Annotated in this window: 102 protein-coding genes and 7 pseudogenes (1 of these 109 running past the window's edge); 58 read left to right on the forward strand and 51 right to left on the reverse strand. The window is 72.8% G+C overall.

Going from position 1 to position 106,151, the window contains the following annotated elements; all coding sequences use genetic code 11:
• Together ACFXAE_RS09915 and ACFXAE_RS09920 are read right to left on the reverse strand one after the other, a co-directional pair.
• Positions 1 to 1,212 carry the 5' portion of an ROK family protein gene (locus ACFXAE_RS09915; protein WP_384710779.1) on the reverse strand. It extends 27 nt beyond the left edge of the window, so 1,212 of the gene's 1,239 nt are visible here — the first part of the coding sequence; it begins with the start codon at positions 1,210 to 1,212; its stop codon lies beyond the left edge, outside the window.
• A gap of 37 nt (positions 1,213 to 1,249) precedes the next feature.
• Positions 1,250 to 1,900 (reverse strand): alpha-ketoglutarate-dependent dioxygenase AlkB family protein, encoded by a 651-nt coding sequence (locus ACFXAE_RS09920; RefSeq protein ID WP_384710782.1) that lies wholly within the window; start codon positions 1,898 to 1,900, stop codon positions 1,250 to 1,252.
• A 67-nt stretch (positions 1,901 to 1,967) separates the two neighbouring features.
• Between ACFXAE_RS09920 and ACFXAE_RS09925 the strand changes: the two genes are divergently transcribed.
• The gene (locus ACFXAE_RS09925; RefSeq protein WP_384711064.1) at positions 1,968 to 3,101 is read left to right on the forward strand and encodes a methyltransferase; all 1,134 of its coding nucleotides are present in this window, start codon (positions 1,968 to 1,970) and stop codon (positions 3,099 to 3,101) included.
• Between the two features lies 1 nt (position 3,102).
• Here the strand turns inward: ACFXAE_RS09925 and ACFXAE_RS09930 are convergent, their stop codons facing one another.
• Positions 3,103 to 3,969: a ketose-bisphosphate aldolase gene (locus tag ACFXAE_RS09930; protein WP_384710784.1), complete on the reverse strand. Its 867-nt coding sequence runs from the start codon at positions 3,967 to 3,969 to the stop codon at positions 3,103 to 3,105.
• A gap of 20 nt (positions 3,970 to 3,989) precedes the next feature.
• Positions 3,990 to 4,871 (reverse strand): SIS domain-containing protein, encoded by an 882-nt coding sequence (locus ACFXAE_RS09935; protein ID WP_384710787.1) that lies wholly within the window; start codon positions 4,869 to 4,871, stop codon positions 3,990 to 3,992.
• Positions 4,872 to 4,999: 128 nt separating this feature from the next.
• Between ACFXAE_RS09935 and ACFXAE_RS09940 the strand changes: the two genes are divergently transcribed.
• Positions 5,000 to 5,779 (forward strand): DeoR/GlpR family DNA-binding transcription regulator, encoded by a 780-nt coding sequence (locus ACFXAE_RS09940; protein WP_384710790.1) that lies wholly within the window; start codon positions 5,000 to 5,002, stop codon positions 5,777 to 5,779.
• Positions 5,780 to 5,844: 65 nt separating this feature from the next.
• A complete protein-coding gene (locus ACFXAE_RS09945) occupies positions 5,845 to 7,680 on the forward strand; it encodes a glycoside hydrolase family 15 protein (RefSeq protein ID WP_384710792.1) in 1,836 nt (611 codons plus the stop codon).
• Positions 7,681 to 7,683: 3 nt separating this feature from the next.
• Here the strand turns inward: ACFXAE_RS09945 and ACFXAE_RS09950 are convergent, their stop codons facing one another.
• The gene (locus tag ACFXAE_RS09950) at positions 7,684 to 8,637 is read right to left on the reverse strand and encodes a hypothetical protein (RefSeq protein WP_384710795.1); all 954 of its coding nucleotides are present in this window, start codon (positions 8,635 to 8,637) and stop codon (positions 7,684 to 7,686) included.
• A 180-nt stretch (positions 8,638 to 8,817) separates the two neighbouring features.
• Between ACFXAE_RS09950 and ACFXAE_RS09955 the strand changes: the two genes are divergently transcribed.
• The 3 genes from ACFXAE_RS09955 to ACFXAE_RS09965 all read left to right on the forward strand — a co-directional run bounded on the left by ACFXAE_RS09955 (position 8,818) and on the right by ACFXAE_RS09965 (position 12,227).
• Positions 8,818 to 11,061, forward strand: a complete 2,244-nt coding sequence (locus ACFXAE_RS09955) for a heavy metal translocating P-type ATPase (protein ID WP_384710799.1) — start codon at positions 8,818 to 8,820, stop codon at positions 11,059 to 11,061.
• 85 nt (positions 11,062 to 11,146) lie between these two features.
• Positions 11,147 to 11,821 (forward strand): phosphatase PAP2 family protein, encoded by a 675-nt coding sequence (locus ACFXAE_RS09960; RefSeq protein WP_384710802.1) that lies wholly within the window; start codon positions 11,147 to 11,149, stop codon positions 11,819 to 11,821.
• Between the two features lie 178 nt (positions 11,822 to 11,999).
• Positions 12,000 to 12,227, forward strand: a complete 228-nt coding sequence (locus ACFXAE_RS09965) for a hypothetical protein (protein ID WP_384710805.1) — start codon at positions 12,000 to 12,002, stop codon at positions 12,225 to 12,227.
• A gap of 163 nt (positions 12,228 to 12,390) precedes the next feature.
• On the opposite strand, the gene ACFXAE_RS09970 is transcribed toward ACFXAE_RS09965, so the two are convergent.
• The 4 genes from ACFXAE_RS09970 to ACFXAE_RS09985 all read right to left on the reverse strand — a co-directional run bounded on the left by ACFXAE_RS09970 (position 12,391) and on the right by ACFXAE_RS09985 (position 16,077).
• Entirely contained in the window at positions 12,391 to 13,137 is a 747-nt protein-coding gene (locus ACFXAE_RS09970) for a cupin (RefSeq protein WP_384710809.1), read from the reverse strand.
• Positions 13,131 to 14,066, reverse strand: a complete 936-nt coding sequence (locus ACFXAE_RS09975; RefSeq protein WP_384710812.1) for a PmoA family protein — start codon at positions 14,064 to 14,066, stop codon at positions 13,131 to 13,133. Before ACFXAE_RS09975 ends, ACFXAE_RS09970 begins: the two co-directional genes overlap by 7 nt.
• Entirely contained in the window at positions 14,063 to 15,178 is a 1,116-nt protein-coding gene (locus ACFXAE_RS09980) for a Gfo/Idh/MocA family protein (protein WP_384710815.1), read from the reverse strand. The genes ACFXAE_RS09975 and ACFXAE_RS09980 overlap by 4 nt, the downstream gene beginning before the upstream one ends.
• A gap of 140 nt (positions 15,179 to 15,318) precedes the next feature.
• Positions 15,319 to 16,077 carry a response regulator gene (locus tag ACFXAE_RS09985; RefSeq protein WP_384710817.1) on the reverse strand — a complete coding sequence of 253 codons (759 nt, stop codon included), beginning with the start codon at positions 16,075 to 16,077 and terminating at the stop codon, positions 15,319 to 15,321.
• 307 nt (positions 16,078 to 16,384) lie between these two features.
• On the opposite strand from ACFXAE_RS09985, the gene ACFXAE_RS09990 reads away from it, so the two are divergent.
• From ACFXAE_RS09990 to ACFXAE_RS10010, 5 genes are all read left to right on the forward strand, one after another.
• Positions 16,385 to 17,368 carry a Bug family tripartite tricarboxylate transporter substrate binding protein gene (locus ACFXAE_RS09990; protein ID WP_384711067.1) on the forward strand — a complete coding sequence of 328 codons (984 nt, stop codon included), beginning with the start codon at positions 16,385 to 16,387 and terminating at the stop codon, positions 17,366 to 17,368.
• Positions 17,365 to 17,904, forward strand: coding sequence for a tripartite tricarboxylate transporter TctB family protein (locus ACFXAE_RS09995; RefSeq protein ID WP_384710820.1), 540 nt, complete (start codon positions 17,365 to 17,367; stop codon positions 17,902 to 17,904). Before ACFXAE_RS09990 ends, ACFXAE_RS09995 begins: the two co-directional genes overlap by 4 nt.
• A 1-nt stretch (position 17,905) precedes the next feature.
• Positions 17,906 to 19,399, forward strand: coding sequence for a tripartite tricarboxylate transporter permease (locus ACFXAE_RS10000; RefSeq protein ID WP_384710824.1), 1,494 nt, complete (start codon positions 17,906 to 17,908; stop codon positions 19,397 to 19,399).
• Positions 19,400 to 19,571: 172 nt separating this feature from the next.
• Positions 19,572 to 20,654 carry a GDSL-type esterase/lipase family protein gene (locus tag ACFXAE_RS10005; RefSeq protein ID WP_384710827.1) on the forward strand — a complete coding sequence of 361 codons (1,083 nt, stop codon included), beginning with the start codon at positions 19,572 to 19,574 and terminating at the stop codon, positions 20,652 to 20,654.
• Positions 20,655 to 20,732: 78 nt separating this feature from the next.
• Complete coding sequence (locus tag ACFXAE_RS10010) at positions 20,733 to 22,370, forward strand: cellulase family glycosylhydrolase (RefSeq protein WP_384710830.1); 1,638 nt, start codon at positions 20,733 to 20,735, stop codon at positions 22,368 to 22,370.
• Between the two features lie 57 nt (positions 22,371 to 22,427).
• Here the strand turns inward: ACFXAE_RS10010 and ACFXAE_RS10015 are convergent, their stop codons facing one another.
• Positions 22,428 to 23,069, reverse strand: a complete 642-nt coding sequence (locus tag ACFXAE_RS10015) for a class F sortase (protein ID WP_384710833.1) — start codon at positions 23,067 to 23,069, stop codon at positions 22,428 to 22,430.
• Positions 23,070 to 23,244: 175 nt separating this feature from the next.
• Complete coding sequence (locus ACFXAE_RS10020) at positions 23,245 to 23,790, reverse strand: hypothetical protein (RefSeq protein ID WP_384710836.1); 546 nt, start codon at positions 23,788 to 23,790, stop codon at positions 23,245 to 23,247.
• Between the two features lie 252 nt (positions 23,791 to 24,042).
• Here ACFXAE_RS10020 and ACFXAE_RS10025 point away from each other — a divergent pair, with 252 nt between their 5' ends.
• From ACFXAE_RS10025 to ACFXAE_RS10035, 3 genes are all read left to right on the forward strand, one after another.
• Positions 24,043 to 25,206 (forward strand): MFS transporter, encoded by a 1,164-nt coding sequence (locus ACFXAE_RS10025; protein ID WP_384711070.1) that lies wholly within the window; start codon positions 24,043 to 24,045, stop codon positions 25,204 to 25,206.
• Positions 25,207 to 25,367: 161 nt separating this feature from the next.
• Positions 25,368 to 26,258 (forward strand): SDR family oxidoreductase, encoded by an 891-nt coding sequence (locus tag ACFXAE_RS10030; protein ID WP_384710839.1) that lies wholly within the window; start codon positions 25,368 to 25,370, stop codon positions 26,256 to 26,258.
• Between the two features lie 36 nt (positions 26,259 to 26,294).
• Complete coding sequence (locus ACFXAE_RS10035; RefSeq protein WP_384710841.1) at positions 26,295 to 27,029, forward strand: maleylpyruvate isomerase family mycothiol-dependent enzyme; 735 nt, start codon at positions 26,295 to 26,297, stop codon at positions 27,027 to 27,029.
• 19 nt (positions 27,030 to 27,048) lie between these two features.
• Here the strand turns inward: ACFXAE_RS10035 and ACFXAE_RS10040 are convergent, their stop codons facing one another.
• Complete coding sequence (locus tag ACFXAE_RS10040; RefSeq protein WP_384710844.1) at positions 27,049 to 27,444, reverse strand: MarR family winged helix-turn-helix transcriptional regulator; 396 nt, start codon at positions 27,442 to 27,444, stop codon at positions 27,049 to 27,051.
• Between the two features lie 364 nt (positions 27,445 to 27,808).
• Here ACFXAE_RS10040 and ACFXAE_RS10045 point away from each other — a divergent pair, with 364 nt between their 5' ends.
• Positions 27,809 to 28,093, forward strand: a complete 285-nt coding sequence (locus tag ACFXAE_RS10045) for a DUF6332 family protein (RefSeq protein ID WP_384710847.1) — start codon at positions 27,809 to 27,811, stop codon at positions 28,091 to 28,093.
• Here ACFXAE_RS10045 and ACFXAE_RS10050 read toward each other — a convergent pair.
• Positions 28,054 to 28,244 (reverse strand): annotated as a pseudogene (locus ACFXAE_RS10050) (DNA-binding response regulator); the annotation flags it as partial. The gene ACFXAE_RS10045 and the pseudogene ACFXAE_RS10050 overlap by 40 nt on opposite strands.
• Before the next feature lie 46 nt (positions 28,245 to 28,290).
• On the opposite strand from ACFXAE_RS10050, the pseudogene ACFXAE_RS10055 reads away from it, so the two are divergent.
• Positions 28,291 to 28,464: pseudogene (locus ACFXAE_RS10055) on the forward strand (deazaflavin-dependent nitroreductase); the annotation flags it as partial.
• Here the strand turns inward: ACFXAE_RS10055 and ACFXAE_RS10060 are convergent.
• Complete coding sequence (locus ACFXAE_RS10060) at positions 28,457 to 29,689, reverse strand: geranylgeranyl reductase family protein (protein ID WP_384710850.1); 1,233 nt, start codon at positions 29,687 to 29,689, stop codon at positions 28,457 to 28,459. The pseudogene ACFXAE_RS10055 and the gene ACFXAE_RS10060 overlap by 8 nt on opposite strands.
• Positions 29,690 to 29,883: 194 nt before the next feature.
• Here ACFXAE_RS10060 and ACFXAE_RS10065 point away from each other — a divergent pair, with 194 nt between their 5' ends.
• Positions 29,884 to 31,245, forward strand: a complete 1,362-nt coding sequence (locus ACFXAE_RS10065) for a dipeptidase (protein ID WP_384710852.1) — start codon at positions 29,884 to 29,886, stop codon at positions 31,243 to 31,245.
• A gap of 180 nt (positions 31,246 to 31,425) precedes the next feature.
• On the opposite strand, the gene ACFXAE_RS10070 is transcribed toward ACFXAE_RS10065, so the two are convergent.
• The 3 genes from ACFXAE_RS10070 to ACFXAE_RS10080 all read right to left on the reverse strand — a co-directional run bounded on the left by ACFXAE_RS10070 (position 31,426) and on the right by ACFXAE_RS10080 (position 34,065).
• Positions 31,426 to 32,466 carry an NUDIX domain-containing protein gene (locus ACFXAE_RS10070; RefSeq protein ID WP_384710855.1) on the reverse strand — a complete coding sequence of 347 codons (1,041 nt, stop codon included), beginning with the start codon at positions 32,464 to 32,466 and terminating at the stop codon, positions 31,426 to 31,428.
• A 145-nt stretch (positions 32,467 to 32,611) separates the two neighbouring features.
• On the reverse strand, positions 32,612 to 32,803 hold the full coding sequence (locus tag ACFXAE_RS10075; protein ID WP_384710857.1) for a hypothetical protein: 192 nt from the start codon (positions 32,801 to 32,803) through the stop codon (positions 32,612 to 32,614).
• A 308-nt stretch (positions 32,804 to 33,111) separates the two neighbouring features.
• Positions 33,112 to 34,065 carry an ROK family protein gene (locus ACFXAE_RS10080; protein WP_384710860.1) on the reverse strand — a complete coding sequence of 318 codons (954 nt, stop codon included), beginning with the start codon at positions 34,063 to 34,065 and terminating at the stop codon, positions 33,112 to 33,114.
• A 196-nt stretch (positions 34,066 to 34,261) separates the two neighbouring features.
• Here ACFXAE_RS10080 and ACFXAE_RS10085 point away from each other — a divergent pair, with 196 nt between their 5' ends.
• Positions 34,262 to 35,356 carry a LacI family DNA-binding transcriptional regulator gene (locus ACFXAE_RS10085; protein WP_384710862.1) on the forward strand — a complete coding sequence of 365 codons (1,095 nt, stop codon included), beginning with the start codon at positions 34,262 to 34,264 and terminating at the stop codon, positions 35,354 to 35,356.
• A 31-nt stretch (positions 35,357 to 35,387) separates the two neighbouring features.
• A pseudogene (locus ACFXAE_RS10090) lies at positions 35,388 to 36,170 on the forward strand (hypothetical protein).
• A 4-nt stretch (positions 36,171 to 36,174) separates the two neighbouring features.
• Here ACFXAE_RS10090 and ACFXAE_RS10095 read toward each other — a convergent pair.
• From ACFXAE_RS10095 to ACFXAE_RS10105, 3 genes are read right to left on the reverse strand one after another with little or no spacing between them, the layout of a single operon-like run.
• A complete protein-coding gene (locus tag ACFXAE_RS10095; protein ID WP_384710865.1) occupies positions 36,175 to 36,393 on the reverse strand; it encodes a helix-turn-helix domain-containing protein in 219 nt (72 codons plus the stop codon).
• The gene (locus tag ACFXAE_RS10100) at positions 36,393 to 36,890 is read right to left on the reverse strand and encodes a DUF2975 domain-containing protein (RefSeq protein WP_384710868.1); all 498 of its coding nucleotides are present in this window, start codon (positions 36,888 to 36,890) and stop codon (positions 36,393 to 36,395) included. Before ACFXAE_RS10100 ends, ACFXAE_RS10095 begins: the two co-directional genes overlap by 1 nt.
• 32 nt (positions 36,891 to 36,922) lie before the next feature.
• The gene (locus ACFXAE_RS10105; protein ID WP_384710871.1) at positions 36,923 to 38,266 is read right to left on the reverse strand and encodes a DUF6986 family protein; all 1,344 of its coding nucleotides are present in this window, start codon (positions 38,264 to 38,266) and stop codon (positions 36,923 to 36,925) included.
• A gap of 146 nt (positions 38,267 to 38,412) precedes the next feature.
• Between ACFXAE_RS10105 and ACFXAE_RS10110 the strand changes: the two genes are divergently transcribed.
• On the forward strand, positions 38,413 to 39,315 hold the full coding sequence (locus ACFXAE_RS10110) for an endonuclease/exonuclease/phosphatase family protein (RefSeq protein ID WP_384710874.1): 903 nt from the start codon (positions 38,413 to 38,415) through the stop codon (positions 39,313 to 39,315).
• 62 nt (positions 39,316 to 39,377) lie between these two features.
• Here the strand turns inward: ACFXAE_RS10110 and ACFXAE_RS10115 are convergent, their stop codons facing one another.
• From ACFXAE_RS10115 to ACFXAE_RS10130, 4 genes are all read right to left on the reverse strand, one after another.
• Positions 39,378 to 40,340, reverse strand: a complete 963-nt coding sequence (locus tag ACFXAE_RS10115) for an electron transfer flavoprotein subunit alpha/FixB family protein (protein WP_384710877.1) — start codon at positions 40,338 to 40,340, stop codon at positions 39,378 to 39,380.
• Between the two features lie 61 nt (positions 40,341 to 40,401).
• Positions 40,402 to 41,190 (reverse strand): electron transfer flavoprotein subunit beta/FixA family protein, encoded by a 789-nt coding sequence (locus ACFXAE_RS10120; protein WP_384710880.1) that lies wholly within the window; start codon positions 41,188 to 41,190, stop codon positions 40,402 to 40,404.
• A gap of 218 nt (positions 41,191 to 41,408) precedes the next feature.
• On the reverse strand, positions 41,409 to 41,918 hold the full coding sequence (locus ACFXAE_RS10125; protein ID WP_384710883.1) for a flavin reductase family protein: 510 nt from the start codon (positions 41,916 to 41,918) through the stop codon (positions 41,409 to 41,411).
• Positions 41,919 to 42,135: 217 nt separating this feature from the next.
• Complete coding sequence (locus tag ACFXAE_RS10130) at positions 42,136 to 42,495, reverse strand: TlpA family protein disulfide reductase (RefSeq protein WP_384711073.1); 360 nt, start codon at positions 42,493 to 42,495, stop codon at positions 42,136 to 42,138.
• Positions 42,496 to 42,728: 233 nt separating this feature from the next.
• On the opposite strand from ACFXAE_RS10130, the gene ACFXAE_RS10135 reads away from it, so the two are divergent.
• Positions 42,729 to 43,457, forward strand: coding sequence for a lysophospholipid acyltransferase family protein (locus ACFXAE_RS10135; RefSeq protein WP_384710886.1), 729 nt, complete (start codon positions 42,729 to 42,731; stop codon positions 43,455 to 43,457).
• Between the two features lie 109 nt (positions 43,458 to 43,566).
• A complete protein-coding gene (locus tag ACFXAE_RS10140) occupies positions 43,567 to 44,586 on the forward strand; it encodes a hypothetical protein (protein ID WP_384710890.1) in 1,020 nt (339 codons plus the stop codon).
• An 18-nt stretch (positions 44,587 to 44,604) separates the two neighbouring features.
• Here the strand turns inward: ACFXAE_RS10140 and ACFXAE_RS10145 are convergent, their stop codons facing one another.
• The 6 genes from ACFXAE_RS10145 to ACFXAE_RS10170 form a co-directional block, all read right to left on the reverse strand.
• Positions 44,605 to 45,789, reverse strand: coding sequence for a hypothetical protein (locus tag ACFXAE_RS10145; RefSeq protein ID WP_384710893.1), 1,185 nt, complete (start codon positions 45,787 to 45,789; stop codon positions 44,605 to 44,607).
• A gap of 10 nt (positions 45,790 to 45,799) precedes the next feature.
• Positions 45,800 to 46,513, reverse strand: coding sequence for a B3/4 domain-containing protein (locus ACFXAE_RS10150; RefSeq protein WP_384710896.1), 714 nt, complete (start codon positions 46,511 to 46,513; stop codon positions 45,800 to 45,802).
• 14 nt (positions 46,514 to 46,527) lie between these two features.
• A complete protein-coding gene (locus ACFXAE_RS10155) occupies positions 46,528 to 47,100 on the reverse strand; it encodes a transglutaminase domain-containing protein (protein ID WP_384710899.1) in 573 nt (190 codons plus the stop codon).
• A gap of 75 nt (positions 47,101 to 47,175) precedes the next feature.
• Complete coding sequence (locus ACFXAE_RS10160) at positions 47,176 to 48,246, reverse strand: threonine aldolase family protein (RefSeq protein ID WP_384710902.1); 1,071 nt, start codon at positions 48,244 to 48,246, stop codon at positions 47,176 to 47,178.
• Positions 48,243 to 48,989, reverse strand: coding sequence for an SDR family NAD(P)-dependent oxidoreductase (locus ACFXAE_RS10165; RefSeq protein WP_384710905.1), 747 nt, complete (start codon positions 48,987 to 48,989; stop codon positions 48,243 to 48,245). Before ACFXAE_RS10165 ends, ACFXAE_RS10160 begins: the two co-directional genes overlap by 4 nt.
• A 38-nt stretch (positions 48,990 to 49,027) precedes the next feature.
• A complete protein-coding gene (locus ACFXAE_RS10170) occupies positions 49,028 to 50,425 on the reverse strand; it encodes a DUF6421 family protein (RefSeq protein ID WP_384710908.1) in 1,398 nt (465 codons plus the stop codon).
• Positions 50,426 to 50,678: 253 nt separating this feature from the next.
• On the opposite strand from ACFXAE_RS10170, the gene ACFXAE_RS10175 reads away from it, so the two are divergent.
• Positions 50,679 to 51,362, forward strand: coding sequence for a glycerophosphodiester phosphodiesterase (locus ACFXAE_RS10175; protein ID WP_384710911.1), 684 nt, complete (start codon positions 50,679 to 50,681; stop codon positions 51,360 to 51,362).
• Positions 51,363 to 51,366: 4 nt separating this feature from the next.
• On the opposite strand, the gene ACFXAE_RS10180 is transcribed toward ACFXAE_RS10175, so the two are convergent.
• Positions 51,367 to 51,909 (reverse strand): GNAT family N-acetyltransferase, encoded by a 543-nt coding sequence (locus ACFXAE_RS10180; RefSeq protein ID WP_384710914.1) that lies wholly within the window; start codon positions 51,907 to 51,909, stop codon positions 51,367 to 51,369.
• An 82-nt stretch (positions 51,910 to 51,991) separates the two neighbouring features.
• Between ACFXAE_RS10180 and ACFXAE_RS10185 the strand changes: the two genes are divergently transcribed.
• Both ACFXAE_RS10185 and ACFXAE_RS10190 read left to right on the forward strand, forming a co-directional pair.
• Entirely contained in the window at positions 51,992 to 52,390 is a 399-nt protein-coding gene (locus ACFXAE_RS10185) for a VOC family protein (RefSeq protein ID WP_384710916.1), read from the forward strand.
• A 76-nt stretch (positions 52,391 to 52,466) separates the two neighbouring features.
• Positions 52,467 to 53,231, forward strand: a complete 765-nt coding sequence (locus ACFXAE_RS10190; RefSeq protein WP_384710919.1) for a VOC family protein — start codon at positions 52,467 to 52,469, stop codon at positions 53,229 to 53,231.
• Between the two features lie 22 nt (positions 53,232 to 53,253).
• Here ACFXAE_RS10190 and ACFXAE_RS10195 read toward each other — a convergent pair whose 3' ends face one another.
• Both ACFXAE_RS10195 and ACFXAE_RS10200 read right to left on the reverse strand, forming a co-directional pair.
• Complete coding sequence (locus ACFXAE_RS10195; RefSeq protein WP_384710922.1) at positions 53,254 to 53,973, reverse strand: MarR family winged helix-turn-helix transcriptional regulator; 720 nt, start codon at positions 53,971 to 53,973, stop codon at positions 53,254 to 53,256.
• 209 nt (positions 53,974 to 54,182) lie between these two features.
• Positions 54,183 to 55,640 (reverse strand): annotated as a pseudogene (locus ACFXAE_RS10200) (FUSC family protein); the annotation flags it as partial.
• A gap of 35 nt (positions 55,641 to 55,675) precedes the next feature.
• Between ACFXAE_RS10200 and ACFXAE_RS10205 the strand changes: the two are divergent.
• From ACFXAE_RS10205 to ACFXAE_RS10220, 4 genes are all read left to right on the forward strand, one after another.
• Positions 55,676 to 56,224, forward strand: coding sequence for a DUF5134 domain-containing protein (locus ACFXAE_RS10205; RefSeq protein WP_384710925.1), 549 nt, complete (start codon positions 55,676 to 55,678; stop codon positions 56,222 to 56,224).
• A 104-nt stretch (positions 56,225 to 56,328) separates the two neighbouring features.
• Positions 56,329 to 57,273 (forward strand): M56 family metallopeptidase, encoded by a 945-nt coding sequence (locus tag ACFXAE_RS10210; protein WP_384710927.1) that lies wholly within the window; start codon positions 56,329 to 56,331, stop codon positions 57,271 to 57,273.
• 417 nt (positions 57,274 to 57,690) lie between these two features.
• Complete coding sequence (locus ACFXAE_RS10215) at positions 57,691 to 58,371, forward strand: phosphatase PAP2 family protein (protein ID WP_384710930.1); 681 nt, start codon at positions 57,691 to 57,693, stop codon at positions 58,369 to 58,371.
• A gap of 175 nt (positions 58,372 to 58,546) precedes the next feature.
• Positions 58,547 to 59,224, forward strand: coding sequence for a TetR/AcrR family transcriptional regulator (locus ACFXAE_RS10220; RefSeq protein WP_384710933.1), 678 nt, complete (start codon positions 58,547 to 58,549; stop codon positions 59,222 to 59,224).
• On the opposite strand, the gene ACFXAE_RS10225 is transcribed toward ACFXAE_RS10220, so the two are convergent.
• Positions 59,212 to 60,714 carry an LVIVD repeat-containing protein gene (locus ACFXAE_RS10225; protein ID WP_384710936.1) on the reverse strand — a complete coding sequence of 501 codons (1,503 nt, stop codon included), beginning with the start codon at positions 60,712 to 60,714 and terminating at the stop codon, positions 59,212 to 59,214. The genes ACFXAE_RS10220 and ACFXAE_RS10225 overlap by 13 nt on opposite strands.
• A 191-nt stretch (positions 60,715 to 60,905) precedes the next feature.
• Here ACFXAE_RS10225 and ACFXAE_RS10230 point away from each other — a divergent pair, with 191 nt between their 5' ends.
• Positions 60,906 to 61,568, forward strand: coding sequence for a DUF305 domain-containing protein (locus ACFXAE_RS10230; protein ID WP_384710939.1), 663 nt, complete (start codon positions 60,906 to 60,908; stop codon positions 61,566 to 61,568).
• Between the two features lie 36 nt (positions 61,569 to 61,604).
• Here the strand turns inward: ACFXAE_RS10230 and ACFXAE_RS10235 are convergent, their stop codons facing one another.
• Positions 61,605 to 62,072 (reverse strand): DUF6214 family protein, encoded by a 468-nt coding sequence (locus ACFXAE_RS10235; protein WP_384710942.1) that lies wholly within the window; start codon positions 62,070 to 62,072, stop codon positions 61,605 to 61,607.
• 200 nt (positions 62,073 to 62,272) lie between these two features.
• Between ACFXAE_RS10235 and ACFXAE_RS10240 the strand changes: the two genes are divergently transcribed.
• Positions 62,273 to 63,616 (forward strand): FAD-dependent oxidoreductase, encoded by a 1,344-nt coding sequence (locus ACFXAE_RS10240; RefSeq protein ID WP_384710945.1) that lies wholly within the window; start codon positions 62,273 to 62,275, stop codon positions 63,614 to 63,616.
• A 9-nt stretch (positions 63,617 to 63,625) separates the two neighbouring features.
• Here the strand turns inward: ACFXAE_RS10240 and ACFXAE_RS10245 are convergent, their stop codons facing one another.
• Positions 63,626 to 63,985 (reverse strand): ArsR/SmtB family transcription factor, encoded by a 360-nt coding sequence (locus ACFXAE_RS10245; protein ID WP_384710948.1) that lies wholly within the window; start codon positions 63,983 to 63,985, stop codon positions 63,626 to 63,628.
• A 124-nt stretch (positions 63,986 to 64,109) separates the two neighbouring features.
• Here ACFXAE_RS10245 and ACFXAE_RS10250 point away from each other — a divergent pair, with 124 nt between their 5' ends.
• Together ACFXAE_RS10250 and ACFXAE_RS10255 are read left to right on the forward strand one after the other, a co-directional pair.
• Complete coding sequence (locus ACFXAE_RS10250; protein WP_384710951.1) at positions 64,110 to 65,189, forward strand: NADH:flavin oxidoreductase/NADH oxidase; 1,080 nt, start codon at positions 64,110 to 64,112, stop codon at positions 65,187 to 65,189.
• Between the two features lie 195 nt (positions 65,190 to 65,384).
• Entirely contained in the window at positions 65,385 to 66,182 is a 798-nt protein-coding gene (locus ACFXAE_RS10255) for a pectate lyase (protein WP_384710954.1), read from the forward strand.
• Positions 66,183 to 66,254: 72 nt separating this feature from the next.
• Here the strand turns inward: ACFXAE_RS10255 and ACFXAE_RS10260 are convergent.
• Positions 66,255 to 67,018: pseudogene (locus ACFXAE_RS10260) on the reverse strand (PaaX domain-containing protein, C- domain protein).
• 120 nt (positions 67,019 to 67,138) lie between these two features.
• Between ACFXAE_RS10260 and ACFXAE_RS10265 the strand changes: the two are divergent.
• From ACFXAE_RS10265 to ACFXAE_RS10280, 4 genes and pseudogenes are all read left to right on the forward strand, one after another.
• Positions 67,139 to 68,294 (forward strand): annotated as a pseudogene (locus tag ACFXAE_RS10265) (WD40/YVTN/BNR-like repeat-containing protein).
• Positions 68,295 to 68,385: 91 nt separating this feature from the next.
• Positions 68,386 to 69,063, forward strand: coding sequence for a uracil-DNA glycosylase (locus ACFXAE_RS10270; protein WP_384710957.1), 678 nt, complete (start codon positions 68,386 to 68,388; stop codon positions 69,061 to 69,063).
• Positions 69,060 to 70,067 carry an N-acetylglucosamine kinase gene (locus ACFXAE_RS10275; RefSeq protein WP_384710960.1) on the forward strand — a complete coding sequence of 336 codons (1,008 nt, stop codon included), beginning with the start codon at positions 69,060 to 69,062 and terminating at the stop codon, positions 70,065 to 70,067. The genes ACFXAE_RS10270 and ACFXAE_RS10275 overlap by 4 nt, the downstream gene beginning before the upstream one ends.
• An 84-nt stretch (positions 70,068 to 70,151) precedes the next feature.
• Entirely contained in the window at positions 70,152 to 71,075 is a 924-nt protein-coding gene (locus ACFXAE_RS10280) for a sirohydrochlorin chelatase (RefSeq protein ID WP_384710963.1), read from the forward strand.
• 71 nt (positions 71,076 to 71,146) lie between these two features.
• Here the strand turns inward: ACFXAE_RS10280 and ACFXAE_RS10285 are convergent, their stop codons facing one another.
• Both ACFXAE_RS10285 and ACFXAE_RS10290 read right to left on the reverse strand, forming a co-directional pair.
• Positions 71,147 to 72,190, reverse strand: coding sequence for a lactonase family protein (locus ACFXAE_RS10285; protein ID WP_384710966.1), 1,044 nt, complete (start codon positions 72,188 to 72,190; stop codon positions 71,147 to 71,149).
• Positions 72,191 to 72,284: 94 nt separating this feature from the next.
• Entirely contained in the window at positions 72,285 to 73,772 is a 1,488-nt protein-coding gene (locus ACFXAE_RS10290; protein WP_384710969.1) for an FUSC family protein, read from the reverse strand.
• 206 nt (positions 73,773 to 73,978) lie between these two features.
• Between ACFXAE_RS10290 and ACFXAE_RS10295 the strand changes: the two genes are divergently transcribed.
• From ACFXAE_RS10295 to ACFXAE_RS10310, 4 genes are all read left to right on the forward strand, one after another.
• Positions 73,979 to 74,455 (forward strand): Lrp/AsnC family transcriptional regulator, encoded by a 477-nt coding sequence (locus tag ACFXAE_RS10295; protein ID WP_384710972.1) that lies wholly within the window; start codon positions 73,979 to 73,981, stop codon positions 74,453 to 74,455.
• A gap of 19 nt (positions 74,456 to 74,474) precedes the next feature.
• A complete protein-coding gene (locus tag ACFXAE_RS10300; protein ID WP_384710975.1) occupies positions 74,475 to 75,173 on the forward strand; it encodes an HAD family hydrolase in 699 nt (232 codons plus the stop codon).
• Positions 75,174 to 75,302: 129 nt separating this feature from the next.
• The gene (locus ACFXAE_RS10305) at positions 75,303 to 78,119 is read left to right on the forward strand and encodes a beta-L-arabinofuranosidase domain-containing protein (RefSeq protein WP_384710978.1); all 2,817 of its coding nucleotides are present in this window, start codon (positions 75,303 to 75,305) and stop codon (positions 78,117 to 78,119) included.
• Between the two features lie 92 nt (positions 78,120 to 78,211).
• Complete coding sequence (locus ACFXAE_RS10310) at positions 78,212 to 78,961, forward strand: DUF4142 domain-containing protein (RefSeq protein ID WP_384710981.1); 750 nt, start codon at positions 78,212 to 78,214, stop codon at positions 78,959 to 78,961.
• Between the two features lie 5 nt (positions 78,962 to 78,966).
• On the opposite strand, the gene ACFXAE_RS10315 is transcribed toward ACFXAE_RS10310, so the two are convergent.
• The gene (locus tag ACFXAE_RS10315) at positions 78,967 to 79,722 is read right to left on the reverse strand and encodes a LysR family transcriptional regulator substrate-binding protein (RefSeq protein ID WP_384710984.1); all 756 of its coding nucleotides are present in this window, start codon (positions 79,720 to 79,722) and stop codon (positions 78,967 to 78,969) included.
• Between the two features lie 37 nt (positions 79,723 to 79,759).
• Between ACFXAE_RS10315 and ACFXAE_RS10320 the strand changes: the two genes are divergently transcribed.
• Positions 79,760 to 80,164 carry a DUF5997 family protein gene (locus ACFXAE_RS10320; RefSeq protein ID WP_384711076.1) on the forward strand — a complete coding sequence of 135 codons (405 nt, stop codon included), beginning with the start codon at positions 79,760 to 79,762 and terminating at the stop codon, positions 80,162 to 80,164.
• A 106-nt stretch (positions 80,165 to 80,270) separates the two neighbouring features.
• Positions 80,271 to 80,759, forward strand: a complete 489-nt coding sequence (locus tag ACFXAE_RS10325; RefSeq protein WP_384710987.1) for a hypothetical protein — start codon at positions 80,271 to 80,273, stop codon at positions 80,757 to 80,759.
• Here the strand turns inward: ACFXAE_RS10325 and ACFXAE_RS10330 are convergent.
• On the reverse strand, positions 80,725 to 81,030 hold the full coding sequence (locus ACFXAE_RS10330; RefSeq protein ID WP_384710991.1) for a hypothetical protein: 306 nt from the start codon (positions 81,028 to 81,030) through the stop codon (positions 80,725 to 80,727). The two genes, ACFXAE_RS10325 and ACFXAE_RS10330, sit on opposite strands and share 35 nt — an antisense overlap.
• 174 nt (positions 81,031 to 81,204) lie before the next feature.
• Between ACFXAE_RS10330 and ACFXAE_RS10335 the strand changes: the two genes are divergently transcribed.
• The gene (locus tag ACFXAE_RS10335) at positions 81,205 to 82,290 is read left to right on the forward strand and encodes a MerR family transcriptional regulator (RefSeq protein ID WP_384710994.1); all 1,086 of its coding nucleotides are present in this window, start codon (positions 81,205 to 81,207) and stop codon (positions 82,288 to 82,290) included.
• A gap of 30 nt (positions 82,291 to 82,320) precedes the next feature.
• Here the strand turns inward: ACFXAE_RS10335 and ACFXAE_RS10340 are convergent, their stop codons facing one another.
• Both ACFXAE_RS10340 and ACFXAE_RS10345 read right to left on the reverse strand, forming a co-directional pair.
• A complete protein-coding gene (locus tag ACFXAE_RS10340) occupies positions 82,321 to 83,568 on the reverse strand; it encodes a cation:proton antiporter (protein ID WP_384710998.1) in 1,248 nt (415 codons plus the stop codon).
• A gap of 4 nt (positions 83,569 to 83,572) precedes the next feature.
• The gene (locus tag ACFXAE_RS10345) at positions 83,573 to 84,043 is read right to left on the reverse strand and encodes a cation:proton antiporter regulatory subunit (RefSeq protein WP_384711001.1); all 471 of its coding nucleotides are present in this window, start codon (positions 84,041 to 84,043) and stop codon (positions 83,573 to 83,575) included.
• Positions 84,044 to 84,329: 286 nt separating this feature from the next.
• On the opposite strand from ACFXAE_RS10345, the gene ACFXAE_RS10350 reads away from it, so the two are divergent.
• Both ACFXAE_RS10350 and ACFXAE_RS10355 read left to right on the forward strand, forming a co-directional pair.
• A complete protein-coding gene (locus ACFXAE_RS10350) occupies positions 84,330 to 85,166 on the forward strand; it encodes a universal stress protein (RefSeq protein ID WP_384711004.1) in 837 nt (278 codons plus the stop codon).
• A 182-nt stretch (positions 85,167 to 85,348) separates the two neighbouring features.
• Positions 85,349 to 85,471 (forward strand): hypothetical protein, encoded by a 123-nt coding sequence (locus ACFXAE_RS10355; RefSeq protein WP_384711079.1) that lies wholly within the window; start codon positions 85,349 to 85,351, stop codon positions 85,469 to 85,471.
• A 36-nt stretch (positions 85,472 to 85,507) separates the two neighbouring features.
• Here the strand turns inward: ACFXAE_RS10355 and ACFXAE_RS10360 are convergent, their stop codons facing one another.
• Entirely contained in the window at positions 85,508 to 85,930 is a 423-nt protein-coding gene (locus ACFXAE_RS10360; RefSeq protein ID WP_384711007.1) for a secondary thiamine-phosphate synthase enzyme YjbQ, read from the reverse strand.
• Between the two features lie 82 nt (positions 85,931 to 86,012).
• Between ACFXAE_RS10360 and ACFXAE_RS10365 the strand changes: the two genes are divergently transcribed.
• Entirely contained in the window at positions 86,013 to 87,131 is a 1,119-nt protein-coding gene (locus ACFXAE_RS10365; protein WP_384711082.1) for an NAD(P)-binding domain-containing protein, read from the forward strand.
• Positions 87,132 to 87,149: 18 nt separating this feature from the next.
• Here the strand turns inward: ACFXAE_RS10365 and mltG are convergent, their stop codons facing one another.
• Entirely contained in the window at positions 87,150 to 87,992 is an 843-nt protein-coding gene (gene mltG, locus ACFXAE_RS10370) for an endolytic transglycosylase MltG (protein WP_384711010.1), read from the reverse strand.
• A 43-nt stretch (positions 87,993 to 88,035) separates the two neighbouring features.
• Positions 88,036 to 89,838 carry an ABC transporter ATP-binding protein gene (locus tag ACFXAE_RS10375; RefSeq protein WP_384711012.1) on the reverse strand — a complete coding sequence of 601 codons (1,803 nt, stop codon included), beginning with the start codon at positions 89,836 to 89,838 and terminating at the stop codon, positions 88,036 to 88,038.
• 104 nt (positions 89,839 to 89,942) lie between these two features.
• On the opposite strand from ACFXAE_RS10375, the gene ACFXAE_RS10380 reads away from it, so the two are divergent.
• The 5 genes from ACFXAE_RS10380 (at position 89,943) to ACFXAE_RS10400 (ending at position 95,411) form a co-directional block, all read left to right on the forward strand.
• Complete coding sequence (locus ACFXAE_RS10380; protein ID WP_384711015.1) at positions 89,943 to 90,407, forward strand: MarR family winged helix-turn-helix transcriptional regulator; 465 nt, start codon at positions 89,943 to 89,945, stop codon at positions 90,405 to 90,407.
• Positions 90,408 to 90,633: 226 nt separating this feature from the next.
• Entirely contained in the window at positions 90,634 to 92,466 is a 1,833-nt protein-coding gene (locus ACFXAE_RS10385; RefSeq protein WP_384711018.1) for an ABC transporter ATP-binding protein, read from the forward strand.
• Positions 92,463 to 94,244, forward strand: coding sequence for an ABC transporter ATP-binding protein (locus tag ACFXAE_RS10390; protein WP_384711021.1), 1,782 nt, complete (start codon positions 92,463 to 92,465; stop codon positions 94,242 to 94,244). Before ACFXAE_RS10385 ends, ACFXAE_RS10390 begins: the two co-directional genes overlap by 4 nt.
• 414 nt (positions 94,245 to 94,658) lie before the next feature.
• Positions 94,659 to 95,141, forward strand: coding sequence for a DUF5709 domain-containing protein (locus ACFXAE_RS10395; RefSeq protein ID WP_384711024.1), 483 nt, complete (start codon positions 94,659 to 94,661; stop codon positions 95,139 to 95,141).
• A 15-nt stretch (positions 95,142 to 95,156) separates the two neighbouring features.
• On the forward strand, positions 95,157 to 95,411 hold the full coding sequence (locus ACFXAE_RS10400) for a type B 50S ribosomal protein L31 (protein WP_073934726.1): 255 nt from the start codon (positions 95,157 to 95,159) through the stop codon (positions 95,409 to 95,411).
• A 20-nt stretch (positions 95,412 to 95,431) separates the two neighbouring features.
• On the opposite strand, the gene ACFXAE_RS10405 is transcribed toward ACFXAE_RS10400, so the two are convergent.
• Positions 95,432 to 96,226, reverse strand: coding sequence for a metal-dependent hydrolase (locus tag ACFXAE_RS10405; protein ID WP_384711028.1), 795 nt, complete (start codon positions 96,224 to 96,226; stop codon positions 95,432 to 95,434).
• A gap of 115 nt (positions 96,227 to 96,341) precedes the next feature.
• On the opposite strand from ACFXAE_RS10405, the gene ACFXAE_RS10410 reads away from it, so the two are divergent.
• On the forward strand, positions 96,342 to 98,885 hold the full coding sequence (locus tag ACFXAE_RS10410) for a DEAD/DEAH box helicase (RefSeq protein ID WP_384711085.1): 2,544 nt from the start codon (positions 96,342 to 96,344) through the stop codon (positions 98,883 to 98,885).
• A gap of 19 nt (positions 98,886 to 98,904) precedes the next feature.
• Complete coding sequence (locus tag ACFXAE_RS10415; RefSeq protein WP_384711031.1) at positions 98,905 to 99,771, forward strand: acyl-CoA thioesterase; 867 nt, start codon at positions 98,905 to 98,907, stop codon at positions 99,769 to 99,771.
• A gap of 1 nt (position 99,772) precedes the next feature.
• Here ACFXAE_RS10415 and ACFXAE_RS10420 read toward each other — a convergent pair whose 3' ends face one another.
• From ACFXAE_RS10420 to ACFXAE_RS10430, 3 genes and pseudogenes are all read right to left on the reverse strand, one after another.
• Positions 99,773 to 100,693: a DUF6397 family protein gene (locus tag ACFXAE_RS10420; RefSeq protein ID WP_384711034.1), complete on the reverse strand. Its 921-nt coding sequence runs from the start codon at positions 100,691 to 100,693 to the stop codon at positions 99,773 to 99,775.
• 126 nt (positions 100,694 to 100,819) lie between these two features.
• Positions 100,820 to 101,227, reverse strand: a complete 408-nt coding sequence (locus tag ACFXAE_RS10425) for a roadblock/LC7 domain-containing protein (RefSeq protein ID WP_384711037.1) — start codon at positions 101,225 to 101,227, stop codon at positions 100,820 to 100,822.
• A 172-nt stretch (positions 101,228 to 101,399) separates the two neighbouring features.
• Positions 101,400 to 101,856: pseudogene (locus ACFXAE_RS10430) on the reverse strand (hypothetical protein); the annotation flags it as partial.
• A gap of 202 nt (positions 101,857 to 102,058) precedes the next feature.
• On the opposite strand from ACFXAE_RS10430, the gene ACFXAE_RS10435 reads away from it, so the two are divergent.
• The 4 genes from ACFXAE_RS10435 to ACFXAE_RS10450 all read left to right on the forward strand — a co-directional run bounded on the left by ACFXAE_RS10435 (position 102,059) and on the right by ACFXAE_RS10450 (position 105,815).
• Complete coding sequence (locus ACFXAE_RS10435; RefSeq protein ID WP_384711040.1) at positions 102,059 to 102,658, forward strand: class I SAM-dependent methyltransferase; 600 nt, start codon at positions 102,059 to 102,061, stop codon at positions 102,656 to 102,658.
• A 285-nt stretch (positions 102,659 to 102,943) separates the two neighbouring features.
• A complete protein-coding gene (locus ACFXAE_RS10440; RefSeq protein WP_384711043.1) occupies positions 102,944 to 103,240 on the forward strand; it encodes a hypothetical protein in 297 nt (98 codons plus the stop codon).
• A 137-nt stretch (positions 103,241 to 103,377) separates the two neighbouring features.
• Complete coding sequence (locus ACFXAE_RS10445) at positions 103,378 to 104,250, forward strand: hypothetical protein (protein WP_384711046.1); 873 nt, start codon at positions 103,378 to 103,380, stop codon at positions 104,248 to 104,250.
• A gap of 182 nt (positions 104,251 to 104,432) precedes the next feature.
• On the forward strand, positions 104,433 to 105,815 hold the full coding sequence (locus ACFXAE_RS10450; protein ID WP_384711049.1) for a tannase/feruloyl esterase family alpha/beta hydrolase: 1,383 nt from the start codon (positions 104,433 to 104,435) through the stop codon (positions 105,813 to 105,815).
• Positions 105,816 to 105,819: 4 nt separating this feature from the next.
• Here ACFXAE_RS10450 and ACFXAE_RS10455 read toward each other — a convergent pair whose 3' ends face one another.
• Positions 105,820 to 106,002, reverse strand: coding sequence for a hypothetical protein (locus tag ACFXAE_RS10455; RefSeq protein WP_384711052.1), 183 nt, complete (start codon positions 106,000 to 106,002; stop codon positions 105,820 to 105,822).
• Positions 106,003 to 106,151: the final 149 nt, after the last annotated feature.

Raw genomic sequence — 106,151 nt, forward strand, 5'->3', positions numbered from 1 at the left:
CAGCACCGGCTGCCAGGCGAGTTCCGCCGCGCCGACCAGGCTGTTGTGGTCCAGGGTGCAGGGGAGGATGGGGACGCCGCCGCTGCGGCCCCACAGGCTGCGGTCGGCGACGACGGCACGCAGCCGGTCCGGGTCGGCCTCCAGCAGGGTGCGGTGCAGTCCGCCGAGGATGATCCGGTCCGGGTTGAGGATGTTCACCAGTCCGGCGAGGCCCAGGCCGAGGCGGTCGATGAGCGACTCGGCGGCGGTGCGCACGTCCGGGTCGTCGTACCGGCCGCGGACCAGGTCCTCGGCCTGCTTCAGCAAGGAGAACTCGGGGCCCGGCGCGCGGCCCGCCGCGGTGAGCAGGGCCAGCGGGTCCGCCTCCACGTCGAGGCAGCCGCGGCTGCCGCAGTGGCAGGGGCGGCCCTCGGGGTTGACGGCGAGGTGGCCGACCTCCAGGGCGAGACCCGAACTGCCCGAGTGCAGGCGGCCGTCGAGCACCAGCGCGCCACCCACACCGCGGTGGCCGGTGGCCACGCACAGCAGGTCGCGGGAGCCGCGCCCGGCGCCGTGCCGGTGTTCGGCGAGGGCGGCGAGGTTGACGTCGTTGGCCGCGAAGGCGGGCCCGCCCAGGCCGGCCGCGCGCACCTGCTCGGCGAAGATCTCCCGCACCGGGGCACCCGCGGGCCAGGCCAGGTGCAGGGGGTTGAGGGCCAGGCCCTCCGGTTCGGCCACCGCCGACGGCACGGCGAGCCCGGCGCCCACGCACCGCCGCCCGGTCTCCCGCAGCAGTTCGGCGCCTGCCGCCACGGCGGAACCGAGCACCTTCGCCGGGTCGGCGTCGACGACCTCGCAGCCGGGCGCCGTGGCGACGATACGGCCGCCCAGTCCGACCAGGGCCGCCCGGAAACCGTCGGAGTGCACCTGCGCGGCGAGCGCCACGGGCCCGTCCTCGGCGACCGAGAGCCGGTGCGAGGGACGCCCCTGCGAACCGGCCGCCGCACCGGGCCGGGCGTCCACCCGGATCAGCCCGAGCGCCTCCAGTTCGGCGGCGACCGCACCGGCCGTCGCGCGGGTCACGCCGAGTTCGGCGGTGAGCACCGCGCGGGTCGGCGCGCGTCCGGTGTGCACGAGCTCCAGCGCGGGTCCGAGCGCGCCGCGCCCCCGGTCCAGCCGCGTCCTCGAGGTGGTCCCTTCCCCCGCCGGCCGGGGGTCCGCCTTCCCGCTCATGGGGGCGAGTCTCCCATGATCCGCAAACCGGCGCGGACTACAGGCCGCTGACCCGCAGCGTGATGTTCAGCCGGCCGGTCAGTCCCAACTCGGGCGGTGCCGTGCCCGCGTGCACCCGGGGAACGCCGTGGTACGCGAGCCGGGAGGGTCCGCCGAAGACGAACAGGTCGCCGCTGCGCAGCTCCACGTCCGTCCAGGGGCGGGTGCGCGTCCCGGTGGTGCCGAAGCGGAAGACGCAGGTGTCGCCGAGGCTCAGCGACACCACGGGCGCGTCCGCCTTCTCGTCGCTGTCACGGTGCATGCCCATGCGGGCATCGGCGTCGTAGAAGTTGACGAGGGCGATGTCGTACGCGGCACCGCGCGCGGCGTCCGCGCCCAGCGCGTCGGTCACCGCGCGGCGGCCCAGCTCGCCGAGCCACCCGGGGAACGGTTTCACCGGCGCGCCGTCGCCGTCGACGACGGTGCGGGCGTAGCCGTACGGATACCAGTGCCGGCCGAGGCACACCTGCCGGGCGGTCATGGTGCCGCCGCCGGGTGTGCGGACGGTGCGCAGTCCGGCGGGCGGCCTCGCCCAGTCCCGGCAGGCGTCGAGCAGCTCGCGCTGCGCCCGCGCGTCCAGCCAGTCCGGCACGTGCACCGCGCCGGGCGCGACCTCTCTGCGTGCCCTGGGGAACAGCTCGGCGTCCATGCCTCCCATCCTGCCGGACGCACCCCGAGCTGCGGCTGGGCTAGCCTGGTCGACGATGAACGACCGTATGACGACTGCGTGGGGCGAGCCGGTGCTGGCCCGCTTCCCCGAGGACCCGCGGGACAGGCTGCGCGCCTGGGACGCGTCCGACGAGTATCTCCTCAGGCATCTCGCCGAGCGGCGGGTCCCGCTGTCCGGCACGGTCGTGGTCGTCGGCGACCGCTGGGGCGCGCTGGTGACGGCGCTCGCGGCGCACCGGCCGGCGCAGATCACCGACTCCTGGCTCGGCCAGGAGGCGACCCGGGCGAACCTCGCCCGCAACGGCGTCGAACCGGGCGCGGTACGGCTGCTCACCACGCAGGATCCCCCGCCGGGCCGGATCGACGTGCTGCTCGTCCGCGTGCCGAAGAGCCTGGCGCTGCTGGAGGACCAGCTGCTGCGGCTGGCGCCGGCGGTGCACGAGGACACGGTGGTCGTCGGCGCCGGCATGGTGAAGGAGATCCACACCTCGACGCTGGACCTCTTCGAGCGGATCCTCGGCCCCACCAGGACCTCGCTCGCCGAGAAGAAGGCCCGGCTGATCCTGTGCACCCCGGATCCCACGCTGCGGCGCCCCGAGAACCCCTGGCCGTACCGCTACCCGCTGCCCGACGGCATCGGCCCGGTGTCGGGCGCGACGGTCGTCAACCACGCCGGCGTCTTCTGCGCCGACCGCCTCGACATCGGCACCCGGTTCTTCCTGCGGCACCTGCCCGCCGGCGGGGACGGCGGGCGGGTGGTGGACCTGGGCTGCGGCAACGGCGTCGTCGGTACGGCGATGGCGCTGGCCGACCCGCGCGCCGAAGTGCTGTTCGTGGACGAGTCGTTCCAGGCGGTGGCGTCCGCGCAGGCCACGTACCGGGAGAACGACGTGTCCGGACACGCCGAGTTCCGGGTCGGCGACGGCCTGTCGGGCGTACCGGCCGACAGTGTCGACCTCGTCCTGAACAACCCGCCCTTCCACTCCCACCAGGCGACCACCGACGCCACGGCCTGGCGCATGTTCACCGGCGCCCGGCGCACCTTGCGCCGGGGCGGCGAACTGTGGGTGATCGGCAACCGTCACCTGGGGTACCACGTGAAGCTGCGACGGCTGTTCGGCAACAGCGAAGTGGTGGCCTCTGACCCGAAGTTCGTGGTCCTGAAGGCCGTGAAGCGATGACTCAGGACGGCGCCGGGGCCGTGCCCAGCGCCTCGATGGTCCCCGTCACCGCCCGTGCCATCGCCTCCCGGCCCACCGTGAGGTAGCCGCGGGAGTCGACCGCCTCGGGGTGGGCGGTGAGGAATTCCCTGATCGCGCCGGTCATGGCGATGTTCAGGGCCGTTCCCACGTTGACCTTGGCGATGCCGCCCGTGACCGCCGCGGCGAGTTCGTGGTCGGGCAGGCCCGAGGACCCGTGCAGGACCAGGGGTACCTCCAGGGCGGCGGCCAGCCGTTCGAGGAGGGCGTGGTCGAGGGTGGCGGTGCGGGTGGTCATGGCGTGGGTGGTGCCGATGGCGACGGCCAGCGCGTCCACCCCGGAGTCGGCGACGAAGGCGCGGGCCCGGTCGGGGTCGGTACGGGCACCCGGGGCGTGGGCGTCCGGCGCGGCCTGCCCGCCCTTGCCGCCGATCTCGCCCAGCTCGGCCTCGATCCAGAGCCCTCGGGCGTGGGCCCAGTCGACGGCGGCCCGGGTGGCGGCGAGGTTGTCGGCGTAGGGCAGCCGGGCCGCGTCGTACATCACGGAGCCGAATCCGGCGTCCGGGGCCTGGCGCAGCAGGGCGTCGCTCTGGACGTGGTCCAGGTGCAGGGCGACGGGAACGGCGGCGCGTTCGGCGGCGGCCGCGGCGGCGCGGGCGAGCGGGAGCAGCCGGCCGTGGCGGAACCTGACGGCGTTCTCGCTGACCTGGAGGACGACGGGGGCGTTCGCCGACTCGGCGCCGGCGATGACGGCCTCGACGTGTTCGAGGGTGATGATGTTGAACGAGGCGACCGCCGAGCGGTGGGCGGCGGCGCGGGTGACGAGCTCGCCGGTGGTGGTGAGGGGCACGGTCCGTCCTTTCCGACGGGTCAGGGTTCGAGGACGACCGAGCGGGTGAGGTGGCGGGGCCGGTCGGGGTCCAGACCGCGGGCCGCGGCGACGGCGACCGCGAGCCGCTGGACGCGGACGAGTTCGGCGAGCGGGTCGAGGGTGCCCTCGACCCACAGACCGCCGGTGTCCCGCACCTGCCGGGCCATGCCTTCCGGAGCGTCGCCGAGCATCCAGGTCGCGGTGTCGGAGGTGGTGATGCTGATGGGTCCGTGCCGGTACTCCATCGCCGGGTAGGCCTCCGTCCAGGCGAGGGCCGCCTCGCGCATCTTCAGTCCGGCCTCGTTGGCCAGGCCGACGGTCCAGCCGCGGCCGAGGAAGGTGAACTGGACGCGGTCCACGAGCCGTTCGGGCAGCGGTTCACTCAGGGCCGTACGTCCGTCCTCGACGACCGCGTCGGTGTGCCGGCCCAGGTGGGCGCGGAGCAGGGTGAGGGCCGTGGTGGCGAACCGGGTCTGGACGACGGAGCGTTCGTCCGCGTAGTCGAGGACGACCGTCTCGCCGGCGAGCGACGTCACGGGGGCGGCCGGGTCGGCGGTGACCGCGGTGGTGCGCGTGCCGCCCTTCAACCGGCCCAGCAGGTCGAGGACTTCGGTGGTGGTCCCGGAGCGGGTGAGGGCGACGACGTGGTCGTAGGCCCGGTGCCGCGGGAACTCCGAGGCGGCGAAGGCGTCGGTCTCGCCCTGGCCCGCGTCCTCGCGCAGGGCGGCGACCGCCTGTGCCATGAAGTACGACGTCCCGCAGCCGACCACCGCGACCCGCTCCCCCGGTGCCGGGAGGACCGGGGCGTGGGACGCGGCCTGCGCGGCGGCGCGGCTCCAGCACTCGGGCTGACTGCTCAGTTCGTCCTCGACATGGGTCATGCCGCACCCCCGAAGGCTCGATGATTGTTCTTGCAACATTGAGCGAGGTTTCGAGCAAAATCAAGCATCCGGCCCAAGGCCGGGTGCGTTAGGGTCGCCGGAGGCCAAGGGAGACGACGGGAGGGTGGATGTCGCGGGACACCCGCTGGAAGGCGTTGCTGGAGCTGCTCGTCGAGCGCGGCCGGCTGGACGTCGAGGAGGCGGCCGGCGAGCTGGCGGTGTCGCCCGCGACGATCCGGCGCGACTTCGACCGGCTCGCCGAACAGCAGATGCTGGTGCGCACCCGTGGCGGCGCGGTGGTGCACGGGGTGTCGTACGAGCTTCCGCTGCGTTACAAGAGCGCGCGGCACGTCTCCGAGAAGCAGCGCGTCGCGAAGGCCGTGGCGGGTCTCGTCGCGCCGGGCGAGGCGGTCGGGCTGACCGGCGGCACGACCACCACGGAGGTGGCGCGGGCGCTGGCCGTACGCGGGGACCTCGCCTCGGGCTCGCCCGCGCTGACCGTGGTGACGAACGCGTTGAACATCGCCAATGAGCTGGTCGTACGGCCGCAGTTCAAGATCGTGCTGACCGGCGGGGTGGCGCGGGCCCAGTCGTACGAGCTGGTCGGGCCGCTCGCGGACGGGGTGCTGGGGCAGATCACCCTCGATGTGGCGGTGCTCGGTGTCGTCGCGTTCGACGCCGTGCACGGGGCGGCGGCCCATGACGAGGCGGAGGCTGCGGTCAACCGGCTGCTGTGCGAGCGGGCCGAGCGGGTGATCGTGGCCGCCGACTCCAGCAAACTGGGCCGGCGGGCGTTCGCCCGGATCTGCGCGGCCGGGTCGGTGGACACCCTGGTCACGGACTCGGGAGCGGACACCGGGACGGTACGCCGCTTCGAGGAGGCGGGACTGCGGGTCGTGGTGACCTGAGCCGGTCCGGCCGGGGCTGCCTAAGCTGGCACATGAGCACGGCGTGCCGGCCCAGGGAGGCTGCGATGGACGGGACGACCAGGGAACGGGACGGATCCGGTCCGCGCCGGTACGTGCCGATCGCCGACCACGGGCTGATCGGCGATCTGCGCAGTGTGGCGCTGGTGGGGACCGACGGCACCATCGACTGGTACTGCTGCCCCTCCTTCGACGCGCCGAGTGTGTTCGGGGCGATCCTGGACGCCGAGCGGGGCGGCTGCTTCGAACTGGCGGCGGCCGTGCCGGCCCGCACCAAGCAGTTCTACTTCCCCGACACCAATGTCCTGATCACCCGGTTCTTCACCGAGGAGGGGGTCGGTGAGGTGCAGGACTTCATGCCGGTCGGCGGCACCTCGGTCGAGGAGGCCCGGCACCGGCTGATCCGGCGGGTGCTGTGCGTACGCGGCTCCGTGCCGTTCCGGACGCTGGTGGCACCGCGGTTCGAGTACGGCTCCCGGCCGCACACCGTGCGGCCGGCCGGCGACATCGCGGTCTTCGACTCCGGGGAACTGTCCCTGGCACTCACCGCGACCGTCCCGATGGAGACCGACGGGGTGGATCTGCGGGCCGAGTTCAAGCTGGCCGAGGGGGAGACGGCGGTGTTCGCCCTGGACCGGATCGGCCCGGAGGTGACTCCGAGCCGCTGCGAGTGCGGGGAGGCGGAGCGGCAGTTCGGTGCGACGGTGGCGTACTGGAGGCAGTGGCTGTCCTCCTCGCGGTACCGGGGCCGCTGGCGGGAGATGGTGCACCGCTCCGCCCTCACCCTGAAGCTGCTCACCTACGCGCCGACCGGGGCGATCGTGGCGGCGCCGACGACCAGCCTGCCCGAGGAGCTCGGCGGGGAACGCAACTGGGACTACCGGTACGTGTGGGTGCGCGACGCCGCGTTCTGCGTGTACGCGCTGCTGCGGCTGGGTTTCACCGAGGAGGCCGAGGCGTTCATGGGGTTCGTCTCCCGGCACATCAGTCCGGGCGACCGCAAGGCCTCCGGCCCGCTGCAGGTCATGTACGGCATCGACGGCCGCACCGACCTCCCCGAGCGCGAACTCGGCCATCTGGAGGGCCACCACGGCTCGGCACCGGTCCGCGTCGGCAACGCGGCGGCCGACCAGCTGCAACTGGACGTCTACGGGGCGCTGATCGACTCCATCTACCTCTACGACAAGTGGGCCGAGCCCGTCTCCAGCGAGCAGTGGGACCATGTGACGGCGCTGGTGGACTGGGTGTGCGCGCACTGGGACCAGCCCGACGAGGGCATCTGGGAGACGCGTGGCGGACGGAAGAACTTCCTGTACTCGCGCCTGATGTGCTGGGTGGCGGTCGAGCGCGCCATCCGCATGGCCAACCGGCGGGGCCTGCCCGCGGACCTTCCCCGCTGGCAGGCGAGCCGGGACACCATCTACCGGTGGATCATGAGCCGCGGCTGGTCGGCGTCGCGCCGGGCCTTCGTGCAGCACGAGGGCGGGGAGGTGCTGGACGCGGCGGTCCTGATGATGCCGCTGTCGAAGTTCATCGCGCCGACCGACCCGAAGTGGCTGTCGACGCTCGACTCCCTCACCGAGGACCTGGTGTCGGACTCACTGGTCTACCGCTACGACCCGCTGGTGAGTCCCGACGGACTGCACGGTGCCGAGGGCACGTTCTCCATCTGCTCGTTCTGGTACGTCGAGGCGCTGACCCGTGCCGGGCGGCTCGACGAGGCGTCCCTCGCCTTCGAGAAGATGCTGACGTACGGCAACCACCTCGGCCTGTACGCCGAGGAGATCGGTCACACCGGGGAGCAACAGGGCAACTTCCCGCAGGCGTTCACCCACCTCGCCCTGATCAGCGCCGCGTTCAATCTGGACCGTGCCCTGGGCTGAGGCTCAGTGGCCGTGTCCGTCGGAGTGCTCCGGCGTCCCCGTGCCCGTCGCCGCCGCCTCCGCCGCTCCGGCGTGCACCGTGAACGCGGCGGTACGGACGACCCCGTCGTGCTTGAAGTCCAGGAACAGCCGGTAGCCGCCGCTGCTGGGCGCCGTGGCCGTGAAGGAGACCACCGGGCCGGACCCGGTCTTCCCGTCGCCGGGTGCGCCGCCCGGGTGGACGTGCAGGTAGGCGAGGTCCCCGGCACGCAGGGCGACCAGGTGGCCGTAGGCGCCGAGGTAGGGCTGGAGGTCGGTGACCGGCTTTCCCCCGCGCGAGACCGACAGGCGCAGTTCGCTCGCCCGTCCGGGGCGCAGGGCCCCGGTCAGCTCGACCTCGTAGCCGTCGACACGGGCCGTGCCGTCGGCCCGCGGCAGCTCCTGCGGCCGGTAGGAACCGGAGGCGGCGAGGTCCGCCCCGAGCGTGAGGCCGCGCGCGTCCCCGGCGGCCGGGGTGAAGTCGGCGAAGACCCGGTAGCCGCCGGCGCGGGGCAGGTCGACGGGGGTGGCCCAGGTGCCGTCGGCGGCACGGGTGGGATGCAGATGCCGGTAGGTGAGCAGGTCGCGCGAGGCGACGATGAGGTGGAGTTCCTTGTCGTGCTCGCGACGGTACTCGGTGACGGCCCGGCCGTGGTCGTCCCGGACGGCGAAGCGCAGCTCGGTGCGGTGCCCGGCGGTGATACGCGGGGTCCGCAGATCGAGCCGGTAGCCGCTCTCGGAGATCTGGAGTCCCCCGGCCGGCGGCGTGTCGTGCCCCGCGTGACCGTCCGCCCCCGTCGAGGGCGTGGCGTGCCGCTCGTCGTGCGCCGGTGCCCGGTCCGCGACGACCGGATCGAGGCCCTGCCCGACGCCGTAGGCCGTGCCGAAGGTGGCGGCCAGGGCGGCGGCGAACGCGGTGATCTTCAGTCCGGTGTTCATGGCCGTGACTCCTCGGAAGTAGGGACCCGCGGCTCACGTTGAGCCGCTCCATGCAGATCACGATACCCCTAGGGGGTACCAAGTCAAGCTCTGTCCATACTTGCACCTCATACCCACTGGGGGTATACATGGAGATCATTCGGTGGGTACCCCCACCCCGTATCCACTCCAGGAGCGATCATGACCGTCCGTACAGCCAGTGCCGATGCCGAGGTGGAGCTCGCCATCGGCGGGATGACCTGTGCCTCGTGCGCCGCGCGGATCGAGAAGAAGCTCAACCGGATGGAGGGGGTCACCGCCACCGTCAACTACGCCACCGAGAAGGCCAAGGTGAGCTACGGCGGCGAGGTCACCGTCGGCGACCTGATCGCCACGGTCGAGGCCACCGGATACACGGCCCAGCGCCCCGCACCACCCGACGAGCCGTCCGGAAAGGCCTCCGAGCCCGACGAACTCCGGCCGCTCAGGCAGCGGTTGGTGACAGCCGTGGCGCTGGCCGTCCCCGTCATCGCGATGGCCATGGTCCCCGCCCTGCAGTTCGAGTACTGGCAGTGGCTGTCACTGACGCTCGCGGCGCCGGTCGTCACGTACGCCGCCTGGCCGTTCCACAGGGCCGCCTTCACCAACGCCCGGCACGGGGCGGCCACCATGGACACGCTGATCTCGGTCGGCACGTCGGCGGCGTTCCTGTGGTCGCTGTGGGCACTGTTCTTCGGCACCGCGGGCACACCGGGCATGACGCACCCGTTCGAGCTGACCATCGCCCGCGGCGACGGCACCGGGAACATCTACCTGGAGGCCGCCGCCGGTGTGACCGCCTTCATCCTGGCCGGACGGTACTTCGAGGCGCGCGCCAAGCGGAAGGCGGGCGCGGCACTGAGGGCACTCCTCGAACTGGGCGCGAAGGACGTCACCGTACTGAGCCCCGACGGACGGGAGAAGACGGTTCCCGTGGCCGAGTTGCACACGGGCGACCGCTTCCTGGTACGCCCCGGCGAGAAGATCGCGACCGACGGGACCGTCGTCGAGGGCTCCTCCGCGGTGGACGCGTCGATGCTCACCGGCGAGTCGGTGCCGGTGGAGGTCGCCGCCGGTGATCCGGTCACCGGAGCCACGGTCAACGTGGGCGGACGGCTGGTCGTGGCGGCCACCCGGGTCGGAGCCGACACCCAACTGGCGCGTATGACAAGGCTGGTGGAGGACGCACAGAACGGCAAGGCCGCCGCACAGCGGCTCGCCGACCGCGTCTCCGCCGTCTTCGTCCCCCTCGTCATCGCCCTCGCCCTGGGCACCCTGGGCTTCTGGCTCGGCAACGGCGCCGGACCGACGGCCGCGTTCACCGCCGCCGTGGCGGTCCTGATCATCGCCTGCCCCTGCGCACTCGGACTCGCCACTCCCACCGCCCTGATGGTCGGCACCGGACGCGGCGCCCAGCTGGGCATCCTCATCAAGGGACCGGAAGTCCTGGAGTCCACCCGCCGCGTCGACACCGTGGTCCTGGACAAGACCGGCACGGTGACCACGGGCCGGATGACCCTGCTGGCCGTGCACACCGCCGACGGCACCGACGAGGCCGAAGTGCTGCGGCTCGCGGGCGCGTTGGAGCACTCCTCGGAGCACCCGATCGCACGGGCCGTCGCCGACGGAGCACGGGAGAGGCTGGGCGAGCTGCCCGTACCGGAGGACTTCGCAGGCGTCCCCGGCCTCGGGGTCCAGGGCGTCGTGGACGGACACGCGGTCCTCGTCGGCCGCGACCGACTGCTGCGGGAGTGGTCCCTGGAGCTGCCCGAGGACCTGGTCCGGGCCGGGGAGCGGGCGGAGGCGGCCGGACACACCGCGGTCCTGGCCGCGTGGGACGGCGCGGCGCGTGCCGTGCTGGAGATCGCCGACGCCGTGAAGGAGACGAGCCCCGAGGCGATCCGCCGGCTCCGCGCGCTCGGTCTGCGGCCCGTCCTCCTGACCGGGGACAACGAAGCGGTGGCCCGGACCGTCGCACACGAGGTCGGCATCGAGGACGTCATCGCCGGGGTGCTGCCGCAGGACAAGGTGGACGTCGTCAAGCGGCTCCAGGCGGAGGGCCGTTCGGTCGCCATGGTCGGCGACGGGGTCAACGACGCGGCGGCACTCGCCCAGGCCGATCTGGGCCTGGCCATGGGCACCGGCACGGACGCCGCGATCGAGGCCGGCGACCTGACCCTCGTTCGGGGCGACCTGCGTACCGCGGCGGACGCCGTCCGGCTCGCCCGCCGCACCCTCGGTACCATCCGGTCCAACCTGTTCTGGGCCTTCGCCTACAACGTCGCCGCCCTGCCGCTCGCCGCGGCCGGACTGCTCAACCCGATGCTCGCCGGAGCGGCCATGGCCTTCTCCTCGGTCTTCGTGGTCGGCAACTCGCTGCGTCTGCGCACCTTCCGGGCCGGCTGACCGGGGTGGGCGAGCCCGTGCGGATGGATCATGCGTACCGTGGGCACCTGGTGATTCGTCCACGATGCCACCGCGGGAGAGACAGATGAGCGAGCCGCCCACCACCGACCACCAGGACGTCACCCGTCCGCTCACCGAGCCCGTACCGCCCGCCGACGGACTGCGCAGGGTCGCCGCCGCGGTCCTCGGCGACCTCAGAGCCGTGGACGGCGCCCTGTACGCGGCGGTCGCCGCCACGCCGACGCCGACGCTCGACCGGGCGCTGCGCCGGCTGTCCCACACGGCCGACCACTCCAAGATCTCGTTCGCCATCGCCGGGGTCCTCGCGCTGAGCGGGGCGCGGCCGCGGCGGGCGGCGCTGGCGGGGGTGGGGGCGGTCGCCGTGGCGTCGGCGTCGGCGAACCTGCTGGGCAAGCGCCTGGTGCGCAGGGCCCGGCCGGACCGGGAGGCCGCACGGGTGACCGTGGACCGGCATGTGCCCATGCCGACGTCGGCGTCGTTCCCTTCGGGACACACGGCGTCGGCGGTCGCGTTCGCCACGGCGGTGGGTACGGTGCTGCCCGCGGCGTCGGTGCCGTTGGGGGCACTGGCGTGTGCGGTGGGGTACTCGCGGGTGCACACGGGGGTGCACTATCCGGGTGATGTGGCTGCCGGGGCCATTCTCGGCATCGCCAGTGCGGCCACCGCGCTGGCCGTGGGCGCGGCCCGTCTTCCGGCGTCGTACGCCCCCCACCGGATGCGGTTCCTGCACCGGCCGTGACCCACGGACGCCGACGCGGCCCGCTCCGCAGCCGTCGGTGACGGGGACCGCGCCCCGGCCCGCCGACCGCGTTCCCGCGCCCGCGGGCTCAGCCCGGACGAGCGACGGCCTGTCCGACGACGGAGCAGCGCCTCCCGCACCGAGGACAGGTCGCCTCGCCGAAGGCATGGGTCAGGGCATGCGCCATGTCCGCGTGGCCGTCCGCGTGGCCGTCCGCCGGGGCCGGCCCGTGGAGGCGGCGGCCGAGGCCGTCGAGCGCACCGGGACCGGCCGGTCGGAGGGCCGAAGCGGCCGTGTCGGCGTCGTCCCCTCGGCCATGTCCCTCAGCGCGGGCAGCACCAGCGGATGGGACACGCCGAGCGAGCCGTTGCGAGGCGGCTCCGTCCGCAGGCCGCTCCGGACCTGACCGTCCCGGCCGGCGGCGGCACGTTCCGGCAAGGTGGCCGGCCGGAATCGGCTTCGTCCACAAGGGGAACCGGGGAGCCGCTCGTCACCCGCGGCATCCGGGCGGACGCCGCCGGGCCGACGACACCGGGAGAGTCCCGGCCGCGGTCGTGAGGGCGGCGGGTTCACTCGTCCCCGTACGGCACGGTGACCCCCGGCAGCGCGTACTCGTCCCGCCGTCCGCACATCCCGTACCCACCACGCCGGCTGGGCTCCGCCTCGTACGCCGTCGCCCCTGCCAGGTAGGTGAGGTCACCGTCCGCCAGCGCGTCCAGCTGCGCACCCGTGCGTTCCGCGGCCTCCAGCGCACCCGTGCGCCACAACTCCCGCCATACCGGCACCCGTTCCCGCACCAGCAGCGCGGCCGCCCGCAGGAACTCCCGGTACGGCCCGTCGTCACCGGCCAGGAGCGCCTCACGCAGCGCGAGGTATCCCTCGACCGCGAGGTCCCGCCGCCGTCGCGCCGCCGCCTCCACCCGGGTGCCCGTACCGGCCGGAAGCGTCGCGGCGTCCGCGTACCGTCCGGGATCGGCCAGCACCTCCGCCGGGAAGGTGAACACGGCGTCCCCGGCCTCCGGCAGCCCGCTGTTCTGCATCAGCACCGTGACCCGCAGATCACCGCCCTGCACCATCCGGTGCACGGTCCCCGGTGTGAACCAGGCCACCGTCCCCGGCCGCAGCGGGATGTCCCGGTACCCGTCGGGGCCCAGCGTCTGCACGGCCCCCCTGCCGCCGGTCACGACGTACGCCTCCGTACACACCAGATGCAGGTGCGGACTGCCGCCGCACACCCCGTCGGCGGCCTCCCAGTCATAGGCGGCGAGATGCGAAAGACCGACCGCGCCGGGAAGCGGAGCGGGTCCGCTCACCACGGCAGACCGTCCAGATGCGCCTCCACCCGCTCCCGGTCCCACACCCCGTCCGCGACCACGATGCGGTAGCGGTACGAGAAGGACTCCCCCGGCGGCAACGCGAACTCCTCGAAGAACGCCCACGAGAACGCGACCGACGGTATGGGCTGCGAGCGCACGAACCAGTGCGAGGGGTGGACGGCGTTCCCGTCGAGGTTCTCCGGCGCGTGCGCGAAGACGAGCGTGGAGTGACCGTCGTGCTCGTCGTGTTCGGCACTGAACGAGAGCCACGGCCCCCGCGTGCCCATGAGCTTTCCGGCCTCGGCACCGGCACCGGCGCCGACGTCCGGCACGAGGACCGTACCGCCCGTGAAGTCGCGCGGCCCGCGCCACTGCAGCCCGGTGTAGCCGGCCATCTCACGGCCGGCGGTGGTGGGTGAGCCGAACTCCAGTGCCACCTCACGCAGGTTGGTGAGCCGGATCGACCAGTCCAGCACCCAGGCCCCGGCCGCCACGTCCACCGAGTGGACGCTCAGCCCGCGTTCCTCGCGCGCCCACTCGGCACCCCCGTTCTCCACCCAGGTGAGGTCCTCGGTGCAGTCGAGGCGCTCCTCCCCGGCCGCGAACGCGGAGAAGCCGTCGTGCCGCATGGAACCGATCCGCTCGGGCAGTGCCAGGTAACCCCGCCCGTGTACATAGGAGTTGCCACCCCAGAAGTTCTGCCCGGACAGATGACTGGCCGTCATCTGCAGCCCTTTGTGCCAGCGGTGGTCGTTGGGCCGGTACCCGGTCACCGTGCGCCCGGCGAGCGTGCGCACCGGGTGGGCGTACGGCTTGCGGGACTCGAACGGCTCGGGGTCGGGCCGGTAGACGTAGCGGAGGATCTCGGTGCCGCCCGGTGCCGTCACCGTGACGGACTCACCGTGGTGATGGGTAACGCGGATGCTCATGCGCGCTCCCCGGTCGCCCAGTCGGGCCGGCCGCCGTGCATGGCCTCGTGGAAGGGGTCGCCGGGCGTGATCTCACCCGCCCGCACCGGCCGCCCGGTGAACGCGGCCTTGTACAGGGCGGCGGCGAACTCCAGTGTGCCGCGCGCCTCCCGGCCGCTGCCCGGCGGCCGCACCCCCGCGTCGTAGGCGTCGAGCAGGGTCTTCAACTGGGCCGTGTGCGAGCTGGGGACGTCGAGCGCCGGAGTGCGCCAGGCGGCGGCCCGCTCGGCGGGGACGTGCCGGGCCGGGGTGTAGGTCCAGTCGTCGTTGCCGTGCCCGTAGAGGTGGGTGAGTTCGACCGTGGCGTCGGCGCAGTCGACGCGGACGCGGCTCACCTCGTCCGGGGAGAGCACACTGTTGACGACGGTCGCGAGCGCGCCGCCGCGGAAGCGGACCAGGGCGGTGGAGACGTCCTCACTCTCGGTGTCGTGGACGAGGCGCGCCGCCATGGCCCGGATCTCCTCCCACTCCCCGAGCAGGTGCAGCAGCAGGTCGTACTGGTGGATGCCGTGTCCCATGGTGGGCCCGCCGCCCTCGGTGGCCCAGCGTCCGCGCCAGGGCACGGAGTAGTACGCGGCGTCCCGGTGCCAGGTGGTCTGGCAGTGCGCGACCAGCGGGGCGCCCAGCTCACCGCTGCGGATCAGCTCGCGGGCGTGGACGGCGCCGGAGCCGTAGCGGTGCTGGAAGATCACGGAAGCGTACGCCCCGGATGCCTCCTCGGCGGCCGCGATGTCGTCGTACTCGGCGAGCGACAGGCACAGCGGCTTCTCGCACAGCACCCAGGCGCCGGCCTTGAGCGCGGCCACCGTCTGCTCCCGGTGGAGCGACGGCGGGGTCCCGATCAGCACCAGGTCCGGCCGTACGGCGTCGAGCATCGCGCTCATCGAGGTGAACCCGGCGACCTGCTCCCCGGTGGACGCGCGGAAGGCGTCGAGCCGGCCCTGGTCCACGTCGACGGCGGCGACCAGTTCGGCACGGTCGGCGTGGGCGCGCAGCGCGGGCAGATGACCGCCGCTGACGATGGCACCGGTGCCGACGACGGCGACACGGCGGCGGACGGGGGACAAGGACATGCGGCGCTCCTCGGAACGACGACGGCGGCAGACTGGAAAGCACTTCCAGAAAGCGCTTTCTCCCGCGGTCGACCCTAGGCCCGCACGCAGGCGGGGACAACCCCACGCCCCGTATTCGAGATCGGGTGAAGCCTGACCCGTTACGCCCGCACCCCGCCTCCCGACCGCAGCTCTCCGCCCTGCCCCAGGAACCGGTACCGCCGCTCGGGCCGCCCCGTCGCCCCGTACCGCAGCGACACCTCCGCGGTGCCCACGGTGTGGAAGTGCTCCAGGTACCGGCGGGCGCTGACCCGCGAGACCCCGGTCAGAGCCGCGCACTCGGTGGCCGACAGGGTGCCGTCGGTCCCGCGCAGGGCGCGCTCGACCAGCCCGGCGGTCTCCGCGCTCATGCCCTTGGGCAGCACCGGGGACACCGGCCCCGCCGCACCGCCCGCCAGCACCCGGTCGACGTCCGCCTGACCACGGACCACCGTGCCGAGCAGCCGGCCGCGCCGGCCGGCATAACGCTCCAGGCGCCCCCGCAGGTCCTCGAAGTCGAACGGCTTGAGCAGATAGTCGACGACCCCGTGCCGGACCGCGCCGCGCACCGCGTCCGCCTCCCGGGCGGCGCTGATGACCATCACGTCGCAGTCGTGCCCGGCGGTCCGCAGCCGGGGGATGACATCGAGACCGAAGAGATCGGGCAGGTACAGATCGAGCAGCACCAGGTCGGGACGGAGTTCGTCCACGGCGGCGATCGCCTGCTCACCGGTCCCGGCGACACCGACGACCCGGAACACGTCGAGGCGCTCGACGTAGGCACGGTGCACCCGGGCCACCCGGAAGTCGTCGTCGACCACGAGTACGTCGATCGCGTCGGCGGTCGCGGACGTGGGCTGCTCGCCGCGCGTGCTGATCATCGGTTCTGCTCCTTCCGCCACCGCGTCGGTGAGGTGGCCGGCGGTCGTGCGGGCGGACCGTTCGCCTCCGGCAGGGCGCGCGACGCAGCGCCGCGCGGGCGCCGGAACCGCCCATCATCGCCCCCACCTGCGGCCGGGGAAAGAGACGTGCACCACTGGCGCACCCGCCCTGACGCAATGACCACAACCTCCATTGGTTCCGCAAGCGCGACAGCCCGGCGGCGCACGGGCACCATGTGGCCCGCGTCACCCTCCCCCACAGGGCCTGGCGTGAACCCAGACGACCGACCGACAGGTGGTGGCACTCGTGCGCCTGCGCACACCCCTCGCCCTGCTCGGGGCCACCGTGCTCGTACTCGTGGGCCCGCCGCTGCTCACGACCGGCAGCGGCACCGAGACCGGCACACAGATCCCGGGCCTGCGCTTCATGGTTCCCAACTCGCCCGGCGGCGGCTACGACATCACGGCCCGCACGGCCGCGAAGAACGCCGAGGACGCCGGGCTCACCCACTCCGTCGAGGTGTTCAACCTGCCCGGCGCCGGCGGCACCGTGGGCCTGAGCCGGCTGGTGAGCGAACACGGCAACGGCAAGCTCGCCATGTCGATGGGGTTGGGCGTGGTGGGCGCCGTCCGCTCCAACGACGCGCCGAAGACCCTCGCGGACACCACCCCGATCGCCCGGCTCACCGAGGAGCAGGACGTCGTCGTGGTCGGGAAGGACTCCCCCTACAGGACGATCGACGATCTGATCGGCGCCTGGAAGGAGAACCCCGGCAAGCTCCCGGTGGGCGGCGGCTCCTCCCCCGGCGGGCCCGACCACCTCGCGCCGATGCTGATGGCACGGGCCGCCGGGATCCCCCCGAAGCAGGTCAACTACATCCCCTTCGACGGCGGCGGCGAGCTGCTCGCCTCGATCCTCGGCAACAAGGTCGCCTTCGGCGTCTCCGGTGTCGGCGAGTACCTCGACCAGATCAAGTCCGGTGAGCTGCGCCTGCTCGCGGTCACCGGCCCCGAGCGGGTCGACGGCCTCGACGCGCCCACGCTCGAGGAGGCGGGCTACGACGTGAGTTTCACCAACTGGCGCGGCATCGTCGCCCCGCCCGGCCTCACCGACGCCGAGCGCGGCAAGCTCGTACGCCTGGTGCGGGAGCTGCACGACTCGAAGGAGTGGCGGGAGTCGATGAAGCGCAACGGCTGGGACGACGCCTTCCTGACCGGCGAGAAGTTCGGTGAGTTCCTGGACGCGGAGGACAAGCGCGTGGTTTCGGTGCTGAAGGAGCTGGGCCTGTGACGACATCGACCACCGACAGCACCCCGGCGCCCGCCGCCGAACGGCGCTCCTGGCTCCGCGACCACTCCGAACTCGGCATCTGCGCACTGCTGCTGGCCCTCGGCGTGCTCGTCCTGACCGACGCCCTCACCATGGACGTCGACATCGCCCAGCGCGGGCCCGTCGGCCCGAGGACCGTGCCGATCGCCGTCGGCGTCGGGCTGCTCGTCGTCGCCGCGCTCCTCGCGGCCGACGTGCTGCGCGGCGGCCGGGGACAGGCCGAGTCCGGCGAGGACGTCGACCTGTCCGAACCCGCCGACTGGCGCACGGTGCTGCTGCTGACCGGGGTGTTCCTCGGCGCCGCCGTCCTCATCGAGCCGCTCGGTTTCCCGATCGCGGGCGCGCTGCTCTTCTGGGGCGCGGCCTTCGCGCTCGGCAGCCGCAGAACCGACCGCGATCCGCTGATCGCGGCGGTGGTCTCCTTCGTCACCTACGCCGTGTTCAACCACCTGCTCGGAGTGCCGCTGCCCGGCGGTCCGCTGATGGGAGTGCTCTGACATGAACACCCTCAACTCCCTCATGGACGGCTTCGGTACGGCTCTCACCCCGCTCAACCTGCTCTGGGCGGCCGTGGGCGTGCTGCTCGGCACGGCGATCGGGGTACTGCCCGGCATCGGCCCGGCGATGGCGGTGGCGCTGCTGCTGCCGGTGACGTACGGACTCGAGCCGACCGGCGCGTTCATCATGTTCGCGGGCATCTACTACGGCGCGATGTTCGGCGGTTCGACCACTTCCATCCTGCTGAACACGCCCGGCGAGAGCGCGGCCGTGGTCGCGGCCATGGAGGGCAACCCCATGGCCAAGTCGGGGCGCGGCGCCCAGGCCCTCGCGGCCGCCGCGATCGGGCACTTCGCGGGCGGCATGGTCGGCACGGTCCTGCTGGTGGCGCTGGCTCCGACGGTCGCCGACCTGGCGGTGGACATCGGCGCGCCGGACTACTTCGCCATCATGGTGCTGGCGTTCATCGCCGTGACGTCGGTGCTGGGCTCGTCCCGGATCCGGGGCATGGCCTCGCTGCTGATCGGTCTGACGATCGGTCTGGTGGGCCTGGACCAGATGACCGGCCAGCAGCGGCTGACGTTCGGCTCGCTGCAACTCGCCGACGGCATCGACGTGGTGATCGTCGCGGTGGGCCTGTTCGCCATCGGTGAGGCGCTGTGGGTCGCCGCACATCTGCGGCGCCGTCCGCCGGAGCCGATCCCGGTGGGCCGGCCGTGGCTGGGCCGCGCCGATGTGAAGCGCACCTGGAAGTCCTGGGCGCGCGGTCCGTTCATCGGCTTTCCGTTCGGCGCGATCCCGGCGGGCGGTGCGGAGATCCCGACCTTCCTGTCGTACGTCACGGAGAAGCGGCTGTCGAAGCACAAGGACGAGTGGGGCAAGGGCGCCATCGAGGGTGTCGCGGGTCCGGAGTCGGCCGCTTCGGCCTCGGCGGCGGGCACGCTGGTGTCGATGCTGACCCTGGGCCTGCCGACCACGGCGGTCGCGGCGGTGATGCTGGCCGCGTTCCAGCAGTACGGCATCCAGCCCGGCCCGCTGCTGTTCGAACGCGAACCCGACCTGGTGTGGGGCCTGATCGCCTCGCTGTTCGTCGGCATGGTGCTGCTGCTCGCCCTCAACCTGCCGCTGGCCCCGGTGTGGGCGAAGCTGCTGCGCATTCCGCGGCCGTACCTCTACGCCGGGATCATGTTCTTCGCGGCGGTGGGCGCGTACGCGGTCGGCGGTGAGGTGATCGACCTGGTGATCCTGCTGATCATCGGCCTGATCGGGTTCGGCATGCGGCGGTACGGACTGCCGGTGTTGCCCGCCATCATCGGGGTGATCCTCGGCCCGGCCGCCGAACAGCAGTTGCGCCGCGCCCTGCAGATCAGCGACGGCAGCGTCACGGGGCTGGTCGATACGCCGTTCTCGGTGATTGTTTACGCGGTCGTCGCGCTGCTGCTGGTCTGGCCGCTGGTGCGCAGGGCGCTCCCCCGCAAGGGCGCCGGGACCTGATCGAACGCGGGATTCGCCGGTCGGGGCGTGGCACACGGGGCCGCGCCCCGACGGCGTGCGGGCGCTGCGGCACCGGGCCCGCAATCACGTCCAGCCCCTTGACGCGTCAATGACAATAGTGGCTTGATGACGGCATGGGAGCGCTCCCACCTCATCCAGGGAAGGGAAAACCATGCGCGGCACCCGCCTCTTACGCTTACGCACGCTTCCGCTCCTCGGCCTGCTGGCCGCCCTGCTCCTCCCCCTCGGACTGACCCTCGCGCCGGGCGCGACGGCTTCGCCGGCGGCGGCCGACCCGGTGCGCGTCATGCCGCTGGGCGACTCCATCACCGGGTCGCCCGGCTGCTGGCGGGCCCTGCTGTGGAACCGGTTGCTGGACGCCGGACACACGGACGTCGACTTCGTCGGCACCCTGCCCGCGCAGGGCTGCGGCGTGGCGCACGACGGGGACAACGAAGGGCACGGCGGCGAACTGGTCACCAACGTGGCGGACCAGGACCTGCTTCCCGCACGGCTGGCGGCGACGCTGCCGGACATCGTTGTCATGCACTTCGGCACGAACGACGTCTGGAGCAGCGTCTCCCCCGACCGCATCCTCGCCGCCTACACCGAGCTCGTGGGGCAGATGCGGGAGTCCAACCCGGACATGCGGGTCCTCGTCGCCCAGATCATCCCGATGAACCCCGGCGCCTGCGCCGCCTGTGCCCAGCGCGTGGTCGACTTCAACGCCCGTATCCCCGCGTGGGCCGCGGCGACGGGTACCGACCGCTCCCCGGTGACCGTGGTCGACCAGTGGACGGGTTTCGACACGGCCACCGACACCTACGACGGCGTGCACCCGAACGACGCCGGCAACGAGAAGATCGCCGCGCGCTGGTTCCCGGCCCTGGCCGCGCTGCTGGAGGAGGGCGTCCCCGGCGACCCGGGCGATCCCGGCGACGCCGTCTGCACCGCGTCCTTCCGGGCGGTCTCCACCTGGCAGGGCGGCTACCAGGCCGAGGTGACGGTGCGCAACGTCTCCACCACCCCCGTCACGGGCTGGACGGTGACGGTCGTACCGGCCGACGGCGCCCGGGTCGGCCAGGTCTGGAACGGCACCCTCGGCACGGCCGCCGACGGCACGGCCACCGTCACCAACGCGAGCTGGAACGGGGCCCTCGCCCCCGGTGCGAGCGCCGCCTTCGGCCTCATCGCCACCGCCCCGGCAACCTCCCCCGCCCCGGCGGCGACCGTCGACTGCACGGCCACCTCCTGACGCACGGCACGGACCACCGCACGGCGCACAGAGCAACCGCACGGCACGGACAGCCAACCTCACCCCACTGGAGCCGCCATGAGAGCCCGTACGTCCGCCTCCCCACGAGCCGCCGGCCTGCTCGCCGCCCTCCTGGGACTCCTCCTCCCGTTCCTCGCCTTCACCACTCCCGCGCACGCGGCGCCCACCGGCTTCCGCGTGGAGAACGGCCGGCTCCTCGAGGCGTCCGGGAACGACTTCGTGATGCGCGGTGTCAACCACGCGCACACCTGGTACGCCGACCGGATCGGCTCGCTGGCGCACATCAAGGCCAAGGGCGCCAACACCGTGCGCGTCGTCCTCTCCAGCGGCGACCGCTGGACCCGCAACGACGCCGCCGACGTGGGAGCCGTCATCGCGCAGTGCAAGCAGAACCGGCTGATCTGCGTCCTGGAGGTGCACGACACCACCGGCTACGGCGAGCAGAGCGGAGCGGTCACCCTCTCCCGCGCCGCCGACTACTGGATCAGCGTCCAGAGCGCCCTGACCGGCCAGGAGGACCACGTCATCGTCAACATCGGCAACGAGCCGTACGGCAACACGAATTACACGGCCTGGACGGCCGACACCAAGGCCGCGATCCAGAAGCTGCGCGACGCCGGGTTCGACCACACGCTCATGGTCGACGCCCCCAACTGGGGCCAGGACTGGGCGTTCACCATGCGTGACAACGCCGCCTCGGTCTTCGCCGCCGACCCGGACGCCAACACGGTGTTCTCCATCCACATGTACGGCGTCTTCGACACCGCCGCCGAGATCAGTGACTACCTGGGCCGCTTCGTCTCGGCAAAACTCCCCATCGTGGTGGGCGAGTTCGGCCACAACCACTCCGACGGCGACCCCGACGAGGACACCGTCCTGGCCGTCACCCGGCAGCTCGGTCTCGGCTACCTCGGCTGGTCCTGGAGCGGCAACGGCGGCGGCGTCGAGTACCTCGACATGGTCACGAACTTCGACCCGAACCAGTTGACCAGCTGGGGTGAGCGCCTCTTCAACGGCGCCGACGGCATCGCGGCCACCTCCGAGGAGGCCGAGATCTACTCCTCCGGATCCGGCGGCGACACCACGGCCCCGACCGTTCCCGGCGCCCCGAGCGCCTCGGCCGTGACGGCCTCGTCCGCGACCCTGAACTGGGGCGCCGCCACCGACGCGGGCGGTGTCACGGGCTACGACGTCGTGCGCGTCAGCGGTGGCGCGGAGAGCGTCGTCAGCACGACGGCCGGCACCTCCGCCACCGTCACCGGTCTCACCCCGGACACGGCCTACACCTTCGCCGTCTACGCCCGGGACGCCGCCGGCAACCGCTCGCAGCGCTCCGCCACGGTGACCGTCACCACGTCCTCCGGCGGCACGGCGGGGGCCTGCGAGATCGGCTACCGGGTGACGAGCGAGTGGCCCGGCGGGTTCCAGGGCGAGGTCACCGTCCGCAACACGGGTGACTCGGCGGTGAACGGCTGGACGCTGCGCTGGGCCTTCCCCGCCGACCAGCGCATCACCCACATGTGGGGCGGTACGCCGACGCAGAGCGGTTCCGAGGTCAGCGTCACCGCCGCCTCGTACACCGCGTCGATCCCCGCCTCGGGCTCGGTCGGCCTCGGCTTCACGGCCTCGCGGACCGGCGCGAACCCCAGCCCCACGGCGTTCAGCCTCAACGGCGCGGAGTGTTCCGTGGCCTGACGGACCGCTGCCCGGAAGGTACCTCCCCCTTCCGGGCAGCCCGCCGTCCCGGCCGGCTCAGACGAGGTGGGCGAAGACCACCAGGTTCTCGGTGTAGTCCTTGGCGGCATGGTCGTAGTCCCCGGCGCAGGTGATGAGCCGCACCTGGGCGTCGGGGGTGTCGGCGTACACGCGCTCGTCGGGGAAGTCGTCCTTCTCGAAGGACTCCGTCTCGTCCACCACGAACGTCGCCTTGCTGCCGTCGGCGCGCAGCACCCGGAAACGGTCGCCCTTGTCGAGCTCGCCGAGCCGCGCGAACACGGCCGGGGACGTCGCCGTGTCCACGTGTCCGGCGATGATCGCCGTACCGCGTTCGCCCGGGGAGACGCCCTTGGCGTACCAGCCGACCAGGTTGGTGTTGTGGGGCGGCGGCGGATCGAGCCGGCCCTTGCTGCCGATGGCGAGGTCGGTGAAGGGGGCGTCGACGTCGATGGCGGGGATGAGCAGCCGCTTCGGCTCGGACCGCGGCAGATGCCCGGCCGCCGGTTCACGGGGGGCGGGTTCGCCGGCGGCCGGGGCGCTCGCGGCGGGGGTGGACGGCGCGGCGGAGACCGCGGATGCCGCACGCGGTCCGTGGGCGTCGTCGGGAGGGTCTTCCCCGCCGCCCATCAGTGTCGTGGCCAGCAGCAGGCCGGCTCCGCTCCAGAAGACCGCCGTCATGACGGCGCGCAGCCTCCGCCGCTTCGGCGTCGCCTGATCGGTTTCGAGGGGGGAAGGGGGACTGGCCGGCATCGGGGGGAACCACCTCATTCGGACACGGCACACGGACGAGCGAGCGGGGCCGTCATGACGCGCGAGGCACGTACGACGGCCCCGTTATGGCGCCGGGCACGGCTCAGGCCACGCTCCCGGCGACCTTCTTGCGGCGCAACGCGTAGGCGCCGGTGCCGAGGACCGCCAGTGCGGCCAGGCCGCCCGCGGTGACACCGGGCTCGGCGAGCCCGCCACCACCGGTGTGCATCCCGCCGCGCGGCTTCTCCTTGTTCCACTCCTTGTCCTGCTTGCCGCTGTAGGACTCCTCGCTCTGCGAGTCGTCCTTCTCCTTGTACGTCTCGGGGTCGTACTTCGGGTCCTTGGCGGTGCCCCAGTCCTCCTCGTTCACGGCGGTCAGGGCCCCGCCGCCCGTGTGCACGCCGCCGTGCGGCTTGTCGTGCTTGCTGTCCTTCTCGTACTCCTTGCCGTCCTTCTCGTACTCCTTGCCGTCCTTCTCGTACTCCTTGCCGTCCTTCTCGTACTCCTTGCCCTCCTTCTCGTACTCCTTGCTGGAGGAAGACTTGTCGTGCCCCCCGTCGCCCGAGTGGTCGGCGTAGGCTGCGGGCGCGGCGATGGCGAGGGCCGCCGTGGCCGTCGCGGTGGCGAGCACCATGCGGGCAGAGCGCATCTGAAGAGTCCTTCCACAGGAGGCCTGGCAGCTGACTCCTCGTCAGCACGGATGTCCCGGTCTCCGGCATGATCCACGCTCAGTCATGACACCCGGTCCCACCATCCGGGGCGTTCACACGGGTTAACGCCTCCACCCCTCCGGCGGCACACCGGCCGCGGCCACCCCTGTCCGGCCTCCCTTGCCCCGGGCCGTGCCGCCGCCTAGCCTGATTTTGTGCCGCAGATAAACAAAACCCGCTCGCACAGTGTGGTGCCGGGTACCGACCTCGTCCGCCTCCGTCTCGCCCTGACCGCCTTCTTCGCCCTCGACGGCTTCGTCTTCGCCGGCTGGGTGGTGCGCATCCCCGCCGTCAAGGAACAGACCGGCGCCTCCGCGAGCACCCTCGGCCTCGCCCTGCTCGGCGTCTCCGCCGGGGCCGTGATCACCATGACACTCACCGGCCGCCTGTGCCGCCGGTACGGCAGCCACCTCGTCACCGTCGTCTGCGCGGTCCTGCTCTGCCTCAGCGTCGGGCTGCCCCCGCTGACCCGTTCCGCCCTCGCGCTCGGTGTCGTACTGCTGCTGTTCGGCGCGGCGTACGGCGGGATCAACGTCGCCTTCAACAGTGCCGCCGTCGATCTGGTGGCCGTGCTGGGGCGGCCGATCATGCCCAGCTTCCACGCCGCGTTCAGCCTGGGCGGCATGATCGGCGCGGGGTTGGGCGCGCTGGTCGCCGGTTCGCTGTCGCCGACCCGGCATCTGTGGGGGCTCGCCGTCGTCGGGTTGTCGGTGACGGCCGTCGCGGGACGGGCGCTGATGCGGTGCGAGCCGCTGCCCCCGGCGGACGTGGGACGGACCGAGGAGGGTGTCCCGCGCCGGCCGGACCGCCGTACCCGCGCGCTGGTGATCGTCTTCGGGCTCATCGCGCTGTGCACCGCGTACGGCGAAGGGGCGCTGGCCGACTGGGGCGCGCTCCATCTGGAGGAGGACCTCGGCGCCTCGTCCGGTGCCGCCGCCGTCGGGTACTCCTGTTTCGCGCTGGCCATGACGGTCGGGCGGCTCTCCGGAACGACCCTGCTGGAACGGCTGGGCCGGACCCGTACCGTCCTCGCGGGCGGTTCCACCGCGGCGGCCGGCATGCTGCTCGGCGCGCTCGCGCCGTCCCTGTGGGCGGCCCTGCTCGGTTACGCGGTCACCGGCCTCGGCCTCGCGAACCTGTTCCCCGTGGCCGTCGAGCGGGCGGGCGCGCTCGCGGGCGCCGCCGGGGTCGCCACCGCCTCCACCCTGGGCTACGGCGGCATGCTCCTCGGCCCGCCCGCGATCGGCTTCATGGCGGACTGGTTCAGTCTCCCGGCCGCGCTGACCAGTGTGGCGGTACTGGCGGCGGTGGCCACCGTCATCGGCTTCGCGACCCGCCACGTGCACGCGGACTGATCCCGCACGGTGCCCGGCCGTCCGGGTAACAACGATCCCCCGGCCGTCCGGGTGGTGGTGGGGCGGGTCGGATGAGGTGCGCGGTGCCGGGGTACCCGGGTGTCGGCGTCCGCCGGTCCTGCGCCGGCGGGCGCCGACCACGCGACCGCCCCTCCACGGACATGGGAGAGACCGTGACCGAGCAGCAGAATCCCGTCGAGCAGCACCCGACCCCCGACTTCCCGTCCCAGGACCAGCCGCATCCCGGCTGGACCGGTCCCATGGATCCGCCGCCGGACCACGGAGAGGACTCCTACCGCGGCAGCGGCCGGCTGGCGGACCGCACGGCCGTGATCACGGGCGGGGACTCGGGTATCGGCCGGGCGGTCGCCCTGGCGTTCGCCCGCGAGGGTGCCGACGTGGTCTTCACGTACCTGGACAGCGAGAAGGACGACGCCGCCGAGACCGCGCGGTGGGTGGAGGAGGCCGGCCGGCGGGCCGTGCCCGTCGCGTGCGACGTGCGGGAGGAGGAGAACTGCCGGGCGCTGATCGACCGCGCGGTGTCGGAGTTCGGGCGGATCGACATCCTGGTGAACAACGCGGCGTACCAGATGTCGCAGCCCGACGGCATCGAAGCGATCTCCACCGAGCAGTTCGACCGCGTGCTGCGGACCAACCTGTACGGCATGTTCTGGCTGTGCAAACTGGCCGTGCCGCACATGCGGGAGGGCGGGAGCATCATCAACTCGGCCTCCGTGCAGGCCTACAAGCCGAGCCCGCACCTGCTCGACTACGCGACCACGAAGGGCGCCATCGTCACGTTCACCCAGGGGCTGGCACAGATGCTGATCGGGCGGGGCATCCGGGTCAACGCCGTGGCGCCGGGACCGGTGTGGACACCGCTGATCCCGGCGACCCTGCCGGACACCGCGGAGTTCGGCAAGCAGGCGCCCATCGGGCGTCCGGCCCAGCCCGCCGAGATGGCCCCGGCGTACGTCTTCCTCGCCTCGCAGGAGGCGTCGTACATCACCGCGGAGATCGTCAACGCGACGGGCGGGACCCCGCTTCCGTAGGGTCCGGGCCGGCGTGCGTACGGCAGACTCCTGCCCATGGACACTGCCTGGTTCCTGGAAACACTGGAGAAAGAGGGCCGGTTGCTGGCCGACGCCGCGGAGCGGGCGGGCGCGGACGCCCCCGTCCCGGCCTGCCCGGGGTGGCGTACGCGGGACCTGGTCCGGCACACCGGCGTGGTGCACCGGTGGGCCGCGGCCTTCGTCGCGGACGGGCGCACCGCGCCGCGCCCGACGGGCGAACACCCCGGGCTGGACGGCCCCGAGCTGGTGGCCTGGTACCGCGACGGTCACCGCCGTCTGGTGGACACCCTGGCCGGCGCGGCGCCCGACGTGGAGTGCTTCACCTTTCTGCCCGGACCGTCCTCCGCCCTCGCGTTCTGGGCCCGCCGGCAGGCGCACGAGACGACCGTCCACCGGTTCGACGCCGAGTCGGCACGCGGCGGCACTCCGTCGCCGATCGCCGCGGATTTCGCCGTGGACGGCGTCGACGAGCTGCTGCGCGGGTTCCACGCCCTGCCCAGGAGCCGGGTGCGCACCCAGGCGCCCCGGGTCCTGCGGGTGCGCGTGACCGACGCGGACGCGGTGTGGACCGTACGGCTGTCCCGGGAGCCGCCCGTGACCACCCGGGACGCGGCCGGGGACGCGGAGTGCGAACTCGCCGGACCCGCCCAGCAGTTGTATCTCGCGCTGTGGAACCGGGCACCGGTACCGGCGGTGTCGGGCGACCCGGGGCTCGCCGCGCTCTGGCGGGAGACGTCCGCCGTGGTCTGAGGACCGTTCGCCGGCCCGGTCACCCGGCGTCCGAGAGCATCCGGGCCAGCACCGCGCGCTGCACGGGCAGCACCTCGCCGTGCAGCGCGCGCCCCTTCGCCGTGAGCCACACCCGCACTCCCCGCCGGTCCTCCGGGCACATCCCGCGCTCGGCGAGGCCCTCCTTCTCCAGTCGGGCGACCAGCCGGGACAACGCGCTCTGGCTCAGATGGACGTGCTCGGAGATCTCCTGGACGCGGTAGGAGCGGCCGCCCGGTCCTGAACCCCGCGCGAGGATGTCGAGGACCTCGAAGTCGCTGGCGCACAGGCCGTGTTCGTGCAGGGCACGGTCGATCTCGCACTGGGTGCGCGCATGCAGCGCGAGCACCTCCCGCCACCGTTCCACGAGCGCCTGTTCGGCCTGCTTCGCCGCCATGGGCGCACCGTAGCAGGCAGGCGCACGCACGTCCCCCGGGCGTGGCCTCTCGGCTCACCGCCTCCGTCCCCGGCGGACGCCGGGCCCCGGCCGCGGGTCGTCCTGCTGGTGCTCTGCGCCGCGAGTGCGGCCGTCGGCTCGCCCTCACCGGTCTGCCCGTCACTCTCACGGCGCTGCGCGACAGCCTCCCGCACCGGCGGCCGGTCCGTGATCGTGGCCAGTTCCACCGTCCGGGAGACGGAGGCGGAGCGCGCCGGCTCCCGCGGCCGGGGAACCGTCTCCGGTGCGCACCCCGGCCGGGTTCCTTGCCCGCCGGGGCGCGCGCCTGTTTGACTCTCCGGGTGACCGGATTCAGGGGGCGGGCGTGACGGGGTACGGGGGACGGCGGAGTCAGGCCGGACGGGACGCGATCACCATCGAGATCGGATACGCCCTGTGCAGCGCGGCGTTCGCGGCGGCGGTCGTCCTCGGGGCCGTGGCGGGGCCGGCGTTGCTCTTCGAGCTGCCGGGTGCCTTCGAGACGGTGCTGCGCCGCACCGGATCACTGCTCGCGACGGTACTGTTCGCCGTCCGCACGGTGGCCGTGCTGGTCCGGTTCCGGCGGGCGGCTCAGCCCAGCCAGCCGGGTCGCGCCAACCCCGGCTCATAAACCGGCACGACCAATTGGGCCCGGTCACGGGCGCCCGGTTTCACCCTGGTGCGGCTGACATGGGTCTTGGCGGTGAGCAGGCTGACGACCGGACGGCGCTCTCCCCGTCGGACAGGCCGATGCCGGCCGGCGCCATGACCTCCCGCTCCCGCGCCCACTGCTCACGGCGGGTCCGGGTCAGTTCCGGCACCGCCACGAGCACCGCCACCGAGGTGGCCGACGGCGACAAGCCACCGCTGCTCCGCGCCTGCCCCAAGCGGTGGAGGGCTGAGGTCGCGGCCTTCTCCGGCGGTGTCGGCCCCGGCTCCCGCGACGACGAGCTCCGCCGTGCCGTCCCCGACCACCCGGTCCTCCGGACCACGGTCAGGAACCGGCCTCGTCGCCCGCGGGACGCCGGTCCAGCGCCATCAGCGCGCGGTGGGCCAACGGGTGGGTGCGGACCAGTTCGCCGAGCGTCGTCGAGCCCTGTGTGATGTCCTTGAACGCCTTCCAGGCCGGGCGGAAGCCGGTGAGGACCGCGTGGAACACCCCCGGACGCCGTTCGAACGCGGCCAGCATCCGCTTGCCGACGCTCATCTCCACGCCGAGTCCCGCCTTGACGGCGAAGGCGTAGTTCAGCGCCTGCCGGCGCGCGTCCACGGCGTCGTGCGCCTCGGCGATCCGCACCGCCCACTCCCCCGCCAGCCGGCCCGAGCGCAGCGCGAAGGAGATGCCCTCGCGGGTCCACGGCTCCAGCAGCCCCGCCGCGTCCCCGCACACCAGCACCCGCCCGCGCGACAGCGGCGAGTCGTCGGCGCGGCAGCGTGTCAAGTGGCCGGAGGAGATGCTCGGTTCGAAGCCGGCGAGGCCGAGCCGCCCGATGAAGTCCTCCAAGTAGCGCTTGGTCGCGGCGCCTTCACCGCGCCGTGAGATCACACCGACGGTGAGCGTGTCGCCCTTGGGGAAGACCCAACCGTAACTGCCGGGCATCGGGCCCCAGTCGATGAGCACCCGCCCCTTCCAGTCCTCGGCGACCGTCTCCGGCACCGGGATCTCCGCCTCCAGGCCGAGGTCGACCTGGTCCAGCTTGACGCCGACGTGGGCCCCTATGCGGCCGGCGCTGCCGTCCGCGCCGACCACGGCCCGCGCGAGCACGGTCTCGCCGCCCTGCAGGACGACGGCGACCGTGCGCCGGTCCGGTACGGCCGAGCCGTGCTGCTCCACCCGCTGCACGGCGACGCCGGTGCGCAGCTCGGCGCCCGCCTTCTGCGCGTGCTCCACGAGTTGCTGGTCGAACTCGGGCCGGTTGATCAGCCCGAACATCATCTGGCGGGAACGCCGGGTGCGGCTGAAGCGTCCGTTGTGGGAGAACGTCACCGCGTGCACCCGGTCCTTGAACGGAAGCTCGAAGCCGGGCGGGAGCGAGTCGCGGGATGGGCCGATGATGCCGCCGCCGCACGTTTTGTAGCGCGGCAGTTCCGCCTTCTCCAGCAACAGCACGCGCCGTCCCGCGACCGCCGCCGCGTAGGCGGCCGAGGCCCCCGCGGGTCCCGCGCCCACCACGACGACGTCCCACACCTGCTGTACGTCGTCCGCCGAAGAGTTCTCGCTGCTCACGATGGTCTACTGCTCCCGATCCAGCCGCCTGCCGCTGATGTCCTCCCGCATCCTACGGCGGCGGTCACCGAGGCTCGCTGTGGGAGGATCGACGGCGTGAATGCCCCGTACACGGGTCCTCACGCACACCACACGATCATCTCGTACAAAGAAGTACTCGGAAGCACAACGTCGCACCCACAAGGAGCGTGCCCATGTCGTCGAATCCGGTCGCCGTGACCGTCGCCTCGCTGATGCCCAGGGCGAAGGAGGAGCTCACCGAACTGGTGGCCTTCAAGTCGGTGGCGGACTTCGACCAGTTCCCGCGGGTCGAGAGCGAGGGCGCCGCCCGCTGGATCGCCGACGCGCTCACCGCCGAGGGCTTCACGGACGTGGCGCTGCTCGACACCCCGGACGGCACGCAGTCGGTGTACGGCTTCCTGCCGGGCCCGGAGGGCGCCAAGACCGTGCTGCTGTACGCGCACTACGACGTGCAGCCGCCGCTGGACGAGTCCGGCTGGGCCACCCCGCCCTTCGAGCTGACCGAGCGCGACGGCCGCTGGTACGGGCGCGGGGCCGCCGACTGCAAGGGCGGCGTGATCATGCACCTGCTGGCGCTGCGCGCGCTGAAGGCGAACGGCGGCGTCCCCGTGCACGTCAAGGTGATCGTCGAGGGTTCGGAGGAGCAGGGCACCGGCGGCCTGGAGCGGTATGCCGAGAACCACCCCGACCTGCTGACGGCCGACACCGTCGTGATCGGCGACGCCGGCAACTTCCGCGCCGGTCTGCCGACGGTCACCTCCACCCTGCGCGGCATGACGCTGGTGCGGGTACGGATCGACACCCTGGAGGGCAACCTGCACTCCGGCCAGTTCGGCGGGGCCGCGCCCGACGCGCTGGCCGCGCTCGTACGCGTACTGGACTCGCTGCGCGCCGAGGACGGCACCACCACCGTCGACGGGCTGGCCGGAGACGAGGCGTGGGACGGACTGCAGTACGACGACGAGCAGTTCCGCAAGGACGCCAAGGTGCTGGACGGTGTGGAGCTGATCGGTTCCGGCACGGTCGCCGACCGCATCTGGGCGCGCCCGGCGGTGACCGTGCTCGGCATCGACTGCCCGCCGGTGGTCGGCGCCACGCCGTCGGTGCAGTCGAGCGCCCGCGCGCTGATCAGTCTGCGGGTGCCGCCGGGCGTCGACGCGGTCGAGGCGACCGGGCTGCTGCGGGCGCACCTGGAGTCGCACACGCCGTGGGGTGCGCGGGTGAGCACCGAGCAGATCGGTCAGGGGCAGGCGTTCCGCGCGGACACCACCAGCCCGGCCTACCAGGCCATGGCCGACGCGATGGCGGTGGCCTACCCGGGCCGGGAGATGCAGTACGCGGGTCAGGGCGGCTCGATCCCCCTGTGCAACACCCTCTCCGCCCTCTACCCGAAGGCGGAGATCCTGCTCATCGGCCTGAGCGAGCCGGAGGCACAGATCCACGCGGTGAACGAGAGCGTGTCCCCCGACGAACTCGAGCGGCTGTCGGTCGCGGAGGCGCTGTTCCTGCGCAACTACGCGTCCGGCGCGAACTGACCGTCGTGGTCCGGCCGCACTCGATGCCGTCACAAGTGGGACAACTTCCCTGACTCGGCGGAGCGTTCGGGCTCTCCCGAAGAGGGAGGAGGCCGTCCCGCCCGTCCACGGCACCGTACCGCCGGGCGAGTTCGCCCTCGCCCGGCGGCGGGTCGCCGACCGGCGTCCGCCGGTCCGGGCTCATCCGACCGGCACTCCGGCCTCCAGATACATCGCCTTCCCGCGTTCCCGCGCCCGCAGTGCCCGCCGCAGCCGTTCGTAGCGGACCGGGGGCAGCAGATCGGCGGCCTCGGCCTCGGAGGCGAAACGCCAGCCGCGCAGTTCCGGTCCGGGCAGCAGGAGGCGCCCGGCATCCGCGGAGTCGAGACGGCCGCCGTCGAAGAGCAGCCGCAGGCCGCCGAATCCGGGCGGCGCGGGCGGCTCCCAGTCGACGACGAGGAGCGCCGGTACGTCGTCGAGGCGGATCCCGGTCTCCTCGGCGACCTCGCGCATGCCCGCACGCGCGGGGGCCTCACCGCGTTCCACGACCCCGCCCGGGAACTCCCAGCCCGGCTTGTAGGTCGGGTCGACGAGCAGGACCCGGTCCTGTTCGTCGAAGAGCAGCACACCGGCGGCGACCGTCTCGGCGGTGGGCTCGGGCGTCTGCACGATGTCGCAGGCCGGCACCTCCCCGCTGCCGACCGCGTCCGCTATCCGCAGGGCGGTCTCGTAGGGGCTGAGGGTTCCGCTGTCGACCGGGTAGGCGTCGGCGGTGAGCCAGGCGGCGAGGGCCGCCTTGTACGGTTCGATGTGGTCGTACGACCATTGCCGGACGCGCAGGTCGCCGTCGGGGAGGTCCGCCGGGACCTCACGGCCGGCTATGCGCTCTCGCAGGATCGTTTCCGCCGGGGCGAGCAGGACGTGCCGGACCGGTATCCGGCGGGCGGCGAGCCCGCCGAAGATCTCGTCACGGTACTCCTGACGCAGCAGGGTCATGGGGACCACGAGGGTCCCGCCGAGCTCGGCGAGCATCGCGGCCGCCGTGTCGATCACGAGTCGTCGCCAGATCGGGAGGTCCTGGAAGTCGCCGACCTCGGCGAGGCGTTTGGGCGGAAGCAGCCGGTCCAGTGCTCCGCCGATGACCTCGGGGTCGAAGAGCGTGCTGTTCGGGATCAGCTCGATCAGTTCGCGCGCGGTGGTGGTCTTTCCCGCACCGAACGCCCCGTTGACCCAGACGATCACGTTTCCCCCTCTTCTGTTGGCCCCCTGTGGCTTGCCCGCTCCACCCTGCCACGGAAACCAGATCCAGTTGAGAACGCACGAGAACGGCGCCGGTGCCCCTGTCGTCCAGGGGCACCGGCGCCGTACGGCCGTGCCGTGGGGCTCGTCAGGCCTTGTCGCCCCGGTCGATGTCCAGGTCCAGGGTGTTGTCCTCGGCGACGGTCCGGTCGAGGGTGCTGAGGGTGTCGTCGACGCCGAGCGGGGCGACCCCCTCGGCGACCGCGTGCGACGGGGTGACGGCCGCGACGACGAAGCCGGTGGCGAGGGAGGCGATGGCCAGCATGCTGCGCTTCTTCATACCGGGCACAACTGCCGGAACGGCCCCGAGGTCACGCACGTGTTCCCGGGACCACCCCGGCGGCCGTCACGACTTCACGCACGGCAGGCGGCACCGCGGAGCCCGGACGTCGGCGACCGGCCGGGAGCGGCCGGCGGCAGACACCGGACGCCGGCCGTCACGACGCCCGCGCCCCGCCGGAAGGTTCCCGGACGCCTGCACCCCGCCCACGACTCCGACGCCCGGACCACCGGTCCCGGACGCCCGCACCCGACCACACACCGAAGACACGCACGTCCGGCCCGGACAGCCGGGCCCGGATCCGGCCCTCAGACTCCCGCCACCGCCGTGTCCGTCCTGCCCGCCAGCGCTGCCGCCGCCGCGCCCACCAGGCCCGCGTCCGTACCCATCCGGGCCGGGGTCACGGCGAGACGCTGGACGAAGGACAGGGTGGCGTACTCGGTGAGGGCCTTGCGGAGGGGGGCGAAGAGGACCTCGCCCGCCTTGCCCACGCCCCCACCGATCACGGCGATGTCGATCTCGACAAGTGTCGCGGTGGCCGCGATCCCGGCGGCCAGTGCCCTGGCCGCCCGCTCGAAGGACGCCGCGGCCACCTGATCGCCGGCCCGGGCGGCGGCGGCCACCGCGGCGGCGGAGGCGTCGCCGTCCGGGCCGGGGCGCCAGCCGTTGTCCAGGGCGCGGCGGGCGATGTTGGGGCCGCTCGCGATGCGCTCCACACAGCCGCGCGAACCGCACGGGCACAGGTCACCGTCGAGGTCCACGCTGATGTGACCGATGTGGCCGGCGTTGCCGGTGGGTCCGGGGTGCAGTCGGCCGCCGAGCACCAGGCCGCCGCCGACCCCGGTCGAGACGACCATGCACAGCGCGTTGTCGTGGCCGCGGGCGGCGCCCTGCCAGTGTTCGGCGGCCGTGATCGCCACTCCGTCGCCGATCAGCTCCACGGGCAGGCCCCCGGCGGTGTCCCGGACCCGGGCGACGAGCGGGTAGTCGCGCCAGCCGGGCACGTTGACCGGGCTCACCGTGCCGGCGGAGGCGTCCACCGGGCCGGCGCTGCCGATGCCCACCGCGCCGGCGCGCTGCCACAGCGGGGACGCGGTGAGCTCACCGAGTACCGCCTCGACCGCCCGCATCACGGTCTCGCCGTTCTCCTGTGCGGGCGTCGGCCGCTGGGCGCGGACCACGATCCGGCCCTGGCAGTCCACCAGCGCGCCGGCGATCTTGGTGCCGCCGATGTCGAGCGCGGCCACGAGGTCGGTGTGCATCAGTGTCGGATCTCCCCGTCGAGCAATCAGAAAAACGCCGAGAACGACCATGCGCGACCAGGAGGCAACACATGGAGCACGGACAACAGCCGATCGCGCGGTGAGGTGCGGGCCGGAGTGTGCGTTGGACAGTGTCCCCCGAGCCTGACAACGTTGTCCAGGCTCTATGCTCGACGCCACATCCTCATACAACCCCATGGACCTACGCATCCCCGTGGCCGACAGGACAGGACACCGCACCGTGCCGGAGACGACCCGCCGCACCGACCGCATCCCAGGGACCCGTTACGGCAACCGTCCGACGATGAAGGACGTGGCCGCGCGCGCCGGGGTCGGACTCAAGACGGTCTCCCGCGTGGTCAACGGCGAGCCCGGCGTCACACCGGAGACGGAGCGCCGCGTCCAGGAGGCGATCGAGGCGCTCGGCTTCCGCCGCAACGACAGCGCCCGCGTGCTGCGCAAGGGCCGCACCGCCAGCATCGGCCTGGTTCTGGAGGATCTCGCGGACCCGTTCTACGGTCCGCTGAGCCGGGCGGTCGAGGAGGTGGCCCGCGCGCACGGCGCCCTGCTGATCAACGGCTCCAGCGCGGAGGACGCCGACCGCGAGCAGGAACTGGTGCTGGCGCTGTGCGCCCGGCGGGTGGACGGTCTTGTGGTGATCCCGGCCGGGGACGACCACCGCTATCTGGAACCGGAGATCAAGGCGGGCGTCGCCACCGTCTTCGTGGACCGTCCGGCCGGGCACATCGACGCGGACGTCGTCGTGTCGGACAACTTCGGCGGTGCCCACGACGGCGTGAGCCACCTGATCGCGCACGGGCACCGCAGGATCGGCTTCATCGGCGACATGCCCCGCATCCACACCGCGGCCGAGCGGCTGCGCGGCTACCGGACCGCCATGGAGGACGCGGGGATAACGGTGGCGGACTCCTGGATGTCGCTGGGCGTCACCGGCCCGGAGCGGGTGCGCCGGGCGGCCGAGGAGATGCTCTCAGGACCGGATCCGGTCACCGCGATCTTCACGGGCAACAACCGGGTGACGGTCACCGTGATCCGGGTGCTGGCCGGGCACGCCCGCCGGGTCGCCCTGGTCGGCTTCGACGACATCGAGCTCGCCGATCTGCTCCAGCCCGGTGTCACGGTCGTCGCCCAGGACGCGGCGGCCCTCGGCCGGACCGCGGCCGACCGGCTGTTCCGCCAGCTGGACGGCACCCTGCTCACCCCGGAGCGCATCGAACTTCCCACCCGGCTGATCACCCGCGGCTCCGGCGAGCTGCCCCCGGCGGACTGAGCGGGCGGTGCCGGCAAAGGAGGACCGCACCCTGCGGGCGCTGGGTCTCGAGAAGGCGCCGCGCGAGCACCTGCTGCTGTATCCGGGCGCGTGGCCGCCGGATTCGGGGCTGCTGAGCGGGGACCGGCTGCTGCCGCTGGACCGTCTGGTGTACGAGGACCGCGTGCCCGTGCTCGCGGTCGGCTCCAACGCCTGCCCCGGTCAGCTGCGGCACAGGATGGCCGAGTCCGGGTTCATCACGCCGGTGCCGATGGTGCGGACGCGGGTGACCGGCGTCGGCATCGGTGTGTCGGCGCACGTCAGTCGCATGGGTTATGTGTCCCACTCTCCGGTCCGCGCCCCGGTGACGGTACGGGAGCTGTTCGTCCTCTGACTCGACGCCCGGCAGCTCGCGGTGATCGACGCGAGCGAGGGCGTACCGCGGCCGGACGGCAACTTCCGCCGTGCCTGGCTGCCCGCACCCGATGTGCGCGTGGAACTCGCCGACGGTTCCACGCTCCCCGGCGCGTACGCGTACGTGAACCGCCACGGCGTGCTGCACGACGGCACCGGCGCCCCGCGCACCCACCCGGGCCAGCGGGCGCTGCTCACCGATCCGCTCGTGAACGTTCCCGGACTGCGGAAGCTCTTCGGCGTCTCCCCCGAGGAGTTCTGCGCGCGGGCCCGCGCCGACCTCCGGCGGTGCGCGCGGGGCACCCGGCTGTTCGCGGAGGAGAGGCTGGTGACGGTCTGCGGCCTGGAGCGGTACGCGGGGCCCCAGTGGTACGGAAGTCCGGGTACCGGCGCGTCGCCTGCGCGGCGGGGGCGCGGGTGACGGGTCAGGGCAGGGTGTCCTCGGGCTCCCAGCGCAGCAGGTCGCCCGGCTGGCACTCGAGCACGTCGCAGAGCGCGGCGAGGGTCGTGAAGCGCACCGCCTTGGCCCGGCCGTTCTTGAGCACCGCCAGATTGGCCGGCGTGATCCCGACGCGTTCGGCGAGTTCGCCCACGGACATCTTCCGCTTGGCCAGCATCACGTCGATGTCGACGGCGATCGGCATCAGATCACCTCGGCCAGCTCGGCCCGCATCCGCGACGCCTCGACGTCGCGCGCGACGGCCTGCGCCAGCAGCATCCGCAGGACGAGCACGACCAGGGCGATGCCCAGGATCGCCAGACCGGCCCCGCCCAGCAGTGCCACGATGCCCGGGGCCACGGCCTCGCCGGGCGCGAGGAGCGCTCCGAGCGCGAACACCAGCAGCGCCGCGGCGACGAACGCGCCGATGACGATGTGCACGTAGCGGAAGGCGGCATGGGAGAAGACGGTCCCGCGCCGCACCATCGTCACCAGCCGCCAGACGCAGACCAGGACGACCTGGGCCGTCACCACGCCGAGGACCACGACGAGGAGGAACGGGACGCGCAGGTACGAGTACTCCGCGTCCAGCCCCTCGAGGTCGCTCGCCATCAGCGGCACCATCACCGCCTGAACCCCCAGGGAGCCCGCCAGCAGCGTCACCATCACGGCGCGCAGCGCGAGCACGGTCAGCCGCCCCATCGCCCCTCCTTGAATCGAAGCACGATGGAAATCTATCGAGATTCGATAGATGGGGCAAGCGGGCGGCCCCGCTGTCGCGCGGAGGCCGTGAGGCCTCCGCGCCGGGGTGACGCGAAGCCCTCCAGGCCGGCGCGGGACAGTCCGGACAGGCGTGTCACCTCGGCGCCGTCCAGGGCGCCGCAGTCCAGGCCGCGCAGCAGGTGTCCGGCGAGGGCCCTGGCGGTGGCGGGCTCGTCCATGACGTCGCCGCCGGCCCGGTCGGCGTACCGGGCGAGACGGACGGCGGCCCGTGCGAAGCCCTCGCGGTAGAAGGCGAAGACGGCCGCGTAACGGGTGGGGAGGTGGCCGGGGTGCATGTCCCAGCCCTGGTAGTAGGCACGGACGAGGGCGCGGCGGGTGAGGCCGTAGTGCAGCCGCCAGGCGTCGTGGACCTGCTCCGTGGGTCCGACGGGCAGGACGTTGGTGGAGCCGTCCGAGACGCGTACGCCGGTGCCCGCGGCGGCGACCTGCATGACGGCCTTGGCGTGGTCGGCGGCCGGGTGGTCGCTCGCCTGGTGCGCGGCGGAGACGCCGAGGCAGGCGCTGTAGTCGAAGGTGCCGTAGTGCAGCCCGGTGGCGCGCCCCCCGGCGGCCTGGATCATGCGGGCGACCGTGGCGGTGCCGTCGGCGGCGAGGACGGCCTGGCTGGTCTCGATCTGGATCTCGAAGCCGATCCGGCCGGGTTCGAGGCCGCACGCCTCCTCGAAGGCGCCGAGAAGCCGGGCCATGGCGGTGACCTGCTCGGGATACGTGACCTTGGGCAGGGTCAGGACCAGCCCGTCGGGCAGACCCCCGGCCTCCGTCAGACCGGTGAGGAAGATGTCGAGGGTGCGGATGCCCCGGTCGCGGACGGCCGCCTCCATGCTCTTCATCCGGATGCCCGTGTACGGGGCCGCGGTGCCTCCCGCGTACGCCTCGGCGACGAGCCGGGCCGCGCGGGCCGCGGCCTCGTCCTCCTCGGCGTCGGGGCGGTTGCCGTAGCCGTCCTCGAAGTCGACGCGCAGGTCCTCGACCGGCTCGCGTTCCAGTTTGGCCCGGACGCGGCCGTACACGTCCTCGGCCAGGTCGCCGTCGAGCCCGAGGACGGCGGCGAAGGAGGCGGCGTCCGGGGCGTGTTCGTCGAGCGCGGCGAGGGCCCGGTCGCCCCAGGCGCGGAGGGTGTCGGCGGCGAAGGCGTCACCGGGGACGTAGACGGTGTGGACGGGCTGGCGGGTGCCGGGGTCTCCGGGGTAGCGGCGCTCCAGTTCGGCGTCGACCGGCGCGAGGGAGGCGCCGATCTCCTCGCTCAAGGCGCCCGCGAGACTGGTCGCCACCCGCTCCTGCCGCCCCTGACCCATCCCACACCCTCCCGAACTTCCGTAATACGGAATAAAAAATCCGTTGAATGAAGTTATCGGGCCCCTTCTCGCCGGTCAACACCACCTCACGACCCGGCCCGCTCCCGCATCTCGTCATGCTCACGTCTATCTGGCATCGTTTGTCCGTGCCGACTCACCGCCGTGTCACGCGCCGTCTGGGACTGAAGGGCGCACTCGCCGCTTCGGTCGTCCTTCCGCTGTCCAGTACAGCACTGTCCCCGGGGTCGGCCTCGGCGGACGGACACCCGGGGCGTCCGCTGGAGGTCATGTCGTTCAACCTGCGCTTCGCGAGCACGGCCGAGCCGAACAGCTGGGCCGCCCGCAGGCCCGTGATGCGGCAGCTGCTGCGCCGCGAGCGCCCGCACCTCCTCGGCACCCAGGAGGGCCTGTACCGGCAGCTGCGCGACATCGAGGCCGGCCTGGGGCCGTCGTACGACTGGATCGGCACCGGACGGGCGGGCGGCAGCCGGGACGAGTTCATGGCGGTCTTCTACGACACCCGACGGCTCGCCCCGCTGGAGTACGACCACTTCTGGCTGTCCGACACCCCGGACGTGATCGCGTCGAGCACCTGGGGCAACGCCCACATCCGCATGGCCACCTGGGTCCGCTTCCGCGATCTGCGCGCCGACGGCCGGGAGTTCTGCGTCCTCGACACCCATCTGGACAACGCGAGCCAGTACGCGCGGGAGCGGGCCGCCGCCCTCATCGCCGGACACGTCGGCGGGCTGGCCCGCTCGCACCCGGTGATCGTGACAGGGGACTTCAATGTCGCGGCCCACGGCAATCCCGTGTACGACACGATGCTGGGCGCCGGGCTCGTCGACACCTGGGACGCGGCGGCGGGCCGCGGGGACGCGTACGGGACGTTCCACGGGTACCAGCCGCTGGTGCCGGGCGGTGCGCGCATCGACTGGATCCTGGCCACGCCCGGCGTCACGGTGCACCGGGCGTCGGTCAACACCTTCGCGGTGGACGGCCGGTTCCCGAGCGACCATCTGCCGGTCCAGGCCTCCCTGACCCTGTGACACGCCGCGAGGCCCCCGTGACCGGTGTGCGGTCGCGGGGGCCTCGGTCAGGCCTCGGGTGATCAGCCCTTGCGGGTCTTGATCTCCTCGGTCAGCTGCGGCACGACGTCGAACAGGTCGCCGACGATGCCGTAGTCGACCAGGTCGAAGATCGGGGCCTCGGCGTCCTTGTTGATGGCCACGATGGTCTTCGAGGTCTGCATGCCGGCCCGGTGCTGGATCGCGCCGGAGATGCCGGAGGCGATGTACAGCTGCGGCGAGACCGACTTGCCGGTCTGACCGACCTGGTTGGTGTGCGGGTACCAGCCGGCGTCGACGGCGGCGCGCGAGGCACCGACGGCCGCGCCGAGCGAGTCGGCGAGCGCCTCGATGAGCCCGAAGTTCTCCGCGCCGTTGACACCACGGCCACCGGAGACCACGATCGCGGCCTCGGTCAGCTCCGGACGGCCGGTCGACTCGCGCGGCGTGCGGCCGGTGACCTTGGTGCCGGTCGCCTGCGCGGAGAAGGTCACCGACAGGGCCTCGACGCTGCCCGCGGCCGGGGCGGCCTCGACGGCGGCCGAGTTCGGCTTGACCGTGATGACCGGCGTGCCCTTGGAGACACGGGACTTGGTGGTGTAGGAGGCGGCGAACACCGACTGCGTGGCCACCGGGCCCTCGTCGCCGGCCTCCAGGTCGACGGCGTCGGTGATGACACCCGATCCGAGACGCAGCGCCAGGCGGGCGGCGATCTCCTTGCCCTCGGCGGAGGAGGGGACCAGGACGGCGGCCGGGGAGACGGCCTCGTGGGCGGCCTGGAGGGCGTCCACCTTCGGCACGACCAGGTAGTCGGCGTACTCGGCGGCCTCGTGGGTGAGGACCTTCACCGCGCCGTGCTCGGCGAGCGTGGCGGCGGTGTCGGCGGCACCGCCGCCCAGCGCGACGGCGACGGGCTCGCCGATGCGGCGGGCCAGGGTCAGCAGCTCCAGGGTGGGCTTGCGGACGGCGCCGTCCACGTGGTCGACGTAGACGAGAACTTCAGCCATGGGACTTCTTCTCTCCTGCTTGCGAAGGGTGAGGGGCGGGAAGCGAGTGGAGCCTCGCGGCTCAGACGAACTTCTGGCTCGCGAGGAACTCGGCGAGCTGCTTGCCGCCCTCGCCCTCGTCCTTGACGATCGTGCCGGCGGTGCGGGCCGGACGCTCGGCGGCGGAGTCGACCGTGGTGTAGGCGTTCTCGAGACCGACCTCGTCCTCGTCGATGTCGAGGTCGGACAGGTCCCAGGACTGGACCGGCTTCTTCTTGGCCGCCATGATGCCCTTGAAGGACGGGTAACGCGCCTCGCCCGACTGGTCGGTGACCGACACGACGGCCGGGAGGGAGGCCTCGAGCCGCTCGGAGGCGGCGTCGCCGTCGCGACGGCCCTTGACCGTGCCGCCCTCGACCGAGACCTCGGACAGCAGGGTCACCTGCGGCACGCCCAGACGCTCGGCGAGCAGCGCCGGTACGACGCCCATGGTGCCGTCGGTGGAGGCCATGCCGGAGATCACCAGGTCGTAGCCGGCCTTCTCGACCGCCTTCGCCAGGACCAGGGAGGTGCCGATGGCATCGGTGCCGTGCAGGTCGTCGTCCTCGACGTGGATCGCCTTGTCCGCACCCATGGACAGCGCCTTGCGCAGGGCGTCCTTGGCGTCCTCGGGGCCCACCGTCAGCACGGTGATCTCCACGTCGTCGTCGGAGTTCTCCGAGATCTGCAGCGCCTGCTCGACCGCGTACTCGTCCAGTTCGGAGAGCAGACCGTCCACGTCGTCACGGTCGACGGTCAGGTCATCGGCGAAGTGCCGGTCGCCAGTGGCGTCGGGCACGTACTTCACGGTGACAACGATCCTCAAGCTCACGCCGGCTCTCCTACTGCATCGTCATTTCTGGCTGCCTGCCTGCAGGCAGCATAGGCGCCTGAAGCGGGCGGTCCCGGTCGGGGCGGCCCGCGCTCCGAACGAAATATTACTCGTCAGTACACCCAGTTCCTTCCCGCTAAGCAAGCGCTTTGAACTGTGACCTTCGCAACGCAGCGTAACCGGAACTCGACGGGTCCGCGACCAGGAGAAACCCCGTCTCAGTCGCGCAGGCCGTTGAAGCGTCCCTGGTGGTAGAGGAGCGGACGGCCGTGGCCGGCGGGGTCGCCGAGCAGAACCTCGGCGATCACGATCCGGTGGTCACCGGCGGGCACCCGGGCCACCACCTTGCACACCATCCAGGCCGGCACGTCGTCCAGTACCGGAACCCCCTTCGGCCCCTCCTGCCAGGCGGTGGCCGGACCGAAACGGTCGGCACCGCTGCGTGCGAAGGTCACCGCCAGCTCCTGCTGATGTTCCCCGAGGACGTGCACGCCGACGTGATCGCCCGTCGCGATCGCCGGCCAGCTGGAGCTCCCGGTACCGACACCGAAGGACAGCATCGGAGGCTCGGCGGAGACGGAGGCGAGGGAGGTGGCGGTGAAGCCGACCGGACCGCGGCAGCCGCGCGCGGTGATCACGGCGACGCCCGCCGCGTGCCTGCGGAAGACGGAGCGCAACAGCTCGGGCGAGGCGGGCCGGGCGGTGCCCAGGTCGGACGTGGCCGTCATGAAACTGTCCTTCTGCGGGAGGTGACGAACGGGCTCGCGGCTGCTCACCGGCCCGGTCGGCGCACACGCGCGGCGCGGGCGGCGACCGCCGGGCGGGCGGGTACCCGCCGGGGTCGAAGGAGTCCCGAAGGCATGGGGTCAGGCTGACGACAAGTGGCATGCACAGTCAAGTCGGTCCCGTGATGTGGGAGATGCCTCACCGCGCCCCGGCCGGCCCTCACACGGCCTCCCCGAGCGCGGCGATCACATCGGCCCTGCGCGGCTGCCCGGTCGCGCGCCGTACGACCCGGCCGGCGGCGTCGAGGACCAGCACCGTCGGCGTCTTCACGATCTCCAGACGGCGCACGAGGTCCAGACGGTCCTCGGCGTCGATCTCCACGTGGGCCACGCCCGGCACCAGTGCGGCCACCTCGGCGAGCACCCTCCTGGTCGCCCGGCAGGGCGCGCAGAAGGCGCTGGAGAACTGCACCAGGGTGGCGCGCTCTCCCAACCGCTCCCCCAGCCCGGCCCACGGTTCCCCTGCTCCGAGCCGTCGTCCGCCGCCTTGATCCCGCACTCGCCCGCTCCCGCCGTGGATTCGCTGTCAGCGGTTTCCAGCGCTCCCGGGACCGCGGACATTCCCGGCCGGGCGCACAAAGCCCGAGGTGGATCAAGGGCGGACGTGACGAGAATCTCGCCGCCGACGAGCACCAGGGCTGGTTCACCGGCCGTTCTTCGGGCACCATCTGCGACAAGCCGTAAACCTACGGCTCCGTAACTTCGACTGGGAGCTTCCTTCCCAGGCAGAGAAGGAAGGGTTCCGACCCGCCCATGGCAGAACTCGTCTATCGGCCCGTCGTCGGTTTCGCCCGCACCCTGTTCAAGGCGTGGGACCTCAAGATCGACTGCCAGGGGTCGGAGAACATACCGCGCTCGGGCGGCGCCGTACTGGTGAGCAACCACATCAGCTACCTGGACTTCGTCTTCAACGGCCTGGCGGCGCTCCCCCAGAAGCGGCTCGTCCGTTTCATGGCGAAGGAGTCGGTCTTCCGGCACCGGGTCTCCGGCCCGCTGATGCGCGGCATGAAGCACATCCCGGTGGACCGCGAGCGGGGCGAGGCGGCGTACGAGCACGCGCTGCGGTCGCTGCGGTCGGGGGAGATCGTGGGCGTCTTCCCGGAGGCGACGATCTCGCAGTCGTTCACGCTGAAGAGCTTCAAGTCGGGTGCCGCGCGCCTGGCGCAGGATGCGGGCGTGCCGCTGATCCCGATGGCGGTGTGGGGCACGCAGCGACTGTGGACCAAGGGGCACCCGCGCAACTTCGGGCGCAGCCACACCCCGATCACCATCCGCGTGGGAGAGACGATCGAGGCGTCCAAGGACAAGTACGCGGGCGCGATCACCCGCCAGCTGCGCGAGCGCGTGCAGGAACTGCTGGAGGCGGCGCAGCGCGCGTACCCGGTGCGGCCCAAGGGCCCGGACGACACCTGGTGGATGCCGGCCCACCTCGGGGGCACGGCCCCGACCCCGGAGCAGGTCCGGCAGGCCGAGGCGCACTGACACCCACCGCCCCGGGCGCCCCGCGCTGTCGATAGGGTCCCGCCAGTGACCAGGAACCGGCGTCCCGCACGCCGGTTCCGTTCTGTCTGCTGCGCTACGGGGGCGAACGATGCGACGCTGGATCAAGGTGGCGGTGGCGGCCGCGGCGGTACTGGGCGTGGGCGGCTGGATCGCCGAACCCTACGCCCAGGACTGGTGGCTGGTGCGCACGGCGTGCGACGGGGCACTGCCCGGGGACGCGGTGCGCCGGCTCGCCGACAACGGCTCGCACTTCAAGGACGCGAGGTCGGTGACGCACCGGGAGCTCGGCGAGTACGGGTGCACGCTGACGTTCGAGGGCGACGACCTGCGCGGCGAACTGGTGCTGCGGCTGGAGGCCTACACCGGTCGGGACCAGCAGGACCGGGAGTTCATGACCGCCTTCGAGGAGAGCGGGTTCACCGCGCAGGCGCCGGTGCCGCGGGGTCTGCCCGGTTTCATCGACCAGTTCGGTGCCGTCCAGTTCCTCGTGCCCTGCCCGGATCTGGGGAAGGACGACGCCGGCCGGCAGCGGAAGCTGCTGGTGCGCACGCAGTTCGGCAAGGACGCCCTGTGGGGTCACCCGGCCGCCTACGAGACGGCCGTGGCGCTCGTCAACGGTGTCTCCGACCGCCTCGGTTGCGGGGCCGAGCCGCTCACCGCGCCCGAGGGTGACGCCGGACTCGTCGAGCCGGAGGAGGACCCGAGGACGGTTCCGCTCAGCGGGTCGGGCGAGGGCGGCTGCGGCTGGGCGGCGCGGGCGGACCTGCCGCGGCCGGGGAGCTGGCGGGTGGCGGACGGGATCAACGACGCGGCGCCGACCGGCCGTTGCGAGCTGCACCTGGACGGCACCGGGTCCGGTGACGACGGACAGCTGGTCTTCGCCGCCTGGTACGGCGACTGGAGCGACCGCTTCGTCGCCGACAGGGACGGCGTACCGCTCCCCCTGACGGCGACCGCCCGCTGCGACGGAGAGGCGGCGAACTTCGCCTTCGGCGCGCGCGACGACGTCCCGGGAGTGGACCGGGCCGACAAGCGCGACCTGCTGGAGGCCTTCGCCCGGGACCAGGTGCGACGCCGGGACTGTTCCGGACTGCGGATGAACGGCTGACCGGCGGCCCGGAGCCGCTCAGGTCATCAGCCAGATCCCCCGTACGTACGCGGTGTCGACGATCCGGCGCATCGCCGACGCCCGCGGCTCGGGCACGTTCCGTGCCCCGGCCCAGGCGTCGAGCACCGTGAGCAGCTGGTGGCGGCCGTCCGTCGGTTCTCCGCGCAGCGGCCCGGACACCGGCCGGCCGGCGATGTCGCCCATGGGCGGGCGGCCGGTCACCTGCCGTGCGGCGGCCCGGTAGGCACCGCGGGTGTACCGGGCCACCGCCCTGTCGAAGGCGGCGACGTCGGGGATCGCGCCGTCCCTGGTGTGCGCCGCGCGGTGTTTCATCAGGGCGCCGATCCGCTCGGCGATGTCCTGGAGGTCGTTGTCGGGCCAGGTGGTGGCGGTGGAGGTGTACGCGCCGCGGGGTTCGTCGTCCTCGGGGCGGAAGTCGGGGTCACCGCCCCGGTCGGTGAGCCGTTCCAGGTAGTGGGCGAAGTACGCGCGCTCGGCGTCGTAGAGGATCGCGAACGCCTCGGGGTCGCGGACCAGTTCTCCGACGAGGCGGTCCGGGTGGGCCGCCGCGTCCGAGACGGGATCGCGGTACTCGAAGTCGGCGTGCGCCTCGCCGGGGGCGAGGAAGCGGCCGTACGCGGTCCAGCCCCGCTCGTCCGGTGCGGCCTGCTCCGCCGTCACGGCGGGGCCGGTGCCGTCGTCGGAGGACGACAGATAGCGGGCCTCGTCGACGACGTAGTCGGCCAGCATCCTGGCGACGCCGGGAGCCATCCCGGCGGGCACCTCGGCCCAGTCCAGGGCCGCGACGACGGCGTAGGCGGCGCGGGCCTGGGCCACCGTGTGCGGGGCGCCGGGGCGTGCGGCGCGGGTCGCGGCCTCCACCACGGCGCCGAGCGCCTCGGCCCCGTCGCCGCACGGACGCTCGTGCCGGACGAGCTCGCGGACGGCCGGGTAGCGGGACATGTCGTCGCCGGGGTCCAGGGCGCGGGTGGCGGCGGCAGGGTCCCCGGCGAGGGCGCGGGTGGAGGCCGGGATCTCCTGGCAGGGCGGGCCGTCACCGGAGTCCGCCAGGACCAGCGGGACCGCCGTCGCGGTGGCGAGCAGCGCCACGGCCGAGGTGAGCAGCCAGTGCCGTCTCAGTGGGGCGAGGCGCCCCGGTCGCGCGTCCACGTCCGTCTGTTCGTCCTGTCCCCCGTCACGCATGGCGGGCAGACTAACGGCCGCCCCGGTCCGCCCCTGCGGCGGGGTGCGCGGTGATTCGCGCCCCGGGGCTGAACTTCTCCAGCAGACCCGCGAGTTCGGCCGCCGCCGCTTCCATCTCGGCGACCGGCACCGGCGCCAGGCCCTCCAGCAGGAAGACGCCCGAGACCGTTTTCTCGGTGAGCCGGGTGCGCGGGCCCTGGCGCCAGTTCCAGCGGCGGCAGGTCACGCCCAGGTCGTCGCGCCACACCACCTCGCCGGCGTCGGGATGTTCGACGGTCTCCGCACCGTCCGCGACCGTCACGAAGTCCTCCTCGCCGGTGGCCCGCACGAGCCGCATCCCGCCCCGGATCAGATCGATGTCCTCGCCGCCGACGGGGATCAGGTGGGCGACGCTGATCGCGTTGTAGAGGTCGACGAGGAGGTTGATCCGGGGCAGGCCGGCCGTCGAGAGGGCCCGCTTGGCGAGCGCCTCGGCCGAGTTGCGGGTGCGGGAGGGTTTCGAGCCGAACGCCGTGTAGACCTCGCGCCAGGCCGCCATGTGCGGGTCCTCGTGCGGGGCCCGTCCCCGGAGGCGCCCGGCGAGCCGCCGGGCCGCGTCGTCGAGGAGTGCGGAACTCTCTTCCGTGCTCGGCCCGTTGGCCAAGCCGTGGGCCTCGACCACGACGTGGGTGAAGCCGGGTACGAGGGCTCGCACCTCGTCGGACACGGCCGGTGCGGGAAACATGGTCCGCCTTGTTCTCAGAGTGCGGTGGGCAGCGTCCGCCACAGGTGCGACCGGTCGGAAGCGGCCTGGAGGGCGCTCAGTACAACAGGATGCGGTTCAGCATACAGGACCGGGTAGTCCATTTCATTGGACTTCCGATCGGGGGTGAAGGCCAGCCGCTCACCCTCCAGGGAGAACCGCGCGTCCACTCCGGGCTTGTTGCCCCGTGGATCCTGCCGATGCCACGCACCCTTGAACCGTACGGCGACCAGGCCGTGCACGACGCCGAGGTTCTGGTAGCAGAGGGCGGTCGGGATGTCCTCGGCCCGCAGCAGCGCGGCCAGCGCGTGGGCCTTGGCGTAGCAGATGCCGGTGCCCTGCTCCAGGACGTCGGAGGCGCGCCAGGTGACCCGGAGATCGCTGGAGTCCTGGGAGTGCGGGATGGTGTCGCGCACGAACTCGAAGGCCGCTCGCGCATAGTCGTACGAGTCGGCCGCCCCGGCGGCGAGCCGTGCCGCCGTCTCGCGGACCAGCGGATGGTGATGGTCGATCGCCTCGTCGGCGGCCAAGTAGGCGGAGAGGTCCGGGGTTTCCTGGATCAGCTGCATGCCGCCAGAGCATAGGTATGCGATCGACCGGCAGTCAATACATTTCCAGTCGATCGCATACCTATGCATGCATCGCTAGCGGGCCGCCTCCTCCTTGAGCGCGGCCACGAACGTGTCCACGTCGTCCTCGGTGGTGTCGAACGCACACATCCAGCGGACGTCGCCGGCCGCCTCGTCCCAGAAGTAGAAGCGGAACCGCTTCTGCAGGCGCTCGCCCACGTCGTGCGGCAGCCGCGCGAAGACCGCGTTGGCCTGCACCGGGTGGAGGATCTCCACACCGTGCACGGCGCGCACGCCCTCGGCCAGGCGCTGGGCCATCTCGTTGGCGTGCCGGGCGTTGCGCAGCCACAGGTCGCGGGCGAGCAGGGCCTCCAGCTGCACCGAGACGAAGCGCATCTTGGACGCCAGCTGCATGGACAGCTTGCGCAGGTGCTTCAGATGCCGGATGCCGTCCGGGTTCAGCACCACGACCGCCTCGCCGAACAGGGCGCCGTTCTTGGTGCCGCCCAGCGAGAGCAGGTCGACGCCGGCCGCGTTGGTGAAGGTGCGCATCGGCACGTTCAGCGTGGCGGCGGCGTTGGCCAGCCGGGAGCCGTCGACGTGCACCTTCATGCCGTGCGCGTGGGCGTGCTCGCAGATGGCACGGATCTCGTCCGGCGTGTAGACCGTGCCCAGCTCGGTGGCCTGGGCTATGGAGACCACCTGCGGCATCGCGCGGTGCTCGTCGTCCCAGCCGTACGCCTGCCGGTCGATCAGCTCAGGGGTGAGCTTGCCGTCCGGGGTGGGCACGGTGAGCAGCTTGATCCCGCCGACCCGCTCCGGGGCGCCGCCCTCGTCCACGTTGATGTGGGCGCTCTCGGCGCAGATCACCGCGCCCCAGCGATCGGTGACGGCCTGGAGCGCGACGACGTTGGCACCGGTGCCGTTGAACACCGGGAACGCCTCCGCGGTGGGGCCGAAGTGGCTGCGGATCACCTGCTGGAGGTTCTCGGTGTACGCGTCCTCGCCGTACGCGACCTGGTGCCCGCCGTTGGCCAGGGCCAGGGCGGCGAGCACCTCCGGGTGGGCCCCGGCGTAGTTGTCGCTGGCGAAACCACGGACGTCCGGGTCGTGATGACGACGCGCGTCGGTCCGCGGTGGGTTCACGGCTTCTCGGTCAGCCACAGACGGTTTCCGTTCACTTCCGCGGCGGGCTCGTCCCAGACGCCGACGATGGCCTCGGCCAGGTCCTTGACGTCCGTGAAGCCCGCGAACTTCGCGTTGGGGCGGTCGGCGCGCATCGCGTCGTGCACCAGCGCCTTCACCACCAGGATCGCAGCCGCCGACGTCGGCCCCTGCTCGCCCCCGGCCTTGCGGAAGTAGTCGGCCATGGCCAGCGTCCACGCCTCGGCGGCGGCCTTGCCGGCCGCGTACGCGGCGTTGCCCGCGGTGGGTTTGGTGGCGCCGGCGGCGCTGATCAGGACGTACCGGCCGCGGTCGCTGCGCTGGAGCGCCTCGTGGAAGGCGAGCGAGGTGTGCTGCACGGTGCGCACCAGCAGCAGCTCCAGGAAGTCCCAGTCGTCCAGGCTGGTCTTGGTGAAGGTCTCGCTGCCGCGCCAGCCGCCGACGAGGTGGACCAGTCCGTCGACCCGGCCGAACTCCTTCTCGACCCGGGTGGCCCAGTCACGGGTGGAGTCCAGGTCCAGCAGATCGACCGTGTCGCCGGTGACGGTGGCGCCGCCGTGCGCGTAGCGCGCCGCGTCCACGGCCTCCGCCAGCCGCTCCGGATCGTTGTCCGAGCCGACGACGGTCGCTCCCGCCTCGGCCAGCCTGAGCAGTGCCGCGCGTCCCGCGGGTCCCCCCGCGCCGGCCACCGCGATCACCGCGCCCTCGAGCGCCCCGTTCCCCATGATTCCCGCCTCCTGAGCTGTTGTGGTCCTGCGATCGCTCACGCGGCGACCCGTTCGGCACCGTCCCCGCGAATTCCCTTGGTGGAGGCGATCACGTTCTTCAGCTTCTTGGACAGTGCCTCATAGAACATGCTCAGCGGAAACTCGTCCGGAAGCACGTCATCGACGAGTTTCCGCGGCGGCAGCGTCAGGTCGAGGGCGTCGGGGCCCTTGGCCCACGTGGAGCCCGGGTGCGGGGAGAGGTAGGCGGAGACCAGCTCGTACCCGGCGAACCAGTGGACGAGCTTGGGGCGGTCGATGCCGTCGCGGTACAGCGTCTCGATCTCGGCGCACAGCTGGTTGGTGACCTGCGGGGCGCGCTCCCAGTCGATGGAGAGCTTGTTGTCGGTCCAGCGGACGACGTCGTGCTTGTGCAGGTAGGCGAAGAGCAGCTGGCCGCCGAGGCCGTCGTAGTTGCGCACGCGCTCACCGGTGACCGGGAAGCGGAACATCCGGTCGAAGAGCACCGCGACCTGGACGTCACGGGCCTGCGGGACGCCGTCCCCGGCCAGCTTCACGGCCTCCTTGAAGGCGGTGAGGTCGCAGCGCAGCTCCTCCAGGCCGTACATCCAGAACGGCTGGCGCTGCTTGATCATGAACGGGTCGAACGGCAGGTCGCCGTGGCTGTGGGTGCGGTCGTGGACCATGTCCCAGAGCACGAACGCCTCTTCGCAGCGCTTCTGGTCGTGCACCATGGCGGCGACGTCCTCGGGCAGCCGAAGGCCCAGGATGTCCACGGCGGCCTCGGTGACGCGACGGAATCGGGCGGCCTCGCGGTCGCAGAAGATGCCGCCCCAGGTGAACCGCTCGGGGGCCTCGCGCACCGCGATGGTCTCCGGGAAGAGGACCGCGGAGTTGGTGTCGTACCCCGAGGTGAAGTCCTCGAAGGTGATGCCGCAGAACAGCGGGTTGTCGTAGCGGGTGCGCTCCAGCTCGGCCAGCCAGTCGGGCCAGACCATGCGCAGCACGACCGCCTCGAGGTTGCGGTCGGGGTTGCCGTTCTGCGTGTACATCGGGAAGACGACCAGGTGCTGGAGGCCGTCCGCGCGGCTCGCGGCCGGCTGGAAGGCCAGCAGCGAGTCGAGGAAGTCGGGCACCTCGAAGCCGCCCTCGGCCCAGCGGCCCAGGTCCTCGGCGAGCGCCTCGTGGTAGGCGCGGTCGTGCGGAAGCAGCGGGGAGAGTTCCCCGACGGCACCGATCACGGCGCGCACCGCGCGCTCGGCGTCGTCGCGGTCCGGGGCCCCGTCGGCGTCGAAGTCGATCGAACCGTCCTTGGACTGCCAGGGCCGGATCCGCTCCACGGCATCCTTGAGCACGGGCCATGCCGGGTGCTCCACCACCCTGGTCGCCGAAGGAACCTGTCCCTCGGCACCCACCTGCACAAGAATTTCCGTCATGCCCCATCCTCCACGGGAGAACCTCACGTATGGAGACCGTATACATACGAGGTTTCTCCCAGCAAGGGGAACCTCGGGAAATTATCCTGCCTCACCCCCGAGCTCACCGCATTTTTTCCTGCGGTACACCCGGGTGGGCGACGGTGTCTGCGATCGAGGTTCAGCCTCTGGACGCGACGGGCACAGGCGATACGGTCCAGGAGGGCCGTAGGGACGCGGCCCCCCGCCGCCGTCGACGGAAGCGAGTCGCATCTTGAACTTCCTCACCATCGGTCACCGCGGAGTCATGGGTGTCGAACCGGAGAACACCCTCCGGTCCTTCGTCGCCGCCCAGGAAGCGGGCCTCGACGTCATCGAACTCGATCTGCATCTGAGCAAGGACGGCGCGCTCGTCGTCATGCACGACACGGAGGTGGACCGCACCACGGACGGCACGGGCGCGATCGCCGACAAGACCCTCGCCGAGCTGCGCGCCCTGGACGCCGGACGGGGCGAGCGGATCCCCGTCTTCGAGGAGGTGCTCGACGCCGTCCGGGCGCCTCTGCAGGCCGAGATCAAGGACGTCCACGCGGCGCGGGCGCTGGCCGGGGTGATGAACGAACGGGACCTGGCCGACCGGGTCGAGGTGTCCTCGTTCCACGACGAGGCGATCGCGGAGACCGCCCGCCTCGTGCCCGGCGTCCGTACCGCGCTCATCGCCAGCCGCTACGGCACGGACGTCGTGGACCGGGCGGTGGGGGCCGGCGCCTCGACCGTCTGCCTCAACATCCGCCGGCTCACCCTGGAGATCGTGGAGCAGGCGCGGAAGGCCGAGCTGCGGATCATCGGCTGGGTGGTCAACACCCAGGACCACCTCAGACTGGTACGGGCCCTGGGGCTCGACGGCGCCACCACCGACTACCCGGAGATCAAGCGCACCGGGCGCTTCACCGCGTGAGCCGTCAGACCAGTTCCTTCACCAGCAGCTCGAACTCCAGGTCGTCCCGCTGCGGGATGCCGAAGCGCTCGTCGCCGTACGGGAAGGGCGTCATCCGTCCCGTACGGCGGTAGCCGCGCCGCTCGTACCAGGCGATCAGGTCCTCCCGCACGGAGATCACCGTCATGTGCATCTCGCTGACGCCCCAGGTCTCGCGGGCCCGGCGCTCCGCCTCCGCGATGATCGTCCTGCCGAGTCCGGCGCCCTGGAGGGCGGGGCTGACCGCGAACATCCCGAAGTAGGCGTGCGCGCCGCGGTGTTCCAGCTGGCAGCAGGCGACCACGCGGCCACCGCGCTCCACCGTGAGCAGCCTGCTGTCCGGCGCCTTGATGACCTCCAGCACACCCTCCGGGTCGGTCCGCTGCCCCTGGAGGATGTCCGCCTCGGTGGTCCACCCGGTCCGGCTGGACTCGCCCCGGTACGCCGACTCGATCAGCGCGACGAGGGCGTCCACATCGGCGTCGGTCGCGTCGCGGAAGGCCAGTGCGGTGTCGGTGGCGGATTCCATGGGCACGTCTCCGGTTTCTCTGGGCGCCTTCCGGCGTGGCTCGGGCGGGAACGAGACTAACCCGGCCACTACGCTCGGCCGCATGGTGCATGTACTGAGCAGCCGTGTTCTGCTCCGCCCCACCGACCCCGACCGCTCCCGCGCCTTCTACAGGGAGCGGCTGGGTCTCGCCGTCCACCGCGAGTTCGGTACCGGTCCGGAACGCGGCACCGTCTACTTCCTGGGCGGCGGGTTCCTGGAGCTCTCGGGCCGTGCGGACCCCTCCTCGGCGGCTTCCCCGGACGTACGGCTGTGGCTCCAGGTCGAAGACATCGCGGTGGCGCACGAGGAGCTGGCGGCCAAGGGCGTCGACATCGTCCGTCCCCCGGTGCATGAGCCGTGGGGCCTGCTCGAGATGTGGATCGCGGACCCGGACGGCACACCGATCGTGCTGGTCGAGATCCCGGCCGGGCACCCACTGCGGTACCGGCCGGGCATCTGAGGGCGGCACACGCTCGCGCCGGATGGCCGGGCCCGGAAGGCGGGCTTAGCGTGGCGGGGGAACGGAAGGAAGCGCCATGAGACAGTCCGCGCCGGTGACCGGTGGGCCCTGCTGGGCCGAGCTGGGGACCACCGATGTGGAGTCCGCCCGACGGTTCTACACGCGGTTGTTCGGCTGGCGCCCCGAGGCGGACCCGCGTCAGGAGTCGGGCGGGTACACGGTCGCGTACCTCGGTGACGCGGCGGTCGCCGCGCTGGCGCCGCTGTACCAGGAGTCGCAGCCGGTGGCCTGGAACGTGTCGTTCGCGGTGCCCGACGCCGAGGCCGCCCTCCGTACGGTGGGGGCTGCGGGCGGGCAGCCGCTGCTCGGTCCGACGGACGTGTTCGACGCGGGCCGTTCCGCGGTGGCCGTCGACCCCGCCGGCGCCGTCTTCCAGCTGTGGCAGGCGGGCGCCTTCCCGGGCGCGGGGGTGTTCAACGTGCCCGGGTCCCTGGGCTGGGTGGAACTGATGACGCGGGCGCCGCGGCAGGCCGTGTCGTTCTACACCACCGTGTTCGGCTGGAGCGTGGACGCCTCCCGACGGTATCCGCAGTGGGGCATCGACGGCGCGGACTTCGGCGGCATGGTGACGATGGACGAGAAGTTCCCGCACGAGGTACCCGCGCACTGGCTGCCGTACTTCGCCGTGGACGACGTGGACGACGCCGCGGTGACCACCACGACGGTGGAGGGCACGGTGCTGATGGAGCCCGTCTCGCACCCGGAGCGTCCGCGCATCGCGGTGCTCCGCGACCCGCAGGGGGCGATGTTCGGCGTGTACCGGGCGGCGGACGGGAGGTGAACCGGGGACGGGCCCGCGGCCGTCACGCCCGCAACGCGCCCAGGCGTCCTTCCAGCTGGCCGAGCAGCTCGCCGAGCAGGGCGGCGAGCTCGTCCAGTTCCGGGCCGTCCAGACCGGACAGTACGGCGGTCTCGTAGGCGAGCTGCGCGGGCAGGATGCCGTCGACCAGGTCGCGTCCGGAGTCGGTGAGGCGGACGTGGGCGACCCGGCGGTCACGGGTGTCGCCGCGGCGTTCCACCAGTCCGCGTTCGGTGAGCTGCTTGAGGCGTTTGGTGACGGCGGCGCCCGAGGAGAAGGTCTCGCGGGCCAGCTCACTGGGTGTCAGCTCGTGGCCGGTGCGGCGCAGCGCGCCCAGCAGGTCGAACTCCGGGCGGGTCAGCCCCGCGCGGCGCAGCGGGGCGTCCTCCGCCTGCTGGAGGAGGGCGGCGCAGCGGTTGATGCGGCCGATGACCTCCATGGGGCCGGTGTCGAGGCCGGGGTGGACGGCCCTCCACTGCCGCACGACGGCGGCGACGGTGTCGCCCCGCGAGCCGCCGGACATGTCCCCGTCCGCCGTCTCCGGTCCCTCGCCGCCGGCCGCCGCTGGTCCTTCGGTCGCCGTCATGGCCGTACGTCCTCCGTGTTCGTGCCCGTGCCGGGGTCCGGGAGCAGTCCCTGGCGTCGTACCGTCGCCGCGAGCGTACGGTGTCCCGACTGCTCGGCGAGCACGACCCGCTCCTGGGCCGGCACGCGCTGCCACCACTCGCCGGCCGCGGCGTCGGCGGCGGCCCGCAGGTCGACCAGAGCGGCGGCGAGGCCGCGTCGGGCGGCATCCAGGACGGCGGGGGCGGGCCGGGGCCCGGCCAGGAGGCGCGCGGCGTGTTCGCGTGCCCGGTCGGCCGTGGTGAGCGCCCGTTCCACGCGGTCGCCCGCCCGCCGGTCGGTGACGGCCACGGCGGCGGCGAAGCCGACCAGGGCGCCGACCAGGGTGTCCACCGCGCGCTCGGTGATCAGGTCGCCGGGCCGCTGGTGGCCGGCGAACTCGGTGACGAGCAGCGCGAGCGGGGTCACGCAGATGGTGCCGAGCCAGTAGTTGCGGCCGATGAGCGCTTCGGCGCCGAAGCTGCACAGCAGGCAGCAGAGCACGAGGGCGAGCGGGCCGAGGTGGGCGACGGGGACGAGGGCGGCGAAGAGCAGCACGCCGGCGAGGTTGCCGACGACGCGCTGGACGGCCCGGTTCCAGGTGAGGGTGATGTTGGCCTGGTAGAGCGAGGCGGCGGTGACCAGGGCCCAGTAGGGGCGGCCGATGCCGAGGGCGAGGGAGGCGTACCCGGCGAGCGCGCAGCCGAGGGTGGTGCGGACGGCGATCGGGGTGAGCGGGCCGAGCCCGGTCCGCAGGGGGCGCGGCGGGGTGGCGCGTTCGGCGGCCACGCCGAGGAGTTCACCGGCGTCCGCGCGGGGGTCCCCGGTGCGCGGGACGGCACCGGTGCCGCGCAGTGCGCCGGCCCAGGCGCGCAGGCGTACGGGGTCGGCGTCGGCGGGCGCGGCGAGCGCGACCTCCGCGCGGACGACGAGCCGTTCGAGGGCGCGGCGGGTGTCGGAGGGCCGGTTGCCGGTGGAGAGCAGGGACTGCCAGGCGGCCTGTACGGCGGCGTATCCGGCGGCGCGGGCCCCGGTGTGACCGTCGCCGGTGCCGCCGGTCTCCGCGTACGCGGCGGCGGCGTTCAGCGCCTGGGCGGTGGCGCGGCGTTCGGGGCCGTGCGGCCGGAGCGGCGCGGGTGCCATGCCCACCAGATAGGCCCAGACACCGGCCGCGGCGGCGAGCGCGAGATGGCCGGGGACCTGCCCGGGGGTCTGCGGCACGAACAGCGCCGCGGAGCTGACGAAGGTGAGGATCACAGGGCCGGGCGGGCCGACGCGGGTGGCGTCGCACAGCACCTTCTGCACGGTGGCCAGGGCGGCGCCGACGGCGACCAGGACCACGGCGTTCCCGGTGAGGGAGGCGGCGACCAGGGACACGGTGAGGCCGCCGAGCATGCCGAGCACCACCCAGGCCAGCACCCTGGCCCGGGCGGCGTACGGGCGGTTGTGGGCGTAGAGGGCGCACAGGGACCCCGCCATGGTGTACATCGCGAGGTCGAGCCGGCCGAGGGCCACCAGGAGCAGGCTGGGCGGTGCGACCGCGGCGACCACGCTGAGGGCCGGCTTGAACCAGATGTCGGAGGGCCGCCCGAGGCGCAGCGCGGCGGCGAGCGGGAGGCGCCGGGCTGCCCGGGGGACGGTGGGGGTGGGGGACGCGCTGCTCATGAGGAGCAAGGTTAACAGGTGTTTTACTCGTGAATCATTTGCGCCGACCTGCCGCGCTCCCCCGGACGCTCCCCCCGCACTCTCGTGCGCTCGGGTGTCCGCCGCCGGGACCGGGCATGCCATGACCGACCGTCGAGCGGGTCGAGGGGGGAGTTCGGGTGCACGGACCGGCGTCGTCCGGCTGGCTGCTGGTCGCGCTCTGCGCGGCGGCCGGCGCCTACTGTCTGCTGCGCATGCGCAGCCATGTGGTGGAGCAGCGCCGCGCCGCGGGCGGCGAGGCGCTCATGGGCTTCGGCATGGCCGTGATGGCCGTGCCCGCGGCGGTGTTCACCCCGCCGGCGTGGGTCTGGCCGGCCCTCGCGGTGGTGTTCGGCGCGGCCGGGCTGCACGCGCTGTGGGCGGCCCGCACCGGCGCACGCCATCTGCACCATCTGATCGGCGCGGGGGCGATGGTGTACATGGCGGTGACCATGGCCGCCTCCGCCGGGCAGGGACACGGGCACGGCGGCTCGGGCACACCCCTGCTGACCGGGGCCCTGCTGCTCTACTTCGTCGCGTACGTACTCGCCACCGGCGTACGGCTGGTGCCCGTGGCCGCCGTGGCGGGGGGCGGCCGGGACGGCGGCTGGGGCGACCGGCCGGAGCTGGCGCGGGCCTGCCGGCTGTCCATGGGGATCGCGATGGTGGCGATGCTGCTGACGACATGAGGGCGGGACACGCGGTGCGGCGGCGACCGCGCGGGACCGTTGCCTGCGTCACTTCGGTCCGTCCGTCCGTGTCCTCGGGCGGCCCGCGCTCATAGGCTGGAGGCATGATCCTCCCCGCGGTCCTGCTGCTGCTCGGCGTCCTGACCGCTGTCACGGGTCCCCGGCTGCTCGCCCGGGCCGACTGGCCGGACCGCGAACCGGTGGTGGCGCTGTGGGCGTGGCAGTGCGTGATCGCGGCGGTGCTGCTGTGCTGCGCGCTGTCGATGACGTTCAGCGCGGCGGCCGCCTGGCGGGCGGTGGGCGGCCAGGTGTTCGCCACCGCGCCCCGCGTGGTCGTGGAGGCGTACGCGCTCGGTACGGCCGGGCTCTGGGCGCAGACCACCGCTGTGGCGCTGGCGTGCGGCGGGTTGTGGAGTGCGGCCATGCTGGTCCGGGAGGTCGTACGGGCCCGCGTACGACGTCGGACGCGCCGCGCCGAACTGCAGGTGAGAGCCCCGCTGCTGCCCGGGGAGCAGCCGGGCTCCGACCGGCTCGTGGTCCTGGAGGGCGAACGGCCCGACGCCTGGTGGCTGCCCGGCGCCCCGCCCCGACTGGTCGTCACCACGGCCGCGTTGCGCCGGCTGAAAGGCAGGCAGTTGGACGCCGTCCTCGCCCACGAGCGGGGGCACGCGCAGGCCCGGCACGACTGGCTGCTGCACTCCTCCTCCGCGCCGGCGGGCGGTTTCCCGCAGGTACCGGTGTTCGTGGCGTTCCGCGACGAGATGCACCGGCTGGTCGAACTCGCCGCCGACGACATGGCGTCCCGCCGGTTCGGCCGGCTGACCACGGCCCTCGCGCTGGTGGAACTCAACGAGCACCGCGGCGTGTTCGGTCCCTGTCCGGCCCCGCAGGCTCACGTCCCGGCCCGGGTGCGCCGGCTGCTCACTCCCCCGGACCGGCTCACCGCGGGGCGCCGGCTGCGGCTCACGGCGGTGGCGTCACTGGTTCCGGTGGTCCCGGTACTGGTGGCGTTCGTGCCGGGGCTGCGGGCGCTCGGCCGGCTGTACTGACCCGTGCGGCCGGGGACGCGGCCGGCGGGGCGCGCCGGGGCGGCATCCCGCGGGGGCCGAAGGGTCCGGAGCGGACCGGCAGGGCCTGGAGAGAGCCGGACGCAGACGTGGGAACGGGCGCGGGAAGGGCGGACGGGACGCGAGGACGGAAGGGCCGGCGCAGGCCAGCGCACAGCCGGAGAGGAGCCGGACACAACCCCGAGGAACGGGCAGGCCCAGGAAGGGCGGACGCCGGGCCGCAAGGTCCGGGGCAGGCCCGGGCAGGGCTGACACAGTCCCAGGAAAGGCTGACGCAGGCCCTGGGCGGGGCGGCGCAAGCCCGGAAAAGGGCTGCCGCGAGCCCGGAAAAGGGCTGGTGCAGGCCCGGCAGGGACGGGGCACTGGCCCCGGACGCCGGCGTTCGGCGAGGATCGCCTCATGCACACCCCCCACACCGAATCCCCGCCCAGGCCGCCGGAGCACCGCCCGGCCGCCCTGTCCACCGGAGTCCTCGCGCTGTGCTCGGCGCTGCTGCTGACGCTCGTCGGCGTCGAGTGGCGCCCGCTGCTCGAGCTGGACGCCGACATCGCCCGGACGACTCACCGCTGGGCGGTCGAGGAGCGGGGGTTGACGCAGACGTCCCGCATCCTGACGGACTGGGTCTGGGACCCCTGGACGATGCGGGTGCTGTGCGGTGTGGCGGCGGCACTGCTCGCCTGGCGGTACGCGGCCCCCTGGTCGGCGCTCTGGCTGGTGCTCACGGTCGCCGTCGCGACGGCGGTGCAGCAGGGGCTGAAGGCCGCGCTGGACCGTGCCCGCCCGGTCTGGCCCGACCCGGTGGACTCCGCGCACTACGCGGCGTTCCCGTCGGGGCACGCCATGACCGCGACGGTCGTCTGCGGTCTGCTGCTGTGGCTGCTGCACCGTCACGGGGTGGGCCGCGTCCTGTGGCGCACGGCGCTGGCCGTGGCGGTCCTCTCGGTGACCGGCGTCGGCCTCACCCGGGTCTGGCTCGGCGTGCACTGGCCCACGGACGTCCTCGGCGGCTGGCTGACCGGCGCCCTGGTGGTGGCGGTGGCCGTCGCGGTCCACCGGCGGCGGTGTCCGGCGCGCCTGTGAGTCGAGCACCCCGATCCGGTAGCCCGAGGCTACTTCCATCGCGAACGAGGCCGTCCACCTCGGACGATCCCCCGCGTCGCCCGAGGTGAACGGCAACCCGGAAAGGCCCGCCAAGGGGCCTCACCGGACGCGCTGAGTATAGTTGGCTGGCAGCCAGTCAACGCAGGAGTCCAGCATGTCCCCGCGCAGCGCCCTGGTCAATGAAGAGTTGCGGAGGCGTTCGAAGGAGCGGCTTCTGCACGCCGCCGTGGAGTTGGTCGACGAGCACGGGTACGAGGCGACGACGCTGGGCGACATCGCCGACCGGGCGGGCTCCGCACGGGGCCTGGTGTCGTACTACTTCCCGGGAAAGCGCCAGCTCGTGCAGTCCGCCGTGCACCGGCTGATGCACCGCACCCTGGAGGAGGCCCTGGAGCGGGAGCCGCACACCGAGGACGGCCGGGAGCGGATGGCACGGGCCATCGACGCGATCCTGGGCCTGGCGCGGGACCGGCCGCTCCTGATGCGCCAGCACATGGCCGGACTGCTGCAGGCCGAGGGTTTCCTGCCCTGCCCCGAGCAGCGTCGGCTGGCGGAGCTGCTGAGCGACACCGTCGCCCGGCACGGCTCCCACGACGTCGGCGCCGACTATCCGATGCTGCGCGCCCTGCTGATGGGCGCCGTGTACGCGGCCCTGATGCCGGGCGCGCCCATGCCGGTCCCGGTGCTGCGCGCGGAGCTGTTCAAGCGCTACCGGCTCGACTGGGAGTTGGGCGTCCCGCCGGACACCGAGGTGCCCGGCGGGACGTGCGGGAAGGACCGGACGGACATGGCCCGGTTCTTCGCGACGGAGCCGGACGCTCAGTCGAAGTAGTCCGGCTGCGTCTGCGTGTTGAGCTCACGCAGGTGGACCCGGCGGGCCGGGTCCGTGCGCCGGTCGTCGATCTCCAGGACGTCGAAGCCCTTGGCGATGTCGTTCGAGTAGATGTAACCGTTGTAGTAGTACGCCGACCAGGAGCCGCCGGTGACGAGCTGGTCCGTGCTCAGCGGACCGCGTTCGAAGTAGGCGATCTCCTTCGGCTTCGAGGAGTCGGTGAAGTCCCAGACGGAGACGCCGCCCTGGTACCAGGCCTGGACCATCAGGTCCTTGCCCCTGACCGGGATCAGCGAGCCGTTGTGGGCCACGCAGTTCTCGGTGTCCGCCTGGTGGCGGGGGATCTTGAAGTAGCTGCGGAAGACCAGCTTCTGCCGGTCGCCCTTGCCGACGATGTCGTAGATGCCGTCCGCGCCGCGGTTCGGGCCGATCTCCGCGTTGCAGGTGGCGCCGCCACCGCCGCCCAGCTCGTCGGTGAAGACGACCTTGTTCGCCTTCTGGTTGAAGGTCGCCGAGTGCCAGAACGCGAAGTTGACGTTGTCCTGCACCCGGTCGATCACCTTGGGCCGCTCGGGGTCCTTGATGGAGAACAGGATGCCGTCGCCCATGCAGGCGCCGGCGGCCAGGTCCTTCGACGGCAGCACGGTGATGTCGTGGCAGCCGGTGGTCTTGGAGACACCCGGGTTGGTGGGCCCGCCGGGGTTGCCGCCGCCGTCCGGACCCTCACCCGGGAACAGCACCGGGAAGCCGACCAGCGCCGCCTTGTGCGGGGCCTTGCGCGGCACCTTGATCACCGAGATGCCGTCGTGCGGCGGCTGGCAGTCGGGGTAGGCCGCGTTCGGCGAGTACGACGAGACGTAGACGTAGACGTTCTTGCGCTCGGGCACCAGCGTGTGGGTGTGCGAACCGCAGGCGGTCTCGACGGCGGCGACGTAGCGCGGGTTGCGCTTGTCGCTGATGTCGAAGACCTTCATGCCCTCCCACGAGGACTTCTCGGTCGCCGGCTGCGTGGTGCTGTTGCAACTGCTGTCGCTGCGCGAGGAGTCGGTGGACAGGAACAGCAGGTCGCCGGAGACGGAGATGTCGTTCTGCGAGCCGGGGCACAGCACCTGGGCCACCGTCTTCGGCGCCTTCGGGTCGCTGATGTCGAAGATGCGGAAGCCGTCGTAGTTGCCGGCGAAGGCGTACCGGCCCTGGAAGGCCAGGTCCGAGTTGGTGCCGGGCAGCGCGTCCTTGGGGACGTGGGCCACGTGCCGGATGTTGTCGGAGTGGACGATCTCGTCCTGGCCGGGTATCTCGCCGCTCTGGATGGCCTCGCGCGCCTCGGCCTGGTCGCTCCGCGAGACCTTCTTCTCGGCGGCCGGCGAGTCCCCGGGGTCGGGGATCGCCGCGGCCGGCGCGGCGGTGAGCAGCGCGGCCAGCAGTCCACCGGCCGCCGCGGCAACTCCCAGGCGTCTGCGCCGGGTTCGGGAAACGCTCAACAGGATCACTGTTTTCCTCCCTGGTTCCGTTCACCTCGGAACGGTTTTCGCACCGGCAGTATCGTCGTCGACATGCACATACCAACAGGGGGCAACACACTTGCAATGAAGTTTTTTGATCACTGTCGCGCGGAAGCGTGCTAGGACGGTCGTCGACACTCACGAGGTGTCTTGCAACCTGCCAGCCACAGGAGGTCCTTGTGCACTACCGCCGTGCGTCACGCGTGTCCGTCGTCGCGGCCGGGCTGACCGCTCTGGCCGTACTCGGGCTCGTGGGCTGCGACTCCGGTACCGACGAGACCAAGTCGGCCGCCGGGAGCGGGCCTTCGGTCATCGCGCCGGGTGAGCCCGGGGAGGCCAACCGGACCCTGTCGGCCGAGGAGGCCCAACGGCAGCGCGTGGAGGACGACTCCCCCAACTCGGCGGACGTGTCCTACGCGCGGATGATGATCCAGCACCACGCGCAGGCCCTGGAGATGACCGGACTGGTGCCGGACCGCGCCGAGTCGCCGAAGATCGTCAAACTGGCCGAGCGCATCGCCGCCGCGCAGCGGCCGGAGATCAAGTCGATGCAGGGCTGGCTGAAGAGCCACGACAAGGCGGAGCGGGACGACGGGCACGGGCACGACCACGCGACGATGCCCGGGATGGCCACGCAGGCCCAGCTGAAGCAGTTGCGCGCGGCCGACGGCAAGGCCTTCGACCAGCTCTTCCTCACCCTGATGATCACGCATCACCAGGGGGCGATCACCATGTCCACCGAGCTGAAGGGGCAGGGCAACAACATCCGGATGGAGGAGATGGCGGACGACGTGGTGGCCCAGCAGACCAGCGAGATCGGCCGGATGCGCGATCTGATGTGACGGTGCGCCGGACGGGCCGGGGGAACCGCGGGCCGCTCAGCGCCGGGCGTGCCGCGAGGGCAGCAGTCCCGCGTCGCGCGTCCGACCGATGAGTCTGAGCGCCCCGCGCCGGCTGTACCCGGTCTCGTTCATCACGGCGAGGACCGGATCGGCTCCCCGCTCCTGCGCCGCGCGGTACGCCCGGGCCACGAGACCGTGCTCCCGTGGCCCCCTCGGCCGGGCGGGCCGCTCCCGGTGCGCGCCCGTACCGGCCTCGCCTCCGGGGTCCGGCCCGGCCTCGGTACCGCAGGCCCGGGCCAGCGGCCCCTCGATCCAGTCGGCGAACAGGGCGAGGTCCTCCAGGGCCAGCGCGGGCCGGGCCCGTACGTCCTCGACGCAGACCCACCCCTCGCACACCGTCGCCAGCGCGTCGATACGGGCCCCGTCTCCGAAGGCCAGCCGCACATGGAGCCACCGCGTCGCCCGCTCCCCCTCCCGCACCTCCCACGCGGGCCACACGGACACCGCGCCCTCCACCGGAGAACGATCGGAAAGATGAAGAAAAGATGCCTCAAGCACACACGCAACGTAATCGCGCGATCACTTTCCTTCCGTAGAACACGCGCCCCGGACGGCGGACGGCACCCTGTCAGCGGAGCGCGGACGGTGCCATGCTGGAGACAACAGCGATCTCCTGTGGATCCCCCGGGGTGAGGAGTTCCGCCGTGCTGCGTGTCGCCGTCGTCGGTTCCGGGCCGAGCGGGTGCTACACCGCCCAGAGCCTCGTCCAGCAGGACGCCCGGGTGCGCGTGGACGTCCTGGACCGGCTGCCGTGTCCGTACGGCCTGGTCCGCTACGGCGTGGCGCCGGACCACGAGAAGATCAAGTCCCTGCAGAACACCCTCCGCGCGGTCCTGGAGCACGAGCGCGTGCGCTTCCTCGGCGGGGTGCCGGTCGGACCGGGCGGGGTGCCGGTCGCGCGGCTGCGGGAGCTGTACCACGCGGTGGTGTACTGCGTGGGCGCCGCCACGGACCGGCGGCTGGGCATCCCTGGCGAGGAGCTGCCGGGCAGCTGGTCGGCGACGGAGTTCGTGTCCTGGTACAGCGCGCACCCGGACGCCGTCGACGACGGTTTCCTGCGCGGGGTGCGGTCGGCGGTGGTCATCGGGATGGGGAACGTCGCCGTGGACGTGACGCGCATGCTGGCCCGGGGTGCGACGGAGCTGAGCCCGACCGACATGCCGCACGCCGCCCTGACCGCGCTCGCGGCGAGCCGGGTGGACCGCATCCACATGGCGGGCCGGCGCGGGCCGTCCCAGGCCCGCTTCACCACCAAGGAGCTGCGCGAACTGGGGACCCTGCCGGAGACCGGCCTCGCCGTGGACCCGGCCGAGGCGGCACGGGACCCGGCGTACACGGATCCGTCCGCGCTGCCCGCCCCGCAGCGCCGCAACGTCGAGGTGCTGCGCGGCTGGGCCGGGGCGCCGGTGTCGGGCGCCCGGCGGCTGATCCGGCTGCGCTTCTTCCTCCGCCCGGCCGAACTGATCGCCCGGGAGGGCAGGGTGGGCGCGGTGCGCTTCGAGCGTACGGTGCCGGACGGGCACGGTGGCGTCACGGGCACGGGGCGGTTCGAGGACATCGAGGCGCAGTTGGTGCTGCGCTCGGTGGGGTACCGCGGGGTGCCGCTGGAAGGGCTGCCGTTCGACGCGGCCGGCGGCACGGTTCCGCATCTCGCCGGGCGGGTGCTGCGGGAGGGCGCGGTCGCTCCGGGCGAGTACGTGGCGGGCTGGATCAAGCGGGGTCCGACGGGCGTCATCGGCACGAACCGGCCCTGCGCGAAGGAGACGGTCACCTCCCTGCTGCGGGACGCGCCCTTCCTCACGGACCGCGATCTGCCCGGCGACCCGCTGGCGGCACTGCGGGCCGGGGGCGTCGAACCGGTCGAATGGACGGGCTGGCAGGCGATCGAACACGCCGAGGCGGAACTGGGCGCCTCCCTGGGCCGGGGCGTCGTCAAACTCCCCGACTGGGGATCCCTGCTCGCGGCGGCCCGTACGGCCGACCCGTGAGCGGACCGGTCAGGTCGAGTCGTGGCGGCCGGCCTGGTGGGTGGCCGCGGTGAGGAGACAGTCGAGGAGGCCCGGGAAGAGGTCGTCCAGGTCGGCCCGGCGCAGGCCGTTCATCTTGGCGGTGCCCTCGTAGACCTGCCGGATCACGCCGCTCTCGCGCAGCACCCGGAAGTGGTGCGTGGTGGTGGACTTGGTGACCGGCAGGTCGAACTGCGAGCAGGTCAGCTCGACGCCCTTGGCGGCGAGTTCGCGGACGATGCGCAGCCGCATGGGGTCGGAGAGCGCGTGCAGCACGCCCTCCAGCCGGATCTCCTCGCGCGCCGGGTGCGGCAGATCGCGACTGCTGGGGGCGGGGGAGACGGTCGTCACGGCGGCTCGCATTCGGTCCGGGAACCCTCATGATACGAGAACCATCGTAGTTTGACATCCTCCATACTACGATGCCTATCGTACGAGCCGCACCCGTCCCGGCCACCGCCGAATGGAGCCCGCCGTGAGCACGCTGTTCCAGCCGTATACCCTGCGCGACGTGACCATCCCCAATCGGGTGTGGATGCCTCCGATGTGCCAGTACTCGGCCGCGCCGGAAGGGCCCGGGGCCGGTGCACCCGGTGACTGGCACTTCGCGCACTACGCGGCCCGCGCGGCCGGCGGCACGGGACTGATCGTCGTGGAGGCCACCGCCGTGTCGCCGGAGGGCCGGATCTCGCCGTACGACCTCGGCATCTGGAACGACACCCAGGTGGAGGCGTTCCGCCGGATCACCCGCTTCCTCGCGTCACAGGGCACCGTCCCCGCCGTCCAGCTCGCGCACGCCGGGCGCAAGGCGTCGACCGAGCGGACCTGGAAGGGCGGCGCGCCGGTCGGGCCGGACGCCCACGGCTGGCGGCCGGTGGCCCCGAGCGCGGTCGCCTTCGACGAGCGGCACCCCGTGCCGGACGAACTGTCCGCCGAGCAGATCCGTGACGTCGTCGGACAGTTCCGCGCCGCCGCGCGCCGCGCGCTCGCCGCCGGGTTCGAGATCGCCGAGATCCACGGCGCCCACGGCTACCTGATCAACGAGTTCCTCTCCCCGCACTCCAACCACCGCACCGACGCCTACGGCGGTTCGTACGAGAACCGGACGCGGTTCGCGCTGGAGGTGGTCGACGCCGTGCGCGAGGAGTGGCCGGACGACAAGCCGCTGTTCTTCCGGATTTCGGCCACGGACTGGCTGGAGGGGTCCGGCTGGACCCCGGACGACACCGTCCGCTTCGCCTCCGAACTGCACGCCCACGGCATCGACCTGCTCGACGTCTCCACCGGCGGCAACGCCTCCGGCGTGCGCATCCCGACCGGGCCCGGCTACCAGGTCCCCTTCGCCGCGCGGGTGCGCGGCGAGACGCCGATGCCGGTCGCCGCCGTGGGGCTGATCACCGACGTCGAGCAGGCGGAGAAGATCGTGGCCAACGGCGAGGCGGACGCGGTGTTCCTCGGCCGCGAGCTGCTCCGCAGCCCCTCGTGGGCCCGGCACGCGGCCCGTGAACTGGGCGGCGAGGTCCACGTGCCGGACCAGTACCACCTCTCGGTCTGAGCCCGCGCCGCCCTCGCGCCGGCCGTTCCTGGCCGAATGTGATGCACGCGAGACGTTGACCAGAAAGCGCTTACCCCATACCTTCCGTTCAGCAGCGTGACCCGCTCACGTCAATTCGGCGGGCCGACTGCGCACTACCCCGAACGTCGTTCATGTACATGGCTCGTACCCCCACACCACGACAGAAGGAACGACATGACTTCCGCGAAACGACCACACGCCCGCGCACTGACGGGCGCACTCGCCACCCTGGGCCTCTCTGTTGGCATGGCCATGACCACCGGCGCGTCCTCGGCGAGCGCCGCCACCTGGCCGACCGCGAACGGCAGCCAGGGCGTCTCCTCCACCATCTCCGTGTCCGGCACCAAGGACTACGGGATGAAGCGCCTGTACGGCACCGGCGACCTGGGTTCCGACGGCCAGGACGAGGACCAGGGCCCGATCCTGCAGCTGGCGGACGGCGCGGTCCTGAAGAACGTCATCCTGGGCGCCCCCGCGGCCGACGGCGTCCACTGCCAGGGCTCCTGCACGCTGCAGAACGTCTGGTGGGAGGACGTCGGCGAGGACGCCGCCACGTTCAAGGGCAAGTCGTCGGGGTCGGTCTACACCGTCACCGGCGGCGGCGCGAAGGAAGCCAGCGACAAGGTGTTCCAGTTCAACGGCGCCGGAACGCTGAACGTGTCGAACTTCGCGGTCAAGAACTTCGGCACCTTCGTCCGCTCCTGCGGCAACTGCTCCACGCAGTACAAGCGGACGATCAACCTCAACACCATCGAGGTGAACTGGAAGGGCAGCAGGCTCGCCGGCATCAACACCAACTACGGCGACAGCGCGACCCTGCGGAACATCACGATCATCGGGGACAGCAGCAAGAAGATCGTCCCCTGCCAGAAGTACATCGGCAACGACGACGGTGACGAGCCGAGCAGCAACGGCTCGGGCCCCGACAGCACGTACTGCAAGTACGCGTCGTCCGACATCACCTACCGGTAGCCCTCCACGGGCAGCGGCCGTACGAGGTGTCCCGCGCGGCGCCTCGTACGGCCGACCGGCCCCTACGCGCCTTCATGCGCCGCCCACGCGGGAACGCACCTCCCCCGCGTCAGCCCCCGCCGGTACCCCGCGCAGGCGGACCGCGGCGCGTCGTTGGCCGGCGGCGGGCAGCGGCGCGTCGTCCGGCCAGTCGGCGGGCAGCAGGACGGGATCGGCGAGCAGCCGGCGTACGACGGCGGCGAACGCGGTGAGCCGCTCGGCGGGGCGAGTGGCGCGGTCGACGTGGCCGAGGAGCGCGCGGGCCGTGCCGGACCGGGCGTCCAGCGGCCACAGGCCCGCGGCGAACTCGCGCGCGGACCGGTCGGGGCGGGCCGTGCCGCACTCGGCCACCTCGCCGGGACCCGCGGACAGGCGGCGCCCCAGATCGGCGGGACGCAGCCATACCCCTTCACGCAGTTCGGCGAGCCGGAGGGCGGCCGGCCGGGTGCGCGGGTCCGCGCGTTCGGCGGGGCCCCGCCCGTCGCGGTGATCACCACCGGCTCCCGGTCGCCGTCCCACTCGCGCGTGCGCGGCTCCATGGACTCGTCCCGGCGGCGCCGGCGTTCGAGCAGCCGGTCGCCGGCGTCCGTGCGCCGCAGGTCACCGGCGGCGACCGTCCGGCTGAACGCCGCGCGGAGCGTGGACCCGCCGCCGAAGCCCTCCACGGGCCGCCCGAGCTCCCTCCTCGTCCGGCACGCCCCGTCCGCGGTCGCCGACGCCTTCTGCGCGACGCGGCTGAGCGGCGACCGGGGGTACGCCTTCGGCACGCTGCCCGCGGCGGCCGGACTGGACGCGATCCTCGGCCGCGCGCTGCCGGACGGCGGCCGACCCGCCGTCGGGCCACCGCGCACGGTGCTCCCCGTACACGTTCGCACCGGGCCCGGCCTGCGGCGACGCCGGTCCAGAGGTGACTGTCAGTGGTGGGGTGCAGACTGGCCGGTGTCCTGGAACGAGGGCGTCGACGAAGACGTCACGGAGGTGATCGGCATGACCGAGGTACTGCTCGCCGTGGGCACCCGCAAGGGCCTGTTCATCGGGCGCCGACGGGGTGGCACCTGGGAGTTCGACGAGAGTCCCTGCTTCAACGCGCAGGCCGTGTACTCGGTCGCCGTCGACACCCGTGGCGGGAGCCCGCGGCTGCTGGCCGGCGGGGACAGCGCGCACTGGGGCCCGTCGGTGTTCCACTCCGACGACCTGGGGCGCAGCTGGACCGAACCGGCCCGGCCCGCCGTCAAGTTCCCCAAGGACACGGGTGCTTCGCTGGAGCGGGTCTGGCAGCTGCACCCGTCCGAGGCCGAACCGGACGTGGTGTACGCGGGGACGGAACCGGCAGCGCTGTACCGCTCGGAGGACCGCGGGGAGACCTTCGAGCTGGTCCGGCCGCTGTGGGAGCATCCCACGCGTGCGAAGTGGGTGCCCGGCGGCGGCGGCGAGGGACTGCACACCGTGCTCACCGACGCCCGTGATCCGCGGGCCGTGACGGTGGCCGTCTCCACGGCGGGCGTGTTCCGCACCCTGGACGGCGGCGCGAGCTGGGCCCCGTCCAACTCCGGGGTGTCCGCGGTGTTCCTGCCGGACCCGAACCCGGAGTTCGGGCAGTGCGTGCACAAGGTCGCCCGGGACGCGGTCGACCCGGACCGGCTGTACCTGCAGAACCACTGGGGGGTCTACCGCAGCGACGACGCGGGCGGGAGCTGGACGGACATCGGCGAGGGCCTTCCGTCGACGTTCGGCTTCGCGGTCGTGGCCCATCCCCGTCGCGGCGACACGGCGTACGTGTTCCCGATCAACGCCGACTCCGACCGGGTGCCGGCCGGCCGGCGCTGCCGGGTCTACCGGACCACGGACGCGGGCGGGAGCTGGGAGCCGCTCACGGCGGGCCTGCCGCGGGAGGACCACTACGGCACGGTGCTGCGCGACGCGATGTGTCACGACGGAGCGGACCCGGCGGGCGTCTACTTCGGCAACCGCAACGGCGAGGTGTACGCCTCCGCCGACGACGGCGACAGCTGGCGGCAGTTGGCGTCGCATCTGCCGGACGTGCTGTGCGTACGGGCCGCGGTCGTCGCATGAGCCGTACGAGCCGCATGAGCCGCATGAGGATCCCGTCCGGTCCTGGCCACTGGTTGATCTCCGCCGCCGTCGCGGCAGTAGGGTGACGCCCGTGGCACCACGACCCTTGAATGAAATCGTCGAAGCGGGCTGGGCGAAGGCCCTGGAGCCGGTGGCCGAACGGGTCGCCGGAATGGGGGACTTCCTGCGCACGGAGATCGCCGCGGGACGCACCTACCTCCCGGCCGGAGCGAACGTCCTGCGCGCCTTCCGGCAGCCCTTCGACGAGGTACGCGTTCTGATCGTCGGGCAGGACCCGTACCCCACCCCGGGGCACGCGGTGGGACTGTCGTTCTCGGTCGCGCCCGAGGTGCGGCCGCTGCCGGGCAGTCTCATCAATATCTTCCGGGAGCTCGGCACCGACCTGGGACTGCCCCAGCCGTCCAACGGCGACCTCACCCCCTGGACCGAGCAGGGCGTGCTGCTGCTCAACAGGGCGCTGACGACGGCCCCGCGCAAGCCGGGCGCCCACCGCGGCAAGGGCTGGGAGGAGGTCACCGAGCAGGCGATACGGGCGCTGGCCGGGCGGGGCAAGCCCCTGGTCTCCATCCTGTGGGGGCGGGACGCCCGCAACTGCCGTCCGCTGCTGGGCGATCTGCCGGCGGTGGAGTCGGCCCATCCGTCGCCGATGTCCGCCGACCGCGGCTTCTTCGGCTCCCGCCCGTTCAGCCGGGCGAACGACCTGCTGATCCGGCAGGGCGGCCAGCCGGTGGACTGGCGCCTGCCGTGACCGGGCCCGGTTTCCTCGCCGTGGACTCCGGGGGCTCCGGTCTGCGGGTCGTCGTCGGGGCCGGCGGGCGCGGACCACTGGCCCGGGGCGCCTCCGGGGAACCGGTGCGGACGGGGGCACGGGGCCTCGACCCGGAGCACCTCATGGAGCAGTTGGTCCCGATGGTGCGGGCCCTGTGCGCGGAGGCCGGGGTCGAGAGGCTGGAGACGGCCGTCATCGGGGCTGCCGGGCTGGCCGGCCTGGGGGACGCGCTGCGCGCGGAGCTGCCGGGTGCGCTCGGCCGTGAACTGGGTGTGCGGCGGGTGGTGCTGGCCGCCGACGCCATCACCGCGTACGTCGGTGCCCTCGGGGCGCGGCCCGGTGCCGTGATCGCCGCCGGTACGGGTGCGATCGCGATCGGCACCGATCTGACCGGCTGGCGCCGTGCCGACGGCTGGGGGCACCTGCTCGGCGACTGCGGCGGCGGCGCCTGGATCGGGCGGGCGGGTCTGGAGGCGGCGCTGCGCGCGCACGACGGGCGGCGAGGCGGCTCCGCGCGGCTGCTGGCGAGCGCCGAGGACATGTTCGGCCCGCCGGCCGGGCTGCCCGGCCGGCTGTATCCGCGGACCGACCGGCCGGCCGTACTCGCCTCCTTCGCGCCCCGGGTGGGCGAGTGCGCGGACGGCGGCGACCCCGTCGCCGTGGAGGTGCTGCGGGCCGCGGCCGGGCACCTGGCCGACTCCGCCACGGCCGTGTGCCCCGCGGCGGACGCACCGGTGGTCGGTCTCACCGGAGGCCTGTTCCGGATGGGCGCCGCGCTGCTCGGCCCCCTGGACGAGGAGCTGGCCGAGCGGCTGCCGGGGGCGCGGTGGATCATGGCCGAAGGAGACCCCCTGCACGGGGCGGTCCGCATCGCGGAGCACCTCACCGCCGGCTCCTTCACCCTTCCGGGCGACGAGAAGATGCTGTGGGTGACGAGCCCGGCAGGTGAGGACGTCACCCGCGCGGCCGACGCCCGTACGTAACTCATCAGACAAAACCGGACGGATACCGCTCACCTGCCCCCTCCCCGAACAGGGGAACCCGGGAAACCACTAACATGCGGCAACATGAGCACCCCCACTGGGCCCGCGTCCGGCCTGCCAGTACGAATGCCGCGCCCCCGTCAGCCCGGACGGCACCGCCGTCCCGAGCCGCTGGTGGCTCCCGAGGACGCGCCCGCGCTCGTCCTCGCCGTGCCGGGTGCGCCCAGTAGTGCCACCCGCTCGCTCGTCGACGAGGTCGTGAGCATCGCCCGTTCCGAGCTGCCCGGTCTGGACGCCCGGGTCGGCTACCTCGACGGTGACGACGAGGAATTCCCGACACTGCAGTCCGTCCTCACGCACGCGGCCGAGGAGCGCACCGCCCGCTTCGAGCAGGCCCGCGCCGCCGGCATGGACATCAAGGAGCCCGACGGCCCCGTCGCCGTCGTCGTGCCGCTGCTCGCCGGTCCGGACAGCGCGTTGCTGCGCCAGGTCCGCCAGGCCGTGATGGACAGCCGTGTCGCCGCCGAGCTGACCGATGTGCTGGGTCCGCACCCGCTGCTCGCCGAGGCGCTGCACGTGCGGCTCTCCGAGGCCGGTCTGGCCCGCGCCGACCGTGCCCGGCTGTTCACCGTGGCGACCGCGGCGGACGGCATCATCCTGGCCTCCGTGGGCGGTGACGAGGCCGTGCAGGCGGCCGGGATCACCGGCATGCTGCTCGCCGCGCGCCTCGCCGTGCCGGTGATGGCGGCGGCCCTGGACCAGGAGGGTTCCATCGCCTCCGTGGCGGAGCAGCTGCGGGGCTCCGGCTCGCAGCAGCTGGCGCTCGCGCCGTACCTGATCGGCCCGGAGATCGACGCCGGCCTGATCGAGGAGGCCGCGAAGGAGGCGGGCTGCTCCGCCGCCGAGGCGCTCGGCCCGTACCCGGCGATCGGCAAGCTGGCGCTGGCCAAGTACACGACCGCGCTGGGCATCGCCCCGCAGCAGGCGCAGAGCACCCCGGCCCACTGACCCGGCCGGCTCGCGCACGACGCCGGAAGGGCCCGCTCCGGGAACCGGAGCGGGCCCTTCGTCATGCCCCTTCAGACTCCCGGCCGGTCGGTGACCACGCAGGACGCCGCGGTCACCGGAACGGAACCGGTGCGCCGTGGTACTCCCGTGCCCGGGTCGAGCGCGAACCAGGTCACGTCCCCCGAGCGCTCGTTGGCGACGTACAGGACGCCGTCGGACTCGGTGATGGAGCGGGGCCAGCGACCGCCGCAGGGGACGGTGGTGAGCGGGGTCAGCACCCTGCCCTTCCCCTCGACGGCGAACACGGACAGGACGTCCTCGCCGCGGGTCGCGGTCCACACGAAGCGGCCGTCGGGCGAGACGGCCACCCCGGACGGGTAGGCGTCCCCGGCCGGGGTGCCGGGCAGGACCGGGATCTCGGCGAGCGGCCTGAGCGCGCCGCCGACGGCGTCCCAGCGGCAGACCACGAGGGTGGGGCTGAGCTCGTTGAGGACGTACGCGTGGGCCCCGTCCGGGTGGAAGGCCAGGTGCCGCGGGCCCGAGCCCGGGCGCAGGGCGATCTCCCGGTGCGGTGCGAGCACGCCGTCGGCCAGGGTGCAGACCCGTACCGAGTCCGTGCCGAGGTCGACCGTGACCGCCCAGCGGCCGCTCGGGTCGGGCTGCACCTGATGGGCGTGCGGGCCCTGCTGGCGCCGGGGATGAGGGCCGGAGCCACTGTGCCGGAACACCCCGGACGCCGACCGCGCGAGGCCCCCGTCCGGACGGACGGGCACGGCGCTGACGCTGCCGGAGCCGTAGTTCGCGGTGAGGACGTGTCCGGCGAAGAGGCTGAGGTGGGTCGGCCCGCTGCCGTCCACCCGTACCTGGCGCCCGGCCGGCTGCGGCCCGTCCCCCGTCACGCGGAACGCGGCCACGGCGCCCTCGGCGGTCTCGCTGACCGCGTACAGCGTGCGGCCGTCGGGCGACAGGGCCAGGTAGGACGGATCGGGTACGGCGTCCACGGTGCTCAGGACGGTCAGCGCGCCGCTCCCGGGGGCGATGGCCGCGGTGACGATGCCCGGGCCTCCCGCCGCCGTGAACGACCCGATGAACGCCCGCCGCCTGCCGTCCGCCACGACTGTCCCCTCTCGTCCGCTGTCGACCGGGGTGACGGTAGCAGTCGATCGCATCAGGTCTAGACCAAAGACCCGTCGTGCGCGTCCGTACGGGTCAGGCCCCGACCAGCGGGGAGCCGGACGGCGCCCGCAGCGGCGCGGCCAGTTCGGCGAGGGCGCGTTCCAGACCGTGCAGATGGGCCAGGGCGGGTTCCGTCCCGGCCGGGGAGGTCCGTACGGCGATGTCCCGGCCGCCGGTGAGCGCCTCGACGGCGGCCTCGACGCGCCAGCAGGCGGCGGTCAGCCGGGCGTCGTGCGAGGCCTCCGGGTCGGCGGCGACGGCGACGAGGCCGCGGATCTCCCGAGCGCAGTCGTCGAGCAGGGCGAGCACCCGCCGGGCGCGCCGCTTGCGGTCGAGCATGGGGTTCAGCGGATGCACCAGCGGGGCGACCGAGAGCCGTACCCGGGCGAGCAGCTGTTCCAGCTCCGCCACCACCGGCGCCGGGTCGGCGTCCGCGGTCCCGGCCAGCCGTGCGGCCGTCTGCGCGGTGCACGCGTGGACGCAGCGCAGGGCCCGCTGGATCCAGGTGTCGGTGACGCTGTGCGTGGTCACGGGCAGGACGAACGCCACCGCCAGCACGGCGCCGAACGCGCCGACGGCGGTCTCCACGACCCGGAGTGCCAGCAGCTCGGGGGTGAGCACGCCCAGCAGGCCGTAGAGCATGGCGGCGAGCACCGTCACCCAGAGCATCATCCAGGTGTAGGACACGGCGGCCGTGTAGAAGATGCCGAAGACGGCGACGGCGACGACCAGGGCGGTCACAGGCCCGTCCCCATGCGCGGGAACGGCGACGAAGAGCGCGAGCCCGATGCCGATGACGGTGCCGAGCACCCGCCGGAAGCCGCGTACCAGGGTCTCGCCGCGCGAGGTGGTGTTGACGAAGACCCACCAGGTGGCGCCGACGGCCCAGTACCAGCGCTGCCCGGACACCAGCTGGCCCACGACCAGGGCGAAGCCCGCGCCGGCGGTCGCCTGGACCGCCTGGCGGGTGGTCACACGGGCCAGCCCGGTGCCGCCGGGCGGCGCCGGTACGACGGCCGGGGGCAGCCGGCGCTCGTAGCACCACAGTCCGAAGCGCACCGTGGCCGCGGCGAGCACGGACAGCAGGACGGAGGCGTACAGCTCGGGGAGCTGGGCGGTCCTCGCGTGCAGGAACTGCGCCACGAAGTAGGTCATGAACGCGAAGACCCCGAGACTGTGGCCACGCGGACCCCAGCGCCGCGCGTACACGCCGAGTCCGACCACGGCGAGGAAGGTGAGGTCGCGGGCGACCGGGTGGTCGTGCAGCACGGCCGCGGCGGCGAGCACCGGCAGGCCGACGGCGGGCAGCAGCGCCGTGGTGACGGCCTGCCCGCGGACGGTGGCGTCGGTGACGGTGAACAGGGCGAGCAGCGCGGCGAGCCCGCCGGTGACGGCACCGGTGAGCGAGTGCCCGGCCAGGCCGCAGACGACGACGGCCAGCCCGATGCCGAGCACGGCCCGCGTCGCGAAGCGCAGCCGGATCCGGCCCGGGTCCGGAGCCGTGAACACCCTCTTCAGCACGTACCGCCCCCTGAGAACTCGTTGGTGTGCGCCGTGGCACGAAAAAGGCGCCGCGGGGTCCGCAGCGCCATCGACCCCTCCATATCAGCATCTCTTCCACCAGTGGCTCAACCGACTCTTTCCATGGTGTGCCATTGGTACAGTGTTCGCGGCATTCCTACGGCCATCGAAGTGCCAATGGCCGATGCGGGGACACCGGGGACCTCATGGCCGTGGACGAGCTCGACACCCGCATCCTGCGGCTGCTGCTGGAGCAGCCGCGCACGAGCGTGCGGGAGTACGCCCGGATCCTCGGGGTGGCCCGCGGCACCCTGCAGGCCCGTCTGGACCGCATGGAGCGCGAGGGCGTGATCACCGGCACCGGCCCCGCCCTCTCCCCCGCCGCGCTGGGCCACCCCGTCCTCGCGTTCGTGCACATCGAGGTCACCCAGGGGCACCTGGACGAGGTGGGGGACGCGCTGGCCGCCGTACCGGAGATCGTCGAGGCGTTCTCCACCACGGGCGGCGGCGATCTGCTGGCCCGGGTGGTGGCGCGCGACAACGCGCACCTGGAGGACGTGGTCCAGAAGCTGATCAGCCTGCCCGGCGTGGTCCGCACCCGCACCGAGGTGGCGCTGCGCGAACGCGTCCCGCACCGGCTGCTGCCGCTGGTGGAGTCGATCGGCCGGACGGCACGCAGGTGAGCCCTGTCATCCTGGGCCCATGAGCACGCTCGGCGGCCTCTCGGTCATCTTCGATCTCGACGGAACGCTCGTGGACAGCGAGCCGAACTACTACGAGGCGGGCCGGCGGACCCTCGCCGAGTACGGGGTCCCTGACTTCTCCTGGGCCGAGCACGAGCGCTACGTCGGGATCAGCACCCGGGAGACGATCGCCGACTGGCGGGAACGGTACGGCCTGTCCGCCCCGCCGGAAGAACTGCTCGCGGTCAAGAACCGCCACTATCTGCGGCTGGCCGGCGCCTCGACGCGGGTGTACCCGCAGATGCGCGCGTTCGTCGAGCTGCTGGCGGCCGAGGGCGTGCCGAGGGCCGTGGCCTCCGGTTCCTCGCCCGAGGCGATCGGGGCGATCCTGGCCTGCACGGGCCTGGACAGGCATCTGCGCACGGTCGTCCCGGCCGACGAGGTCGCGCACGGCAAACCGGCCCCCGACATCTTCCTGGAGGCGGCCCGCAGGCTCGGCGCGGACCCGGCCGACTGCGTGGTGGTCGAGGACGCGGCCCCGGGCGCCGCCGCCGCGCACGCGGCCGGGATGCGCTGCATCGCGATCCCCTACGTCGCCGCTCAGGCCGACGCCCCCGGGTTCGCCGCCGCAGACCTGCTGCTGCGCGGCGGGCAGGAGGAGTTCACGGCGCGGGCCGCGTACGCCTGGCTGGTGGAATCCGCCGCCCGGCACCCCTGACCGGCTCCCGCCGCCCGCGACGAACGTCCGGAACCGATCGCTCCCGAACCGTTGACGCCTCTCCGCCCCCTCCCTATCGTCTGGCCGATCGTTCGTACAGCGTTCGTGATACCGAACAGAGGAGCATCCATGGCACCGCCCCTCTCCAGACGAACCCTCTTCCAGGCCGCCGCTCTGACGGCGACCGCGGTCTCCGCGGCGGCCACCGGGCGCGCCGTCGCCGCACCCGGCGCGCCGGCCGCCGCTCCCGGCGTACCGGCGGCGTGGACCGTACGGCCCTTCGGGCTGGAGGACGTGACGCTCGGACCGGGCGTCTTCGCCGGCAAACGGCAGTCGATGCTCGACCACGCCCGTGGCTACGACGTGAACCGACTGCTCCAGGTCTTCCGCGCCAACGCCGGCCTGTCCACCCGCGGCGCGGTCGCGCCCGGCGGCTGGGAAGGGCTGGACGGGGAGGCCAACGGCAATCTGCGCGGCCACTACACCGGCCATTTCCTGACCATGCTGGCGCAGGCGTACCGCGGCACCGGCGAGCAGGTCTTCGCGGACCGGATCACCGCCATGGTGGGCGCCCTGACCGAGGTACGGGAGGCGCTGCGCCGCGACCCGGCCGTACTGAGCGTCGAGGGACGGTTCGGCCGCGCGGCGGAGAACGTACGCGGCTCGTACCGGTACGTGGACCTTCCGGCGGCCGTTCTCGCCGGCGCCCCGGCACTCACCCTGTCCGCGTGGGTGCGGCCGGCGCACGACGCCGCCTGGGCCAGGATCTTCGACTTCGGCGACGGCACCACCCGCTACCTGTATCTGGCCGCCCGCAACGCCGCCGGGGTGCCGCGGTTCGCCGTCACCGTCTCGGGGCCGGGCGGTGAGCAGGGCCTCGACGGCACCGCGCCGCTGCCGGTCGGCGAGTGGAGCCATCTGGCCGTGACCCTCGCCGACGGCACCGGCACCCTCTACGTCGACGGCACCGCCGTGGCCCGGAGCACGGACATCACGCTGACCCCGGCCGCGCTCGGCACCCTCACGAACAACTGGCTGGGGCGCTCGAACTTCCCCGCCGATCCGGTGTTCGCGGGCGCGTTCGAGGACGTCGACGTGTTCTCGCGGGCGCTGACCGCCGCCGAGATCACGGAGTTGCAGGGCCGCCGTGCCGCCGACGCCTCGACCGGCCGGGGCGACCTGGCGTCGTACGCCTTCGACGAGACGGCCGGGGCGACGCTCGCGGACGCCTCCGGACGGAGTCTGGACGCCACCCTGCGCCGCACCTGGGGCGCGCCCGGCCATCCGGGTTTCCTCGCCGCGTACCCGGAGACGCAGTTCATCGAACTGGAGTCGATGACCGGCAGCGACTACACCCGGGTGTGGGCGCCGTACTACACCGCGCACAAGATCCTCAGAGGGCTGCTGGACGCGTATCTCGCCACGGACGACGACCGGGCGCTCGACCTGGCGTCCGGCATGTGCGACTGGATGCACGCACGGCTGTCCGTGCTGCCGGCGGCCACCCTGCAGCGGATGTGGGGGCTGTTCTCCAGCGGGGAGTTCGGCGGCGTCGTCGAGGCGATCTGCGACCTGCACGCGATCACCGGACGGGCCGAACACCTCGCTCTCGCCAAGCTGTTCGACCTGGACCGGCTCATCGACGCCTGCGCCGCGAACACCGACATCCTCGATGGACTGCACGCCAACCAGCACATCCCGGTCTTCACCGGCCTGGTGCGGCTGCACGACGAGACGGGCGAGCAGCGCTACCTCACGGCCGCGAAGAACTTCTGGGGCATGGTCGTACCCCACCGCATGTACGCGATCGGCGGCACCAGCAGCGGCGAGTTCTGGAAGGCCCGCGATGTGATCGCGGGCACGGTCACCGACACCACCGCCGAGTCCTGCTGCGCGTACAACATGCTCAAGCTGAGCCGGACGCTGTTCTTCCACGAGCAGGATCCGGCGTACATGGACTACTACGAGCGGGCCCTGTACAACCAGGTGCTCGGTTCCAAGCAGGACCGGCCGGACGCCGAGAAGCCGCTCGTCACCTACTTCATCGGCCTGACGCCCGGTCATGTGCGCGACTACACGCCCAAGCAGGGGACGACCTGCTGCGAGGGCACCGGCATGGAGAGCGCCACGAAGTACCAGGACTCGGTGTACTTCGCGAAGGCCGACGGGAGCGCCCTGTACGTCAACCTCTACAGCGCCTCCCGGCTGACCTGGGCCGAGAAGGGCGTCACGGTCACGCAGACCACCCGCTACCCCCAGGAGCAGGGCAGCACGCTCACCGTCGGCGGCGGCCGGGCCTCCTTCACACTGCTGCTGCGGGTGCCGTCCTGGGCGACCGCCGGCTTCCGGGTGACCGTCAACGGGCGTGCCGTGCCCGGCACTCCGGTCCCCGGCCGCTACTTCGAGGTCGCGCGGACCTGGCGCGACGGCGACACCGTACGGATCTCCGTGCCCTTCCGGCTGCGGGTGGAGCGGACCCCCGACGACCCCGCGCTGCAGGCCCTGTTCTACGGCCCGGTCAACCTGGTCGCCCGCCGGCCCGGGCCGGACGCCGTGCGGCTGGGGCTGTACCGCAACGCCGGCCTCTCCGGCGATCTGCTGCCCTCCCTCACGCCGGTCCCGGACGAACCCCTGCACTACACGCTGGACGGCATCGAACTGGCGCCCTTCGCGGAGGGGACCGAGGACCCGACCCACGCCTACGTCCGGCGCTCGGAACCGCGTGTGATCTTCGGCACGTCGGACTCCGGAGTCGCCAACCCCGCCCGGAGCGACGGTACGACCCTGCTCGACGAGATATGGTCCGGGGCGCCCTTCCGCGGCAAGGGAGCACTGGTGGCGCAGGTGCGGTCCACCGTGGCGGCCTGGGTCGGTGAGGGTCTGCTGAGCCGCGCCGACGGCGACAAGGTGGTGAGTACGGCGCAGAAGGCCGGCTACGCCCGCTGACACCGGCCGAAAATTCTTTCCCGGACGGTGACTGTCTCGCGCCCGGCGTCCGTACTTCCTGCTGTTGGGCCGTTCATATCCCAGGAGGCACGATGCGCATCTCGCGCAGCACGGCAGGAACCGCGTTCGTGGGTGGAGCCATGATCCTCACCCTCACCGCGCTCGCCTACCCCACCATGCTGGGCGTACAGAACACATCGACCAAGCCGGACCGGGTGGTGGCCAACACGAACTACGGCCCGCTGACCGAGGCGGACCGCGACTTCGTGGTGAAGGTGCGCGCGGCGGGGCTGTGGGAGCACCCACTGGGGCTGCTGGCGATGGAGCGGGGGACGACGCCGGAGATGAAGGAGGCGGGCGAACACCTGGTCGTGGGACACGGCCGGCTCGACGACAGCTGTCGCAAGCTCTCCCTGGAGCTCGGCATCACGCTGCCGAACCAGGCGTCACCGCAGCAGCAGGGGTTCGTGGAGACCGTGAAGTCCACCAGCGGCAAGGAGTTCGACTCCACGGCGGTGAACATCATGCGCGTGACGCACGGGCAGATCTTCCCCGCCATCGCCAACATCCGGGCCAACACCAGGAACACCCTGGTGCGGCAGCTGGCCGACCAGGCCAACGACACGGTGCTCGACCACATCACGGTGCTGGAGAAGACGGGGCTGGTCAATCACGAGCAGGTCAACTTCCAGCAGACCAGCCCGCCGAAGATGCCGCAGGAGCAGGTGACCCCGCCGGCTCCGCAGGCGGGTGCGCCGGTCCTCGCGCTGGAGATCCCCAAGGAGCTGGAGGACCTCAACACGGCGTCCCCGGCGCCGTCGCCGTCGCCGACGGTCAGGTAGCCGGGTCACGACCCGCGGCGGGGCTTGCCCCGCCGCGGGTTCTTCGTCGCGCCGCCGGTGCCTCCCCGGCGGCCGCGGCCGGCCGATCCGCCGGCCGGCTGCTGCCGCCGGGCGGTGCGTTCGGGCTTCTTCTCCTGTGCGGGCTGCTGCCGGCGGCCGCGGGTGCTGTTGACGGTCCGGCCTCGGACGATCCCGATGAGGTCCTCGACCCGGTCCGTCGTCGCCGCCTCGGGCCAGGACAGCGCCACGCCCGACCCGGGGGCCTGCTCGAGCGGCCGGTGGGTGAGGTCCTTGCGGTGGTGCAGCCGGGCGAGCGACAGCGGTACGACGAGCACGCCGATCCCGGCCGCGACGAGCTCGATCGCGTCGGCGGTGGTGGCGGGGCGTTCGAGCGCGGGCCGTCCCGGCAGGCTCTCCCAGGTGAGAACGTCGTCCAGGGGGTGCAGCACGATCTCGTCGGCCAGGTCCTCCAGGGACACCGTGTCGACCGCCGTGACGAGGTGGTCCTTGGGCACCACGACGACCGTCTGCTCGGTGTAGAGGGGGATCGCGCTGAGGACCGTGCGGTCGACGGGCAACCGGACGAGGCCCGCGTCGGCGTCACCGCTCAGCAGCAGCCCCTGCGCCGCCTGGGCGGGGACCTGCGTGAGGGTCAGCGGGACGTCGGGCAGCCGCTCGTTCCAGATGCGCACCCATTTGTCGGGCATCACCCCGGGTACGTACACGAGCCGGAACGAGGGGGACACTTCCGAGCCTGTCACCTGGCCAGGTTACCGGCCGTGGTCGGCGGCCGTGCACATGCTCGATACCCTGGACTCCATGACGCAGCACCAGAACACCCAGACGATGAAGCCCGCGACCGCGGCGAAGAAGCTGGGTGTGTACCTCGACGCCACCCCCGCCGACTTCCGGGACGGTGCCGTCTCACGCACCGAGCTGAACGCGCTCCAGGCGGACCCGCCGCAGTGGCTGCGGGACCTGCGGCGCGACGGCCCCCACCCCCGCCCGGTGGTCGCGGCGAAGCTGGGCGTGTCCATCGCCGGTCTCGCGCGCGGCGGGATCACCGAGGCCCTCACCACCGAGCAGATCGAGGCGCTGAAGGAGGAGCGCCCCGAGTGGCTGGAGCGGGAGCGCGCCACCCAGGCCGAGGTCCGCAAGGAGGCGGCCCGGATCAAGAAGCGGAACGCGGAGCGCGACGCCTGACGGAAACGCCAGCCCGCGCCACCCTTCCGGTGGATAGAAATATCTACCAGCATGGCCGTACCGCACGCGCCCGCAGCGGCGCAGCCGACCGTGCCCGGGGTGGGACATGCACAGCTCCATGTGGAAGCAAGCCGTCGAGTGGCTGGCCGCGGCGGCCACGGACCCGCAGGAGTGCAAGCGCGAGTGGGATTACGGCAGGGGCACGGCGCTGCTCGCGGCCGGCCGGTACTGGGACGTGCTGAGCGTGCCCGACCGCCTCGGGCTGCTCGCCCTGGACATCCTGTGGCGCGACCCCCTGAAGGTGCCCGGGCCCACGCTGGTGGACGTGACGGCCCGCAGAGTGGGGTTCTTCCTGCCGCCCGATCCGGTCAGCGAGTGGGTCGGCTTCGGGGTGCGGCACGTGGGCCGGGGGTCCTGGGTCGCCGTACCGCCGCCGTACCGGCCCGCCGGGCGTCTGGAGTGGCTGGTCCCGCCGGACGGCACGGGGACCCTGCACGCCCCCGGTCCGCTCGAACTGGCGCTGCGCGGGGCGACCGGCACGCTCGCCGTGCTGGCCCCGGTCAGTGCGGAGCCGGCGGGTCCGGAGGGCTGGTGAGTCCCTCGCGGGTGTCCTCGGTGGACGGCCGCAGCAGCGGGACGGGGAAGGGCACCGGCAGCACCGTCGCGCGCTCGCTCACCGTGGCCGCGGCGAAGGAGGCCCACAGGCCGTCGCGGTGCTCCGGGACGGTGTGCCCCCTGGCCCGCCACTCCGCGACGAGGGCCGTGTAGATCGGCGTATGGCCGCCGTATCCGCTGGTGAGTTCGGCGTACAACCGGCCCGCGGCGTCGTGCCCGAGAAGGCGCCGCGCCGTCTCAGTGCTGTCCATGCCGGTCCAACGCGCCCCCGTGCGCCGGTGGTACGCCGGTGGCCGCACATCCGCCGGGTCGGGTGAAGCCATCACCCGTACGGACCTTGCCGGACAGCCGTTGTCGGGCCGGGGCAGGCCGGGATTGACCCTCGACCTTGTCGAGGGATCAGGGTTGCGGGTGTGGAGAGCGAGATGCGCAGCATTGGTGAGATGGCCCGGGACAGCGGGCTGGGCGTGAGCGCCCTGCGGTTCTACGACCGTGCCGGTGTCCTGGTCCCCGACCGGGTGGATCCGGTCAGCGGCTACCGCTGGTACGCCCCCGGGCAGCTGGACGAGGCCCGGCTGCTGGCCCGGCTGCGCCGGGCCGGGATGCCGCTGGCGGACATCCGGCTGGTGCTGGCCGGCTGGACGGGCGCCGACACCGACCTCGTACGACAGCTGCTTCGGACGCATCTGCGCCGGCTGGAGCAGGGGCTGTCCGATGCCCGCGCCGAGTTCTCCGCGCTCCGAGTCCTGCTCGACCACAGGGAGAACCCCATGACCTCGTTCCGTACCGACACCGCCGTACGGCTGTCCCTCTCCGGCCCCGGGCTGGCCGCCGCGCTGGACGCGGTCCGGTTCGCGGCCGGCACCGACCCGGAGCTGCCGATGCTCTGCGGGATCCTCTTCGACGTCGAGGGCGACGCGCTGCGCCTGGTGGCCACCGACCGGTACCGGATGGCGGTGGCGCGCGCCGCCGCCGACGGGCACGACGGGTCCCGCGTCCAGGTCACCGTGCCCCTTCCGCTCGCCGACGCGATGCGGGCGCTGCTGGACGGCGAGGAACAGGTCCGGCTCACCGCGGACGGTGACCGCGTGACGCTGGAGGCCGGGGACCGGCAGACGGCCGGCCGGTGCCTCGGCCACGGCTTCCCGGACTACCGGCGTCTCGTCCGCCTCCCGGCGGGGCGGCGCGCCGTGGTGGACGTGCCGGCCTTCCGGGAGGCGGTGCGCACCGGCCCCGTCCGCGCGGGCGAGGTGCGCGGGCAGGACGGGACGTCCTGCGACCTCAGCGTGCTGAAGGCCGCGGAGGACGGCTCGGTCACCCTGGCCGGGGACGGCGCCGACGGCCGGGATCTCGTCGCCGTGAACCGCGCGTTCCTGCTGGACGCGCTCGCCGCGGGAGCCGTCGACCGGCTGATCCTCGAGTTCGGCGCCCCCACGGCGCCCCTCGCGATCCGCAGGCCGGACGACGCGCACACGTTCTCGCTCCTGATGCCGGTACGGCTGGAGGACTGACCTCTTCCACCGGTGGGGGCGGCGGCCGGTTCAGCGTTCGGGCCGGCTTTCGTCCACCGGTTCCAGCGTCTCCGCGGCCGGCGCCGTGACCTGTGCGGGCACGGTGTCGGCGGACGCGGTGCGCCGGGCGGTCAGACGCAGCGCGACGGGCTCGGTGTAGCGGGCCGTGAGCGGGCCCAGGACGACCAGGACCAGGACGTACGCCGTGGCCAGCGGCCCGAGGTCCGGTTCGATGCCGGCGGTGACCGCGAGACCGGCGATGACGATGGAGAACTCTCCGCGGGCGACCAGGGTGCCGCCCGCGCGCCAGCGGCCCTTGGGGGAGATCCCGGCCCGGCGGGCGGCCCAGTAGCCGGTGGCGATCTTCGTCAGCGCGGTGACGACGGCGAGCGCGAGGGCGGGCAGGATCACCGGCGGGATGGACTGGGGGTCGGTGTGCAGTCCGAAGAAGACGAAGAACACCGCGGCGAACAGGTCCCGCAGCGGCGCCAGCAGGCTGTGCGCACCCTCGGCGGCCTCACCGGACAGGGCGATGCCGACCAGGAACGCGCCCACGGCCGCCGACACCTGCAGTTGCTGGGCCAGTCCTGCGATCAGCAGGGTGAGCCCCAGCACCACCAGCAGCAGCTTCTCCGGGTCGTCGCTGGAGACGAAGCGGGAGATCACCCGCCCGTAGCGGACGGCGACGAACAGCACGAGCCCGGCGACGCCCAGCGCGATGGCCAGCGTGACGCTGCCCGCGGCGAGGCTGACGCCGGCCAGCAGGGCGGTGATGATCGGCAGGTAGACCGCCATGGCCAGGTCCTCGAGCACCAGGATGCTGAGGATGACCGGGGTCTCGCGGTTGCCGAGCCGTCCGAGGTCGCCGAGGACCTTCGCGATGACGCCGGAGGAGGAGATCCAGGTGACGCCGGCCAGCACCACCGCGGCGACCGGGCCCCAGCCGAGCAGCAGGGCCAGGGCGGCGCCGGGCAGGGCGTTCAGCGCCATGTCGACGAGGCCGGCCGGGTACTGGGTCTTGAGGTTGGAGACGAGGTCGCTGGCCGTGTACTCCAGGCCGAGCATGAGCAGCAGCAGGATGACGCCGATCTCGGCGCCGATCGCGACGAACTCCTCACTCGCGCCGAGCGGCAGCAGCCCGCCCTCGCCGAAGGCGAGGCCGGCCAGCAGATAGAGGGGGATCGGGGAGAACTGGAGGCGTCCGGCGAGGCGTCCCAGCAGGCCGAGCCCGAGGATGATCGCGCCGAACTCGATCAGGAAGATCGCGGAAGAGTGCACGCGCTCACTCCCGACCGAGTATCTCGGCGGCGGCGTCGATGCCCTCGCGGGTGCCGATCAGGATCAGCGTGTCACCGCCGGCCAGCCGGAAGTCCGGCGTGGGGGACGGGATCGCCTCGGCCCGCCGGAGCACGGCCACGATCGAGGCGCCGGTGTCGGTGCGCATCCGGGTGTCGCCCAGCAGCCGGCCGTTCCAGTGGGAGACGGCGGACAGCTCGATGCGCTCGGCGACCAGCCCCAGGTCGGTGGTGTGCAGCAGGTTGGGGCTGTGGTGGGCGGGCATGAGCGCGTCGATCAGCGCGGCCGACTCGGCGACGGTCAGCCGCATCGAGCGGGCGCAGGCGTCCGGGTCGTCGGAACGGTAGACGTTGACCGTGCGGGCACCGTCCCGGTGCGCGATCACGGACAGGTGCTCGTGCTCACGCGTGGTGAGGTCGTATTTCACGCCGATGCCCGGCAGTGGCGTGGCGCTCATCCGTGGAGCAGGCACAGCCCGTCCCCTTCCCGGTTTTCTTGTCGATGTCGTCCGCGGTGTGGTGTCGGCCGGGCCGTCGAACGGCACGGGTGATCCACCCCCACGAGGGCCATGGTGCCATCCCGCCATTCGGCCGGAACATGGGTGTTGTCACGGATGGACAGGGGGCGCGCCGGGGGCCGAGGATGCCTGGGGAGTCCGTGTCACCGCAGGTCGGAGGGCCGGGTACGGGCTCTCTCCCGCGGGTACCCGGAGGTGACACCACGGCCGGGGACGGGAGCGAGTGGTGAATGACACGGTGATCGTAGGAGTGGACGGTTCGCCGTCCAGTCTCGCGGCGGTCGACGTCGCGGCCCATGAGGCGCTGCTGCGCGGCGCGCGGCTGCGGATCGTGCACGCGTTCAGCCGCCCGGCCGATCTGGACCCGATGATCCACGGTGTGCTGGCCCGGGCCGAACAGCGTGCCCACGACCGCGCGCCCGGGCTGGAGATCGACCGGACGGTGGCGTCGGGCGAGACGCTGACGGTGTTGCGGAGCGAGTCGCGGCACGCGGTGCTGACAGTGGTCGGCGGGCGGGGCCACGGTGGGTTCGGGGATCTGCTGCTGGGCTCGACGGTCGTACAGCTGGCCGCGCACGGGCACGGTCCGCTGATGGTGGTCCGCGGCCGTCCCGGTCCCGAGGGGCCCGTGCTCCTCGCCGTGGACGGCTCGCCGGCCGGGGGCGCGGCGGCGGATTTCGCCTTCGCCGAGGCCGCCCTGCGCGGAGCGCCACTGGTCGCGATGCATGTGTGGAACACTTGGAGCGAGCCGACGCCGTACGAGGGCCCCGCCGATCCGCTGAACGTGGTGGTGGATCTCGACCGGCTCCGTGAGCGGCACCAGCGGCTGCTGGAGGAGACGGTGGCGCGACACCGGGACACCCGTCCCGGTGTCGCCGTGGAGCTGCGTCTGGAGCGGGCGCGGGTGCGGCACGCGCTGCTCGGCGCGAGCCGGGAGGCCCAGCTCGTGGTGTCCGGGGCCCGTGGCCACGGCGGTTTCACCGGGATGCTGCTCGGTTCGGTCAGCCAGGCGCTGCTGTACCACGCCGACTGTCCCGTCACCGTCGTCCGCGGCGCGGAGTGAGGGGTGTCCTCGCTCCTCGCGGGGCTTTCCCGCTGTGGGACGACGGGGCCGCGTGCGCGACCCGTGCCTTCGGACCTGTGAACGCGCCCCGCCGGCCGTCCACCGGGCTCCGGTGAGCGCGGAGGCGATCACCACCGCGCTCACCGGAGCCGACGGCGGCACGGATGTGAGCAGGCCGGGAGATCGCCGCCGCACCGCACCGGTCCCCGCGCACCGTCGAGCAGCATGTCGCGCGGGCGCTCTGGAAGACCGGTGTGCACTCCCGCCGGCAGCTCGCGCGGGCTCTGCGGCCGGCTTCGCGTTGATCGCGTATCCGTGGGGTCCGGCCCGCGGGGCCCGGTTCAGCCGAGGAAGCTCAGCCGCACCCGGCGGTCGGGGTTGTCGCGGTTGGTGTCGACCAGGCACACCGACTGCCAGGTGCCCAGTTCCAGCCGTCCGTCCACCACCGGGAGCGTCGCGTGCGGCGGGACGAAGGCGGGCAGGACGTGGTCGCGGCCGTGGCCGGGGCTGCCGTGGCGGTGCTGCCAGCGGTCGTCCGCGGGCAGCAGGGTGTGCAGGGCGGACAGGAGGTCGTCGTCGCTGCCGGCGCCGGTCTCGATGACGGCGACACCGGCCGTGGCGTGCGGCACGAAGATGTTCAGCAGGCCGTCCCGGCCGGCCGCCGTCTCCCGCAGGAAGGCTTCGCAGTCGCCGGTGATGTCGGCGACCCTCTCGTCGGAGCCGGTGACGATGTTCAGGACACGGGTGGTGAAGGCATCGGACATGTGCTCCATCCTGGCCCATGCGCCGGGTTCCCGCGGGAGCGCCGACGGGAAGATCCACGACCTCCGCCTGGTTGGTAGAAACGTGAACAACATGCGCGAGGTCGAGGCAGTCGTCATAGGCGCCGGGCAGGCCGGGTTGTCGAGCGCCCATCACCTGCGGCGGACCGGTTTCGAGCCGGACCGCGACTTCGTGGTGCTGGACCACTCCCCCGGTCCCGGCGGCGCCTGGCAGTTCCGGTGGCCGTCACTGACGTACGGCAAGGTGCACGGGATGCACGCGCTGCCCGGTATGGAGCTTACGGGTGCCGATCCGGCGCGGGCCTCCTCCGAGGTGATCAGCGAGTACTTCGACCGCTACGAGCGGACCTTCGACCTGCGGGTACGGCGTCCGGTGGACGTACGGGCGGTGCGGGAGGGGTCCGGCGGACGGCTGCTGGTGGAGACCTCGGACGGCGACTGGTCGGCGCGTGCGCTGATCAACGCCACCGGTACCTGGGACCGGCCGTTCTGGCCGCGTTACCCGGGCCAGGAGACCTTCCGGGGGCGGCAGTTGCATACGGCGCAGTACCCGGGGCCGGAGGCGTTCGCCGGGCAGCGGGTGGTCGTGGTGGGCGGCGGCGCGTCGGGGACCCAGCATCTGCTGGAGATCGCGCCCTACGCGGCGGCCACGACATGGGTGACCCGGCGGCCCCCGGTCTTCCGTGAGGGCCCCTTCGACGAGGAGGCGGGCCGGGCGGCCGTGGCGCTCGTCGAGGAGCGGGTACGGCAGGGTCTGCCGCCGCGCAGCGTCGTCTCCGTGACGGGGCTGCCGCTCAATGACGCGATCCGCCGGGGGCTGGCGGACGGTGTGCTCGACCGGCAGCCCATGTTCGACCGGATCACGCCCGACGGCGTGGAGTGGGCAGGGAGGTCCCCTCTGCCCGAGCACGGCCGGGAGCTTCGGGGAGGGCGGCGGGTGGCGGCCGACGTCATCCTGTGGGCGACCGGTTTCCGCCCCGCCGTCGAGCATCTCGCCCCACTGCGGCTGCGGGAGCCGGGGGGCGGGATCCGGGTCGAGGGCACGCGGGCGGTCGTCGACCCGCGGATCCATCTGGTCGGCTACGGCCCCTCGGCGAGCACCATCGGCGCCAACCGGGCCGGACGTGCGGCGGTACGGGACATCGGGCGGCTGTTGGCGCGGGGGGAGCGGGCCGCGGCGTGACGGCCGGGGACCTGCCGCTCACTTCTTCGACGGTTCGCCCGCCTTCTTCTGCTCGGCGTCGAACTCGGCGACGTTGCGCTGGTGTTCCGCGTAGTCGGCCGTGAAGCGGGTGTCGCCCGGCTTGACGGTGACGAAGTAGAGCCAGTCGCCCGGGGTCGGGTTGATCGCGGCGCGCACCGCGTCCTCGCCGGGGTTGTCGATCGGGGTCGGGGGCAGCCCCATGCGCCGGTAGGAGTTGTAAGGGCTGTCGACCTCGGTGTCGGCGGCCGTCGTGCGCGGCGTCCCGCGGTTCAGGGCGTAGTCGACGGTGGAGCCCATCTGGAGCGGCATCCCCCGCTCCAGCCGGTTGAAGATCACCCGGGCCACCTTCCCCATGTCGGCCTTGGTGGCCGCCTCCGCCTGGACGATGCTCGCGACGGTGACCGCCTGGTAGACGTTCATCGCGTTGCGCTGCGCACCGGCGGCGATCGGGGCTCCGTTGAACTTCTTTCCGGCGGTGTCGACCATGCGGGACAGCAGTTTCTGCGGGGTCGCCTTCTCCTGGAGCGGATAGGTCGCCGGGAAGAGGTAGCCCTCCGGGTTGCCCCCGGCCTCGTCGGGCAGCTTCAGGTCCGCCTTGGCGAGGGACTTCTCCGTGGTGCCGGCGGGCAGGTCGAGGACCTTGTCGACGGCGGCGTACACCTGGCTCGCGCGCCAGCCCTCCGGGACCACCAGGGTCGTGGGGCGGGAGTCGTCGTCGTTCATGATCAGCAGCGGCACCGCCACGGCGGTGCCGGCCACGACGGCCCCGAGCGCCGCGAGGGCGAGACGGCCCCGGCGCGTCAGTCGGATCGTGCTCCGTGACGGAGTGTTCGTCTGCATGCGGGCACGGTAACCCGCAGACCTCCACAAACCCGGCATATCTTCATCTTGTCGGCTCCAGTTGGGCGTCCCGGCGTACGAGGGCCGCATAGCGCCCCCCACGCTCCAGCAGCTCTTCGTGCGTACCGCGTTCGACCGCACGGCCGGAGTCGAGGACCACGATCTGGTCGGCGTTCCGAACGGTGGACAGCCGGTGGGCGATGGTGACCGTGGTGCGGTCGGCCGACAGCGCGTCGATGGCCTCCTGGACGGCGGCCTCGGTACGGGTGTCCAGGGCGCTGGTGGCCTCGTCGAGCACCAGGACCGGCGGGTCGCGCAGGATGGTCCGGGCGATCGCCAGGCGCTGTTTCTCACCGCCGGAGAAGCGGTGGCCGCGCTCCCCGACCACCGTGTCGTACCCGTCGGGCAGGGCGGCGATGTGGTCGTGGATCTGGGCGGCCCGCGCCGCCGCGTGCAGCTCCTCGTCGGTGGCGTCCGGCTTGGCGAAGCGCAGGTTGTCCGCGACCGAGGCGTGGAAGAGGTACGTCTCCTGGGAGACGACGCCCACCGCGCGGGCCAGCGTGTCGAAGTCGAGGTCGCGGACGTCGACGCCGTCGAGGGTGACCCGGCCGCCCGTGACGTCGTACAGCCGCGGCACGAGGTGGCCGAGGGTGGACTTGCCGGCGCCGGTCGGCCCGACCACGGCGAGGCTGCCGCCCTGGGGGACGGTGATGTCGATGCCGTCCAGGACGGGGCCGCTCTTGTCGTCGTAGCCGAAGGTGACGTCCTCGAAACGGAGCTCGCCCTTGATCCGGTCGAGGTGGACCGGGTCCGCGCGCTCGGTGATGTCGACCGGGAGGTCGAGGTACTCGAAGATGCGCTGGAAGAGCGCGAGCGAGGTCTGGATCTGGACGCCGGTGGACAGCAGGCTCACCGCCGGGCGGAACAGGCCCTGCTGGAGCGAGACGAAGGCGACGATGGTGCCGATGGAGACCTCGGGGCCGCCCGTCTGCAGGGCGATACCGGCCGTCCAGTAGATGATCGCCGGCATGGCCGCCATGACGATCGTGATGACGGCCATGCGCCAGCGCCCGGCCATGTTGGACCGGACCTCCAGGTCGACCAGACGCTCGGACTCGTCCGAGAAGGCGCCGGTCAGGGAGTCGGAGCGGCCCATGGTGCGGCCGAGCAGGATGCCGCTGACCGAGAGCGACTCGGTGACCGTGGCAGCCATCGCCGCCATCTGCTTCTGGCGCTGGGTGGTGATCCTCTTGCGCTCGTTGCCGACGCGGCGGCTGATCCAGACGAACACCGGCAGCAGGACCAGTGAGACCACGGTCAGCCGCCAGTCGAGCGCCAGCATCGCGACGACGGTGGCGACCACGCTGGTGAGGTTGGAGACCAGGGACGTCGCCGTGGAGGTCACGGTGGCCTGCATGCCGCCGATGTCGTTGGCGATGCGGGACTGGACCTCGCCGGTGCGTGTGCGGGTGAAGAAGGCGAGCGACATGCGCTGGAGCCGGCCGTAGACGGCGGTGCGCAGGTCGTGCATCACGCGCTGGCCGACGGTGGTCGAGATCAGGGTCTGCAGCACGCCGAAGACACTGGTGAGGACGGCGCTGAGGATCATGCCGAGCGCGAGCAGACTGAGCAGCCCGGTGCGGCCCTCGGGGATGGCGACGTCGAGGATCGCCTTCAGCAGGAACGGGGTGGCCACCGAGACCAGCGAGGCGGCGCCGACGAGCAGGCCGACGATCGCGAGGCGGCCCCGGTAGGGACGGAAGAGCTTCAGGATGCGCCGCACCTGCCGGGGCTGCTCCTTGGCGCCGGCAGGCGGGGTCCAGTCGGGTTCATGGTCGGGGTGCATGGTCTCCTTCGGGTCGGACACCGGGGGATGTGCCCCTGGGGCGAGCGGAACCCGTTCATTGTTACCTATGCTCACAATGAACGGCATCCTGATATTGTTCCCGCATGACCGCCCCCGATCCCGACGGCCTGCTGGCCGAGCAGCTGCTTCGGCTCACCCGCCGGGTGCACCGCATCCAGAAGCGCCATCTGGAGCGGCGCGAACTCGGCATCACCCCTGCCCAGTCACGGCTGCTGCGCACGCTCGCGCACTACGGTTCACCGCCCCGCATGACCGATCTGGCCGAGCGGCTGGAGGTGGTTCCCCGCGCCGTCACCACACTGGTCGACGGGCTGGAGGCGAACGGCAAGGTGCGGCGGGTGCCGGATCCGGCCAATCGGCGGGTGATCCGGATCGAGCTCACCGACGACGGGCGCGCGGCCCTGCGGGAGCTGCGCGCCGCGCGCCGGTCCGCCGCGGAGGAGATCCTGGCCCCGCTGGGCGAAGCCCAGCGGGAGGCGCTGGGCGAGCTGCTGGACACCCTGGTCGACGGGGCGGTCCCCGCGCAGCGCGGCGATGCGTCCGCGTGACCCGTATGCCCCGTATGACCCGTGGGGCGTGAGGGTGCGGCGGTGCGGGCCGCCCGGACCGCCGGTTCTGTGCGGTCGTGTGGAAAACCGTTTGCCTCCCGGTACGTAGCGGGGTCAACCTGTCACGGTTTGCTGCCGCCGTCCTTGGGCTGCGCGCAGCCGTGCCCGCACGCCCCCGCCCTTTCCCCCGTTTCCGCCGCCCCCTGATCCGAGCCACTGGGACGTCATGCAGATTCAAGACCTTCCGTTTCCCGACCCGGGAGTGCCCGACGCGCGCTCGGGTCCCCGATTCCTGTGGTGGCTCTTCCGGAATCAGCTGTCCGGGCAGCTCAAGTCGCTGGCCTGGGGTCTGCTGCACTTCGCCTCCGTGGCCTCGCTGCCGTTCTGCGTCGGCGTCGCCGTCCAGGCCGCGGTCGACCGCTCCGGCGGCCGGCTCGCGCTGGCCGGCGGCCTGCTGGCACTGGCCTGCGCGGGCAACGCGATCGGCGACACCTTCCTGCACCGCGCCGCCGTCACCAACTGGATCACCGCGGCGGCCCGCGTCCAGCAGCTGCTGGCCCGCAAGGCGGCGACGCTGGGCTCCGCGCTGACCCGGCGGGTAGCCGCCGGGGAGGTCGTGGCGGTCTCCACCGGGGACGTCGAGAAGATCGGGTGGTTCGTGGAGGCCCTGTCGCGGTTCACCGCGGCGGCGGTCACCATCGTGCTGGTCTGCGTCGGCCTGGTCGTCTACCAGCCGGCACTGGGGGTCGTCGTCGCCGTGGGACTGCCGGTGCTGGCGATCGCGGTGCTGCCGCTGCTGCCCCGCGCCACCCGGCGGGCGGACGTCCAGCGCGAGAAGGCCGGCCGGGCCACCGAGCTCGCCTCGGACACCGTCGCCGGGCTGCGCGTACTGCGCGGCATCGGCGGCGAGGAGCTGTTCCTCGACCGCTACCGCCGCGCCTCCCAGGAAGTCCGCCACGCCGCCGTGCGCAGCGCCAAGACGTGGGCCCTGATCGCCGCGATCCAGGTGCTGCTGCCGGGGATCCTGCTGATCACGGTGGTCTGGTACGGCGTCCATCTCGCCCGCGAGGGCCGGATCACCGTCGGCGAACTGGTCACCGTCTACAGCTCGGTCATGCTGCTCACTTACCCGATCCGGCACTTCGAGGAGATCGCGATGGCGTACTCCTTCTCGCGTCCCTCGGCGAAGCGGGCCGCGCGCGTGCTGTCGCTGGAGCGGGCCACGGACACCGCGGGGTCGCGCGCCGCCGAGAACCCGGCCGGGGACCTGTACGACCCGAAGACCGGTCTGCTCGCCTCCGCGGGCCTGCTCACCGCCGTGGTGTGCGGGGACCCGGACGCGGCGGGACGGCTGGCCGAACGGCTCGGCGGGCACGCCTCCGAGCAGGGCACCCCGGTGCTGCTCGGCGGGGTGCCGCTCGACGAACTGCCGCTGGACTCCGCCCGTCGGGCCGTCCTCGTGCAGGACAAGGATCCGGTGCTGCTCTCCGGCACCCTGCGCGAACTGCTCGACGTGCCGGCGTCCGGCGCGGTCGACCCGCGCGACGCGCTGGACGCCGCGCAGTGCGGGGACGTGCTGGCGGCACTGGTACAGGGCTCGGTGGACGCCGACGACCCGATGGACGCGCGGATCACCGAGCGCGGGCGGTCCCTGTCCGGCGGGCAGCGCCAGCGGCTCGCGCTGGCCCGGTCGCTGGTCACGGACCCGGAGGTGCTCGTCCTGGACGAGCCGACCTCGGCCGTCGACTCGCACACCGAGGCCCGTGTCGCCCAGGGCGTGCGTGGCCTGCGGACGCGGCGCACCACCGTGGTGTTCACCTCGTCCCCGCTGCTGCTGGACCGCGCCGACCGGGTGGTGTTCCTGCACGACGACACCGTCGCGGCGGTCGGCGACCACCGCGAACTGGTGCGCACCGAGCCCCGGTACCGGGCCGTGGTGACACGCGAGACCGAGGACGGGGCCGCGCCGACGGAGGTCCTGGACAAGGACGGCGTCCTGCCCGAGGACGAGGTCCTCAAAGGGCTGGAAGAACTGGAAGAAATCGAGGAGACAGCATGATCGGCGTGGCGCCACCGGCCTACGACCCGGCGGCCCCGACCGCGGCCAGCACGCTGCCGGTGAGTGCGCCCGCGACCGTCCGCGCCTATGTGAGCGAGCTGCTGCGCAGGCACCGCCGGGCCTTCGTGCTGCTGATCACCGTGAACACGGTCGCCGTGCTCGCCTCGATGGTGGGCCCGTATCTGCTGGGCGGACTCGTGGAACGGGTCTCGGACCGGCAGCGGGAGCTGCATCTGGGGCTCACGGTCACGCTGTTCGTGCTCGCGCTGGCACTCCAGGCGGTGTTCGTCCGGCAGGTACGGCTGCGCGGGGCGATGCTCGGCGAGCGGATGCTGGCCGATCTGCGCGAGGACTTCCTGGTGCGGTCGGTCGGGCTGCCGCCGGGCGTGCTGGAGCGGGCGGGCACGGGTGATCTGCTGTCGCGGATCACGACCGACATCGACCGGCTCGGCAACGCCATGCGCGAGGCCGTGCCCCAGCTGGCCATCGGCGTGGTGTGGGCGGTGCTGCTGCTGGGCGGACTGGTCGTCACGGCGCCCGAGCTGGCGCCGGCCGTGCTGCTCGCCGTGCCGCTGCTGGTGATCGGCTGCCGCTGGTACTTCCGGCGGGCACCGGCCGCCTACCGCTCGGAGGCCGCCGGGTACGCCGCCGTGGCCGCCGCGCTCGCCGAGACCGTGGACGCGGGGCGGACCGTGGAGGCGCACCGCCTCGGCGCGCGTCGTGTGGCGCTGTCGGACCAGCGGGTCAAGGAGTGGACGGCCTGGGAGCGCTACACCCTCTGGCTGCGGTCGGTGCTCTTCCCCGTCGTCAACATCACCCACGTCACCGTGCTCGGCTCGGTGCTGATGATCGGCGGGGTGTTCGTCCTGCAGGGCTGGATCGGTGTCGGCCAGCTGACCACGGGCGCGCTGATCGCGCAGATGCTCGTCGACCCGGTGGGGCTGATCCTGCGCTGGTACGACGAGCTGCAGGTGGCGCAGGTGTCGCTGGCCCGGCTGGTCGGGGTCCGGGACATCGAGCCCGAGGCCGGTGACGCCGCACTCGCCCCCGACGGGCGCCGGGTGCACGCGGACCGGGTGCACTTCGGCTACCGGGAGGGCGTCGACGTGCTGCGCGAGGTGTCCCTCGAGGTCGCCCCCGGGACCAGGCTGGCACTGGTCGGTCCCTCGGGTGCGGGCAAGTCCACCCTGGGCCGGCTGCTCGCGGGGATCTACGCGCCCCGGGACGGGCGGGTCACCCTGGGCGACGCCGAGCTGTCGCGGATGACCGCGGAACGGGTCCGGGAGCATGTGGCCCTGGTCAACCAGGAGCATCACGTCTTCGTGGGCTCCCTGCGCGACAATCTGCGGCTCGCCAGGACGAACGCGGAGGACGCCGAACTGTGGGCGGCGCTCGGGGCGGTCGACGCGGACGGCTGGGCCCGTGCGCTCGACGAGGGCCTGGACACCGAGGTCGGCTCCGGCGGGTTCGCGCTCACCCCTGCCCAGGCCCAGCAGATCGCGCTGGCCCGGCTGGTGCTGGCCGATCCGCACACGCTGGTCCTGGACGAGGCGACCTCGCTGCTCGACCCGCGCGCGGCACGGCACCTGGAACGCTCCCTGGCCCGTGTCCTGGACGGCAGGACCGTCGTCGCCATCGCCCACCGCCTGCACACCGCCCATGACGCGGACGTCATCGCCGTCGTGGAGGACGGCCGCATCAGCGAACTGGGCAGCCACGACGACCTGGTCGCGGCGGACGGGGCGTACGCGGCGCTGTGGCGCTCCTGGCACGGCTGAGCCCGCACCGCCCCGGTGGGAACGGGCCGGCGGCGCAGGGCCGGGCTGCGCCATGCCGTGCCGTGCCGTCGGCCCGGAGCAGGTGACGCCCCGGCAGCAGCGGGGCCGGGAAGGCGGCACGCGCCGGCGACCGTACCCGTGCGGGTCTGCGGGCCCAAAGACGGTTCCGGATCGTGGGCCGGGGCATCGGTGGGGGCGCCGGGCGGAGTGGGGGTGAGGGCCCCCGGGCGCGCCGCCCGCCGGTGGTGTGCCGTTGCGCGGTGGGGAGCTCCGGTGGAAGGCTGGAGTCAGGCACCGGCTCGGGGAGCACCCGGGGCCCGGCGGACCGGGCACCGGAGGCGCCAGTGCCCCGTACCGGCGGCCCGGCGCGGGCCGCGGCGGGAACGGGCCCGCCCCCACCCCCTGGAGGTACCCGTGAACAGCGCCGACGGTTGGGGAGACGACGTGTACCAGCCCGACGCGTCCGAGATCCAGGACGACGCCGGGCTGCTCGACGCCGAGGACACCCTGGAGAACGACGGCGTCGCCGACCCCCTCGACCGCGGCTGGTCCCCTCCGGAACGGCCCTGGGCCGTGGAGCACTACGGCGTGACGGCGGCGGAGCGCCACGAAGGCGAGACGCTGGACCAGCGTCTCGCCGAGGAACTGCCCGATCCCGGCGACGGCGACGGCGACGGCGACGGCGACGGCATCGGTGATTCCCCGGGCACCGACGGGGAACTCCTGGACAACGAGGTGGGCGCCACACGCTCCGGCCGGCTCGTGGCCCCCGACGAAGGGGCGCACGAGGACGAGGAGGAGGCCCTGGTCGCCATGGACGTCGGCATCGACGGCGCGGCCGCCTCCGCCGAGGAGGCCGCGATGCACGTCGTCGACGAGGACAACCTGCCGGGCTGACCCCGAGGAGCATCCATGCAGCAGGACAAGCACCCCGACTACCACCCGGTCGTCTTCCGTGACCGTGCCGCCGGTTACGCCTTCCTCACCCGGTCCACCGCGACCAGCGACCGGACCATCGAGTGGGACGACGGTGAGACCTACCCGGTGGTGGAGGTGGAGATCTCCTCGGAGAGCCACCCGTTCTACACGGGCAGGGCCCGGACCGTGGACACGGAGGGCCGCGTCGCCCGCTTCGAGCGCCGGTACGGCGGTGAGGGTTCCGGCTGAGTCCCGGACAGGCGCGTCCCTCAGATCACGTTGAGCGCCGCCGCGCAGCCCACTCCGCCCAGCAGCATGAACACGGGCATCAGCACCTTCAGCTCCACCCAGCTGCCCGCCCGGAACCGCATCGCCTTCGGCGGGCCGATCGGGTACCAGCGCTTGCGGCCCACCGGTATCGGCCACAGGACCGGACAGCCGGAGACGGTCAGCGCGTCCCCGATGTCGTGCACCAGCGCGCCCAGGACGACCGGCAGCCCCAGCCACAGGTACTCCTGGCCCGGCTCGGTGAACAGCCAGTCCGCTCCGTTGCCCGGCTTGTCCAGCACGCCCGCGAGGATCCAGGCGCTGGTCGCGGCCAGCAGCCACACCAGGACATCGCTGCTGGAGCCGCGCGTCGCCCGCCACAGCAGGCCCTCGATGGCCAGCACCATGTGCGCGAAGAGGATGGCCAGTACCGCCCAGCGGCCCCCCGTGATCGCCAGGACCGCGGTGCCGGCACCGATCAGGACCGCCCACAGCCAGGTGTGCGTGAGCGTGCGGTGCCCGCCGGAGCGGCGTGGGTCGCCCTGCTTCTTGGTGGCCTTGTAGACGGCGTAGGACAGCTTGTCGACGATCTCGCACAGCCAGCGGGACAGCGGCCCGAAGGCCCGCGAGATGGTGGCCGCCTTGTGGTCTAGGTCGGGGGCGAGCGCGGCGCCGGCGCAGATCAGGGCGCCGGCCAGGAGGACCGGCCAGGGCATGGAGTGTCCGGCCGCGGCCGTCGCCGCGCCGACCCCGAGCCAGGCCGCGGCGCCCGACAGTGAGTGTGCTGGTCCCATCATCGCCGTTGCCCGCCCCATTCCTCGTTCGCCACCGGCCGGTTGACCGGGTGCGTCGGCCCTCCGCCGGCGACACAGCGTAGCGTTCACGATCTTCCCGCCCGCAGCCGATTCCCCCATCGGCCGGACGGGCAGGCAAGATGGGGGCGTGACCCTCATCGATCAGCTGCCGCCGACCGCCGACCCCGACGCCCTCTACGAAGCCTTCGAGTCGTGGTCCCAGGAGCGCGGTCTCACGCTCTATCCGCACCAGGAGGAGGCGCTGATCGAGGTGGTCTCCGGGGCGAACGTGATCGTGTCGACGCCCACGGGCTCCGGCAAGAGCATGATCGCGGCGGGCGCCCACTTCGCCGCCCTGGCGCGCGACGAGGTCACCTTCTACACCGCGCCCATCAAGGCGCTGGTGTCGGAGAAGTTCTTCGAGCTGTGCAAGATCTTCGGCACGGAGAACGTCGGCATGCTCACCGGCGACGCGTCCGTCAACGCCGACGCCCCGGTCATCTGCTGCACCGCCGAGGTGCTGGCGTCGATCGCGCTGCGCGACGGCAAGAACGCCGACGTGGGCCAGGTCGTGATGGACGAGTTCCACTTCTACGCGGAAGGGGACCGCGGCTGGGCCTGGCAGATCCCGCTGCTCGAGCTGCCGCAGGCGCAGTTCGTGCTGATGTCGGCGACGCTCGGCGACGTCTCCTTCTTCGAGAAGGACCTCACCCGCCGCACCGGCCGCCCCACCTCCGTGGTCCGCTCGGCGACGCGTCCCGTGCCGCTGTCCTACGAGTACCGGTACACGCCGCTCACCGAGACGCTCACCGATCTGCTCGAGGCCCGGCAGGCGCCGGTCTACATCGTGCACTTCACGCAGGCGCAGGCGGTGGAGCGGGCGCAGGCGCTGATGAGCATCAACATGTGCACGCGTGAGGAGAAGGACCGGATCGCCGAACTGATCGGCAACTTCCGCTTCACCACCAAGTTCGGCCGCAATCTGTCCCGTTACGTCCGGCACGGAATCGGCGTGCATCACGCCGGCATGCTGCCCAAGTACCGGCGGCTGGTGGAGAAGCTCGCGCAGGCCGGTCTGCTGAAGGTCATCTGCGGCACCGACACGCTCGGGGTGGGCGTCAACGTCCCCATCCGCACGGTGCTGTTCACGGCCCTGACCAAGTACGACGGCAACCGCGTGCGCACGCTGCGGGCCCGTGAGTTCCACCAGATCGCGGGCCGCGCCGGTCGTGCCGGCTTCGACACCGAGGGCTTCGTGGTGGCCCAGGCCCCCGAGCACGTCGTCGAGAACGAGAAAGCTCTGGCGAAGGCGGGTGACGACCCGAAGAAGCGCCGCAAGGTCGTGCGCAAGAAGGCGCCCGAGGGCTTCGTCGCGTGGAGCGAGCAGACCTTCGAGAAGCTCATCGCCTCCGATCCGGAGCCGCTGTCCTCCCGCTTCCGGGTCACGCACACCATGCTGCTGTCGGTGATCGCCCGGCCCGGCAACGCCTTCGAGGCGATGCGGCGGCTGCTGGAGGACAACCACGAGCCGCGCAAACAGCAGCTGCGGCACATCCGGCGGGCGATCGCCATCTACCGCTCGCTGCTGGACGGCGGCATCGTCGAGAAGCTCGACCGGCCGGACGCCGAGGGCCGGATCGTCCGCCTCACCGTGGACCTGCAGCAGGACTTCGCGCTGAACCAGCCGCTGTCCACGTTCGCGCTGGCCGCCTTCGAACTGTTGGACCCCGAGTCGCCTTCGTACGCGCTGGACATGGTGTCCGTCGTGGAGTCCACGCTGGACGATCCGCGCCAGATCCTCGCCGCCCAGCAGAACAAGGCGCGCGGCGAGGCGGTCGCCGCGATGAAGGCCGACGGCGTGGAGTACGAGGAGCGCATGGAGCGGCTCCAGGACATCACCTACCCGAAGCCGCTGGAGGAGCTGCTCTTCCACGCGTACGACACCTACCGCAAGAGTCATCCCTGGGTCGGTGACCATCCGCTGTCGCCGAAGTCCGTGATCCGGGACATGTACGAGCGGGCGCTGTCGTTCACCGAGCTGGTGTCCCACTACGAGCTGGCCCGCACCGAGGGCATCGTGCTGCGCTACCTCGCGAGCGCCTACAAGGCGCTGGAACACACCGTCCCGGACGACCTGAAGTCGGAGGACCTGGAGGATCTGATCGCCTGGCTGGGCGAGACGGTGCGCCAGGTCGACTCCAGCCTGCTGGACGAGTGGGAGCAGCTGGCCAATCCGGAGGAGATGACCGCCGAGGAGGCGCAGGAGAGGGCCGACCAGGTCAAACCTGTCACCGCCAATGCGCGGGCCTTCCGTGTCCTGGTCCGCAACGCCATGTTCCGCCGGGTCGAGCTCGCCGCCCTCGACCAGGTGGGGGAACTGGGCGAGCTGGACGCCGAGGGCGGCTGGGACGCGGATGCCTGGGGTGAGGCGATGGACAAGTACTGGGACGAGTACGAGGAGCTCGGCACCGGTCCCGACGCCCGCGGACCGAAACTGCTGCTGATCGAGGAGAAGCCGGCCGACGGACTGTGGCGGGTCCGGCAGATCTTCGACGACCCCAGCGGCGACCACGACTGGGGCATCAGCGCCGAGGTCGACCTCACCGCCTCCGACGCGGAGGGCCGTGCGGTCGTCCGGGTCACCGATGTCGGCCAGTTGTGAGCACAGGAGAATCCCACCCATGACGAATCCGGCCGAGAGCCTCGTCGCCCTGCTCGACCTGGAACAGATCGAGGTCAACATATTCCGTGGCCGCAGCCCGCAGGAGTCCCTCCAGCGGGTCTTCGGCGGCCAGGTGGCCGGCCAGGCCCTGGTCGCCGCCGGCCGCACCACGGAGGGCGATCGTCCCGTGCACTCCCTGCACGCGTACTTCCTTCGTCCGGGCAGACCCGGGGTGCCGATCGTGTACCAGGTCGAACGGGTGCGGGACGGCCGGTCGTTCACGACCCGCCGGGTCACCGCGGTGCAGCAGGGCCGCACGATCTTCAATCTGACCGCCTCCTTCCACAAGCCTGAACAGGGAAGTTTCGAACATCAGCTGCCGCCGGCCCGTGAGGTCCCGGACCCCGAGTCGCTGCCGACGGTGTCGGACGAGATCCGTGCGCATCTGGGCGCGCTGCCGGAGCAGTTGGAGCGGATGGCGCGCCGCCAGCCCTTCGACATCCGCTATGTGGACCGGCTGCGCTGGGACGCCGACGACGTCAAGGGCGCCGAGCCGCGCAGCGCGGTGTGGATGCGCGCGGTCGGTCCGCTCGGCGACGATCCGCTGGTGCACACCTGTGCCCTGACGTACGCCAGTGACATGACTCTCCTGGACGCCGTGCGGATCCCGGTGGAGCCGCTGTGGGGACCGCGCGGCTTCGACATGGCGTCGCTGGACCACGCCATGTGGTTCCACCGTCCGTTCCGCGCCGACGAGTGGTTCCTGTACGACCAGGAGTCGCCGATCGCCACGGGCGGGCGAGGGCTGGCCCGCGGCCGGATCTACGACCTGGAGGGCCGGATGCTGGTGTCCGTCGTCCAGGAGGGGTTGTTCCGGGCCCTGTAGGTCACCGGTTTCCGCGCCACCACCGGCCCAGCAGGCCGCGGGACGTCCCGCCTACCGGCTCGACGGCTTCCGGCGTACGCCGAGCCGGTCCGGGGCGGCGGGGAGCGGGACGGGATGCCGGCCGGTGTGCCCGCGCCTCCTCCGTCAGCCGGGTCAGATCGGCCTGCAGCCGGGCGACCTCGTCCGGGTCCTGGGCGGTCATGAGCTCTTCCGCCAGGTCCGCGGCCGGTGAGCCGGGCGCGCCGTGGGACGGTGGCGGCCGGCGGAACCGGTTGAGGTGGGAGCGGTCGCAAGGGTCCGGGACGGCCTCCGACACGTGCATCGGGCCGAGCAGCGACGCCACGGCCCCGGCCCGCGCCCAGGGGTCGTCGGCCCGGCGGAGCATGAAGCCCAGCTGCCGGGTGCGCCAGTTGCGCGGGCGCAGGTCGATACCGGTGTCGAGCTGGCTTCTGAGGCTCTCGGGCATGCGCCCCGTCAGCAGGGGTGTGTTCCTGTCGTCGGCCGCGAACAGCCGTAGTTCTTCGGCCAGATAGAGCCAGACCACGGCGCGGTAGCGGTTCAGGTAGAACTTCACGGGCACCAGCAGTCCCAGCCTCGCGAGGCGGCTGAAACGGGGCTTCGTCACGTCGATGAGGGCGGCGCCCTCCGTGGTGCCCACGGCCCGCACGCTCCGGCGCAGGGCCTCCGGACGTCCCGGCCCGGCGCGGAGCCGCTCGATCTCGGCCCGGTCGACCCGCCGGCCCTCTCCGCCGTCGCCGGGGATCGTACGGATCCGCCCGAGCTGTACGGCGAGGTCGAACTCGGTGCCCTTGAGGCCGAGTTCGCGGGCCGCGCGGCCCGGGCCGACCCGGACCCCCCGTGCCGCCGCGGGCCGCTCGGTGGTGGCGGTGGTGTCGTGCGCGATGGTGTGCTGTCCGGGCATGTTCGTCTTCCCCCGTGGAGTGTGGGCGGCCGGCGCCGGGTGCGCCGCTCGGAAAAACCGTAGCCGCTTTGTCACTCTCCGTGGCGAGCCTGTGGATAACTCCGCAGTGAAGGACGAACTCGCAGGTCAGAGGTCTGTGCCGGGTTCCGGCTGGCGGGTGTCCACGTCCAGATGCTCGCCGACCCGGTTGACCAGCAGGGTCATCTCGTACGCGATCTGACCGATGTCGGCCTCCGCCCCGCTGAGTACGCACAGGCAGCTGCCGGTACCCGCCGCGGTGACGAAGAGCACCGCGTCGTCGAACTCGATCATCGTCTGGCGTACCCCGCCCGCGCCGAAGTGCCGTCCCGACCCCTTGGCGAGGCTGTGCAGTCCGGACGAGACGGCGGCGAGGTGCTCCGCGTCCTCGCGCCGCAGCCCCGTGCTCGCACCCGTCACCAGCCCGTCGTTGGACAGGACCAGTGCGTGCCGTACGTGTTCGACGCGTTGGGTCAGGTCGTCCAGCAGCCAGTCGAGTCCCTGGTTCTGCGCCATGTCGTGTGTCTCCCCGTGGTCTTCCCCGTGGTCTGCCCCGTGTGCCGTTCCCTCCTGGCGGGAGGGCCCTCGCGCCAGCCTTCACCACGACCGGGCGCCGGGCAAGGAGGACGGGAGCCAAGGGGCGGAAGATGACCGAGGAACAGTGGCGCGAGCCCGGATCCCATGGACATCCCACCGGGTCGAGCAGCCGGGCGGTGTGCATGCGTCCGGCTGCTCGACGAGCCGGATCAGCACCTCCTTCCCCGAGTCGCGCTCGCGTGCTTCGCACAGCGCGACGGGTGTTCCGGCGTCCGGGTCGAGCGCGGCCGACGTCTCCTGTGTCGTGGCGCCGGGTCCCGCGCAGCGGTTGACGGCGACGGCGAACGGGATCCGCCGGTGCTCGAAGCAGTCCGCCGCGGGGGAGCAGTCCTCCGGGCACCGGGTGTCCGGAGGACCACCGCGCCCAGGGCGCCTTGCGCCAGTTCGTCGCTCACCTCGCCGTGCAGCCGCACCGCCGCCATGCCCAGGCAGTGCACGCCGGTGACGCCGAGACCGGTGGTGAGCCCGCCGAGCAGCAGCGCCCGGACCCGGTCGCGGCTGTGGCCGACGGCGAACACGCCGGCGCGGACGACGGCCACGGCGACGAGCGGGCCGGCGGGGACGAGCCGCCCCAGGACGGCGTGGTCCAGGTGTCCCACGGCCCCGGGAGGCCAGGAGGGTGCGGGCGCGCGAAGGGGATACGTTTCGAGAACGGCTGAAATATGACGCAGCAATGCACCGAAACGACCATGTCACGCTCGAACGTACATACAAGGGCATCGCCCGTCCCGGTGAGGGATCATGCGGAGCATGAGCGACGACCACACACACGTCCAGGAGTTCTTCACCGCGCGTGCCGCCGACTGGGACCGCCGCTTTCCCGACGACGGTCCGGCCTACGCCGCCGCGGTCGCCGGACTCGGGCTGCGCGAGGGGGACCGGGTTCTCGACGCGGGCTGCGGCACCGGACGCGCCCTGCCTCCGCTGCGTGCGGCCGTGGGGCCCTCTGGCGTGGTCCTCGGCGCGGACCTGACGCCGGCCATGTTGCGGGAGGCGGCGCGGGCCGGACGGGACCGCGACGGGGCGCTGCTGCTGACCGACGTCGCCGCGCTGCCGCTGCGCCCGTCCGCGCTGGACGCCGTGTTCGCGGCGGGTCTGATCGCCCACCTGCCCGACCCGGCCGGCGACCTCCGGGAGATCGCGCGGGTGGTGCGGCCGGGTGGCGTGCTCGCGCTGTTCCATCCGATCGGCCGGGCGGCGCTCGCCGCCCGGCAGGGCCGCACGCTCACCCCGGACGACCTCCGCGCGGAGCCGAATCTCCGCGCGCTGCTGTCCCGCTCGGGGTGGCTCATGACGTCGTACGCCGACGAGGACACACGCTTCCTGGCGCTGGCCGTCCGTGCGGACTGAGTACTCGTGGCCACGCGCCGGGCCCCCGGCCCGGGTTCCGCACCGGGCCGCTCCGAAGTCCCGGTACGGGAGCGGCGCCCGGGCCCGCCGGCCGGTGACCGTGCTTGCCGGACCGCTTCGTGAACTCTGCCGTCCCGGTGAGCAGCCGGCCGGTCCGCGGAACGGAGCAGGCTTCGAAGTGCCGCACCGTGCTGCCCCCTTCTGCTGTCGAAGCCGCAACCCTACGTTGAGCGGCAGGAGACGAACGGCCGGTGAGGACAACCGTGCCGGGGGAAGGTGGACCGCATGTGGGGAAGGGTTCGGGGAATCGGGAGCAAGGTGATCAGCGGTTGGCGCGCGAAGGAGCGGGCCGGGCGGACCGGGCGTCCGCACAATCTGTTCGAGGCTGCCGCGGCGTACGTCTCGGCCTGCGCGGAGGACGATCAGGACCGGATCGACGAGGCGGCCGGCTGGGTGTCGCCGGAGGCACTGTCATTCGGGGTGAACGAGCTGGCATGCCGGGCGGTGGTCGCGCTCGCGCGGGAGCGGGACGAGTCTCCGGGGACGGTCGCGCGGGCGCTGCTGGGTCTTCCGGCCGCCTGAACCGTCCGTCCACGCGTGGTCGATTCGCCCCGTCCGGCCGGAAACCTGCAGCTCCGGGCATGGCTGCGGGGTCGTGACAAGCGGCTCGGGATCGGCATAGGGTGCGCGCCGGTGGACGAACCGATGGGGAGGCTGGGATGGCCGGGACGGACGAGGAAGCCGTCGCCGCCGCGGACGACGCGCTCTATGTGCTCACGGCGGCGCTGCTGACGCCGGCGAAGTTCCCGAGCGTACTGGGCGACGACTACCCGGAGGCGTGTGCGGCGCTCGGCCTTCCGCCCCTCGCCGACGGGTACGGGCTGGTGCTCGGCCAGGACGGCGAGGGCGCCCGGTGGACCGTCGTCGTCGATGACGTCTCGCTGGTCGCCGTCGCGATCGCGTCCTGGGACTGCGGGATGGAACACGATCTGTCGCCGGACGAGCGCACGGTCGTCGCCGCGCTGCCCGGCTGGCCCCTCGCGGTGGCGGTCGCGGCGCCGAACGTGCCCGCGCCGCACGATCCCGGCCCGGACGCCGCGGACGGACCCCCGCTGACCCCGCCGGACACCGGGGCCTGGGGACCGGCCCAGCGCCGGCTGGGTGCCGACGAGATCGCGCTGCAGTGGGCGGTCTGGCGGGAGCGGGTCGACGACGCGGCGTTCCCGGCACCGGGCGGTTCGGCCCGGGTGGCCGCCGACGCGGAGGAGCCCGCGGAGGAGGGCCGGACGGAAGAAGCGGGCGACCGGCCGGACCGGCAGCCGGGGCACAGCGGGATCCGGCGGGTGCTGGCGGAGGCACGTGCGTACGTCGACTCGCCGCCGCCGCTCGGCCGGGTCCGCTCGTCCTTCGCCCCGGGTGACGCGCGCACCCTGCGTGCCGACGGCCCCGGCTGGTCGCTGGTGGCCCGGACGGACGACATCGCGTTCGTCCTGCTCGACGACGAACCCGGCGAGGTCCTGCCGGTGGGCCGGGGTCCCGAGCTGCCGGGCCTGCTCGAAGCGCTCGACCGGATGGCCGTACGGCCGTTCTGAGCACACGCGGCGTCGAAAAGGTCAGGGGTGATGGACGTTAGCGTGTGGTGAAACCCCACGTGTGGACGCCGTTTCATAGGGCGTCCACCCATCGATGACGGCGAGGGCGGGCCCTCACCATGGGGCAGTTCCACGATCGACCCCATGTCCCCCTTCCGCTGCCCGTCCTTTCGGAGGCCGTCATGCGCCCCTCCCGTGGCGTTCCGTTGCTCCTCGCCGTCCTCGCCGCGGCCGCTCTCACCGCTCCGACTCCGGCCGACGCGGCCGGGGACGGTCGCTGCGCGCGCCAGGAACGTGTGCGTGTGCCGGGCGCCGCCCATCAGCGCACTGCCTGCCTCGCCGATCTGACCACGGCGGGGCTGGCCGGTACGCCGTACACCGACATGGCCGACCAGGCGGGACTGACCGCCGCGGCCACCCGGTCGCCGTCCGGTGTGCCCGGGGTGCAGATCGACGGCTACTTCCCGGACTCGTCCCGCTTCAACAACACCCACGGCTGGCGGCACGACGCCCAGTTCGTGATCCGGCTGCCCGACCGCTGGAACGGCGGACTGGTGGTCACCGGAGCACCCGGCAACCGCAAGCAGTACGCGACCGACAAGGCGATCTCCGACCAGGTGCTGGCGCGGGGCTACGCCTATGCGGCGACCGACAAGGGCAACAGCGGAGTCGACTTCCACCGTGACGGCAGGCGTCCCGGTGACGCGGTCGCCGAGTGGAATGCGCGCACCACACAGCTCACCCGCGCCGCCCGGCGCGCGGTGGCCCAGCGCTACGGGCACGCCCCGCGCCGTACGTACATGACCGGCGTCTCCAACGGCGGCTACCTCACCCGCTGGCAGCTGGAGAACCGCCCGGAGCTGTACGACGGCGGGGTGGACTGGGAGGGCACCCTGTGGGCCGAGGGGCGTCACCCGCTGCTCTCCCTTCCGGTGGCGGTGGCCCGGATGTACGGCAGGGCGACCGACGAGGACATGTACACGGCGGGCTTCGCACGCGGGTCCGAGTTCCTGTGGCCGTACCACGAGAAGGCCTACTGGGGACTCACGCAGAAGATCTACCGCGCCGAGTTCGACCCGGACCACGACCCGGGCTGTCCCGGCCCCTCCGCCGGGTCGACCACGGAGCAGATCCTCGCGCCGTGTCCGTCCGACGCCGCCTACGACTACGCCTCGCGCCCCGCGTCCGTACACCGTGCCGTGGAGCGTGTGGCTCTCACCGGGCGGATCGGGCGGCCGATGATCACCCTGCACGGCGATCTGGACGCGCTGCTGCCCAAGTCCGTCGACTCCGATGTGTACGACGGCATGGTCGAGGCGAGCGGACGCGGGCGGATGCACCGCTACTACACGGTGCTGGACGGCACGCACGTCGACGGGCTGTACGACACCCATACGGACCGGCTGCGGCCGATCCTGCCCTGCTACCGCTCGGCGTTCGACGCCCTGGTCGCATGGGTGGAGCGCGGAGTCGCACCGCCCGCGGACCGGACGGTCGGCAGGCCCGCGGACGGCGACGTGGTCGACTCCTGCGCGCTGGGTTCCGGTGAGGCGGTGACGCCGTAGCGCCTCAGCGGCCCAGCTCCTTGCGCGAGACGCGGCGCAGCCTGCGCCGTTGTGCGGGGTCCAGGGCGAGGTACGCGGCGGCCGGAACTCCCAGGACTATCAGAAGCGCGGCCCACCAGGGCAGCCAGATGAGCAGGAGCAGTCCGGCCGCCACACCCCCTGCGGCGATCTTGATGTTCTTCGACATGAGTGTCGCCTCCTTCGCGGCCACTGCCGCTCTCTGCCGTGAAAACGGGCCCGCGCCTGTGACGGTTCCGGACCGCGCCCCTGAGACGTCCCTGAGGTACGGCCCCTAAGGTCTCCGAGAGCCCGGTCGTGGGCCTCCCGGCCGGGAGG

The organism is Streptomyces sp. NPDC059454 (assembly GCF_042749965.1).
Taxonomy (GTDB): domain Bacteria; phylum Actinomycetota; class Actinomycetes; order Streptomycetales; family Streptomycetaceae; genus Streptomyces.

Bases quoted from the DNA above. Each gene is read 5' to 3' on its own strand.
- ACFXAE_RS09920 (WP_384710782.1), bottom strand. From the start codon at position 1,900: ATGGACGCCGAGCTGTTCCCCAGGGCACGCAGAGAGGTCGCGCCCGGC.
- ACFXAE_RS09925 (WP_384711064.1), top strand. From the start codon at position 1,968: ATGACGACTGCGTGGGGCGAGCCGGTGCTGGCCCGCTTCCCCGAGGAC.
- ACFXAE_RS09935 (WP_384710787.1), bottom strand. From the start codon at position 4,871: ATGACCCATGTCGAGGACGAACTGAGCAGTCAGCCCGAGTGCTGGAGC.
- ACFXAE_RS09940 (WP_384710790.1), top strand. From the start codon at position 5,000: ATGTCGCGGGACACCCGCTGGAAGGCGTTGCTGGAGCTGCTCGTCGAG.
- ACFXAE_RS09945 (WP_384710792.1), top strand. From the start codon at position 5,845: ATGGACGGGACGACCAGGGAACGGGACGGATCCGGTCCGCGCCGGTAC.
- ACFXAE_RS09950 (WP_384710795.1), bottom strand. From the start codon at position 8,637: ATGAACACCGGACTGAAGATCACCGCGTTCGCCGCCGCCCTGGCCGCC.
- ACFXAE_RS09955 (WP_384710799.1), top strand. From the start codon at position 8,818: ATGACCGTCCGTACAGCCAGTGCCGATGCCGAGGTGGAGCTCGCCATC.
- ACFXAE_RS09960 (WP_384710802.1), top strand. From the start codon at position 11,147: ATGAGCGAGCCGCCCACCACCGACCACCAGGACGTCACCCGTCCGCTC.
- ACFXAE_RS09965 (WP_384710805.1), top strand. From the start codon at position 12,000: ATGCGCCATGTCCGCGTGGCCGTCCGCGTGGCCGTCCGCCGGGGCCGG.
- ACFXAE_RS09975 (WP_384710812.1), bottom strand. From the start codon at position 14,066: ATGAGCATCCGCGTTACCCATCACCACGGTGAGTCCGTCACGGTGACG.
- ACFXAE_RS09980 (WP_384710815.1), bottom strand. From the start codon at position 15,178: ATGTCCTTGTCCCCCGTCCGCCGCCGTGTCGCCGTCGTCGGCACCGGT.
- ACFXAE_RS09985 (WP_384710817.1), bottom strand. From the start codon at position 16,077: ATGATCAGCACGCGCGGCGAGCAGCCCACGTCCGCGACCGCCGACGCG.
- ACFXAE_RS10000 (WP_384710824.1), top strand. From the start codon at position 17,906: ATGAACACCCTCAACTCCCTCATGGACGGCTTCGGTACGGCTCTCACC.
- ACFXAE_RS10005 (WP_384710827.1), top strand. From the start codon at position 19,572: ATGCGCGGCACCCGCCTCTTACGCTTACGCACGCTTCCGCTCCTCGGC.
- ACFXAE_RS10010 (WP_384710830.1), top strand. From the start codon at position 20,733: ATGAGAGCCCGTACGTCCGCCTCCCCACGAGCCGCCGGCCTGCTCGCC.
- ACFXAE_RS10015 (WP_384710833.1), bottom strand. From the start codon at position 23,069: ATGACGGCGGTCTTCTGGAGCGGAGCCGGCCTGCTGCTGGCCACGACA.
- ACFXAE_RS10020 (WP_384710836.1), bottom strand. From the start codon at position 23,790: ATGCGCTCTGCCCGCATGGTGCTCGCCACCGCGACGGCCACGGCGGCC.
- ACFXAE_RS10030 (WP_384710839.1), top strand. From the start codon at position 25,368: ATGGGAGAGACCGTGACCGAGCAGCAGAATCCCGTCGAGCAGCACCCG.
- ACFXAE_RS10035 (WP_384710841.1), top strand. From the start codon at position 26,295: ATGGACACTGCCTGGTTCCTGGAAACACTGGAGAAAGAGGGCCGGTTG.
- ACFXAE_RS10040 (WP_384710844.1), bottom strand. From the start codon at position 27,444: ATGGCGGCGAAGCAGGCCGAACAGGCGCTCGTGGAACGGTGGCGGGAG.
- ACFXAE_RS10065 (WP_384710852.1), top strand. From the start codon at position 29,884: ATGTCGTCGAATCCGGTCGCCGTGACCGTCGCCTCGCTGATGCCCAGG.
- ACFXAE_RS10075 (WP_384710857.1), bottom strand. From the start codon at position 32,803: ATGAAGAAGCGCAGCATGCTGGCCATCGCCTCCCTCGCCACCGGCTTC.
- ACFXAE_RS10080 (WP_384710860.1), bottom strand. From the start codon at position 34,065: ATGCACACCGACCTCGTGGCCGCGCTCGACATCGGCGGCACCAAGATC.
- ACFXAE_RS10085 (WP_384710862.1), top strand. From the start codon at position 34,262: ATGGACCTACGCATCCCCGTGGCCGACAGGACAGGACACCGCACCGTG.
- ACFXAE_RS10095 (WP_384710865.1), bottom strand. From the start codon at position 36,393: ATGCCGATCGCCGTCGACATCGACGTGATGCTGGCCAAGCGGAAGATG.
- ACFXAE_RS10100 (WP_384710868.1), bottom strand. From the start codon at position 36,890: ATGGGGCGGCTGACCGTGCTCGCGCTGCGCGCCGTGATGGTGACGCTG.
- ACFXAE_RS10105 (WP_384710871.1), bottom strand. From the start codon at position 38,266: ATGGGTCAGGGGCGGCAGGAGCGGGTGGCGACCAGTCTCGCGGGCGCC.
- ACFXAE_RS10115 (WP_384710877.1), bottom strand. From the start codon at position 40,340: ATGGCTGAAGTTCTCGTCTACGTCGACCACGTGGACGGCGCCGTCCGC.
- ACFXAE_RS10125 (WP_384710883.1), bottom strand. From the start codon at position 41,918: ATGACGGCCACGTCCGACCTGGGCACCGCCCGGCCCGCCTCGCCCGAG.
- ACFXAE_RS10135 (WP_384710886.1), top strand. From the start codon at position 42,729: ATGGCAGAACTCGTCTATCGGCCCGTCGTCGGTTTCGCCCGCACCCTG.
- ACFXAE_RS10140 (WP_384710890.1), top strand. From the start codon at position 43,567: ATGCGACGCTGGATCAAGGTGGCGGTGGCGGCCGCGGCGGTACTGGGC.
- ACFXAE_RS10145 (WP_384710893.1), bottom strand. From the start codon at position 45,789: ATGCGTGACGGGGGACAGGACGAACAGACGGACGTGGACGCGCGACCG.
- ACFXAE_RS10150 (WP_384710896.1), bottom strand. From the start codon at position 46,513: ATGTTTCCCGCACCGGCCGTGTCCGACGAGGTGCGAGCCCTCGTACCC.
- ACFXAE_RS10155 (WP_384710899.1), bottom strand. From the start codon at position 47,100: ATGCAGCTGATCCAGGAAACCCCGGACCTCTCCGCCTACTTGGCCGCC.
- ACFXAE_RS10165 (WP_384710905.1), bottom strand. From the start codon at position 48,989: ATGGGGAACGGGGCGCTCGAGGGCGCGGTGATCGCGGTGGCCGGCGCG.
- ACFXAE_RS10170 (WP_384710908.1), bottom strand. From the start codon at position 50,425: ATGACGGAAATTCTTGTGCAGGTGGGTGCCGAGGGACAGGTTCCTTCG.
- ACFXAE_RS10180 (WP_384710914.1), bottom strand. From the start codon at position 51,909: ATGGAATCCGCCACCGACACCGCACTGGCCTTCCGCGACGCGACCGAC.
- ACFXAE_RS10185 (WP_384710916.1), top strand. From the start codon at position 51,992: ATGGTGCATGTACTGAGCAGCCGTGTTCTGCTCCGCCCCACCGACCCC.
- ACFXAE_RS10190 (WP_384710919.1), top strand. From the start codon at position 52,467: ATGAGACAGTCCGCGCCGGTGACCGGTGGGCCCTGCTGGGCCGAGCTG.
- ACFXAE_RS10210 (WP_384710927.1), top strand. From the start codon at position 56,329: ATGATCCTCCCCGCGGTCCTGCTGCTGCTCGGCGTCCTGACCGCTGTC.
- ACFXAE_RS10215 (WP_384710930.1), top strand. From the start codon at position 57,691: ATGCACACCCCCCACACCGAATCCCCGCCCAGGCCGCCGGAGCACCGC.
- ACFXAE_RS10220 (WP_384710933.1), top strand. From the start codon at position 58,547: ATGTCCCCGCGCAGCGCCCTGGTCAATGAAGAGTTGCGGAGGCGTTCG.
- ACFXAE_RS10255 (WP_384710954.1), top strand. From the start codon at position 65,385: ATGACTTCCGCGAAACGACCACACGCCCGCGCACTGACGGGCGCACTC.
- ACFXAE_RS10280 (WP_384710963.1), top strand. From the start codon at position 70,152: ATGAGCACCCCCACTGGGCCCGCGTCCGGCCTGCCAGTACGAATGCCG.
- ACFXAE_RS10295 (WP_384710972.1), top strand. From the start codon at position 73,979: ATGGCCGTGGACGAGCTCGACACCCGCATCCTGCGGCTGCTGCTGGAG.
- ACFXAE_RS10300 (WP_384710975.1), top strand. From the start codon at position 74,475: ATGAGCACGCTCGGCGGCCTCTCGGTCATCTTCGATCTCGACGGAACG.
- ACFXAE_RS10305 (WP_384710978.1), top strand. From the start codon at position 75,303: ATGGCACCGCCCCTCTCCAGACGAACCCTCTTCCAGGCCGCCGCTCTG.
- ACFXAE_RS10310 (WP_384710981.1), top strand. From the start codon at position 78,212: ATGCGCATCTCGCGCAGCACGGCAGGAACCGCGTTCGTGGGTGGAGCC.
- ACFXAE_RS10320 (WP_384711076.1), top strand. From the start codon at position 79,760: ATGCTCGATACCCTGGACTCCATGACGCAGCACCAGAACACCCAGACG.
- ACFXAE_RS10325 (WP_384710987.1), top strand. From the start codon at position 80,271: ATGCACAGCTCCATGTGGAAGCAAGCCGTCGAGTGGCTGGCCGCGGCG.
- ACFXAE_RS10330 (WP_384710991.1), bottom strand. From the start codon at position 81,030: ATGGACAGCACTGAGACGGCGCGGCGCCTTCTCGGGCACGACGCCGCG.
- ACFXAE_RS10335 (WP_384710994.1), top strand. From the start codon at position 81,205: ATGCGCAGCATTGGTGAGATGGCCCGGGACAGCGGGCTGGGCGTGAGC.
- ACFXAE_RS10345 (WP_384711001.1), bottom strand. From the start codon at position 84,043: ATGAGCGCCACGCCACTGCCGGGCATCGGCGTGAAATACGACCTCACC.
- ACFXAE_RS10360 (WP_384711007.1), bottom strand. From the start codon at position 85,930: ATGTCCGATGCCTTCACCACCCGTGTCCTGAACATCGTCACCGGCTCC.
- mltG (WP_384711010.1), bottom strand. From the start codon at position 87,992: ATGCAGACGAACACTCCGTCACGGAGCACGATCCGACTGACGCGCCGG.
- ACFXAE_RS10375 (WP_384711012.1), bottom strand. From the start codon at position 89,838: ATGCACCCCGACCATGAACCCGACTGGACCCCGCCTGCCGGCGCCAAG.
- ACFXAE_RS10380 (WP_384711015.1), top strand. From the start codon at position 89,943: ATGACCGCCCCCGATCCCGACGGCCTGCTGGCCGAGCAGCTGCTTCGG.
- ACFXAE_RS10385 (WP_384711018.1), top strand. From the start codon at position 90,634: ATGCAGATTCAAGACCTTCCGTTTCCCGACCCGGGAGTGCCCGACGCG.
- ACFXAE_RS10390 (WP_384711021.1), top strand. From the start codon at position 92,463: ATGATCGGCGTGGCGCCACCGGCCTACGACCCGGCGGCCCCGACCGCG.
- ACFXAE_RS10400 (WP_073934726.1), top strand. From the start codon at position 95,157: ATGCAGCAGGACAAGCACCCCGACTACCACCCGGTCGTCTTCCGTGAC.
- ACFXAE_RS10405 (WP_384711028.1), bottom strand. From the start codon at position 96,226: ATGATGGGACCAGCACACTCACTGTCGGGCGCCGCGGCCTGGCTCGGG.
- ACFXAE_RS10415 (WP_384711031.1), top strand. From the start codon at position 98,905: ATGACGAATCCGGCCGAGAGCCTCGTCGCCCTGCTCGACCTGGAACAG.
- ACFXAE_RS10420 (WP_384711034.1), bottom strand. From the start codon at position 100,693: ATGCCCGGACAGCACACCATCGCGCACGACACCACCGCCACCACCGAG.
- ACFXAE_RS10425 (WP_384711037.1), bottom strand. From the start codon at position 101,227: ATGGCGCAGAACCAGGGACTCGACTGGCTGCTGGACGACCTGACCCAA.
- ACFXAE_RS10435 (WP_384711040.1), top strand. From the start codon at position 102,059: ATGAGCGACGACCACACACACGTCCAGGAGTTCTTCACCGCGCGTGCC.
- ACFXAE_RS10440 (WP_384711043.1), top strand. From the start codon at position 102,944: ATGTGGGGAAGGGTTCGGGGAATCGGGAGCAAGGTGATCAGCGGTTGG.
- ACFXAE_RS10445 (WP_384711046.1), top strand. From the start codon at position 103,378: ATGGCCGGGACGGACGAGGAAGCCGTCGCCGCCGCGGACGACGCGCTC.
- ACFXAE_RS10450 (WP_384711049.1), top strand. From the start codon at position 104,433: ATGCGCCCCTCCCGTGGCGTTCCGTTGCTCCTCGCCGTCCTCGCCGCG.
- ACFXAE_RS10455 (WP_384711052.1), bottom strand. From the start codon at position 106,002: ATGTCGAAGAACATCAAGATCGCCGCAGGGGGTGTGGCGGCCGGACTG.